The following is a 95,644-nucleotide window of genomic DNA, read 5'->3' on the forward strand; positions in this document are numbered from 1 at the left end:
GCTTCAGCGCAAACGCGATCTGCTCCTCGCTGTACCTCGACTTCTTCATTTCCCAGCTCCTCGCCCGAAGGCTCAAAAGACCGGAAAACTCTCACTCAAAATGGATGAAAAAACAGGGGGGACGTCACCGCGCGCGGGGCGTCACGACGTTCAGCGGTGCAGCACATGGCCGTCATGCCTGCATGAGGCTTATTTTCTGTTCGACGACGTGAAGTCGCCAAACGAATTGATCTTTGTGGATATCCCGAAGGTTCGGAAGCAAGCTGAGGCCGCGGAATATGCGCTTTACCGCAAACCGGAGTGTTCCGCTTAACCTACACGTCGACGCGGCTCTAAGCCCAACCGGCGATGCCGATGCTGACGACGCCGGAGGAAGGGGACGCCTGGCTCTCCGCGCCGCTCGCCGAGGCGCTGGCGCTGCATCGACCTTTGCCCAACCAGACGCCAAAGATCGTGGCGAAGGGAGAGAAACGCGATGGCGACCCGGCTTGAAAAGCTCATGCAACGCCATGCGCCGGCAGAGACATAACGGAACGAGTTTATCTGGGTCGAACCCCGCATCTAATACTTACGACGCATGCGAGCCAACCTGCTTCTCTAGCGCCTAAGCTTAAACAGAATAAATCCATTTGCCTTGCGACGATTTATTATTAGATTGACGCGCCTAGATTAACTTCCTATATGCAATCTATCGTTGAAACAAAAACGACAAATATACGATATACATACGCTAACTCAGTGTACATATATCACAACATAAGCGCACTTAATACTGCACTTAAACGAATAGCACTGTCTGCGGTCGTAATGCTTGATAAAAAAACAATAATGGAGCTTATATGTCTGATACTCTTAATGATGAAATCAAAACCGTACAGAATAAACTTGCGACAGTTGGCACCCCAAATGTCATCTTAAATGAGAGCGTCCTCGCGATAGTCGCCGAAGTGACGGACTATTCGAAAAAGTCACTGGACGATCGTCGTGATTTCATCGGGAGCCTGTTCGAAGCCAAGTCGCTCAACAGCGTCTTCCAGATCCAATCCGAATACGCCAAGACGGTTTTTGAGCGATCCCTAACCGAGGCGATGAAGATTGGAGCGCTCTATTCCGATGTCGCCAAGGCGGCCCTCAGGCCAATTGAAGGGGCGATGGTCAAGCCCAAGGAATGAAGCAATTGCCTGCTACGAGACGTTTCGGACGCAGGCCAAGAGCTGCTCGGCAGTCGAAATTAGCTATCGCCGCCTGACAGCAGATGTCGAGCTTCGACACGCGAGCTTCCAGGTGCAGTGGAGCGATTAAGCTGTCGCGCCTTCACTGCCCATGCGCTGGATACATGCGCCGAACCATAGAAAAACCAACACAAGCAGAGAGCGAAGCCCGAAGAAGCCGCAATTTGCGCACGGCAACAATGATTGTGGGGACAGCCCTATAATATGCGGCGACAAACGCCCTGCCCCCGCGATTCTTTAGCAGCACCTTGTCCCGATATGCGCGCAGCATGTCGACTTCCAAGGCGTCCGCTCCATACAATTCGGTAGCGATAAAACAATTGCCGCGGCCTTCATGCGCGTCGATCCCGGAATGAGCCGCCCGGAGTTTATAGGCGGCCATCAGGGCGCGCCGACGCTCGTTGATCTGGCGGTTCCACCGCTCACGCCAAGAAGCGTGAAAGACGCCAGCCCAATCAATGTCGCAAGCAGGCTTGCGACGAATTGAAATCATATTGCGCCGCGGAGCCTCTACTGGTCCAGCCACGCCGCTGAATCAGCCGGAGACATCGCCGTCGCGGTCGTCGTGGCGCTGCGCGCCGGCAATTCGAGTTTTACCTGTTGCTGCGCCTTTTCAAGCGTCGCTTCCCTTGTGTCGAGCCCCTGCACGGTCCATCCGCGGAAAGACTGCCCGATACGCAGCCGCACAAGCGAATGGTTGGTCTGGTCGAGAAACACCGCCATACGCACAAGCGGACCATGCACTACGCCAATCAAATCGAGCTCGGGCTTTTCGGGCTCCAGCACCGGCGCAACGGCTACAGGCGTTCTTTCTACAACGACCACCTGGGGCACGGCGGGCGGCGGCGGGCGGCGAGTCGCAGAGAAAAGCGGGCGCTCGCGCGTCGCACGCAAAGATTCCAATGATATCGCCGAAAGTGGATTGCCGTGGTCTGATACAGCGCCTGTAACCCGCGCCCTGCCGGGAACGACCGTCACGCTCTCCCGCAGGGTGACAGAGTTCTCAGCCTCCGCGCTCTGGCCCGGAGTCTGCCCAAAGGCGATTCCGGTGACGCAATACGCTTCCAGCGACAAAAGCAGAGCGGCTGATGCGCACGGTCTCATTTGTCCAACCTGTAAATGAGCCGATACGTCGGCTTTTGCGCCTTGGGACCCATCCCCGGGCCTGTTGGAGCATAACACAAAGCCCCTCCACGCCGCCAATGCTGGAGATCGAATATAGCGGCGCGCCCAGCATTTTTATTAGCTGCACTGCATCATCCTATCCCAAGACCCACGGATCGGCCCAGCCTAACCGATCGGCTACGCTTCAGGCGACATAACAGAAAATAACCATTTTATGATATCGGCCGGAATTTCGTGGAAGACTTTTCTTAGCTGCCCCGACAGGTTTCAAGGGCTGTCACGGAACCGTGATGACAATCAGGAGCTATGGAAAAACACGCCTATACTCAGTGAGTTATGGATCTTAACTGGGGCGCGCGTGTTTTCCTGTGCCAAACCTGAGCGGTTTCACAGCAAGGGGGGACACAAAATGAGAGTTCCATTATTTAAACTAAATCTCAACCGTGCGGAACGTGAGGCGCCGAATAGGCTCAAAGCAATCAAACATTCGGTGTTGGCAGCTGTAGCCGTAATCGCTCTTGGGTTCGCGGCTAATGCCGCTCAAGCACAAGATTACTCTGCGGTCAATGCGAATGGAACTTTGAAGCTGGGCGGATACGGCAATTTCTTTATTGCAGGCAATCTTGCCGCCTGCCCTACGCCGCCGGCGCCATATGCCAATGCGGATATATGCTCCAGGACCGTCAACCCTGGGCTACACATGATCAATCAGATGTACGTGCAGTTCATGCTGCCGGTCAAGGAAGCAAAGAAAGCGCATTGGCCGATCGCCATCGTGCACGGTTGCTGCTTGAGCACAAAATCATGGCAAACCACGCCCGATGGGCGGATGGGTTGGGACGAATATTTCGTCCGTCAAAAGTTTGACACCTATATGGTTGATCAGGTTGGCCGTGCGCGTTCTGGCTTCGACGCAATATCTTACAATGCCTTGCGGTATGGTATTACCAACTGTATCCCATCGGCAAATCCTGCGGCTCAGTGCCCGGCGATTCCCAGCATTCTGATCGCCAGCGATCAATTCGCCTGGAATGTCTTCCGTTGGGGAACCACCCCTTGTACGACATCTCCATGCTCGGCCAACACGGTGCCCAATGCCGGCATTCGATTCCCGATGCAAACAGTAGGGGTCGGCTCAGGCTCGAACCTGCAATTTTACAATATGGTCATCCCTGATTTGAATGCGACGCTGTCGGGCGCTCCGAGTCCCGCAGATCCTGCGGGCTTCTACAATACGCCCGCTCAAATGGCAGAGCTTGCCAGGCAGTTGGGGGGAGCCACCTTGATGGGTCACTCCGAATCGTCTTCATTCCCGATCCGGGCTGCGCTTCAGCCGGCTGCGGGCTGCTACCCCTGGACGACGAAAGACGCTTGCAAAGTCAAAGCGATCATACAGCTTGAGACGGGTTGCTTCGGAAATCTTACCGCAGAAGAAATCAACACCCTCAAGCATATCCCGATCCTTATCGAGGAAGGCGATTTCTACCCGACGCCGCGCCCGGTCGCGCCGTGCCCGCAGATGATTCAGCAAATCACCGCGGCAGGCGGCGATATCAAATACGCTCATTTACCCGACCTGAAGCCGAATTCCCTCTATAGAGGTTCGCCCGGCGCCATTCGCGGCAATGATCACATGGTGATGCTGGATACAAACAATCTGCAGATCGCCCAAATCTTCATCAATTGGCTCTCTTCACGTGGCCTGTAAAGGGATCAACTGGCGCGTGACAATCGAGTAACACGCGCATTGGGATCCAAAGCCTCCCCGCGACGACGGCGGGGAGGCCGTCAATCGAACTGACTGTTCCTAGATATTTGAAAATGATGATGGAGGAGATCGTGAAAGCGATCCTTGCTATAGCCCTCGCTGCGTCGCAGACGACCTATTACGAGGCCAAGGTAACCACCTTTGGCTGCACGTCGATTGAAGCCGTCTTCGAACTGCAAAAGGTTCGCCCCGACGAGAAAGCGCTTCAGGCGGCCCTGATGGAGAAGCAACTTTCTGGCGAATGCGTTGCGATCTTGAAAGGCACGCAAGTCGAGGGTTCGAATGAGCCCGCCGACAATTCCATATTGCGGGTGAACAAAAAGATCGAACCGCCGGGGTACGAGGCTCCGCTGGAGGACTTCGAGGCAAAAGCGGCTGACTAGAATTGGGTTGAGCGGCAAGGTAGATTTTTTTTCCGCACGAGTCCGGTCCTTGAAATCGGTCTTGCCCGGCCCCAGCTTGCCGAAGTCGTCATGGTCGCCGGCCGCCTTGAGTTCAGCATTGGCGGGCTTGGCAACGCCGCCGCCAATGATTTTACCGACTTTACTGGTCACGCCAACCGAACTCGCGGCTGACGATCAGGCGGCGCGAGCATCCACGGACGCGGCCTCAATCGCGAGCGGCCGCGCCGCACTGATGAACGAAAACCCTCGCCGGATGTGGGGGAGAGCAACACGCCTGGTTGTCGGCGCCGACCGGGTCGCGAAAGACTGTTTCGATCCTGCGGCCGTGGCGTCAGGGCTGCGCGATGCGCCATGCGCCATTGAGGAATCCGTCGCCCGTTGTGTCTCCGGGTTTGGCGTCTTTGACCCAGCTGTAGAGCGGCTTGCCGTCATAGGCCCATTGCTTCGAGCCGTCATCGCGCGTGACGATAGAATATTTACCCGATGGCTTGTCGTCCGCGCCCGCCGCGACCGGCGGCCAATTCGCCGCGCAAGGGCCGTTGCAGGCGGATTTGCCTCCCGCATCCTTGGCGAAGGTGTAGAGAGTCATGCCTCGCGCATCGACCAGAGTCGCGCCTTTCGCGGTTTGGCCGACTTTCACTGAATTTTCCGCATAGGCGCAGCTAGAAGCAATCGCCGAAAATACGCTGGCTGCGAGCAGCGTGTGTAGGATTGATTTCCGCATTGGGGTCCTCCCGTAAAGTTTTGAACGCGTCGAGGAGACGATCGCACGGCCGATCTATTCCGTCCTGGCTGCGTATTTCCGGAGCGCCGTGGCGGCGGCGGGCGCAAAGCTACGCTTATCCCTTCTGTGCCGGCCCAGCTTCGGAACCGCCATCGAAACCGCGATAGACAGCTTCGGCGACGGGCAAAAGTTCGTTTCGGCCAAGCGGCGCCGTGACCGCGAACCCGAAGCCGCGATCAATCCAGGCGAAGGTGGACGCCTCCCCCTCCTGCCGGAACCGGAAGGCGGTCTCGTTCCCCGTCGCCGCCCGAACGTAGACGGTGAGGCGCCTGCCGCTCGAATCGTCATACATGAGCTGGGCGCCTGCGCCGCTTCCGCCCGGAAGCAGACGTCCGCCCATCAACCGATAGCCGAATTGCGATAAATCCGGCGCAACCAACCGGCGCCCGAGACGCTTTGACAGCCATTGCAGAAGATGCGCCTCATTGGCGGCGCCGACTTCGACAGGATGCGCGACCTCGACGACAAAAGTCCGGTAAGCGGACATGGCGTCCTCGCTGACCGGGGCGACGCCGCCGAACGCCAACCGCGCCGCATAAGTATCAGGCGACCTGCCGGCGATCCAGCCAGCGCCGCCGCCGACAAGAAAAATAGCCGCTGCCGCCGCAACGCGGCGCAGGCGCAAGGCCCGCCCCTCGCGCCGCGCAGCCTGAATGCTGGCGATCCGCAACCGCAAAGGGATCGGTTCAGCGAATTTGGCTTGAAGCACGGCGCGCAAACTATCCCTCAGCCGGCGGTCGGTCGCCCCGCGCTCCGCGACGTCGGGATGTCCGGCGAGATAGGACTCCACTACCCCGCGGCGCTCGGCGCCGAGCCGATCGTCGATATAGGCCTGCAGATCATCTTCGCCGATTGGCGCATGCGGGCCGCTCATTTTATTCTCCGAAGATATGTCGTTGGCCCGGTCTCCAGCATAGCGCGCAGCCTTTGCCGCGCTCGCGACAAGCGCGACATCACCGTGCCGACCGGGACGCCAAGCGCCCGCGCGGCCTCCTCATAGGAAAGATCCTCGACGCCGATCAAAAGCAGCAATGATTTCTGCTCTTCCGGCAGCTGATCGAGGGCGGCCATCGCCTCGCGCGCCTCGAGCCCGCGGTCCTGCCCGGCCGGAACGCTGAGTTCACGGGCCTCGTCGAGCGCAACATGCGGGCCGCGTCGTTTCCGCCCGCGATAGCCGTCGATATAGTGGTTGCGCATGATCGCAAAGAGCCACGCGCGCAAATCGCCGTCGGATCGCCTCAAATACCATCGCGACAGGGCCCGCTCGAGACAATCCTGAACCAGGTCGTCGGCGCCGTCATGATCGCGAATCAGCGCAAAAGCGTAGCGCCGCAAAGCTGGAATATATTGTTCGATGGCGTCCGTCATCTTATTGGCGACAATTGTCGCGCCTCTGATGGGCGGTCATTGAGGCGCCGAGCACAGCCCGACGCAAAAGTTCCGGTTTTTGGCCTGACATCACGCACCGAAACCTTGCAATCGCTTTCATTCCCGATCTGGATTGATCGATCCCGACTCGTCGCGTTCCCTGGCCCGCAGCAAAGCGATCCCGCTTCAAGGGACGCCGCAAACGCCATTCTATTCCATCAATCGCGAATTTCTTTGGCCAACTGACGTCGAGGGATACCGTCGCCGCGCTTGTCGAGCCAGCGGTCCGCCGAGGAACAGGCGCCCGGCTTGCAGCCTATTCGGATTGATCTTCCTAAAATCGATTTGGAGATACGCTCTTGCTCACGCCACTAAGTTCCAGCCGCTTTCGAGAAAGCGCGTCGTCTCCATCATCTCATTGATAAGAGCCTCCATGGTTAACACCAGCGCAGACAATAGCGCGCCGTGTTTTTCTGCTGGCGGCGGCTTTTCAGGTTGCGCCGCGTCGACTCGTTGCAACAGAGGACGAAGGGCCTCGGCGATCGCCCGCGCGCCTGTCTGTCCGAACAGATCGCCATGCCAACCGGGGATGCGATGCAGACTTAGCTGACCTTTGACGTATCGCGTCCAGCCCATGCCCTTATCCATGTGGGGCGAGATAATGATCTCGCTTTGCAACAGGGCTACGTCGGACGGCGTCTCCCTGACGCGGTAGCCTCGCCGCGCGTCGTTCAAATGGCGCAGGAACCACTGGTCTTGACCGTCATTGCGTCCGGCCGGTTTCTCCTTGATGATATGCAATGCTGCCGCGAGATCGAGGATGCAACTTTTCCGGACCAACCGGTAGGACGCGAGGATCTCGCCGAAGCTCATTTCACCCTTGCGCATATCCCTGAGCTGGCGCCGCAACACATGTAGCCGGAACGCCAACTCCGACAACAGCCGCCGCGGCCAGGAGAGGCCCACAACATAGCCGGGGGCCCAGCTGTCGGCCAGGATGAGCAACGGCGTCTCCTCGCCCTGCTCGCGCAGCTGCCGCGCCGCCTCATAGGCGATGACGCCGGCGACGCAGTAGCCGGCGAGAATATAGGGACCGCGCGGCTGCATCTTGCGCAGGAGCCCGACATATTCCGCTGCAATGTCTTCGAGCGCCCGGTCGGGCGGCGATTGCGGATTGGCAGGGTCGAACAAGGCGACGTTCAAGATCGGCCGCTCCACGCCGAGCTCGCGAGCGAGATTGTAATAGAGCATCGGATCGTTGATGGTGACAATCGGCGTCTTGTCGCCGAGCGGCTGAATCGCGACCGTGCGCCAATCGTCCTCCCTCCTCTCGAGGCTCGCGAGATAGGCTGCGAAAGCCTTCAACGTCGGCGTCTTGAACAAGGATGAGACGGGAACTTTGAGGCCGAGCTTGCGGGAAACACGCGCCGCGATCCGGGTCGCCAGCATCGAATGGCCGCCGAGATCGAAGAAATTGGTCGCAAGATCAATGTCGTCCCGCTTTAGAACCTCGCGCCAGACGGCGCCGGCGATCAGCTCCGTTTCGGACCAGGCGGCCGTGGCTGGCGGTTCGGGCGCCGCCGCCGCGCCGGGCCTCGGCAACGCCTTGCGGTCGACCTTGCCATTCGCCGTCAGCGGAAATTCTTTCATCATCACCGCCGCCGAGGGGATCATATGCGGCGGCAATTTGGCGCGCAAAGCCTCGACGATCGCCGCGACGCATGAGGCGTTCGCGCCCGCCGCCGCCGCAAGCTTCAAATAGGCGACGAGCGGGCGCGCCGGACTATCGTCGAGACGCTCGACGAGCGCGTCGGCAAGGCGCGGGTCGGCGCGCAGAATGGCCTCGATCTCGTCGAGCTCGACGCGCTTGCCGTTGATCTTGACCTGCCGATCGGTGCGGCCGAGAAACAAGATCTCGCCATCTACGCCGCGCCGCGCCATGTCGCCGGTGAGATACAGGGCCCCCGTAGAGGCGCCCGCTGGACCTTCGATGAATTTTTCTGCGGTCAGCTCCGGCCTGTTCAGATAGCCGAGCGCGACGCCGGCGCCAGCACAGGCAAGTTGGCCGACCTCTCCGTCCGCGACCGGCGTCAAATCCGGCCCGAGAATAAGAATTTCGGTATGAGCGATCGCACTGCCGATTGGGACCGGGCCGCCGCCCCGGCCATCGCGCCGCGCCGCATAGAAGGAGGTAAAAGTCGTATTCTCCGTTGGACCGTAGATGTTCACAATTTCCGTCTGCGGCAATCCGGCCAACGCTTTTTCAAGATGCGGCGCCGACATCACCTCTCCGCCGACGAGGATGCGCCGCAACGGCCGCAGCCCGGCGAGCCGTTCGTCCACAAGTAGGTTAAACAGTCCGGTGGTCAAAAATGTCAGCGTCACGCCATGACGGCTGATGGTTTCACAGATTTCGTCCAGCGTCGGCCGCGGCTCGCAAATGATCGCGAGGCGCGCGCCGTTGAGAAGCGCCCCCCAGATTTCAAACGTGCTGGCGTCGAAGCCGAGCGGCGCCGCGTGGAGGATCACCTCCTCCGGCGCGAGCGTAGCGTAGTTCTGCCCGATCGTGAGACGCGCAATGCCGCGGTGGGGGATCATCACCCCTTTCGGGCGTCCGGTCGAGCCCGAGGTGTACATCACATAGGCCAGCGATTCCGGCCCGTTGCGGGATTCGAGCGGCGCGCTGCTTTCGCGCGAGGCCTCATTGAGAAAAGCCACCAGCGGAGCAAAATGCGCTGCGTCCGGCGCGGCGGCAAGGCTGCTGCGGTCGGCGAAGGCGAGCGTCGGCCGGCAGTCCGCGACCATGAAGGCGATATGCTCCTTCGGCGAGGCGGGATCAAACGGGACATAGGCTGCTCCCGCCTTCAAAACGCCGAGCATGGCGACGATCGCTTCGATCGACCGCTGCGTCAGAAGCCCGACGAGATCGCCGCGGCGGACGCCAAGCGCTCGCAGCCGCCTCGCGCATTGGGTCGAGCGGCGATCAAGGTCGCGATAGGACAGCCTACGCATGCCCTCAACAACTGCCGCGGCGGCGCCAGCCGCGGCCGCGCGTTCGGAGAAGAGCGCGTCGACCGGCCAGCCCAGTAGATCGTCGGCAGGCGCCTCAGCGGCCGGAGCAGCTTCAATGGCGGGAAGCGCAAAGGCCGACAGCGGCGCCTGCGGCGTCGCGAAGGCGAATTCGAACGCGGCGACAAAACCCGCCAGCAAGCGCTCCACGGTCGCCTTATCGAACAGCGCGGGATTATATTCGGCGGCGATGCGCCAGCCGTTCGGCCAATGGACGATAAAAAAATTGAGATCATATAGCGCGCCGGCCGACTCGGAAGGATGGCCGGTCAGTTCAAAATCGCCGTAGCGGGCGCGATGGACGATATGGCGGAACACCGTGAAATTGACCGACGCGAGCGCCGGACGGGTCTGATTGCGCGCCGGATTCAAGATCTCGACGAGTTTGTGGAAAGGCGTCTTCGCGTGACGCAGTGCGCCCTGAACGGTCTCGTTGACACGGCCGAGCCAGGCCTCGAAGGACGGATCGTCATCCGCGGAAAAACGCAGCACAAGATTATTGACGAAGCACCCGATCAAATTCTCAAGGTCGACGTCGTCGCGGCCGGCGCTCTGCGTCGCAAACAGAATATCCGATTTTCCGGTATAGCGGCGCAGAAGGAGCGTAATGACGGCGCAGCCGAGAACGAAGAGCGTGACGTTCCGCGTGCGGCCGATTCCCTCGATCTTTTCGGCAAGCTCCGCAGGCAGAATGATCGCGGCGATCTCTCCTCCCCGCGCCTTGGCGGCGCTGCGCGCGCGATCCCCGGGAACCTCGAAATAGGGAGCTCCCGACAGCTGGCGGCGCCAATATTCGAGCGAGGCGTCGAAAGCGCCGCTGGCCGCACATGCCGCCTCCCAACGGCAATAATCGCCATATTGCAGCGGCAATTCCGGCAGGATGGCAGGCCGACCGCTGTCGATCGCCTCGGCGAAAACCCCGAACTCGCGCCCGGCGATGCTCATCGACACGCCGTCGAAAACAAGATGATGCACGGTCAAAGCGATAAAAGCGTGATCGGGCGCGAGCTGCAGCAGCGTCGCCCGGATCAGCGGCAGTTTCTCAATATCAAAGGAGACGCGCGCGTCGCGCCGCACCAGCGCCATGGCCTCCTCGATCCGACGATCCTCGGGGATCGCCGCCAAATCGACGACGCTGAGTTGAAAGTCGAAGCGGGGGGCGACGACTTGAAACGGCTCGCCGTCTTCGTGGATGAAGCGCGTGCGCAGAATTTCGTGACGATCGATGACGGCCTGAAAGGCGCGCTCGATCGTGTCGGCGCTGATACGGCCCACAAGCTCCCATCGCAGCGCGATGTTGGAGGCCGGGTTGCCGGGCTCCAGCGCATCCATGAACCAGAACGGCTGTTGCGCCGAGGAGCAAGAGAAAACAAGTTCGCCGGATCGGGAGAAAGGCTGATTGCAACCACGCTGATCGACTGAAGTCATAGTAAGACTCCTCACGAGGAAGCGCCCTGCGCAATAACCATCGACGTTCGACGTCGCGCTCAACGCACTCTACAATCTGAGCTTTGTCGATAGTTCGCTATTGTGCATCATTACGAAATTTTAATCTTTGCGCGAAACCTCCCATCGGCGGTTAGACTACATAATTTGCAACCAGACTTCAATCGCTCCCATGAATCAGCAAAATATTACCTGACACGTTCGCCCGCGCGCTAACCACCTCTGAGGAAAGTGAATAGGCCGCCGCTATGGAACCTGAAGCCATCTGGCATTTCAAAACGGGGCCGCTTTGGCGCAATCTTCTTGAACGAGGGCTGATCTTTGGCCCGGTGATCCAAGGAGGACGTCAATGGCGAAATCAGCTTCAGACCTCATCAGTCTCGGCCTCACGGGGGCCCTCTTGGCCTGCGGCGTTCTCTTTTCCGGAGCCGCCGAAGCCAAACCTGGGAAGATGATGCAGGTCGAACTTATCAAGATGCAGCGCGCGACGATGGCGAATGGCGCCAAGGCTACCGTTTATATCGTTAAAATGGACGGCCATATGATGGTCGCCATACCTTCCAACCAAATTTCGGACAGCTTGAGGCGCCAGCTATTCCGGACGCCGTGCAAGCAAAATTTTGGAACGGGCTACTGCTCGTAAAGCTGTGGCGATGAGATTCGGCTGCCGCGCCACGACGGGCGACCGAGGCGCCCCCGAGCGGCCTCTACCTTGCCTGCCACTTCCTCGCTGGATACTCGACAGTTTGGCTGGGCCATCTGCCTCGATGGCAAATCCCGCGCCATAAAAAAAGGCCCCGCTGGGGGCCTTTCTTATTGAGGGGCGGCATCCGCCAGGGGGCCGGTCAGACCGTCTCAAGAGTCATGCGCCGCACTTCGTGCAGGTGAAAGCCTTCGAGCGGATCGACTTCGCGCTCCCAGGGCGCGTCTTCGAGTATGCTTGCGGCGTCGGCGCGGCCCGCATCCCAGCGCGTCTTTATTCCCCGGCGGCTGAAGTCGATGTCCTTGGTGTGGTCCTCGCCGTCTTGCGCCGGCGCAAGCAGTCTCACAACATGGGTCTGGGTCAGGCAACCATAGGCGGCCATCTCCTGCACCCGCGGGCTCAGGCGCTCGTCATCGGGAAGGCGCGCGGCGAGTTCGGCGATGATGTGCCGCAGGCGATGGATCTGCTTTTGCCGCTTGATGTGGCTCAGCGCCCGGCTGGCGTATTGAATTTCTTTCTGGCGGTGCATCACCTGCCAGATGGTTTCCGGCTCTGGGCCCTGTGGATTCCAGATATGGACGGCGATAACAAGAGAATGGCTCCGCGGGTTGTCGTCGAAGACGGCCTCGACCGGCGTGTTCGACAACATGCCGCCGTCCCAATACAGGTCGCCGTCGATCCGGATCGCCGGAAAGGCGGGCGGTAAGGCGCCGGACGCCATGATGTGCCGGGCAGTGAGTTTTGTCTCACGGCTGTCGAAATAGCGCATGTCGCTCGTGCGAAGATTGGCCGCGCCGACGGTCAGCCGCGGCGCGCAGGCCGACAGGCGCTCGAAATCGACAAGGTCGCAGAGGGTTCGCTCAAGCGGCCTGGTCGAATAATAGCCGGCCGCCTCCGGGGCCATCGGAATGTGAAGGCCGAGAAAAGCCAGCGGGTTCGGTCTGAAGAAGTCGGCGACGCCTTGGGTCAGCGTCATCCAGTTCGGCAGGCTCCGACCGGGCCACGGCGTGGCGCCGAAAAAATCCAGCGCGGGGCTTTCTTCGACGCGTCGCCAAAACTCTCTCAAGCGATCAAGGCGATGCTCTGGCTCATTGCCGGCGATCAGACTTGAATTGATGGCCCCGATGGAGGTTCCGATGACCCAATCGGGCTCGATTCCGGCCTCATGCAAAGCCTCATACACGCCCGCCTGATAGGCGCCGAGCGCGCCGCCGCCCTGAAACACCAGAACGATTTGTCCGACGTCGGGACGCGGCTTTTGCCGCCGCAACTCACGAGGCGGCGCCTCCTGCGGCTCCCCCGCAGCGCCGCAGATCTCGTCGTGAGTTGCGCTTGTCGTCATTTCGACCTCCATGCCCGCGGCCCCGCAAGAGGCGGAAGAGGCGTCCCAAAATGTGCGGCGGGGTCGCACAGCGTCGAGCGCCAACGCTTCGGTTTTACAAGCGGCCGCGGCTGCGATGAACTATTGTATGGATCCTCTTTCAATAGCGGCCGGCTATTGGCCATAGCGGCGGAAATCGTCCACTCTGATAGAGGCGCGGCCTCGCCGCGCACGGACGAGAAAGACGAGCGCGCAATCCCGGGGCGATCATTCGCTTCGGCGCACATGCGAGAAGCGACTTGAACGCCAAAACGAAATTGCGCGAAGCCCTCGCCGGCATCTGCGCGGCGGATATGACCCTCGCGCAGCGGCTCGCCGCCTACGCCGCGGCGATGCGGGAGTTCAAATCGCCCTTTTCGGACGAATACGACCGGATCGTCGAGCGACTACGGGCTGGGGACGCCGGAGCCGGCGCGCCGCAGCCGGGCGAGATCATGCCTTCGTTCGTCTTGCCAGCCGCCGACGGAAGGCTGATCAGCCTCGACCAGCTTCTGGCGAGCGGTCCGCTCGTCGTGAGTTTCAATCGCGGCCATTGGTGTCCATTCTGCAAGATCGAGCTGCGCACCCTGGCCGCCGCGGAGGACGACATCGTCGGCTGCGGCGCGCAGATCGTCTCGATCATGCCGGACCGGCAACCGTTCGTCGCGCCGCTCGCGGCTGAGCTCGCCGGCAAGGTGCTGATCCTGACTGATATGGACAACAGCTACGCCTTGTCGCTGGGTCTTGCGATGTGGATTGGCGCCCCAGTTCAAAAATTGTGTTTGGATCACGGCCTGCCGCTTCAGGACTACCAAGGCAGTAACGCCTGGTTTTTGCCTCTGCCGGCGACATTCGTGGTGGCGCCGGACGGACGCGTCGCCGCGCGTTTCGTCGATTCAGAATTCCGCGCCCGCATGGCGATCGAAGATATCATGGCGGCGCTTCAATCGCTGAGAGCCTGACGGGGTTACGCCAAACTCAGGGAGCCGGCGGCTCCCAGGCCCTCGCGCGGAGAAGATTCATCAGCGCCGCAGTCTGCACATCCCGCTCGCGCCCGGCGACGGCGTAAAGATAGAGCGTTCGCTTGAGATCAAGGTCGGCCACCGCGATTCGAATCACGCCCTCGGGGCAAGGGGTGCTTTTCGGCAGGATTGCGACGCCAAGCCCTTCGCCGACGAGCTGCATGAGATCTGCGTCGCAGACCATCGCATGCTCGCCGCCAAAGGTGATTTCGTGTTCACGGCTGAATTCGAGCCAAGCGTCCGCGAGCTCGCAATAGGGCCGCGTCAGCAAGCGCTCTGCCGCGAAATCGGCGAGCGCGCCGCCGCCGGGCGGCGCGCGGCTCGCAGCGACGACAAGATCGAATCTCTCTGAAAACAGTGGCCACGCATCAAGCCTGTCCCACGTCTCCCCGAGGGGCCCGGCAATCGCCATCGCAGCCTCTCCCTTCTTGAGGCGCTCGGCGATCTCATGCGGGGTTCCACGCAGGAAGCGCAATTCGAGAGCAGGAAAAACGCGCAGCAGCTCCCGGAGCGGCGAAACCAGAAGGGCCATGCTAACCGAATGCGATAGCGCTAGCGTCAATGATGCGACGGCGCCCTTTTGTATGGAGACGGCAAGCTTTTTCGCCGCAAGCGCGCCTTCATAGCATTGCCGCATCAGCGGCAGCATCTGCTGACCAAAGACGGTCAGATGCGTCAGATTTCGCTCGCGACGGAAAACATCGCCCCCAAGCTCCGCCTCGAGAAGCTTGATGGCGCGCGTCAGGGATGGCTGCGCGACGTGGCACTCTTCCGCGGCGCGCGTAAAATTCAGGGTGCGGGACGCCGCCAGAAAGTAGCGTACCTGATGCATCTCCATCGAAATTTGCCTCGGGGCGCGTGTAGACAAGCTTGGGCGATACTAGGCCTGGGAGTGCGAGAGGGGGATAGCCCGCTGGCAAGCGCCGCGGATAGTCTCTCGCTATGAAACCCGAAGCAATCCAGTATTTCAAAAGAACGCCCATTCTCGCCATTCTCCTGACCGGCAGGCCGACCTACGGGCCTGGCAAATCGCAGGAGAACGCCAATGTCCATCCCGACTTCAACTCTCATGTTTCGCACTCTGGCCGGCGCCGCCCTTGCGGCCGGCGTTCTGTTCGCCGGCGTGGCGGAAGCGAAGACCAGAATGATGCATGTCCAGCTGCTCAAGTCGCAACAGGCGACATTTGAAAATGGCTCAAAAGCCACCGTCTATGTGGTCAAAATGAATGGCCACACCATGGTCGCCATACCGGCCGAAAACATTCCAGACGCGCTTCACCAGCAGTTGTTCACGGTCAAACATTAAGTCCAGCCGCCGCCGACCGAAGACAGCTCGCGCATTCAAGACAGCAACATCGTCAAACATAGGCTGCAAGATCGCTTTCTCGCGCTGTGGCGACGGGCGAGATCGCTCAGCCGCGGGCCTAGCGGCGAGCGCTGTCGCCAACACGGATTAAGTCTGCTTTTTCAATGAGAGGATACGCCATGAATAGAGACCTGTTGCGCTGCCTGGCGATTGTCGGCGCGCTCGCCGTCGCCCCTGCCGCATTCGCCGCGGGTCTCGACGGCTTCGAATATCAGAAAGAGATGAATGTGACGATGAAGAGCGGTAAGACGGTCGCGCTCACAATCGGAAAAATGGATGGAAAGACCGTGGTCGTCCTCCCCATGGAAGATCTCGACTATCTCTTTGAGCGCGGCGAGGGTCATACAATGGCGACCGGCCCCTAAGGGCGCATCGATCTTGGGCGGATCGTATCGCGATCCGTCCAGACCTCATGTCAACAATCGGCGTCGCCGCCTGTTATTCACTTATGCGGTTTGCCGTGGCCCCAACAATGACGCGCGTAATGACGCTTCATTCAAGCGAAAAGATCGGGTCAAATTCCAGCGTACCATTCATAGCCCCGATCAGGCCAAAAGCCGCCCTTGCCGCGGCCGATGTCGCCGAGGCGGTCGGTTAGCTGGATGCGCATTACATATTTCGCCTGCTTGTAGCCAAGCTGCCGTTCGACCCGCAGGCGCAGCGGCGCACCATGGCCGACCGTCAGGGGCGCATCGTTGAGACTGAGCGCCAGAATCGATTGCGGATGAAAAGCGTCGATCAGATCTATGCTCTCATAATATTGGCCGTTTCCGTCCAGTGCATGTTCGTACATGTCGGCGCAGTGGAAGACCACAAAGCGGGCGGCCGGAAGGAGCGCGGCGCGCTCAAGCACGGCGGCGAGCGGGACGCCTGTCCACTTGCCGATGGCGCTCCAGCCCTCGACGCAGTCATGCCGCGTGATCTGAGTCCGCTGTGGCAGGGCGTGGAGATCGGCCAGCGACAATTCCAGCGGCTTGACGACAAGTCCGTCGACGCGCAGGCGCCAATCCGCGAAATTGCTTTCGACGAGCGCGGCATAGTCCTCGCCTTCCGGCACACGGGTGCCGTTGACCTTGAACACCGGCGACAGATCGGCGGCGGTGAATTCGCGGGCCATCGAATGCCCCCCGCCGAGCAACCGCTGCGAGCGATAGGTCAGACTCTCCGCCGAGGCGAGGAAGGCCTGAAAATCAGGCGCTTCCGACAGGCGATCGCAGCCGCCGAGCAGCGCGCTGCCAAGACTCGCCGCGCCGAGCGCCAGAAGCCGACGCCGCGGAATTTGGAAGCTACTCATGTTTGGCCTCAGGAACGATGGCGAATTTGCCCGTAATCATGGAGCGTATTTCATTGATCGGTCCGGCCAGCAGCACCATCGCGACATGAATGAATATAAACAGCACGATGAGATTGGCGGCGATGAAGTGGATCGTCCGCGCCGATTGCCGCCCGGCGAACAGATCGACAAGCCAGGGCAAAATCGCGTCCATCCCCGGCGACATTGTGAGGCCGGTCAGGATCATGACCGGCAACAGGACGCCGATCACGCCGAGATAGGCGAGCTTTTGCAGCGGATTGTAGCGCAGCGCCGCGTCGCCGCGCGGAAATCGCAGCCGAAGATGATCGGCGATATCGTGCAAGAGAGGTTTCGGACGCAGCTGCTCGCGGCTGGGCAAGAGGTCGCGGCGAAGATGTCCGGAGGCCAGTCCCCCAACATAATAGACGAGGAGATTTGCAACGAACAGCCAGGCGAAAAAGAAGTGCCAGCGACGGCCCAATGAGAGATCGCGAAATCCGGGCAGCGTGATCCATCGCGGAAAGCCTCTCTCGACCACGTCGCCGTCGGCGTTGTCCGAGGCGCCGAGGACGCCGGTCGTCGGCAACGTCGCCGCGCCGATCTTGAGGAAACCGGTCAATTGCCCGCTTGAGGTCTCATTGGCCCCGATTTCGAGCAGCGGCCGGTCGGCGTCGGCTCCATATTGACCCCAATAAAGGGCGGGATGGGCGTTGAAGATTTGCAGGCCGCTCATCAGCAACACAATGACGCAAAGGAGATTGATCCAATGTGTCACACGCGTCAGAAGCGCATGGCGGTAAACCACGCGCCGCTGTGAATTCGAGGCCAGCGCAGGAGCCGCCTCTTGAATTTCGGTCATGTTCCGCTTCCGATTCAAACTTTCCCGGCGCGACGGGCGAACCCGCTCCAGCGCAACGACTGGAGCGGGTAACGCGGCCCCTGGACTTACTTGTCGCCCTTCATTGCGTCGCCTTTCATGGCGTCGCCTTTCATGGCGTCGCCCTTCATCGCATCACCTTTCATGGCGTCGCCCTTCATCGCATCCCCCTTCATGGCGTCGCCTTTCATCGCGTCGCCTTTCATGTGATCGCCGGCCGTGGTCTCCGTCTTCATTTTGTCTTCGGCGGAGGCCGCGCTCGCATATACGGAGCCGACGATCAAAAAGGTGACGGCCGCAAAGCGGGCCATGGCGTTTCTGGTGTTCATAAAACTCTCCTGTCGATACGCGGCGCTCAAGGCCGCGCGTAAACGCGCCACATGCAGATCTGCAAGAGCGCCATTTGGAGTCAGCCGACTGCCGCCAACATTGGGCTCCAACAGGAATACGGTTGCAAACGTCGAAACGTTACCTGCTTTTTGCGATTGTCCTCTCAGGAGACGCGTTCGCTCAATGGGCGGCCCGCCGTTTTTGTTGATGACTTTGCAATAAGGCCGCGGAAGATCCGGGCGCAAGCGCGGCAGGAAATAACAGCTGCGGCGTTCATTCGAGGCACCTTCGGCCACGCCATTCCACCGTCTAGGCGCGGCGACGCGCGGCGGCCGCGTTAGAGTCGGCGGGATCGTCCGTCGGATAAAGCTCGCTCAATGGCCGCGAGACGCCATCGGGACAGACAATGCGGACATGGAAGCGCTTCAGGCGTCGCGGATGCGACACGCCGCAGCTATGAGCGATCACTTCCACGTCGCGCCGCAAATTGCGGCAGTAATTGGCGACCCTTACAGCTTTGTCGGCTGGATCGAGACCTTTTTGCAGTCGCTTGTCGTGCGTTGTGACGCCCGTCGGGCAGGTATTTTTGTTGCATTTGAGGGACTGAATACAGCCAAGCGCGAACATAAAGCCCCTGGCCGAATTGACAAACGTCGCCCCTGCGCACAACGCCCAGGCGACGTCGGCGGGGGTGGTCAGCTTGCCTGATGCGATGATGGGGATGCGCTCGGCGAGACCGTGGCTTTTGATGATATCTCGAACGAGCGGGAGCGATTCGCGGATCGGAAGTCCGACATTATCCATGAGCGCCATGGGCGCCGCTCCGGTGCCGCCATCCCCGGAATCGAGCGTAAAGAAATCGGGGCCGGCTCCGCGCGCCAAAACCTTCGCCATGAGGTCGTCGAGCCAGCCATAGGCGCCGAGCACGGCTTTGACGCCGACCGGCTTTTGGGTGATCGTCTTCACTCGTTCGATGAAATCAAGCAATTCGTCATTGCTGTTGATTTCGGGGTGGCGATTGGGGCTGATTGAATCCTCGCCGACCGGTATTCCTCTAATCCCGGCAATCTCAGGCGTCACCTTCACGGCTGGCAGAATTCCGCCTTTGCCGGGCTTCGCGCCCTGCGAGAGCTTGATTTCAAACATTTTGACCTGTGGAAGATCGGCGACCTCGCGCAATCTGTCTTCGTCCAGGGTTCCATCGGAATGACGCACGCCATATTTAGCGGTGCCGATCTGAAAGATGATATCGGCGCCGCCTTCCAGATGGTAGGATGACAGGCCCCCCTCCCCTGTATTCATCCAGCATCCGGCCATTCGCGCGCCCTTTGATAGAGCCAGCACCGCAGGGCCAGACAGCGCGCCAAAACTCATTCCGGAAATATTGAAAAACGACCGGGCGAGATAGGGGTGTGGCGAATCCGGCCCGATCACGAACGGCGGCGGCGGTTCGACATCTTCATCAAGCGTTGGGTAAGGGCAATTGACGAAGATGGGCGTTCCGGATTCCCGGATATATTTGGTGGAGCCAAATGCGACGGTCGAGTCGCTGTCTTTCGACGCGCGCTCCACCCAGTTCCGCTCGGCTCGGTTGAAGGGAAGCTCATCCCGGTCCATCGCGAAGAAATATTGCCGGAAGAATTCGCCCAGATTCGAGAATATGTAGCGCAAATGTCCGATGACGGGGTAGTTGCGCAAAATGGCGTCGCGCGTTTGCCGCCGGTCCAGGACAAACACGATCAACAGAGCGAGGGCGCCACAGCCAAGGGCGAACACGAACAATGTGGAAAGCAGATCCACAGCTTGCATGATAGACGACGAGAGTGCGGTCATCGAGGCTCGGCCTTGCTCGTTTCTTGTTCTATCAGCGATACGTTAAACAGGCGGCGACTATCGCAGGCTGGCGGCCGTAACCAGTCCGCCCGGGACGTTGCGATTTCCGGCTTCCTCAAGAAGTTGCTGGATCACCCGTTCCGAATTCTCGTAATCCTCCTCGCCGAAATGATGATGTCTGATGCGGCCTTGCGCGTCCGCGAAATAGGAGGCCGGCCAATATTCATTGCCGAAGGCCTTCCAGATCGCATACGTCGTGTCGACGGCGACGGGATAGTCAATGCCAAGCCGCGCGACGGCCTTGCGCACATTGGCGGGATCCTTCTCGAAGGAAAGTTCGGGTGTATGCACGCCGATGACGACAAGACCGTGGTCGCGGTATTTTTGCGCCCAGGCGCGGACATGGGGGAGCGCGTGCAGGCAATTGATGCAATTGAACGTCCAGAAATTGACCAGCACCACCTTGCCGCGGAGCGCCTGCGGCGTCAGGGGCTGCGAGTTCAGCCATTCGACAGCGCCCGCGAATCCCGGCAACGCGCCTTCGACGGGAAGAGCGGACGTCGCGTGGGCGGCGGCCTTTGTGACGCCAAGGTCCGCCGCCGGCGCCTCCGGCTGCAGGAAGGCGACGTTGGTCAGCATTGCCTCGGCTCCCAGCGCCGGCGTCGAGCGCCAGCTGCTGTGGCCAAAACCGCCTGCGCCGAGAGACGCGGGATCTGCGGTCGGCGCCGCCCGCGGCGTGAAGACATCATGCGCCCTCGCCCGATTGAGCAGGCGCTTTTCAATCGACGTCGTATTGGCGAAGTCGATCTGCGACAGAAGTTCGACGTCGAGCCCCGTCGCGATAAGCGCCACCGCCGCCAGCACGGCGACGCCAAGCCCCCGCCGCAGCCAAGCGCCGGCGGCAAGCGTGTGCTTCAACAAGGCGCCGACCTTGGCGCCTGCAAAAAGCGCCAGAGCCAAAGATGTTGCGGCGCCGCATGCATAGGCGAAGAGGAGGAACGACGTCCCGATGCTCGCGCCATTCAGCGCGGCGCCGGTCAGGATGAGGCCGAGAACCGGGCCGGCGCAGGGCGCCCACAAGAACCCCGTGGCGACTCCGAGGAGAACCGAGGCGTAAGGCGCGGCGGGCCTGTCAGCCGCAAAGCGTAATGAAGATAGCCGCTCGCCAAGCGCCACCAGAGGCCGGTTGATCCATTCAGCGAGCCCTTCGGACAGGAGCGTCAAAGCAAACAGGACAAACAGCGCCAAAGCCGCGAAGCGCGCATATTGGTTCGTTGCGACGGCCCAGCCGCCGCCAGCCGCGGCAAGCGTGGCGAGACCGGTAAAGGCGGCGGCCATCCCAAACAGCATAGGCAGAGCGCTCCGCAGAAAGGGCTGGCCGGCGCGTGCGAAAACAAAAGGCAGAACGGGGAGAATGCAGGGACTGAGGATGGTGAGAACGCCCGCTAGATAGGCCGCAATCAGAAGTGTCACGGTAGAATCTCCCGGGCTCGTATGATGCTTGCGCAGCCAGGCGTCCGGCCGGCTCAGGCGAGCGCTCGCGGCGCCGCCGATGCCTGCAGCCGACGCGGTAAGGCGCCTTCAGTTGGTCGTCCAATGCTTCGCGGAAGAGAGGGAGGCTGTTACAGCCAAGAGCAGCCGATTTGATCACGTCGGCGTGATAACCAGTCTCTTTCGGCCACGGCGAGCCAGGTGCAATCACGCCCGTCGCGCCCATATAGGCTTGAAACATGAACTTCCGGATTACCGATGCTCCGTGTTCAGATGGATCTGTTCGAGCGTTCCCTTCTTCCCGGCCTGAGGCTCGGCGAGAACATCGTCTCGCCCGCGGCGGAGCGGACTTTGATCGGCGCCATAGATGCAGCGCATCTATCGCCGTTCCGCTTCCAGGGCTGGCTTGGCAAGCGCGTGACCGCCTCATTCGGTTGGCGCTATGACTTCGAGAACGCCAGCTTCGGGCCGGCCGAACCGATTCCAGAGTTTCTGCTACCCCTCCGCGAAAGCGCCGCCAGTTTTGCCGGCCTGCCGGCGGGGTCGCTGGCTCAGGCTCTGTTGATCCGCTACGATCCCGGCGCCGGGATCGGCTGGCATCGCGACAGGCCGCTGTTCGAGCGTGTCGTCGGCATATCTCTTGGCGCTCCCGCCGTGCTGCGGTTTCGGCGCCGGGCGGCGGCCGGATTTGATCGGGCCAATGCGCCGCTGGCTCCGCGCTCGATCTATCATCTGAGCGGGGATGCTCGGCATTTATGGGAGCATAGTATCGCCAAGATGGACGTCGCCCGCTGATCGATCACTTTCCGCACCATTTCCGACGAAGGGCTGGTCGAAGCGGAGAGGGCCAGTGGCGAGCAGCGATGAACGACAGCGTGGATCTGGCTCGCCTTCCGCCTGCAAACCGTCTCGATTGCGCTTCGGCGCTGGTCGAAGCGAGGCCGCGTTACTACATAAGCGCTGAACCTCCATTTCCGCATAAGGAGTGACATATGACCACGCAAACCGAACGGGCCGTTCTTGCCGGCGGCTGCTTCTGGGGCATGCAGGATCTCATACGCCGCTATCCCGGCGTGATCTCAACCCGCGTCGGCTATACGGGCGGCGACGTGCCCAATGCGACCTACCGCAACCACGGAACCCATGCCGAGGCGATCGAGATTATCTTTGATCCCGAAAAGATCAGCTATCGGACGCTTCTTGAGTTCTTCTTTCAAATACACGATCCAACGACGCGCAACCGTCAGGGCAATGACGTCGGGCTGAGCTATCGCTCGGCCATCTTCTACACCAGCGAGGAGCAGAAGCGGGTCGCCGTCGACGCCATCGCCGATGTTGACGCGTCAGGTCTCTGGCCGGGTCGCGTCGTAACGGAAGTCGCGCCGGCCGGCGATTTCTGGGAGGCCGAGCCGGACCATCAGGATTATCTGGAGCGGTATCCGAGCGGATACACTTGCCATTTCATCCGCCCTGACTGGAAGCTCCCGGTCCGGACGGAAGCGCATAAGCAGTCCGGCGCGGCATAGCCCGCGTCGCGCCGATCGCGCCGCCATGAGTATTCGTCAACATGCCGCCGGCGGCCGGCGATTTCGGGCGCTGCGGAGGAACTGACGCGCTAGCGGATATGGCGAACCGCCAGCGCGATCAGTTCGGCGAGGCTCCCGGCGCCAAGTTTTCGCCGCAGCAAGGAGCAGACATTTACGACGGTCTTGTAGCTGACCCTCAACTCGTCGGCGATGGCCCGATAGGATTTTCCTTCCGCGAGGAGCGCGAGAGTCTGAATCTCCCGCCGCGACAGGTTGGCAAGCGGGTTTGACGAGGCGTGCGCGTTGATGAGCGCCACCTCGGTGGCGACTGTATTGCTGAGATAGGGTTTGCCGGAAGCAACTCTCTTGAAGGCCTCGATGAATTCGTCCGGCCCGGCGTCTTTCACGACATAGCCCATCGCTCCCGCCTCCAGGGCGCGGCCGATGATAACGGGATCAGAATGCATGCTGAAAACCAGAATTCGCGCCTTTTGGTCGCGCAGCCGCATGCGGCGGATGAGGTCCAGTCCTGCCAGCCCATTGCTCTTGATGACGAGATCGATAATCACGATATCCGGCTTCGCCCGATGAAAGAGGCGATATCCTGACACGACGTCGCTGGCGGAGAAGACCGGCGAGACGCCAATCTCCTCGAGGAGACGCTGAGAGGCCTGCAGAAGGATCGGGTGGTCTTCGATGATAAGCGCTGATCTCATTATGGCGGGTCTGCTTTCATAGTGCGGCTCCGTTGCGCCGCTTGACTGCAGCCGCAGGGCGTCAAATGGGGAGAATCACGCACACGCGCGCGCCAAATCCATTCCGATTGGCGAGCGCCCAGACGCCGCCGAGAGCGTCGATGCGTTCCTTCATGCCGGAAAGCCCAAATCCGGCTTGAATGTCGTCCGTAATTCCTTCGCCGGAATCCTGAACAATCAAGTGCAAGCACTTCTTGTACTTTGCATTTTGCTGGGTGTCTTCCGTTTCGTAAAGTTCGATCGTAATCGTCGACGCCGTCGAATGCCGAATGGCGTTGGTCACGCTTTCCTGAACGCACCGGTAGACCGTCAGATCTATTGGCTCGCTGTAGGAGTATTGGAGGTCTTGCGCATTTAGAGAAATGGAAATTCCCGCGTGAAGTTTTGCAAGATCTGCGATGAGAATTTCCAATACCCTTTGCAAAGAAACATGGCCGAGCGCCATTGGTCGCAAGCTCGTGAGTATACCACGATTGGCGACCCGCATGCGTTCGATGATTTCAGCCATCAGATTCGTCTGCTCGGACAGCATCTCCACCGCCTTCGAATTGTCCGGCTGCCTCAAGGATGCGGGAATAGTCCTGAGACGACGCAGGCTGGCGCTCAGCCCGAAAAAGCATGGCCCGAACTCATCGTGCAGATCGAGCGCGATGCGCCGGCGTTCTTCGTCCTGCAGATTGATCAACCGCTGATTGAGTCTGCGATTTTCGCCATGCGTCTCCCCCAGCGCCGTAGCGAGATGGTTGAAGCGGCGGACGATCTCGGCAAGTTCGCGGATGCGCGGCTCCGCGACGCGCGTTGCAAAGTTCTGGCGTTCAAGATCGGACAGCCCAAGCGAGAGCCTGGTCAGCGGCACGAGAATTCGGCCAAAAGTCAGGTACAACATGCCAAGTATCGCCAGATTGGCGACGAAAGCGATCATGGCCAGGGCCGACATATCCTCCCAGACTTCCGCCACTTCATCTTGCGGGGCCTCAATGATGAACACTGTTCCGATCTTGCGATGCTGCGCGATGATTGGCATCTGATGCCGCTCCGCAGGCGGGGCGATCAAAGACACAAACCAGGCGGGAGCAGGTTCGCGCTCCCGTAACTGATCCGTCGCCAGCGCGCGATCGACGAGGATTTCCTGCTGGTTCGCGTCGAATACCGCAAACCGGACATGCCGGATAAAACCCAGCTGCTGCGCCAGCGTGTTGAGAAGGCGATCTGCCGGCGTATGTGGTTCGGTCAGGCGAACCGATTCAGCGACCAGCATTTCCGCCAGCCGCACAGACACTTTCATCTCGATCAGCGCCGCGTGGCGAGCTTTGACGATGATGACGGCCGCGCAAACAATCCCGGCCAGAAGATCGATCAGGATGAAGCCCAAAATCAGCTGCGTGCGAAGCGAGAGCATCCATCGGGCGGGCGGTGGCGACGAAGAATCGGTCATGTCTCGACTTTTGACGACAGGGCTCGACTCCCATACACGTTCTATGGCGCATGTTGGTAGCGGCTTCTCAGGTCCGCGAGCGCCTCGTTGCTGTCTTTCCCCTCCATTCTCAAATTGACGTAGTGCTGGCAAAGTTCGCCATACAGAAGTTTGCGCCCACTGAATTCCGCCAGCTCCGTGAACTTATCCAGAATGGCGTCGTAATTTTCCTCGATCCCGTGTTCGGACAGAGTTGTTGAAGTTTGCACCGTTCGATTGGCGATCATTCGCTGATCTTCCACGAACAGCTTTGAGGCTTGCCTGAGAAACAGATCATAGACCGCGGCCATGGCGCTGTCCTTGGCCGCCGGCTGAAAGTTGCGGCGGCTTGCGAGCCACCAGCCGAGTTCGACGTGGTCGCCAGGATAAACCCATGTGGGAACGGACGGCGCTTCGTCCTGCGCGATAGTATGCCTCTCGGGCGAGGGAGCGTCCTCGCTACAGGCCAACAGCAAAGACATCAAAGAGAGAGCGATCGCGCCCGGCAGCGCCAATCCGTGGGCCGTCCGCAGAAATTTGCGATCGTTCATGCGATATCGCCTTTACCGAACGATGAGCATGCCTGGCTCAAAGCGCCGGATCGCCCGCTATGCGCAGGGCTGCGCGCGGGCCGCCGCCCGTCCTGATCCGCCGGGTCTCAAGGCCGGCTGCGAGATCGATCACGGAAATGTCTCCGGAGAACCAGTTCATGACATAGGCTTTCCCAAGGTCTGGCGCGACCACGACGCCTTCCGGATAGCGGCCGACCTTTACCCTGACGGCCGCCTCCAGCCGGTTTAAAGCGATGAGCGACAGCGTCCCGGCCTGTTGATTGACGACGAGAAGCGTCTTGCCGTCGTCCGCGACGGCGAGCCCATAGGGCATCGGGCCGGAAGGGAACGCGCCCGCCACGACAAGGCGCTCCGTGTCGATCAGGGCGACGTTTCCGCCGCGGACGTTTGCCACGTAAAGACGCCCGCCGTCGGGCGCCAGAGCGAGCACAAAAGGCCCCTCCCCGACCGCAAGCGCCGCAATGCGCTCTTTACGATCCATGTCAATGACGCCGATCGTTGAATCCTGCCTTTCAGCGACATAAAGGCGGCGGCGCGCCGGGTCGGCGACGATCAGTGCGGGCGCGCGCCCGATTGCGATGCGGCCATTGATTTCGCCGCTGCCGCGATTGACGCGGATCAATACGGAGTCATTCCAGTCGCCAACGAGAAGCTCGTCGTTGGCGGCGACCGCCAGCCCGAAAGGCGTCCCGCCAACATAGAATGTCTGGAGCAGCTTCTGCTCCCGCACGCCAATCACAGAGATTTCTCCGGAATCTGGATGCGTCGCATAAATAGTGGACCCGTCGGGCGCGCTGGCGAGAGCGGCGGGCCCTGCGTCGAGCGGGATCGCCGTCGTCACCTCATCGCGCGCGGGGTCAATGACGAGGATCCGCCGACCGTCCTGGTCGGCGACATAGATGCGCGATCCGACGCTTGCGCGCACGGGCGCTGCGGTCGCCTGAGGCGCCGCAAGGGCGAGGCCGAACGCGCCGGAGAGGAGATCGCGCCGCGTGACCACCCGCTTCTCCTAAGGTTTTGCTTCGGCTTTTGCCTTTAGTCCAGCCAGCCCCGCTTTCATAAATTCCGACATGGATTTTTGGGCTGCCTCATCGTTCAGATCATCCGGCGGAAAATTGCCGGTGTCGCCGCGATAGAAGCGGCCGAACCATTCGACCGTGCTGCCGCCATCGGCGGCGGGCTTGACGCTCAAGGTCGCCGAATAAAAGCTCACCGCCAAGGCGTCGAGATTGGGGTCCTCGAGGCGGTAGCTATAGGTCATTCCGGGCGCGTCGTAGTCGTCGAGATCTTCCATCAGCACGCCGCCTTTTTTCAACGTCAGCTTTCGCGTCGCGCCCGCCTTATTCCCGTCGGTAGACTGGCTTTCTGCGATCAGGGGATGCCAGCTCGAAATCGCGCCGAAATCGGCGACGATCGCCCACACCGCTTCCGGGCTGGCCGCGATGGCGATGGTTTCTTCGGCCTTTTGCGGGGTCGGCCCATGCGCCGCCGCCGCAGTCGCGAAAAAAAGGAATGCGACAATCGAAAAGAGATGTTTCATGCCCGCGATTTTCTCCAGATTGCGAGGGTTGAAAAGCGATCTGCGCGCAATTGCTTCAGACGATTCCACAAGGGGGGAACCCCGTAGAGTGCGACGAGCAGGATGAGCGCCAGTCCAAGGGCGAAAGGCCGCAGCGGGCGTTCCCGCTCAACCGGGTGGGGCCGCGCCTCCGCCAGAATGGCCTTGAGGAGCGCTGGGGGGTCCTCAAGACGAATAAAGCCAAGACCTGTCTTGTCGCCGAGCGCCTTGAGATAGGGCTCGCGCACCGACGACAGATGTTCCGTTCCTGCCGCCGCCGCCGATCCGAACGGCGCATTGCGCGGATTATATCCCTCGCGCTGCTCCGCATCTGCCGGCGGCGGTCCGAAGCGATTTTCGTGCGGCACATCGTTGACGCCGTAAAAGCCGATTTCGCGGCCTTCGGCGTCGAATTTCGGAATGGGAGAGAGCGCAAAGCCGCCCGTTCCGACGATGAGCCCTTTCACCGCGCCGCGCTCGCCCGTAAATTCAGGGCCGCCCGAGGCTGGCAAAGGCGGCGCCTCCTGACCGTCGGTGAAGAAGACGAGATCGGCATTCACCTCATGCGCCATGTCGATGGCCCGATAGAGCCCAGACGCAATATGGCTGTCGCCTTCCCACGCCATGCGCCAGTCGAGCCCGGCAATGGCGCCGTCGACGGGCGCAAAGGCGCCGCAGACATCGATCGGCTCAAACAGAAGAAAAGGCTGGCGCTCCGTGAAGATGGCGAGGCCCACGCGCGCCGGACATGGCAGGTCGGGAAGGATCGCCCGCAGGCTTGCTTTCACGTGTTCAAGCCGGCTGACGGGATGGCCGCTTTCGCTGTAGTCGCGCGTATTCATGCTGCCTGTGATGTCGACGACAACCAGAAGATCGACGCCATTGGCCTTGCTTCGGAAGCTTGGCAGCCCGAAACTTGCAGCGAGCAGAAGGACGATGGCGCAAAGCAGCCAGAAGCGCCCGTCGCGCAGCGTCTCACGGCGCGGAAAGCGCGCCTCGATGGTCACGGCAAACCCCGCGGCTTACCCGGCAGATCGGTCCAGAACTCTCCCGGTTTGGCGGGGATTTCTTCGCCGCGCGTTTCGTCGAAGCCGGGGAAATCGCGGATGAGCCGCATCGCGACGTCAAGATTATAGCGCGCGTCCCACAGGCCCGGGTCGAGGCTCAGCGCCTGCCTGTAGTCTGAGCGCGCAAGATTGACGAGGGGTTCGGCCTTTTCGATTTTGCCGCGCTCGATGAGATCAAAGCCAAGACGCATTCGTGCGTTGGCGAGATCGTAGCGCGCGCGCGCCTGCACAGGCGCGCCGGCCTTTTGATCCAGAGCGTTGACGAGCGCTTGCGCTTCGTCGATCGAATCGTGAGTAAGCAGAAATTGAATGCGGGCGAACAGGACATCGCCCGAGTCATTGAGCGAAACCGGGACGTCGCGCCCCTCGCGAAGGGCGGCGATTTTGCGGTTATCCGCACTGGCCGCAACGTATTTTGCGGCGGCGCAGGCGGCGCCGGCGAGAGAAGCCGCGAGGAGGCCAACGAGAAGAGGCGATCTTGCCCTGCGCGCGATTTCGGCAAGGCGGGTCCGGAACTTTCGCATTATGCAGCTCTCCTGCGGGAGGGCCGTGCTGCTTCAGGAAGACCCAGCGGCAGGCTGCTCGTGAAGAGACCTGCCTCGAAAATCTTCGCGGCGACGAGCGCGAGGCTCGAAAGCAGCGCAAGCGCCGCAAAGAAGCCGGTGAGATCTTCCGTCGGCAAGCGTTCGCGATAGACGATTGGATGCGTCTCGAGCCGTCCGATCTCCGCAACTGCAGCCTCGACAGCGCCGGGATTTTCGACCTCGAATGCCTTGTAGGGAATTTTGAGGCTCTTGAAGAAGATATCGAGATGACGCTCGGGCATCGCCTGCGGCGTATCCTCCCCCGGCTTGGGCGTATCCGAGATGCCTGTAGAGTTGGCCGTACGAAGAAAGAGCCAGTACAGATTGACCCGCGTGCGCGCAAAGGTCGTTCGCAAAGTCTGCTGCACTTTTGGATCGATCACAGCCGCGCCGTCCGAGACGAGCAGAAGCACGCGCGAGGACTGGCCCGCGTCCTCGGACAGGAGGCTTAGCGCCGTCGCAAGACCTCGCCCAATGTCGGTGTAATCAAGGCCCGGACGATCAATCGCGGCGACGGCCCCAAGCACAGCGTCCATTTTGTCAGTCAGCGGAAGCATGCGGATCGGCGAGGTCGAAAATCCGACCACGCCGAAGCGATCATGCTGCCGTCGCCGAACATAGTCCTGAAGGACGCGTCGCGCCGCGTTTGCCTTCGACTCCTCGCCGCCCTCCGGCGGGCGTCCGGCAAAGGTCTCGTTCATGCTGCCGCTGCGATCGATGAGGAGCGCGGTCTCGGCGCCGTCGCCAATCTTCTCAACAAGCTCCCCGCCACGACGCGGACCGGCGAGCGCCAGCGCTGTCGATCCGATGGTGGCGACAGCGGTAAAAGTCAGCGCCAGGGATATAAGGCGCGACAGGCCGTCAACCGGAACGCTAGCGAGCGAAGGGAACGCCGAACGGCGCAGAACGCCGCCAAGCAGCGGCAGCGCCGCCAGCGGCGTCAGCCAGAGCAATTGGGGATCGGCGAAAGAGAGGCTCATGCCGCGGCTCGCTCGAGCTTCGCGAGGCGCTGGCTGAACGAGACAAGTTCCGTTGGCGGCAAGAGGCGCTCTGCTCCCGTCTCGTCGCTGGCGAAGAAGATGCGATGTGAGGCTCTGTAGAAGCGCGTGAAGCTCTCTGCCTCGGCGCGATAATCTGGATGTTCGGCAAGAAAGCTCTCAAGATCTTCCGCCAGCACGCGGCGTCCGGCGGCAACGTCGATCGATTGATGCATGGTTCGGAGCGCGGCGCGAAACTGGTCCGTCGACCCGTCCCGCCGCATCCTGCCAAGACGCCGGGCTGCGAGCGCGAAGGGACGCGCCTGCGGGCGTCGAAATGGCGGCCACGAACGATCAAAGGCCACAAGCCCGAGCATCAGCGCCGAAACGCTCGAAAGGATCAACAGGGCGCGCCGACTCGCCCCGAGACTAACCGGCGCAGGAGCAATATCGGCGCGCAGAAAATCGACGGGATCATTTGCAGTCGGGAGTATCTCGCGCAGCGGCGACACGCTGAACGACCAGGGCGCCACAGACGCCTTGGCGGAATTTTCGCCGGACTTGAAGATCAAGTCGAAGCCCGGAATCGTCATGCGCCGGACGTCGAGCGCAACGTAGAAATTCTGATAGGCAAGTCGCAGGCGCCATTGTCTCGGATTGCCGCCGAGATCGTCAACGGAAACGCTGCGAAGATCGAGCCAATAGGCGACCGGCCCCGCCTTCGGCAGCGACGCGGGGTCGATCAAATAGCCAGAGTCGACGGCGACGAAGACCTCAAGGGTGATGAGGTCGCCGACAAAATAGCCAAACGGCCGCGGCTCCTCCCTTTGCACAGAGACAATTTGCGCCTCGGCCAGGGGACAGGAGACAGCGAGACACAACCAGATGAAAGCCATGCGCCACATTCGCGTCAGGCTTCCATAAGCTGGCGCGACAAATTTTCGATGTCGAGGCGGTCGGCGACTGTCACGGGAGTGCGTCCGTAGCGCATGAACAGGCGCCGCAAAGCGCTCTTGCGCCGCGCGGCCTCATCCAGCCATTTGCGGCGGAGGGCCGGACGCATGAACACGACCCGCCTCTGGCCCGTCTCCAGATCCTGCATCTCGATAAGACCCCATTCGGGCAAATCGGTCTCCTCGGCGGAATCGCCAACGATAATCGGCACGACATCGTGGCGGATAAGATTTGCAAGAAGGGCGTCTGTGACGGCTGCCGTTTGACGGAAATCGGAAAGGACAAAGACGAGCTTGCGGCGTCCGGCGAGCAGGTTTGCGGCCTCGGCTAATCCGGCCGCGCTCCGCCCAGCGGGAGTCGACCGGCGAAACAATTCCCGGATTTCCGTCTCAAGGCTTCGCCGGCGCGTCGCTCTGATCTGGAAATCCCGGCGGATGTGCGCGTCCGCCCCTATGATCCCGAAGGCGTCGCCGTAACGATGCGCCGCACGCGCCATGGCGACGCAGATGTCTTCAACGAGGCCAATCTTCGCCGCGTGTCCCACAAAACCCATCGAGGCCGAAAGATCGACCAGCGCATAGACGTCGACGACGTTGCGCGGCTCAAAACGGCGCACATGTATCTCACCGAACGGATCGCGCAGACTAGCGCGAAGATCGATCCGGCGCGCTTCCGGATAGCGTGAAAAAGGCGCGTGATTGCGGAACAGGCCGAGACTGCCGGCATCGGCGCCCGGATGAGCGCCGGGGCGGCCCGTGCGCGGACGGGCGTGCGGGCGATAGGCGAGGAGCGCATCATCGGTCATCGGGAAGTCCTAGGGCGACGCAACCGTCTCAAAGACACGCCGGCAGAGCTCCGCGACCAGCGCCTCGCGACGCAATTCATAGATCGAATCGAGGAAAATGCGATGCGCCATTGTCTCAACGAAGACGTCGCGCACGTCTTCCGGCAGGAGAAGATCGCGCCCCTCGAGCCATGCGCGAACGCGGGCGGCGCGAACAAGAAAGCTCAGTCCGCGCGGACTCCCGCCGCCCTGGATCAGCCGCTCCATGTCGACATCCGCAAGCTCTATCCCGAATGAAAGCGGATCGCCGATCGCCTGCCAGAGCGAAACAACATAGTCCTCGATGACCGGGCTTGCGCGAACGTGTTCCTGAATGGCGCGAGCCACCTCGTCCAGCGCCCGATAATCAACCACATCGGGCCGGACTGAACCGACCAGCGCATCCGCGTCGTGGAAGCGCGTCTCGAATATCAGGCGCCGCCGCGTTTCCCTGTCGGCCGGCGCTTCAATTCCGATCTCCATGAAGAACCGGTCCCGCGCGGCCGCCGGCAATTCGAATGTTTCCTCCCGCTCGACGCGATTGCGGTCCGCGAAAACCTGGAGAAATGGAAAATGGTAATCCCGATCAAACGCCGAAAGACTGCGTTCGGCCATGAGCCGAAGCAAAAGCGCATGGACTTGCGGCCGCGCGCGGTTGATTTCGTTGAAGAAGAAGATTGAAAGTTCTTCGCCGCCGCGAAGCACCGGACCCGGCTCGACTCGCGGGCGGCCGTCCGCTGCAAGATAGGTATGATAGAGGAGATCGCCCGGCATCAGGTCGATCGTGCCTTCGACCCGCTCGAAAGCGCCGCCGATCGCACGCGCAAATGCGCGCAGAAGAGTCGTCTTTCCGGTGCCGACATCGCCTTCGAGCAGCACATGTCCGCGCGCGAATACCGCGATCGTCAGGAACTTTATCGCGCGTTTCTGACCAAGAACAACCGTGCCGATCTCAGCCTGCAGCGCATGAGCTGCTTTGCGCCATGCCACGAGATCTGGAACAGACTCTTGCTGAGGCGCCGCTGTCATATTTTCCGTCGTGCTGGGTGTCAGGGTCGAGGCGCTGAGCGCTGCGTCCCGCCCCCGGCAATGCGCGGGAACGGGACTACAATTCGCATGCGGCGGAGCGAAGGCGCCGGCGCGCCCCCGAAAATCAGTCTGAGATCTTCTCAACCTCATAGACGAACTTGCCGGTCTTTTTGAAAGCCGCCACGCGCTTGGCGTTTCGCTCTTCCATAGCCGTGATCGACTCTGACTGCTTGGCCAGTTCCTTCGGATTGTGCTTCGGATCATATTTCGAGCCGGCGACCTTCGCCGGGAATCCCGGCTTCGGCTCCCAGCAATTGCCCGGCGCCACACAGGTCTGCCCATCATAGGCTGCGACAGGAAAGCTTGTAACCGCAAGCACGAAACCAGCGGCGCAAACCGAGGGTAATGCATATGCAATCTTCTTGAGCATGGGGTTCTCCTCCGGGTTAATCGCGGTGTTTTGCGCGATATCGCTTGGCGGCCATTGTTGGTCGCCTATTATTTGTCTTGCGTCGCAGCTGGCTTGGCCTGGCTGGCCGGATTGCAGAGACCTGGCGAATCCGCCGGGATCGGCGCATCATGTTCGCTGTAGGGCTTGAAGTGCGCTTTTTCCTCCGGAGTCAGCCAGACTGCTCCGCTGGCGCCGTCCTTATAGAGGTGACGGACCCACGACATGACCTGCAGTATCTCATCAAGCGTCAGGTTGAGCGACTGCGGTCCCATCTGCGCTTGCGCGCCGCCGAAAATCGTCTCGAACATGCCCTGATCGGTCTGATTCTTCGGATAGGTCCAGTAGTCATCGTTAAGGCCGGGACCAATCTTGCCTTCGGCTAGATGGCCGTGACAGCCCGAGCAGGCGGTCAGGAAGATTTGCGAACCTGCGTATAGGCAGCTCTTGTCTGAGCTATAGGGATTGTGTCCGGTTTGCAAAAAGCGCTTCACCCCCTCCGTGTTGCGCCCATCCGGCAAGGCGTCATCGAGCGACATAGGCTCGCCAGTCACCGTATTCCTGAGATCGAGACTGGTAGTTTGTGCGAGAGCTCCGAAGCAGATCGTGGCGGTCAACACGGGAAACACGAGGTTCCGATAGAATTTCAAACGCTTCATTATAGATTCCAGGTCACGCAAAGTTTCTCTCATTGACGCTTATCGGCGCGGCCGGTCACATCCCCTTGTCGAGCAGGGGAATGCCCTCCTCCTTGAGAATTGAGGTGATCCTGGGCTGAGCTTTCGCGAGGCCTGCGTTCACCTCCTCGAGAAGAGCAACGTCGTCTTTTCGCACCCCGACAGACTGATCGAAATGTTGCGACACCTTCGTTCCGTCAGCGCCTGTTGTGTCGTCGGAAATCACCGTCATGCGAAGCGGCTCCGGCGAGGCCTTCACGTAACGCGCCACTTCTGGTGCAAACGCCGCCGCGAGACGGGCGTTGCCAAGAACGACTTCCTCGACGATCTTCGACGGCGGAATCTGCGTATACTCGTTCCGTGGCGCCTTGAAGTTCACCAATGAATACAAATAGGACATATTGTCTTCATATTTGCCGAGATCTTTCAACATCACCTCTCCCGGCGACCCGAACGAAACGGCGATGTGGCCGACTTTGTCAATTCGCGGATCTTTCCAGGACTCGATGTCAAGATTTTCATTTTCACGCGAGAGGAAGACATAGGCCGAACGATAATAGGGCGCGCTCGAAAGCACGCGCGGGTCGCCCGTATCAACGCCGATGACGACATCGCAGAGATTTTTGTCGAGATAGTCTCTGACGAGGTAGATCGCCGGTCGTGCGGTCCACACAAAGACAGGCTTGCGATTCATCGCCTCGGCGAGCGCGATTGCAATATGGTTCTCGAACCCTGCGCCGCCCTTGATTGAGAACGGCGCCTCTTTTTCCGACGCGCAGATTCTCAGTTCCTTGCTTTTGTCGGCGCTCGCTTGCTCCGCAATCGCGCCGCCGCTGAAGGCGACAAGCGCCGCGCCGGCAAGCCAGCCGAAAAGAAGATTGTCGCGTCGCATGGCTTGGGTATCCCTTGGGTTCATCGAGGAAAAGGAGCGGAACGCCAGAATGTTCGGTCCGGAGGCCAGCGTTCCGCTCTGAACGTTTCGCGGTTGGTCGGGGGAAGCCGCGAAACGTCGTTTGAGGGCGGTTGTGCTCGGCCTTATTTGCTCGATGCAAACTCGCCGAGATTCACGTCGTCATAGGGGCCCTTCCCGTCGAGCGAGAAGACCATCGTGCCGCCGCCCATCTGGGTGTAGTGCGCGAGCTTTTTGAAGGCGCCAACGGCGCCGAGGCCCGCTGTCGGATCCTGAAGGTCGAACACAAGGCCAACACCCGGCCATCCGCCGACGCCATAGTTGATGGCTACGTATTGAATGCCCTTATGGGTGTAGGTGATCGGATATCCGATCGAGCCGGAAGGAAGCTTGAACTTCCACAGCAGCTCTCCGGTGTCGGTGTTGCGGGCCTTGATGAAGCCGTCGAGCGTGCCGTAGAAGACGAGATCGCCAGCCGTGGACATGGTGCCGCCCCAGACCGCGAATTTCTCCATCTTCTCCCATTTGAACTTGCCGGTGATGGCGTTGTAGGCCTTGACCTGTCCGAGGCCTTCATAGTTCTGGCGGTCGCCCTTCGGACCGGGATACATGTTCAGCGTCGCGCCGACGAAGAACTGACCCGCACGATAGGGAAGCATGAAAGGCTCCCAATCCATGCAGATATGGTTGATGCCCATGTAGAAGAGCTGCTTGCTGGCGTCGTAGGAGTCATGCCCCTGATTGTGATAGCCCATCGCTGACGGACACACCTCACGGGCCAGATGGTCCATACGCGTGCCGAACTCAGGATCGCGAACCGGCGTGCCCGACTTCAGATCGACCTGCTTGAAGACGTTGACGGTGTCATCGATCTTGTTGGCGCTAACGAGGTCGCCATTGGTCCGGTCAAGCGTGTAGACGATGCCGTTACGATCCGGATGGGTCAGAAGCTTGCGCAGCTTGCCATCCTTGTCTTTCTGATCAGACAGCATCATGACATTGACGCCGGCGAAATCCCATTCGTCGTGGGGGGTTTTCTGATAGCCGAAATGAGCCTTTCCGGTATCGACGTCACGACCGAAGATCGTCATGGTCCATTTGTTGTCGCCTGGACGCATGGTTTCGTTCCATGGCGCCGGGTTTCCGGTTCCGAAATAGGTCATGTTAGTGTCGGGGTCGAATGCGTACCATCCCCAGTTGGTGCCGCCGCCGATCTTCCAGGCGTCGCCTTCCCAGGTGGAAGTGCCAAGACCTTTCTGGCCATAATGGGGGTTTTTGATATTGAAATCGTCGGCGAGAAGAAGATCGGAATCCGGGCCCGTCGCATAGGCGCGCCATTTCTGCTCGCCTGTTTTGACGTCGTAACCCGTCACATATCCGCGCACGCCAAGCTCGGCGCCTGAGGATCCGACAAGAACGATGTCTTTCACGACATAAGGCGCGACGGTCAGCGTCGAGCCCACCTTGATGTCGGAATTTTCGACTTTCCAGAAGACTTCGCCAGTAGCGGCGTTCAAGGCGACGATATGGCCGTCGAGCTGCGTTTTGAGGATAAGCGAGGGAGTCTTGCCGTCTCCCGGCCAATAGGCGAGGCCGCGATTGACGACGTCGCAGCACGCGACCGCGCGCGCGGCGGGGTTTTGCTTCGGCTTATCCTCCCAAAGGATCACGCCCGGCTCGTCGAGATCAAGCGCGAAGGTCGTGTTGGGAAATGGCGCCGAGATAAACATCTTGCCGTCGACGACGAGGGGCGCGCCTTCATGGCCGTTCAATACGCCGGTCGAGAAGGACCAAGCGGGTCTCAGTTGCTTGACATTGCTCGTGTTGATCTGAGTGAGCTTGCTGAAATTGTCGGATTTATAATCCTTGCCCGGCATCACCCAATTGTCGTCGCTTTGTGACAATTGGTTGAGCTTGTCGTTCGCCGATGCGATCGGCGCAAATCCGAGCTGAGATATCGCCACGAGCGTGGCGGCGGATACAGAGGTAAAAAGTGTGCGCATTCTCGACGTCCCTCACGTTCCTGCCCAGTAGAGAGGCGCGGACCGCCATGCTGAAAATAGCCTGACGGATGCCGCGGTCCCGAAGTTTCTCCCGGCTGCTTTTGCAGTCAGATTCTAGCTTGATCGCAAGGAGCTGCGCGTTCTTGCGCTGCGCCAGACTCACTCGTGAGAAGCGGGCTCATTAAGCACCGCCATGGTTGTGGCGGAAGGAGCGAACGTTGCATTTCATCCGGGAAGAATTGGCAATCGGGAAGCGCGGAGGAGCCCGTCGGGGCCCTGCGGTCCTGAGCAGCTAAAAGAGAATTCGCAGGCTGGCGGCGCAAGCGCGGCAAAGTGCTCGAGTCGCCTCAAAGCCACGTGAATTTCAAAGACGCAGCGGCGGTCTTTCGGCGCGAAGCAATCGACCCCGGCTCATTTCGTCGCGCCGAGTCGCCAGTTGCGGAAGTCGCCGAGCCTCAGGCTGGTCACCGGCGCAAAGGCCGCTGCGTCATGCTGGTCGACGATCAGCAGCGTCGCAATTTGCCGTGCTTGGCTTTCGTCGAGTCAAGGTTCGGCGCCGGCGTCCTGGTCCAAACCCTCGTTCCAGATCGTTTCCGATCGCCTGCGGCGCATGTCTTTACAAAGCGGCCGGCATCCACGCCCGTACGGACCGGCGGATTCAGTGTTTTAGAAAACATAAGAATATTAAAGGCGCGGCTTAAGGACTTTAGAAATCTCGTGTTTTACCACTCTAGACCATTGATCGCGATCTGGCGTCAGGAGTTTAGTTATGAATGCTGTGCAAGAAGCCCTTCGTGTCCGCACGGCTTGTTTCGAGTCAGGTCAGACGGGCGGCGGCATCGAGGGAAGGCCGATATTTGACGGCGCAAATCGGATCGGCAGACTCAAGCGTCTTCTGATTGATGCGGAGGCAGGCGGCCCAATCTTCGCGGAGGTCATGCTGCGGAGCTCTTCCAGCTTGGAAATGCATTCTCTGAGGATCGCCTGGAAACGGCTTTCCTATGACGCCAGCTTGTGCGGCTTTCGCTTGGCGGATCAGGAGTCGCCTGCCGCGGCCAGCGCGGCGTCGAACCTTCCGCGGACAGCCAATTTGGCGCGCGGCCTTCATTAGATTGAGCCTGCCCGCCGCGAACGTTATGAAAGGCGATCTTCGGCGAACAGACGACCTGCATCGACCCGCTGTCGCGTCGATTGCATTCTCGGCTGCAATCGCCCTCCACAGGACTGAGCTAGCAATCATAACAGTCCGACTCAAAACAAAATGAGCTTCGTCCCCGAGACGGCGAGCAAGGCGGCGAGGATGTGGCGCAACGCTTTGTCAGGCAAATATCGGTTGCCGAAAGTGGCGCCGATTGCTCCCCCGATCGCCGCCGCGACGAGCCACCATGGCAGCACGGGGGGAAGCGCTCTTAACGTCGCATAGGCGCCGAGAAGCGCTGCGACCGAGTTCAAAAGATTATAGGCGGCCGTCACCGCCGCGGCGTGGCGTATCTCAACCCAATTCATCAACAAGATGACGGGCGCCAGAAAGACGCCCCCGCCCGTTCCGGTCACGCCGGAAACAAAGCCGATTGCGGCGCCCGTCAGCAGCGACAGGAAGAACGGCGGCGCAGCCGGCGGAAGCTTTCCGGCATCTTGCTGGCGCGCGGGCCTTGCGAGCTGAAAAGCGGCAATGAGCAGAAGGGCGCCGACGATCGGATAATATGCATGCGCCGGAAGGTGGATGGCGCCGCCGAGGATCGAAAAGGGGAAGCCCAGCACGCCAAAGGGATAGAAATTGCGCCACCGGAATAATCCGGCGCGCCAGAATTGCGCCGTTCCGATCAGCGCCACGACGATGTTGAGAGCAAGGGCGGTCGGTTTCATCACGGCGGGGTCGAGTCCCGCCAGCCCCATCACCGCGAGATAGCCCGTGGCGCCCGCCTGGCCAACAGAGGCATAAAGCGTCGCCGTGACCAGGATCAGAACGCCAAGGCCAAGATTCTCGTCAAAAGGAAGCATGCTGTGTTCTAGGGAGAATAGAAAGCTGTATATATTTATATCTATGGACAGAGCGTCCCGATTCTAAATGTGAGACAATAGATTATAATAATGCAGAAGCAACAAACTCGTTCATGCTATATCTTCAATAGAACATCTGTAGGGATTTTTATTTCTGCATGAGATATCTTTACAAGCATATACTTCCATTTTCCAATTCATCTGCGCGGAGTTTTTCCATGCCTCTGATCGCTTCGTCCTCGGCGCATCTCCTCGTGATCGACGTTCAAGAGCGACTCGCCCCCGCGCTGACGGCTGCGTCTTCATTGCTCGCTCGCGTAAAACTTCTTGTAGCGGCGGCGCGTGAGGTCGGCGTGCCCGTAACTGTCACCGAGCAATATCCGGCTGGCCTCGGGCGGACCGTCGCCGACGTCGCGGCCGCGCTTCCCCCTGACGCGCCAATCATTGAGAAAATGGCGTTTTCAGCCTTCGCGGCGATTAAGGATCGGATGGCCGTGCTCGCGGCGTCTGGACGGCCCGAGCTGATTGTTTGCGGCGCCGAAGCGCATGTCTGCGTGCTGCAAACAGTGATCGAGGCGCGCGATCATGGCGTCAGCGTGATCTTGGCGGCGGACGCCGTTTCCAGCCGCCGAAGGATCGATGAAGACATCGCCTTGCGGCGTATGGCCGAGGCCGGCGCAACGCTCGCCACGACGGAGATGATCGTCTTCGAATGGCTGCGCGAAGCTGGAACGCCATCCTTCAAGGCCCTCGCTCCAGCGATCAAAGCGCTGGGGAACTGCTGATGGCGGCTTCTGTGTTGCGCGAGACGACGGCGCTTCGCGGGCGTGTGGCCCGCCTAGGTTACAGAACCGCAGCCACCTTCGATGTTGTGTTGCGAGGGTGGCGCTGTTCGCCTCAAGGTCCAAAGCCGCCAAGCCGCCCCAATCGCGCGGAGCGCCCGGCCGGTGTGCCGCAACACGGGCGCCAGAGTACATCGGGCGCATGATCCATCCTCCTCGCGGGATTGTCTCGCGGATCAGGGAGGAGTTCATTATGAGCGGGGCAAGCAGCAGCAACGAAGATATGGTGACCGGCCGGACCAACCGCGCCGAGGGCCGCACAATCCTTTGGGCGGACGTGCCGCCCGACCAGTCGAATTTCAACGGCCCGGCCATCATGATCGTCGAGACGGCGCAGTCGCCCGAGGACGCCGACGACTACGACGACGGTCAGTCATTTCAAGCAGCAAACCAATACGACGGGTTGCGGGCGACTGGCTGGAGCGGCGGCAGCGCTTCAAACTTTGGCGGAACGCCGGGTGGAACGGGCGTCGTCGGCCGCGGCGGCCGCAATCAGGGAACCGGCGTGCAGGGCGTCGGCGGCGGCGTGCCGGAGCCCGGCAACGGCGGCGCGGGCGGCATCGGCGTCCATGGCCTTGGCGGCTCGCAGGCCGACTTTTTCGCCGATCCCGCCACGGCCCCGGGCGCCGGACTCGTCGGTCAGGGCGGGCGCCAATCTGCGCAAGGCAACACCGCGCAACAGCCCCATGCGGCCGGCGTCATCGGTATCGCTGGCGGCACGGGCCGCGGCTTCGACGCATTGCCAACCCAAACGCTCATGGAGACAGGCGGCGTCGGCGTTTATGGGCAGGGCGCCGAGGTGACCACCGTCATGGTCCCGCCGGTCGACGCAGACGGAAACAGCACAAGCGGGCCTAATGTGCCGAGCGGCCCGGCGGCGCCCGGCCCCGGCGTTCTTGGCCGCGGCGGCGTCGCCGATATGGGCCCGGCGGCGGCCGGCGTCGTCGGCGTCGCGGGCGGCGTCGGCGTTCCGGGGATTGGCGATTATGCCGACGCAGGCGTTTATGGCGAAGCCGGCGTCGGACGCGGCGGCGTTTTCAAGTCGGGCAAGTCGGCGCAGGTGATGCTGGCGCCGCGCAAAGCGGGCGTCCGGTTCAATCGCGGCGGCCCGACGACGCCGCATCCGGTCGCGAACGAGCGCGTCGGCCTTCGTCTTCCGAAAGACGGCAAGGCCGGCGATCTCCTCGCGCTCCTCGACGATACCGGCGAATGCGGCCTCTGGTTCTGCGTGCGCGACGGCAACGGCGCGCCGGCGCAATGGGCCGAAGTGCTGCTCGGCCCGGCGTTCGCAGGATCCTAAGCGATCGAGCGAGCGGCTCCGGCGGCCCGATCAGCCAATCGCCGGCGAAACGATTGCGCCGCCAAAGCTTCTTCAATCGGGATCAGGCGTGAGCCTGGTCCCGCTCCTCTACACATAAGTGTGAGCCGAACCGTCTTAGCGCCAACGAATTCGAATGCCCCCTCCCCCCAGCATACGCAATAATACGTAGCGCCGCACATTTTGATCCATCCCATGGTCACGGCGCTCAGCCTGCTCAATGTGTACCCGAGCCCGCCCGTCAGCACGGCCATGCTCCCCGGCAAGCTCGAACGTCAGCAGCGCCACTTGATGCGCCGTTGGGTAACCGCCGATCAGGAACAAAGATGAAGAACGTTTTGTCGGCTCTATTCGTGCTGATTCTCGCGGTGATTGGTTCGGGCGCCTCCCAAGCAGCGACGGGAATAATCTGGTACGTCAATCACCAAAGCACGGTTGCGGGAGACGGCCGCGCCTGGAAAACCGCGTTCCAGTCCTTGAACAACGCGCTGTCGGCAGCCTCCAAGAATGACGAAATTTGGGTGGCGCACGGCGCGTATTATCCCGATGCGACTGATCCGACCAAATCGTTTCTCCTGAAAGAGGACGTCGCCGTCTATGGAGGCTTCTCAGGCGCTGAATCGACCCGGCAGCAAAGGAATTTTCGAAGGAACGTAACCATCCTCAGCGGCAATATTGGCAAGGGCGACCAGACAAAGAACACAAAGACCATCATCATGGGCGCCGACCGCGCCATTCTGGATGGCTTCACAGTCTCGGATGCGTATGGGACGGATGTTCCCCGCATGCACCTCGTGCCCGCCGACATCCTCAAGAACGACATGCTCGTTGGCGGCGGGACGAGGAATTTCATGACCAGCCCCGTCGTGCGCAACACCGTCTTTAAGAACAATTATTCTGCGAAGGGCGGCGCCGTTTACAACGTACATAAGCCTGGCGCCGACCAAGCAACCTTCATCAACGTCGATTTCATCGACAACGTCGCAGAGTTGCGTGGCGGCGGAGTAAGCAACGACCTCGGGGCGATGCCCCGTTTCATAAACTGCCGGTTCATCAGCAACCGCAGCAACGATAAGGGGGGCGCTCTTTACAACGACTTTGCCGCTTCGCCTCTCGTCTTCAATGCCCTGTTCGCACACAACTCAGCTGTAAGCGCCGGAGCTATCGGCAACGATGGCGGCGCGGCGCCTCTGCTTGTCAACGTGACAATCGTCGATAACAAGGCAAGCAGCGAACTCGGGCCCGGCCTATACCAGGGGACCGGCGCAAACAGCAATCCGATCCTCGTCAGCAGCATCGTCGATAGCATCTACAATTGGCATGAAGACGTCGTGTCGGAAGTCGGCTCGGTGGCTCCGCCGGGCACGACGCTGCCGTTGGCGGAATTTATCCCGATCAGCAATCTCAAGGGACAGCTGCCGCCGATCGAGCTTAAGTCCGCACCCGCCTATGGGCGTGGTTATCAACCCGAGCTGGACGGCGCTCTCCTGCTGAAGAACGGATTGGTCGAAAAACTCGTCCAACTTTACGTGAAGAACGCCGGGGCCATCGAGTATCACGGCGAGTACACGCGGCCGAGTGTAACCTCTAAGGCCGTGTCCGCGCCCGTCATCTATGTCACGCCCGGAAAATCCGGCCAAGATCAGGATGGGCTTTCCTGGGCGACGGCGTTCTCTGATCTACAGACCGCCATTGATCTTGCATCGGTTTCGAATGCCGCTGTTTGGATCAAGGCAGGCATCTACCGCCCCACAAAACGGGAGGGCGGAATCGCAGCTTTCATTCTCTATGACGGCTTGAAGCTGTACGGTGGGTTTGCCGGAACTGAGACGGCTCTGGAGCAACGTCCAGCCTCCGGCGCGCCGACAGTCTTGAGCGCGAAGGCCACCAAGGACGCGTACCGATATCCCCACGTCCTTTATGGCGCCGACAATACGCTGCTCGACGGCTTGACTCTTCGTGACGGCCGCGCTGTCGGCTTGACCTATAACGGCAAGGGCGGAGGGCTACTTGCCTATCACGCCGGCAAGACATTTCTGCCCCGTGAAGCCGCGATTGGATTCAAGATGACCCTCCAGAATTGCCGCTTCGAACAGAATGAGGCTTTGGAAGGCGGCGCGATTTATGCCTTCGGCAAGGCCGACCTCACCATTTCAAATACCGTTTTCGGCGGCAATCGGGCATTCTATGGCGGGGCCAACGTCAATCGTGAGGGCGTTGTCGCCACCTGCCGGAAGTGTTTATTCATCGGCAACAACGCCTATCAGGATGGCGGCGCAACCTATGAGGACTATGGCTCTCGCGTGAGCTATCAGCAAGCACGGTTCATCAGCAATAGCGCTCGCCATCAGGGCGGCGCCATTTACGAGATCAGCCGCGCCTCACAATTGGAGACGACGATCATCGACGTCAACCAGTCCACCTTCTCCAAGAACAGGGCGCAAGACGGGGCCAGCATCTATAATCTCGACGGAAGCACGCTGACGATCACCAAATCGACCTATCCGCCTAAGTCGGTGTATAGCCCCAAGTCATCGGAGGGAAAATAGCGCAGTCGTGGCGCTGTCGCGGCTCGGCACTCAGAAGAACTTGCAGGGCGTGAGTTCGCTTTGTCGACCTCGCATTGAGACTTGAGAGACCAGCCGCTCAGTCCGAGATGCGACCGAGGGATTCTTATAGCTCGTGGCACAGATTCAGACTGGTTTATTCCGAGCCAATTTAGGATGATGAGCAGCGTATCGGCCACAAAACGCGCCCCGGAAGGTGGAACGTCAGGTTGACCCGAGCGCCATCGGCACCGACCGAAAACACAACGTCACGGCAGGTTAACGAAGTTCTGCTCATCTCCGATTCTGGCTAAATCTTAGTGGGTCAACGACCCGGGCTTGAGCCTATCGCAGCAAATACGCATATCGGGGCAAATGAAATGAATCCGCACGCGGCGAAGCCTGATTATCAAAAAGCAGACGCCGTGAGCGACAGCGTTAGCCGGCGGAGTTTTCTCAGATCAGCTGGCGTATCCGCTGGGTCCCTGGCTCTTTCAATGCCGGCGCGTGGCGCGCCGGCGTCACCCGCTCCAATGTCGCAGGCTGACCTCGGCAGGTCGATCCGCATCTCGAAGGAGCGGCTCAATGCGCTCGCAACGAAATTCTTTCCAGTGTTCAATGAACACAATATCCTGGAACCGATCTCCGCCGACAAGCACTCCGCGCGTTTTGACGTCGAGTTGAGACGCATCACCACTTTCACGCGCGTGCCGGAAACGGGAGAGCGAGTCAAAGTCAGCGGACTTCTCGCGGTCCCGATCGGCAGCAAGGGTTCGTTGCCGGTTGTCTCGTGGCAGCATGGCACGATCCTGTCCTTCGACCAGGTTCCGTCGAACCTGACACGGCTCGAGGCCGAGAGCTACGAATTGCACGACAATGTCGATTCGATCGAGACGTTGTTCAACATCCAGCGCTTCGCAGGAAACGGCTACGCGGTCATTGCTGCGGACTACCTCGGCAAGGGCCCCTATCGCGATGGCCGCGATGAAGCCTATGTCGTCAAGGGCGCCACCGTTCAATGCTGCCTTGATGTCCTGCAGGCAGGACTCGGGGAGCTAAAGAAATCTGGTCTGCGCCTATCCGCCCTGTTCCTGAATGGTTGGTCGCAAGGCGCTGTAAACACCCAGTGGCTCAAGCAGGACATGCAGCGGCGCGGCATCAAGGTCGTCGCAACCGCAGCCCAAAGCCCGTTCAACAATCTCCCTGACACCTTTCACTACTGGTCGAGTCCGGAATCGTACATTCCGTGCACGGAGACTACCTATCCGCTGCCGCCGGCCTGGATCACGCCATGCATGATCGTCGTGCTCGGGAGCTATCGGCGCTATTATGGACTGAATGATCTCTTCAAGACGGCGATCAAGCCGCAATACCTTGCATTTGCCGAGAAATACTGGTCCGACTACAGCCTTGATGAGGAAATCGCGAAGACAATTCCGCCGGCCGCCGACTTCCTGACGGACGGATTTTTCGAACGCTTCACCAACGACACGAACAGTAAGCTCCTGCGTCGCCTGGCTGCCAACAGCACGACCTTCTGGGAATACGATTCGCCGATCAGGTTCTACTACGGACTGGCCGACGAGGCCTTGAACCCAAGCCTTGTCAAGATGGCTCTTGCGTCCGGAGGACACGACATGGCCGGCATTCCGATCGATGGAGCGAGCCACCGCGGCGCCTTCCTGGCGAGTCTTTATGGGGACAGCGCCGTCCTGAGAGGAAAGCCTACGGTCTTCGACTGGTTCAATTCGCTGCTGTAAACGCGAGCGCCGAGGTAATATCGTGTGATTTGACGCTGGTCGTCCTGAGGTCGTGTTACCTTCGCAGGCTAGGCTGGCGGCGGCGCAGGCCCTGTTGAGTCCAATCACTATGTAATATATTAACTTGCATAGAGAGTTTTCTCGGCCCAAGCCGCTCATTCCCACTCGATCGTGCCCGGCGGCTTTGAGGTGACGTCGTAGACGACGCGATTGACGCCTTTGACTTCGTTGACGATCCTTGTTGCAGCGCGGCCAAGAAAGCCCATGCCGAAGGGGTAGAAATCCGCCGTCATGCCATCGACCGAGGTGACGGCGCGCAGCGCGCAGACAAACTCATAGGTTCGGCCATCGCCCATCACGCCCACTGTCTGCACCGGCAACAGCACGGCGAAGGCCTGCCAGATCTCGTCATATAATCCGGCCTTGCGGATTTCATCGAGGTAGATCGCGTCGGCCTGGCGCAAGATTTCGAGTTTTTCCGGCGTGATCCCGCCGGGGCAGCGGATGGCGAGGCCTGGCCCCGGAAAGGGATGACGCCCGACGAAGGCTTCCGGCAGGCCGAGTTCGCGGCCAAGCGCGCGCACCTCATCCTTGAACAGCTCGCGCAGCGGCTCGACGAGCTTCATGTTCATGCGCTCGGGCAGGCCGCCGACGTTGTGATGCGACTTGATCGTGACCGAAGGTCCGCCGCTGAAAGAGACGCTTTCGATCACATCCGGGTAGAGCGTGCCCTGCGCCAAAAACTCCGGGGCGCCGCGGCCGTCGGCGGCGATCTTTTTCGCCTCCGCCTCGAAAGCCGTGATGAAAAGGCGCCCGATGATCTTGCGCTTTTCCTCCGGGTCGCGAATGCCGGTCAGCGCCCCGAGAAAGAGGTCTTTGGCCTCGATGTGATGCAGCGGTATGTTATAGTGACCGCGAAACAGGCTGACGACCTCCTCGGCCTCTCCCCGCCGCAACAGGCCATGATCGACGAAGACGCAGGTCAGCCGTTCGCCGATCGCCTCGAAAATGAGCAGCGCGGCCACCGCCGAATCGACGCCGCCGGAGAGGCCGCACAGGACCCGGCCCGAGCCGACCTGCGCGCGGATCGCGGCGATCGCCTCCTGGCGGAATGCGCCCATCGTCCAGTCGGCTCTGAGCCCGGCCACCTTATGCACGAAATTGGCGATAAGTTTTGCGCCGTCCGGCGTATGGGCGACTTCGAGATGGAACTGCACGCCGAAAAATTTCCGCGCCTCGTCGGCGATCGCCGCAAGCGGCGCGCTCGGCGAGGTCGCGATCGGAACAAAGCCCTCCGGCAGTTCGCTGACCGCATCGCCATGGCTCATCCAGACGGGATAGCTTTTGCCCTCTTCCCACACGCCGTCGAACAAGGCGCTGTGGCGCAAGATCTCAACTTCGGCGCGGCCGAACTCGCGGCTGTGACTGTGCCCCGCGATAACCGTTCCGCCGAGCTGCTCGGCCATCACCTGCTCGCCATAGCAGATGCCAAGGATGGGCACGCCAGCCTCGAACAGGGATTTGGGCGCGCGCGGCGAATTTGGCTCCAGCACGGAGCTGGGGCCGCCGGAGAGGATCACCGCCTTGGGATTTAGCGCGTCAAAGGCCTTTTCGGCCGCCTGAAATGGCGCGATCTCGCAATAGACGCCCGCCTCGCGCACGCGGCGCGCGATTAGCTGGGTGACCTGCGATCCGAAATCGACGATCAGGACCTTGTCATGGCGCCTGACGATCGTCTCATAGAGCTTGTCCTCAGCCATGCGGCGACCTCTTTCGGCAAAAAACTCGATTAGGCGATCAGGCGTTGGGGCGCAAGCGCGCGCGTCGCGGCGCGTGAGGAAACCAGATCGTCAAGCGCCCGTTGAAGATGCGACCAGGGAAAGCAATGGCCGCGCTAAAAGAACAAACCACCGCGATCGTCTGGTTCCGCGACGATTTGCGGCTCGCTGACAATGAAGCGCTGGCGGCGGCCCTGCTAACCGGCGCGCCGCTTCTCTGCATCTATATTTTGCAAGATGGGGCCGGCGGCTTTCGTCCGCCAGGCGGCGCCGCGCGCTGGTGGCTGCATCATTCGCTGCAGGCGCTCGGGCAGGACATCGCGGCAAGAGGCGGTCGGCTCGATCTTTTTCGCGGCGACGCGCGCAAAATCCTGCCCGCGCTGACTGAGGCCGCCGGGGCGAACTTCGTTTGCTGGACACGGCGCTACGGCGGCCCGGAAATGGCGGCAGACGCGGCGTTGAAGGCGAAGCTCAAGAGCTCCGGCGTCGCGGCGAAAAGCTTTAACGGGCATTTGCTGCACGAACCCTGGGAGATCACGCGCGGCGAGGGCCAGGGGTTTGCGGTCTATACGCCCTATTGGCGCGCGGCGAGCGCAGCCGGGCAAGGCGGCGAACCGCTCCCCGCGCCGGACCGCCTCCGGGCGGCGCCCTTTCCACGTGGAGCGCCGCAAAGAGCGAGCCTCGCGGCGCTCTCGCTGATGCCGGAAAAAACCGATTGGGCCGGCGGTCTGCGCGCCGCATGGACCCCGGGAGAAAACGGCGCGCGGCAACGGCTCAAGGCTTTTCTGGAGGGCAGGATGGCGTCTTACCCGTTTCAACGCGATCAGCCCGACGCGGACGTCGTCTCGCGGCTGTCGCCACATCTGCGCTTTGGCGAGATCGGCCCGCGGCAGGTTTTTGCGGCGGTCCGCTCGGCCGAAGACAATCCGGCCAAAAACAGCCGCTTGAAATTTCTCGCCGAACTCGGATGGCGCGAGTTCAACTATCATCTGCTGTTTCGGCATCCCGAGGCCGCGCGCGAAAACATCCAGCGCCGTTTCGACAAAATGCCGTGGCGCGTTCCGCCGCCGCATGAGCTTTCCGCCTGGCGGCGCGGCGAGACAGGCTACCCCATCGTCGACGCCGGCATGCGCGAACTCTGGGCCACGGGCTATATGCACAACCGGGTGCGCATGATCGCCGCGTCTTTCCTGATCAAGCATCTGCTGATCGACTGGCGCGTCGGCGAGGACTGGTTCTGGGACACGCTGTGCGACGCCGATCCCGCCAATAATCCGATGAACTGGCAATGGGTGGCGGGCTCCGGGGCAGACGCTGCGCCCTATTTTCGCATTTTCAATCCCGTGCTGCAGGGCGAAAAATTCGACGCGGCAGGCGATTATGTGCGGCGCTGGGTCCCTGAACTGGCGGCGCTGCCGGGCAAATGGGTCCACAAACCCTTTGCCGCCCCGCCTTCCGTGTTACGCGAGGCGGGGGTGATGTTGGGCGAAACCTATCCTCGGCCCATCGTCGATCTTGCCGAAGGCCGCGCACGGGCGCTGGCGGCGTTCGCGAGGGTCAGGGGGTGACGGCAGCCGCCAGCCCCTCGCCGGCCGCTGTTCAGCCCTCGCGCTGCGCCCGCGACGCGGCGCGGCGCATGAGCGGCAAAAGCAGCGGATAGGGCAGCAAGCGCGCCGCCTTGAAAAAAAGGGCGAGGCGCCGCGGAAAGGCGATCTCGAAGCGATCCGCCTCAAGGCCCTTGCAGATGATGTCCGCCGCCGTTTGCACGCTCATGAGAAAGGGCATGTCGAAATCGGCGTAATCCGTCATCTGCGTTGCGACAAAACCCGGATTGACGATCTGGATTTTCAGGCCGCGAGGTTCGTAGGTCATGCGCAGCACCTCGGCCATATAGATCAGCGCCGCCTTGCTGGCGCCATAGGCCATCGAGCCCGGCACGCCGCCATAGCCTGCGAGCGAGGCGGTGATCGCTATCTGTCCCCTGCCCCGCGCTTCCATCGCGGCAAGCAGCGGCGCGAGACAATTGATCACGCCGCCGACATTGACCTCAAAACTGCGCCAGGCGACATCCGCGTCGAAGCCCTCGCGCTCGGCCGGGAAATAGACCCCGTGATTGAGGAAGGCGAGCACGATCGGGCCGAGCGCGGCTTCAGCCTCTTTGACGATCTCGGCCATGCGCTGGCGGTCGACGACATCGCCCGGAAAACTGACAATCCGCTCGTGCTCGGCGGCGAGCCCTTCAAGCTCGGCCGCCCGCCGCGCGCTCACGGCGACGGTAAAACCCTGGCTCGCGAGCCGGAGCGCGACCGCACGGCCAATGCCCGAACTTGCGCCGGTCACGAAGGCGACGCCTCGCGCCGTCACCGTAAGACCGTCACGCGGCGATCTCAATTCGCGGCGGCGCCATGCGCGCCAGCTTGACGCAAGCGCGCTGGAGCATAACCGCGAAGGCGGGCGAGAGAAGAAAACTCAGCTCACGCTCGCGGGTGATCGTCACGGGATCGGCCAGCACCAGCTCTTCGTCGCAATAGCCCGGGTGGCACATGATCAGGTGGCGGCGCCCCGGCGCGCGCAGATAGGCGGCAAAATCGGCGGCATAATCGCAGCACGGATCGAACTTTGAGAAGCCGGCAAAGCCTTCATTGGTCGCAAAGCCGCGGGCGGCCGCCTCGCGCGCAAAACCGGCGGCGAGCCAGGCGACGCCGAGCGCCTTCTTGACCTCGGTTCCGCGCCGCAGGATGCGCGTTGGCCGATCGGCGCTATTGCGCAGCCACGCCCTGCCCTTGAGCCCGCGCAGGTCGAGTTCGTCGAAGAGCCATTGCCGGATCTGCGGCAAGATCTGCACATGCTGATGCCCGTCGACGAAATCGGGCGGCACGCCGAAATGGTCGAGGAAAGAATCAAGCTGCCGCGCGATCTCGTGGCGAATCTCGCGCTCCGGCAATTGCCCGCGCCGCGCGCCGGCAAGAACGCGAGAGATCTCGGGAAAATGGCCGGAGGAAGCGAATTTGGGCATGAAGCTGAGCGGCGAGCCAAGCGTCAAATTAAGGTGAAGGCCAACATCAGCGCGGCCGGCGTAGCGCCGCAGCGCCGCGGCCCCCTTTGGCCAGGACGGACGCGTCGTCATCGCGCTGGTGGCGCTGAGACGGCCAGCTTCGATCGCTTCGATCACGCCCCGGTTGACGCCTGCGGAAATGCCGAAATCGTCGGCGCAAACGCTGATTGCGACGAGCGGCGGCCCCGCCGGGGCGATCGCCCCCCCTAAGGCCGCAACGGCCGGCGCGGCCTCGTTCTGCGCGAGCTTCCTCATGGCTTTGTCCTCGCGCGTCTCTCGCGCTCGATCTAAAAGCGAATTTTAGGCCCTCGCTTGCGCAATTCAATGCCAAAGCCTAGAGGATGGCGTCGAAAAATGGAATTCTCGCTTCGGCTTGCGCTGTTCGCCGCTCTCCTCGAGCACAGGATGAGCCAGAGCTTCACTTGCCGATCTTCGGACGACAAGCTGAAATCATCCGCCCTAGACGAGCCTCGACAAAACGCGCGATAGAACGAGACAGGATCTCGTGAATCGCGCGCCCCCCGCAGAAATTCTCGTTTTGACGTGTGGCGCCGGCAGCGAACCCTGCGCAGTTCCAGCGGTTTTTTCCAGCTTCGCTGTCCCACGGTCGGCACGGCTGTCTCGGGCGCAGACTTTTAGCGAAACTCCTTGAGGCGCGCCCATGAAAGAGACAAGCCGATGATGCATTCCGAAGGCCTGCTGACGGAAGCGGAGCTTTCTGTCGTCGCGCCGGTCTATAATGAATCGCAAAATCTGCGGCCGCTGCTCGAGCGGCTGATTCCCGTGCTTGAATCCTGCGCCAGGTCGTTCGAGATCATTTTCGTCGACGACGGCTCGACCGACGATACGATCGATGTCCTGCGCAAGGCGCATGATCTCGATCCGCGCATCCGCGCGGTCTCGCTCAGCCGCAACTTCGGCAAGGAGATCGCCATCGCCGCCGGGCTCGACCATATCAGCGGCGCCGCCGCCGTAATCATCGACGCCGATCTGCAGCATCCGCCGGAAATCATCCGCGCCTTTGTCGAGAAATGGCGAGAGGGCTACAAAAACGTTTACGGGCAACGCATCGACCGCGCCGCCGACGCCCCCCTTCGCCGCGTGCTGACGCAACGATTCTACAAGCTGTTCGGCGCCGTCGGCGAAATGCAGCTGCCGGAAGGGGCCGGCGATTTCCGGCTGCTCGACGCCAAGGCCGTGGCCGCGCTTAAAACCATGCGCGAACATGCGCGCTTTTCCAAAGGGCTTTATGCCTGGATCGGCTTCAAATCGATCGGCGTTCCCTTCGAGGTCGCCCCGCGCCTCGCCGGCCACTCCAAATTCAGCTATCGCAAGCTGACGCATTTCGCGCTTGACGGGCTGATGTCGTTCACGACCATGCCGCTCAAGATCTGGACCTATTTTGGATTGGCGACATCCGTCCTCGCCCTGGCCCTCGCCGCGTTCTATGTGATCCGCACGCTGTTGCTCGGCGTCGACGTTCCAGGCTACGCCTCGCTGATCGTGTCGATCACCTTCTTTGCCGGCATTCAGCTGCTCTCGCTTGGCATCCTTGGCGAATATATTGGCCGCATTTTCGCGGAGGTGAAGCGCCGGCCGCTCTATCTTGTCGAGGAGCGTCTTGGCCTTGACGAACGTGCGGGCGAGGCCTTTCCGCCGCGCCCCAACGTCGCCTGAGCCGCGATGTACAAAAGCCTGCTCTCGGTTGGCGGCTTCACGCTGTTGTCGCGCGCCGCGGGCTTTTTGCGCGACATTGTGCTCGGCGCCGTACTGGGAGCAGGGCTGCTCGCCGACGCTTTCGTCGTCGCGCAGCGGCTGCCCAATCATTTTCGCGCCATCTTCGGCGAAGGCGCCTGGAACGCCGCTTTCGTGCCGACCTATTCGCGCGTGCTGCAGGGCGAGGGCCTTGACGGCGCCCGCCGCTTCTCGGGCCAGATTTTCGTCGGACTCCTCGTCTGCCAGCTCGCGCTGCTGGCGCTTGCGCTTCTGTTCACGCCCGCCTTCATCGATCTGCTGGCGCCGGGATTTCGCGAGGACCCGGAAAAATTCGACCTCACGGTGACGCTGACCCGGATCACCTTTCCCTATCTTCTGTTCGTGACGCTGGTCACGCTGCAATCCGGCGCCCTCAACGCGCACGGGCTTTTCGCCGCCGCCGCCTTCGCCCCCGTGCTGATGAATCTGTCGATGATCGCCTTTCTTGGCGTCGCCTACCTGTTTCCGAACGCGGGCGCGGCGGCGAGCTGGGGCCTCACGATCTCCGGTCTGTTGCAGCTCGCCCTTACCAGCGCCGCCGCCTGGCGCGCCGGCATCCTCGAGCGTCTCGCCTGGCCAAGGCTGACCGCGAGTGTCAAACGCTTCCTGACGACGCTCGGCCCCGCAGTGATCGGTTCGGCCGGCGTCCAGATCGCGCTCTTTACCGACACGATCATCGGCTCCATGCTGCCGACGGGAGGGCCGTCCTCGATCTACTACGCCGACCGCATCTATCAGCTGCCGCTCGGCGTCATCGGCATCGCGGCCGGCACCGTGCTGTTGCCGCAGATGAGCCGCCTCCTCGCCGCCGGCAGACCGGCCGGGGCGCTGCACGCGCAAAACCGGACGATGGCGATTTCGCTGGCGCTGACCGCGCCTTTTTTCATCGCCTTCATCATGATCCCCGACTTCATCATGAAGGGTATTTTTTTGCGCGGCGCCTTCACGCTCGAAGCCGCCCACGCCTCGGCCGACGTGCTCTCCGCCTATGGATTTGGCCTCATCGCCATCGTGCTGCTGCGTTCGGCGGTGGCCAGTTTTCAGGCGCATGGCGACACCAAGACGCCAATGCTCATTTCGCTGGCGGCGGTCGCGGTGAACATCGGTCTGAAGCTGATTTTGTTCGAACCCTGGGGCGCCGCCGGCCTTGCGACGGCGACCGCCGTCGGCGCCTGGATCAATCTTGTGCTGCTCGCCATCTTCGCGATTCGGCGCGGCTCGATGAAACCGGATCTCATCTTGTGGAAGACGGCCGCCTGCGTTTCGATCGCATCTTTCGCACTGTCTGTATTCGCGCTGCTCGCGGCGGCGCCGATCGAGCGGCTCGCCACAAGAATCGGCCATTTCGCCAATGAGACTGAACTTCTGTTACTCGGATTTGGCGGGGCGCTGATCTATGCCGCGATCCTGCTCGCCGGACTCCATGTCGCCGGCGTGAAGCTGCGGCGGGCGGCGACGCCTCCCGAAGACAAGATTTTTGATCCCGCCTAGAGCATGATCGGAGAAAGTTGCAGACTTTTTCGACAAAGATCACGCTTCAAAACAGATGCTTGACGAGGCGGATGCGATTCAGTTTGAACGCATCCTGCCCTGAAGCGCTTTCTGACCGAACGCAAGCATTCGTCGGACAAGAAACTGCGTCAGATTCAAAAGCTTATGCTCTAGGCCGCTTCCTTCTCGACAATGACGTCGGCCGCGCCCTTTGGCTCGGCCGGCGCGCCGACCCATTCGGAATGGGGCGGAATCTGCTCGCCCTTCATCACCAGCGTCAGCGGTCCGAGCCGGGCATAGTCTCCAACCAGCGTATCATAGAGAACCGTCGAGCCGGCCCCGATCGTGACGCCGTCGCCGATGGCGACGCGGCCGACCTTCATGACGCGATCCTCGTAAAGATGCGTCTGCAGCGCGGAAATAGCGTTGAGCGCGGCGAAATCGCCGACCTTGATGCAGTCGAATTCGGTGATGTCGGTCATGTCCATGTAGACGCCCTTGCCGAATTTTGCGCCGAACAGGCGCATCATCCAGGGCAGGAACGGCGTGCCGCGCAAATGATCGAGCAGCACCTTGCCGGCCATGCCCCAATAGATCACGGCGACGGCCTCAGTGCGCATAGCCCACCACGACCACATCGGCTTCACCATCGGCTCATAGCGTCCCATGGTCAGCCATTTCAGCACGATTACAACGATCGTCAGCATCAGGCAGATGGCGACCGACGATACCGTGAACTGCACCGCGACCGCGCCATAGTCGCCGTCGAGGACGCTGGAGCTGAACCACTCGACCGCCCAGGTGCCGAGCGTGATGAACAGCATCGTCGGCATCGAGATCATCACCGCCTCGAAGCAGGCGCGGGCGAATTTCTTCCACTTCGGCGCTTCATAGGTCCAGTTGGCGCCGCCGGCGTCGAATTTCTGCCGCACCGGCAATTTGATCGGCGGCGAGCCGAACCAGGTATCGCCCTCATTCATGAGATGGTTCGCCGGCGGCTTCGACTTGATGCCGATCAGCGCATTGGCCGGAATGTCGGCGCCGGTCGGGATCACGGCGCTGTTGCCGACAAAGACCCGCGGCCCTGTCTTGACGCGCCGCAGCACCATCCAGCCATTGCGCACTTCCTCGTCGCCGAAGACCACTTCGTCGGCGATAAAGTTCTTTTCGCCGATCTCGACGAGGTCATAGCGGCCGGACAGATTGGTCGAGATCTCGGCGTCCTTGCCGATCTTCGCGCCCATCAGCCGATACCAGCCGCGCATATAGACCGTCGCGTAAAGTGAGGAGAGCGTTTCGAGCGTGATTTCGGTGGCGAGCGTCACCGCCCATTTGCGCAGATAGAACCAGGAATGGACCGAATAGGTCCCCTCGCGCACACGCGGCAAGATGATCCAGCGGCAGATGGCGATGAAGCCTACCGTCACCAGCACCATGACGAAGGCGGTCGGCCAGGCCATGATCGGGATCATCGCCATGTAATGGAGCCGGTCGATGTCGCCGATGCCGATGATGTCGTCGATCCGGTCGAACACCCAGAAAGCCGGGAAGATCGGCAGGAGCCCAAGCGGCGGAATGGCCAGCAGCAGCGCGAGATAGACCCCGCCCATGACAAAGCGGCGCGGCGCTGAGCCGATCGCGGCGGCGCCGAGCTCTAACGGGTCGATCTTGCCGGTCAGGCGCACGGGCGAGCCGTCCCAGCTCTCATAATCGCCAATGCGCCCGCCGGCGCCGATCGCGCTGAGATCGCCGATCTCGGCGCCGCGTCCGATCACGACGTCTTCCTCGATGACGCAGGATGAGCCGATATAGGCGTCTGCGCCGATCTCGATCGAACCGATGATGAGTTCGCCGCCCTCGACCCTCGCATTGGCGAGATTGGCGATCGAGCCGACGCTTGCGCCGTCGCCGAAGGAGATAAGATCGATCGCGCCGGCGTCGACCTCGCCGATGATGGCGTCCTTGCCAACCTTCGCTCCCAGCGCGCGCAAATAAAAGCGCATGAAGGGAGAGCCGGAAAACCATTTGATATGGACGAGGCCGATGAACCGCCGCGCCAGCCACCAGCGAAAATAATAGACGCCCCACAGCGGGTAGCGGCCGGGTTTGGTGCGCCCGATGATCAGCCATTTCGCCGCGATGGTGATGGCGACGGTGACGATGTTAATGCACATATAGACGAGGATCAGCGAAATGATTTCCTCGCCGATCGCTGCTTCCGCGCCCGTCAGCAGCATGTAGCTGACGAACACGCCAAGCCATTGCGCCGTGACGAGGGCGAGGATGACCGGCAGGGCGACAGCCTGGGCGAGGCCGCAGAGAAAGCGCCGCAGCAGCGGCGGCGGGTCGAAGCCAAGATCGTCAGGACCGGCGATATGGGCCCATTTGCGGTCGATGAGTTCGCCGATGCCGCGCAGCGTCCGCGCCGAATAGACGTCCTGAAGCGTGACGCGGGAGAGCGCCTGCGTCTTGCGGACAATCGAGATGAAGCGCGCGGCGAGCAGTGAATGGCCGCCAAGGTCGGTAAAGAAATCGGCGTCGAAGGGAATCGCCTGCGGCGGCAGGACCTCCTTCGCAGCGGCGAGCAGGCTGGCTTCCGTCGATGTGCGCGGTTCCTCCTGCGCCTCGCTGGAATCGACCTCGGCGAGGGCGACGAGCCTCAGACTTTTGCGGTCGACCTTGCCGGACGACAGCTTTGGCAGGCTGGCGATCGATTCGAACCGGCTCGGCACCATATAGGGCGGCAGGCTCGCCCGCAGGGAGCCGCGCAAGACGCGAGTCTCGAGCGCGCCCGCCTCGACGGCGCCCGGCGCCGGCACGAGGAAGGCGACGAGCTGATCGACGCCCGCATCATTGCGCAGAACCACGGCGGCATGGGCGACGCCCTCGAGGTCGCCGAGCTTCGCCTCGATCTCGCCAAGCTCGACGCGGAAGCCGCGCACCTTGACCTGATCGTCGATGCGGCCGCGAAACAGGATTTCGCCGGCCTCATTGATCGCGACGGCGTCTCCGGAGCGATAAAGCACTGGATCGCCGGTCGCCGCATCGAAGTCCGCGAAGAGAAAGGGATTGGGAATAAATTTCTCGGCCGTCAACTCCGGACGCTTCAAATAGCCGCGGGCGACGCCGGGGCCGCCGATCAGAAGCTCGCCCTCGCTCCCCGGCGCGACGAGATTGAGATCTTCGTCGACGACATAGCAGGAGTAATTCGGGATCGGACCGCCGATTGTAACGGCCACGCCGGCCTGCACCTCGCCGATGGTGGCGACAACGGTCGCCTCGGTCGGGCCGTAGGAGTTGAAGATTTGGCGCCCCGGCTTGCACCAGCGATTGGCGATGGCAGGCGGACAGGCCTCGCCGCCGAGAATGATCACCCGCAGCGTCGATACGTCGCGTGGAAGCAGCGCGAGCAGCGTCGGAACCGTGTCGAGAACGGTGACGCCATTCGCCTCCATGATTTCCGGCAGCTTTTCGGTCTCGCCCATGACCTCCGGCGTTGCAACGAACAGCCGCGCGCCGACGAGATAAGGCAGCCAGATCTCCTCCATCGACAGGTCGAAGGCGACCGACGCGCCCTGAAACACGACGTCCGACGCATCAAGCCCGTAGATTACATTCGCCGCGCGCAAATAATGGCAGATATTGGCGCCGGTGATGACGATGCCTTTCGGCGCGCCGGTCGAGCCCGAGGTGTAGATCAGATAGGCGGGAGAGGCGGGGGTCGCCCCCAGCGCGCGCGCGTCGACCTTTTCGTTGGCGGAATAATCGGCAAGCTCGCGCAAGGTGAAGGCGGCGCAACAGAAACGGCCGGCGCATTTTGGGACGAAATCGGCCGAGATCACGATGAATTTCGCGGCGGCGTCCTCAAGGCAGACGGCGATCCGCTCAACGGGCGCGTCGCCATCGAAGGGAAGCCATGCGGCGCCGACCTTGGCGATGGCGATCTGTCCGATCAGAAGCTCGTGGCCGCGCGGCATCCACAGGCCGGCGACGTCCCCCGGACGCAAGCCCCCGCGCACGAGACCGCGAGCTATCGCCTCGGCTTTCTCGTCCACCTCTGCATAGGTGAGCGCGCCGTCGCGCGTCACCATCGCCAGCGCGTCCGGATCGGCGGCGACCGTCGCGGCGAAGATCTCGCACAGGAGTTCGTCACGCCGCAGGTTCGGCAGGCGCGGACCGCGCAATATAGACTGCGCCCCGCCGCCCTCTTGCGCATCGGCAGTCGCCGAGCCGTTTTGCGTCATGTCGGGTCCTGATTCCATCGTCGCGCCAAGCTCGTCCGCAGAGCCCGATCGCGAGCCGTTTTGCGGCGAGCGACACCCGACGCCGCCCTGTGTCAGCCTTTGTCTGCCGCTCCCGATATCGATCGGGCCCGGCGGCGCGCAAGCTTTCGACACCCGCCGCCCGACGCAAGAGCCTCGCGCGGAAGATGCGAATGCAAGCCTTAATGGCGCGTGAACAGACGCGAGCGGAAGGCGGCGTCTAGCTTAGAGGCGTTCTTATAAAGCGGCGAACTGCGGGCGTAAACGCCGGAATTACTCCTTGCCCAGCGCGCCCATGTCTGGCGCGGCCGGATTTTTCATTCCGACGATATGGTAGCCGGCGTCGACATGGAGAATTTCGCCCGTCACCCCGCGCGACATCGGCGAGAGCAGAAACACGGCGCTTTCGCCGACTTCCTCAATGGAGACGGAGCGGCGCAGCGGCGCATTATATTCGTTCCACTTCAAAATATAGCGGAAATCGCCGATCCCCGACGCTGCGAGCGTCTTGATGGGGCCTGCCGAAATGGCGTTGACGCGGATATTCTTCTCGCCGAGGTCGGCTGCGAGATAGCGCACGCTGGCTTCAAGCGCGGCTTTTGCGACGCCCATGACATTATAGTGCGGCATCCATTTTTCGGCGCCGTAATAGGTCAGGGTCAACAGCGATCCGCCATCCCGCATCAGCGGTTCAGCGCGCTGCGCGATCGCGGTGAAGGAATAGCAGGAGATCAGCAACGTGTTACTGAAATTTTCCGCCGTCGTATTGACGTAGCGGCCCGTCAGCTCGTCCTTATCGGAGAAGGCGACGCAGTGAACGACAAAGTCGAGCTTGCCCCAGCTGCGCTCGATCTCGCCAAAGACAGCGTCAAGGCTCGCAGCGTCGGTCACGTCGCAATGGCCGACGACGACGCCGCCAAGTTCGGCCGCGAGCGGGCGCACCCTCTTGCCGAGCGATTCGCCCTGAAAAGTGAAAGCGAGCTCGGCCCCGGCGTCGCGCGCCGCCTTGGCGATGCCCCATGCGATCGACCGATTATTGGCGAGGCCCAGAATGAGGCCGCGTTTGCCAGCGAGTGGGCCGGATCGGATCAGATCATCTGTCATAGCTTCCGGTTGCGTCATTCTCGGTCCGGATATGAGGGGGTATGGGCGGCTTCGATGGAACGGCCGCTGCGTCAGCCGCGTTTAAGGATTATCGTGGCGTAAAGCAAGGATCGCGAGTGGTTGATCCGGGCGGGGCCTGTCGCCCTTAATCAAAATTTGTTTCTTCCAGTATGCACGAGGCGCGGCGAAGCTTATTATATATTATAGCGGCGTGCGGACTACGCAGCCGGGACGCGCCGGGTATGGAGCGCTAGGTTGAGTTTGCGTGAAGAATTAAACTTGCTTGCGCCGCGGCTGCGGCGTTTCGCGCGCGCTCTCGTCGCCGGACACGCGGGCGCGGCGCGCTCTGCCGACGCTCTCGTCGGAGGCGTTTTGCGGCATTTTTTCGACGCCGGCGCACAGCAGGGACGCCGCGATATCGACGCGCAAGCCTATGCCATGCTCATCGAGGCGAACCGCGATGAGCTTCGCGCCAGGGCGCAGGCCACAGGTTCGTCTATCGGGCAGGCGACAGGAGCCGCGCCGGGGCCGAACAGCTCCAGCTTCATGCCGCCGCCAGCCGCCGCGCGCACCGGCGCCGTCTTCGCCACGGACCTGCATGCGTCCGAGAAAACTGCAAGCGCGCATACTTCCACGGACGCGATCGGGCCGGCGCTCGGCGCATTGAAGCTTGAAGAGCGCGAAGCGCTGCTCCTCGTTGCGCTTGAGGGGTTTTCGTATGTCGAGGCCGCGCGGATTTTGAAAATCTCGCGGCCGCTCCTTATAGCGCGACTGTCGCGCGCGCGTGACAGATTGCCCCGCGATCTCTCGGACGGCTCCCCGGCGCGGCGGGCAAAGTCGCAGGCGCCCTATTTGCGCCTCGTCAAGTAAGCCGGACGCCTATGAACGGCGCTCCCCCCGCAATCGATGACGAAGAGCTGATGGCCTTTGTCGACGGCGAACTCAGCGCCGAGCAGCGGTGCGCCGTCGAGAGCTATATCGCATCCTCCCCCACCGCCGCGGAGCGGGTGGAAATCTGGCGCCAGCAGGGAAAAGCTCTGCGCGCCGCCTTTGCGCGGGTCGAAGCCGAGCCGCCTGCGCCGATCCTCGTGCCCTACCGCAAACGCGCGCTGCCGCGCCTGATGCGCTCTTGCGGCTCCGCGCCGCCGGCGTCGCCGGCCAATGCGGCAAGGAGCGCGCTTGCCGAAGCCCGGCGCGAGCCGATCCAAGGCGAGGCGTTGCCACGCCGGGCCGCGCTCAAGACACAGTTCGCCCTTGTCGCGACCTTCGTCGCGGGCGCTGCGGCCGCTCTCGCCCTGGTTCATTTCAGCGATCATCTCGTCGCCCGGCAGGAGGGCTTGATCGGGCGCGGACTGCCCGCCACAGGGGCCGACGAGCCCATCGCGCAACGCGCGCGCGAAGCGCTGTCGCACTTCAACGGCGGCAAAACCACCAGCCGCGACGCCGCTGCGGCGGTCACAGGCGGCGGCGCCTTGATCGTGCCAAATCTGTCGGACGCCGGCTATGCGCTTATCGGAGCCCGCGCGGGGCAAGGCGCAGGCAGAGATCGCGGCGAAGAGCCGTTCTGCCTGTTCTACGCGATGCAGAGCGCGCGGCCGGTGGCGCTCTGCATCGCCGCCAAGGACGACGGCGTGGCGAGCGGCGCGGCGGCGCAGATGAGCGTTTCAGGCGAGGCTGGCGCGGCGGTGGTCAGCTGGAGGCAGGCGGGAGCCCGCTACGCTTTGGCCGGATCCTTGCCCGAAGGCGCGCTGCGCGATCTCGCCGGCCGGGTCAGCAAAGAGGTCGCGGCGTTCGACGCGCGCTGATACGAACAATTTTCGACGCGTCACGTCATCGCGAAAAGTCTCCAACTTTTCGGCATGATCCGCTTGTTCGATGCATCATGTCAGCCCGAAAAGTCGCCAACTTTTCGGCATGATGCTATTGCCCCTTCCAGGCGGCGATGGCGTCGTCGATCGCGCGGTCGCCGGCGGGACCCTTCTCGAAGGTGAGCTTGGCGATCTTGCCACTGCTCAAAAGAATCGGCACGTCGATCCATCCGCGCGACTTGATAAGATCAAGATTGCCGGCCTCCGGGCCGCCGCTGGTCAGTCCGACGAGAAATGTATTGTCGGTGATCTGAACCGGGACGCCATTCAGTGCGTCTCCGGTCGCTATGTCCTCGCGCCGCATCTGCGGCACGCTGATCTGCTGCACTGGACCGAGCGGACTGTCGGCGCCCTCGATAAACTGGATCTTCATCGTGTGCGAGGCCGGCAGGCTGGTGTCGAAATTCTTCTGAAGCGTCATGACGATTTCGAGCTTTTCTTCCGGAATCTCGACCGTCGCCTGCACCGCCATGCTCAGCGGGTCATTCGGCCCATTGGTGACATTGTCGACCTTCCAGTTGACCGCGCCGAGAAAGGTTCTGACCTTGTTCGGCTCCTCCGGCGCTTCGACAAGCAGCGCCGCCCGCCGTGCGCTCTGGGTTTCTGGCTCGGTCGCAGTCGGGGCGCTGCGCGCCGCAGACGACGGCGCGGGGGAGGTCGCCGCGGGCGATCCGGCCGAATCTTGCGGCTCGGCCAGGCCGCCGCCGATGCGGTCGACGATCTTTCCGCTCGACGGCGCCGGCTCGGGGATAACGACCGGCGCGGCGGCGCGCTGCCGCAGCTCTTCAGGCCGGTCGCGCAGCTGATAGGCCGCGACCGCGATGAGAAGCACCAGCAGCCCGAGGATAAAACCGACAAGCCACAGTCGGCGCGGCGCGGCGTCCTCGCGGCGCGGCTGCGGCGCAAAGGGGCGCTGCGTCTCCGCCCGCGGCCGGACCGAAACCGTCGCCGGATCGGACCCATCTTCGCCAAGCGCAGAGGCGTCGCCCTCAGGAGCCGGCGGCGCAAAATCAGACCGCGCCCACTCCTCCGCCTGCGCCCCGCCAAGGGGATCGGGCGCGGGCCCGCCCCACTGCGGCTCGCTCTCCATCTCCCAGCGCCGCGGCTCGGCCTCGCGCGGTTCGAAGACGGGCTCCCGCCACGCTTTGTCGTCATCGCGCCCTGGCTGGTCCGGAAGAGGATCGGGCGCAGGCGCAGTATTGGACGTCGATTCAGGGAAAAATGCCGGCCCCGGCGCGACGTCGGGCGCCGCCGGGGCTCGCGGCGGCGTGCGCAGCAAACTTGTCCCCAGCGGACGGCGCGGGGGGAGCCCTGCGCCGGGCGGCGGCGCCTCCTGGGCAGTCTTGTCGCGCCGCGCTTTGAAGAACATCGGCGGGCGCGTCTGCAGGCTCGCCGGCCGCCCGCCTCTAAAATCGGGCTTCGCCGTATCGTCCCTGATTTTTTGCGCGTCGTCAGCGCCGTCCCCGGCGAGAGGAGCAAGCGGCGCCTCGGCCGCGCCGACAGGCGGGCGCTCTTGCGGCTCCGCCTGCGGTTGTTCTTGCGGCAAATCGGGCGCGCTTGGGCCGCCGGCAAAAGGCGGCTCGGGCGCGAATTCATGCGGCGCGGATGGCTCATTGGGGCGCTCGGCGACCATAGGCTCGGCCGGCGCGGCGGGGATTTCCGCGCGCTCGGGCTGAGGCTCGCGCTCGGGCGGCGCAGGTTCTGGCGAGGGCGCGAAATCGGCCTCGAGCCGCGCCACGGCGTCTTCAAGCGCGACGCTCTCGCGGTCGATTTCTTCAACGGGAATCGGCGGGTCGAGACGGCGCAACTGCCCGAGCAGCGCATTGCGGGCGCGGTCATAGATGGCGCTGCGCGCTTGCGGGGTCGGATCGGCGAGCCCTGCGACGGCCCTGGCGAGCAGCGGATAGTAATCAGCCATGTCTGGTTCAGACCATTCGCGCGTTGATCCGTCAATCGTTGAGGCCGCTTATATCACGCGGCTCGATCTGTTCCATCGAGTCGATCGAGACAGATCAACCTCTTCGATTTCAAGTGATTAGGTCGTGATAGCGGTCGCATCGGCGCTCACGCCCGCCGTCTGCGCGCCAGCATGGCTGGGCATTTTGACGAGAACATGCCCCAAAGCGTTCATCTGCCCGGATTTTCTCGTTTCAATCGCGGAAAGGATTATGCACCAAAATGGTGTCGGCCCGTTCCGGACTGGTCGAGAGAAGCGCGACGGGCGCCTCGATCAGCTCCTCGATTCGCCGCACATATTTGATGGCCTGCGCCGGCAGCTCGGCCCAGGAACGGGCGCCGGCTGTCGTGCCGGCCCAGCCTTCCATCGTCTCATAGATCGGCGTCACACGAGCCTGCGCCGCCTGACTCGCCGGGAAGCGATTGACGCGCGCGCCATCAAGCAAATAGCCGACGCACACTTTGATCTCCTCGAAGCCGTCGAGGATGTCGAGCTTGGTCAGGGCGATGCCGTCGATGCCGGAGGTTTTCACTGTCTGGCGCACCAGCACCGCGTCAAACCAGCCGCAGCGCCGCCGCCGGCCGGTGTTGGTGCCGAATTCATGCCCGCGGTCGCCGAGTCGCTGCCCGGTTTCATCGTGGAGCTCGGTCGGAAACGGGCCGCCGCCGACCCGCGTCGTATAGGCCTTGGCAATGCCAAGAACATAGCCGATCGCCTTCGGCCCCAGCCCCGAGCCGGTGGCCGCGTTCGCCGCGACGGTGTTCGAAGAGGTGACGAAAGGATAAGTGCCGTGATCGACGTCGAGCAGAGCCCCCTGCGCGCCTTCGAACAAAATGCGCTTGCCATCGCGGCGCGCCGTCTCGAGCAGATCCCAGACCGCGTCCATATAGGGCAGCACTTTCGGCGCGACGTCCTCGAGCTCGGCGCGAATCGCGGCGCGTGTGACAGGCTCGAGCCCGAGCCCGCGCCGCAACGGGTCGTGATGGGCGAGCAGACGGTCGATCTTTTCATCGAGCGAATCGGGTTCGGCGAGGTCCATCAGCCGGATCGCGCGGCGGCCGACCTTATCCTCATAGGCTGGCCCGATGCCGCGCTTTGTGGTGCCGATCTTGACGCCGGCGACGGAGGCGGATTCGCGGTGCGCGTCGAGTTCGCGGTGCAGCGCCAGGATGAGCGTGACATTATCGGCGATCTTCAGATTGTCCGGCGTCACCTTGACCCCTTGCGCGGAAATCTTGGCGATCTCGTCGACGAGATGATGCGGATCAAGCACCACGCCATTGCCGATCACAGACAGTTTGCCCGGCCGCACGATGCCAGACGGCAGCAGCGCCAGCTTATAGACCTGATTACCGATGACGAGCGTATGGCCGGCGTTGTGGCCGCCCTGAAAGCGCACGACGATGTCGGCCTCGATCGACAGCCAGTCAACGATCTTGCCCTTGCCCTCGTCGCCCCATTGGGCGCCGACCACCACAACATTCGCCATCTTTATCGCTTCTTCACGGGGTTGCGCGTCTCGACGTATCGCGCGTCTTCAGGGGCGAGGGCCCGCGCATTCGGCGCGCCTTGCTTGTAAAAAACAATCCCGGCGCACTGGCCGGGTTCAGATTGCGGTACACAATCGCCGCGCGCGAGTAAAGCCGCGCAGGCGGCGCGCGCGCGTTTGCCGCCCTCTCGCCTTGTCACCGGCGCGCGCCTTTGCTATAGGCCGCAGCTTCCAGTCACGATCTGCGGCCGAGGCGGCCGTGGCGGCGTTTTGACCGGCTCGCGCCTTCGGGCGATAGCCGACGAAAAGTTTTCGAGAGTTTGAGGCAGTCCCGATGAAAGCCGATATCCACCCGCAATATCACCTGATCAAGGTCGTGATGACCGACGGGACCGAGTTTCTGACCCGCTCGACCTATGGGTCGGAAGGCGCGACCTTGAACCTCGACATTGATCCGAAGACGCATCCGGCCTGGACCGGCGGCTCCGCACAGCTGCTCGACCGCGGCGGTCGTCTGTCGCGCTTCAATTCGCGCTTCAGCGGCCTGAGCTTCGGCAAGAAGTAAGCTGACTTGGGGCGGAGCGCGTTTTCAGCCGGACCGCTCCATCAGCTCCTAAAAGCGCAAGATCCCAAAGGCGCCGGCATCATCGCCCGCCTTTGCCCAACTCCCTTCCTGACATCCTGAAACCCGCCAGGGAAATGCGATGGAGCCGGGGCCGCGGATGCGTGAGCCAACCGAAAGCGCCGCCGCGCCGCAGCGATCTCTGTACGCTGTGATGCGCCGCCTTGGCCGCGAGCCGGCGCCTCTCGCCTGGATCACGCGTCAGTCCTGGAGCCCCTGGCTGGTGGTCGGGCTGGTTTGCGTCGGCGCCTTCCTCGGCCAGCTGGACGCCACCATCGTCCAGCTCGCCTTACCCACTCTTGGCAAGACTTTCGCCGCGCCGCTGCAACAGGTCAGCTGGGTCGCGCTGGCCTATCTCGTCGCCTTCGCGTCATTCTTGCCGATTTTCGGGCGGCTGTGCGAGATCGTCGGCAGGAAGTCGCTTTATCTCACGGGATACGCCCTGTTCGTCGTCGCGAGCGCATTATGCGGCCTTTCCACTAATCTCAACGAACTGATCGTCTTCCGCGTCCTGCAGGGGATCGGCGGCTCGCTGCTGGGCGCCAACAGCATCTCCATTCTCGTGGCCGCAATAGGCCCGAAACAACGCGGCAAGGCGCTTGGAATCTTCGCGGCGGCGCAGGCGGTCGGCATGAGCGCGGGGCCCGCCGTCGGCGGCCTGATCCTCGCCGCGCTCGACTGGCGATGGCTGTTCTGGCTCGCTGCGCCGTTCGGAACGGCCGCCATCGTCGTTGGATGGCTGGCGTTGCCGCAAACGGAGACGGCCGAGCGGGACAAGCGGTTCGATTGGCGCGGCGCCGTCCTGATCGGACCCGCGCTCATCTTCCTCATCGTGGCGCTAAACCATCTCTCGGCCCAGACCTCGCCGCTCACAATGGCTTTCCTTGCCGGGTCGTCGGCGCTGGGCTGGCTTCTCATCCGGCATGAACGCGCATCGCCCCGCCCGCTGGTTGATCTGCTTTTATTCCGCAGCAGAGCCTTCTGCTGCGGGGCGATCGCCGTAGCGCTGGCTTACGCCCTGCTCTACAGCATGTTCTTCCTGATGTCGTTTGCGCTGGAACATGGCTATGGCGACAGTCCCGCGGCTGCGGGACTTCGCCTGGCGATCATACCGGTCGCGCTCGGCGCTACGGCGCCGTTCAGCGGCGCGCTCAGCGACCGGTTTGGCGCGCCGCTGCTCAGCGCCGCGGGAATGGCCTGCTGTTTTGGCGCTCTGCTGATGCTTGTCTTAGGCGGACAGGAATCGGGCGGCGCGCATTTCGTCGCAGCGGCGGCGTTCGCGCTGTTCGGCGCCGGACTGGGCGCTTTTATTGCGCCCAACAACCACAGCACAATCGAAGCCGCGCCCGCGCGTCTCTCGGGCGAAGCCGGTTCAATGCTGAATCTCATGCGCGTGCTCGGCGCCAGCCTTGGCGTCGCCGCCGCAACAGCCAGCCTCTCCTGGCGTCTCGAGGTCGCAGGGGGCGGCCAGAATTGGCTCGGCGTCACAGGCGCCTCGCTGCTCGGCGCCGTCGCGTCCAGTCTGATGATCCCGGCCGGCCTCGCCGCGCTCGCGGCGGCGGCGGCGCTCTGCGCGACCGCGCCTCGGGCGCCGAAAGCAGACTTGTCCTGAGACGGCAAGCAGCGCCAAACCGTCTCGTGCGCGTCAGGCCCGCGACCCTTGCGCGAAAGCTGCCCGCAACTGCGCGATCTGGCCGGCGACCGGACTTTTCGGGGGCGCCAACCGCGCCGCGCCCGAAGCCGGCTCATAGATCAGGCCGTCGAGATGGCGGATGCGAGCCTGCACCCTCAACGAGAGTTCGACGAGTTCGCAAAGCCGTCGCGGCAGTTCGGTCAAAAGATCTTCGGACGACACCGCGTCCTGACGGGCGAGGCGGATGCGGCGTTTTTCGCTCGCGGCTTCGGCGCGGCTGAGTTCGCCTTCATTGACGGCGCGTTGCAGCAGCAGCCAGGAGGCGATCTGCATCAACCGCGTGGTAAGCCGCATGCTTTCCACCGCATAGGCGAGCGCGGCGGGCCGCGGCAGGGCCTGCGCCTCCTTGCGCCCCTCCCCGTCGAGATAGGCGGCGGCAGCGCCGACAAGATCCATGCCTTCCTTGAACAGCGCCACGAACTGTTCGGAGGCGGCCAGCTTTTCGCCGAAGGACACGGCTGCTTCCGTTTTCATGAAAGATGTTTGCGACATCATGCGCCCGCTGTTGAAACTGAAGTAACGACCCGGCTCTCCCGGACGACGGCAAGACAACGGCCGCCCGTGGAGCAGAGGTAGCCAGATTAGCGGAGATTTGCCCGCGCGGGGACTTAACCTTTCATTAGGCTTAATGACGCCAGCCCGTCCGGCGGCAAAAACCGCCGTCCCAAAGGCGGGAGGAAGGCTTCACGCAGGGTTCGGGGTTCAGAACTGGCCGGGGCTCAGGACGGCGTCGCGCAAAAAGCCGCGCGCTTTAAGGAAGACAATGATCAAATCCGCCGAAAGACCGCTGGTGTTCATAGCACCCCCTGTTTTGGAGGCCTCGTCTCCCAGCATTACATGCAATCGGTGCTTGGCCTCGTGCAACTCGCCAGCGCCGCCGGATTCGACGCGACGCTGGCGCTGCTCGGCCATGATTCCCTCATCACCCGCAGCCGCAACACCCTCGTCAGCCAGTTCCTGATGACGCAAGGGGCGACACATCTCCTGTTCATCGACGCCGACATCAGTTTCGAGCCCGAGCAGGTGCTGCATATGCTGAACTTCAATCAGGATTTCGTCGCCGGCGTCTATCCGTTGAAGGTGATCGACTGGAGCAATCCGGCCATCCTGCGCGCGGCGGCGCGGCGCGAAGGGTTCGAGACGGCGCCGCTGCTTTATGTCGGGGCGGCCTCAACGGGATCCGACCGCGAGCAGCGCGGGCCCTTTTGCACCGCGATCTATTGCGGCGGCGGCTTCATGCTGATCAAGCGCCAGGTCGTCGAACAGATGATCGCCGCCTATCCCGAGACGCGCTATAAGGGGGCGCACGCCTATTCCAACGCCGTCAACAGCGAGGCGAACTACGCTCTTTTTGATTGCCTGATCGATCGCGATACGGGCGCCTATGTCAGCGAGGATTTCGCCTTCTGCCAGAGGTGGCGCGACATTGGCGGAAAAATCTGGCTCGACACCGAGGGCAAGCTCACGTATGTCGGATCCTATAATTTTCGCGGCGACCCGCGACTGCGCTATCAGGGCACCCCGGCTTTGGCGCCCGGGTTTGAACGGGCCGATCCTCTGACAGCATGAGGTCGAAAGCCGAGCCTTTTCAAACCGCGCCATGACCTGAAAAATTGGAAGCGCGCGGTTATGATTTGAGATCCAGTCCGTCCAAGACCATAGCCTCCCTCCGCGGGGGCCAAAGCCGAACATCCGTCATCTAAGTCGCTTATTTGGCGGCGGCGTCTTTTGCGCCGTCTGGCGACGCCAAGCGAATTCTTTTGCGCCATTGCTCGATCGCGCCAATAAGCGACCCCAAGCCGACCGCCAGATGCGCCACGTCCAAGAGAACAATTTTCCGTCTCGGCGGCGAAACTTCGCTGCGCGCCGCGACGTTGTGACGAGCGCCCCCTCCTTGCGGCGCATGGCAGTTAGCGGGTTAAACAGCGGAATTCGCCGCCGATTGCTCGTCCGGCCTCCGAAGTTTTGAATATGGTCAAGACAGATTTTCCGTTCTAGAAGTCATGTCGGCTTGACCATGGGCGCTTTGGCTTCTGCTCAGACAGCGGCGCTCGCCTTGTCGGGTCCAACAGCGCAGCGGGTTTAGCGAGGGCATATGGCTCGCGACGCGATTCCGCCAATGGAAAGAAAAAATGGCCATTAACAAAATCGGGGTGATCGGCGCTGGTCAGATGGGTACCGGGATCGCACAAGTCTGCGCCCTGGCCGGCATCGATGTCGCCCTCAACGATATTTCGGAAGAGCGCATCAAGACAGGCCTGTCCGTTGTCGGAGCGAGCCTCGCCAAGCAGGTCGAACGCCAGCAATTCGATTCCGCGACGCGCGACGCCGCGCTCGCCCGCATCAAGCCCGCGCCCGACTATGGCGCATTCGGCGATTGCGATCTGATCATCGAGGCCGCTTCAGAGAATGAGGAGGTCAAGCGCAGGATCTTCAGCCAGGTTTGCGCCTCGGCTCGCGCCGATGCGCTGCTGGCCAGCAATACGTCGTCGATCTCGATCACGCGGCTCGCCTCGGTCACTGACCGTCCGGAGCGGTTCATTGGCATTCACTTCATGAATCCGGTGCCGCGCATGCAGCTGGTCGAGCTGATCCGCGGCATCGCCACGGAAAACGAGACATTCGAAGCGGCGAAGGATCTGATCTTGCGCCTCGGCAAGACCTATACGGTGTCGGAGGATTTTCCCGCCTTTATCGTCAACCGCATTCTGCTGCCCATGATCAATGAGGCGATCTACACGCTTTATGAGGGCGTCGGTTCGGTCGAGGCGATCGACACGGCGATGCGGCTCGGCGCCAATCATCCGATGGGACCGCTCCAGCTCGCCGACTTTATCGGGCTCGATACGGTGCTCTCGGTGATGCAGGTGCTGCATGAGGGGCTCGCCGATTCGAAATATCGGCCCTGCCCGCTGCTGGTCAAATATGTCGAGGCCGGCTGGCTCGGGCGCAAGACGCAGCGCGGCTTCTATGATTACCGCAGCGGAACGCCGATTCCGACCCGTTAAGCAATACGATCATCAATCGTGATCCGGCGCGAGCGGGCGTCTTCCTTGCTGCGCCTTCACAGCTGCGTCATCCACGCCGTACAATATCCGGGCGAATCGCCGCATTAAGGTAAAATGAAATCGAATTGACGAATTAACCCAGCGCAGCTAATGCGGGAGCGCAAAAGGAGAGGCGTCTGAATTGACGGTCCATTTCCATGCCAGTGCCTCGCCGGAAGCGTGTCCGGCCCTCGTCCTCAACGCCGACTTCCGGCCGCTGAGCTACTATCCTTTGTCGCTATGGTCTTGGCAGGACGCGATCAAGGCGGTGTTTCTGGATCGCGTCAACATCGTCTCCAATTATGACAAGGCGGTGCGAAGTCCGAGCTTCGAAATGCTGCTGCCCTCGGTGGTTTCGCTCAAGACCTATATAAAACCGTCCCGCCATCCCGCCTTTACCCGATTCAACGTCTTTCTGCGGGACCGTTTCAGCTGCCAATATTGCGGCTCGCGTCAGGATCTGACCTTCGATCATGTGACGCCCCGCTCCAAAGGGGGCATGACGACCTGGGAAAATGTCGTCGCCGCCTGCTCCTGCTGCAATCTGCGCAAGAGCGACAGGCTTCCCGGCGAGGCCCATATGTGGCCGGCGCACAAGCCCTACCAGCCCACCGTCAACGATCTGCACCAGAACGGCCGGCTGTTTCCTCCCAATTATCTGCACGATAGCTGGATGGATTATCTTTACTGGGATTCCGAGCTGGAGCCGTAAGCTTTCCTGCTTTTTTAGCCGTATTCCTTCTTTGGAAGAATTACGATCGTTCACGGTTGCGCTTTTCGCGATGGCGCAATCTTTTTCATGCGGCCTTAAACTACGTTTGTGCCGGAAGCGAATTTATCGCTCGCGGACGCTTGCTTTTTGCCGCCTGAAGGCGCAGTTTTTGTATCTATCTTTTGTAGATACACAAACCCTTCTTCTTACTCTTAACCATCAAACTCTTACAAAGGAGAAACCCATGAGATTAACGCAACCCTGCCCGGAGTTTTTCGCACGCCCGGACTACAGCGGAGCATTGCGATGGACTTTGAGTGGGATGAAACTAAACGCCTCAAAAACATCAAGAAACACGCACTAGATTTTATCGATGCGGTTGTCTTGTTCAGCAATCCGCATCTGACAGGACTTGCGAAGACTATAGACGCCGAGGAACGCCAATTGGCGACAGGCATGATCGAAGACGTTTGCGTGAACGCAGTCTTCACCATGCGCGGATCAACCATCCGCATCATCTCCATGCGGAGAGCAAGAGATGCAGAAAAACAAAGATATCAAAAGATTTTCAGCAGCTGACCTTGAAGCGTTGCGCGCGCGCGGCGAAAGCCGCACCGATTTTGAGCGCCTGCGCGCAAAGACGGAAGCCGAGCTTGAGCGCGATATCGCAGACGATCGCGACTTCAAGGATATTCCAGAGAACTGGCAGGAAGCAGCTGAAGCCGTCATGCCCTAGCCGAAAAAACTGCTGTCGCTACGCCTCGACGCCGACATCGTCGATTGGTTCAAGGAGCGCGGCCCCGGTTACCAGACTCGCATGAACGCCGTTTTACGCGCTTTTATTGAGCGGGCCGGGAAAAAGAGGGCTTAGCGTTCGCGCAGGACGCGCGGTCTCAGCTCAGCTCCTTCGCCAGCCGCCGCATGAACTCTATGCCGGCCTCGACCTGCGCAATCTCTAAAAACTCATCGGGCTGATGCGCCTGGTCGATCGAACCCGGGCCGCACACCACGGTCGGCGCGCCGGCCGCCTGAAACTGTCCGGCTTCCGTCGCATAGGGCACGCTGATCGTGCTGTTCGACCGCGCAAGGTTTAACGCAAGCGATTCCGCCACTGAGCCTGGCTCCGGTCCAAGACCTGGCACCTCGACCTCGGCAAAAGTTTCAATCGAGGCGTCTCTGGCGTTGCGGGTCAGCTTGGGCAGCGCGACGCGCTCGATATAGGCCTGAAGATGGCTCAGCGCGAGATTTTGCGGGACGCCCGGCAGGCTGCGGAACTCCCAGTCGAAGGCGCATTGCTTGGCCAGAATATTGCGCGCCGTGCCGCCATGGATGACGCCGACCTCGATCGTCGAGGCCGGCGGATCGAACCTTCCCGATGGGTCGCCGCCACGCGCCAGCTCCTCGTTGAAGCGATAGAGTTCGCTGACGAGATCGCAGGCCGTCTCGACGGCGTTGGCGCCGAGATATGGCTTTGATGAATGCGCCTCATGGCCGTGGACGATGGTGCGATAGGTGACGATCGCCTTATGCGCGTCCGCCACCTGCATCAGGGTCGGCTCGCCGACAAGGATCGCGCCGGGCCGCGGCAGATCGGCGCCGAAACGCCGGATCGTGTCGAGCGAGCCGCGGCAGGTCGTCTCCTCGTCGTAACTCAAAAGGATATGGATCGGCCGCGACAGCGCCGCTTTTTGAAACTCGGGGATCATCGCAAGGCAGATCGAATCGAACCCCTTCATGTCGCAGGCGCCGCGGCCGTAGAGGCGTCCGTCCTCGCGGCGGAGCGTGAACGGATCGCTGCTCCAGCTTTGTCCCTCAACGGGCACGACGTCGGTATGGCCCGAAAGCACGACGCCGCCGTCGATCTTAGGTCCGATGGTGACGAACAGCGCCGCCTTGTCGCCGATCGCATTGGGGATCTTGACGTAATCGGCCCCGCATTCGCGCAGATAGGCCTCGACCGCCGCGATCAGCGCCAGATTTGACTTGGAGCTTTCGGTGTCGAACCCGACGAGCCGCTCGAGCATCGCGATCGCCGCCTCAAGCCTTGCGGCGGAAGGCTCCTGCATCACATTCATCAAAGGCCCGCCTTCTGTCTCTGCAAGCGGAGGCGCGGGCGCCCGCGCGCCAGCGTCTCAATTGAGAACGCGGCGCACGAAGGGCGAATCCAGCGAAAACACCGGGATCTGCGCGTCGAATTCCTCGCCGTTTTCATCGACCATCCGATAGGCGCCGGTCATGATGCCGGAAGGCGTCGTGAGATTCGAGCCGGAAGTGTAGCGGAAGGTTTCACCCGGCTTCAGAATGGGCTGCTCCCCGACGACGCCCGGGCCCTGCACTTCCTCGAGCCTGCCGTTGCCATCGGTGATTTTCCAATGCCGCGCGGTCAGCTGCACGGTCTTTTCGCTCTGATTGGCGATCTCGACCGTATAGGCCCAAAAGAACATCGCCTGATCGGCATTCGAGCGCTCAGGGATGAATTCGGGCAGGACGGTAATCTGGATATCCTGGGTGACGGCGCTGTACATGGGTGTGATCCGAGGCGTCCTTTGAGCCGGCATCGCGGCATAAACTTATCATAGCTTAACCCGCGGGAAAAAGGCACGCGGCGCCGCGCTTTGCTCACTCCGCGGCAATATCGTTGCGTTCGAGCGCGCCGAGCGCCGCCTTGAGATCGTCGATAAGGTCCTCTTCGTCCTCGAGGCCGACCGACAGCCGCACCAGCCCCTCCGTGACGCCGAGCGCCGCGCGCGCCTCGGGGGCCAGCCGGTGATGCGTCGTCGTCGCCGGATGGGTGATGAGGCTCTTGGCGTCGCCAAGATTGCTCGAAATCTTGATGAGCGTCAGGGCGCGGCCGAAGGCGAAGGCGGCCGGTTTGCCGCCGACAATCTCGAACGCTATCAATGTTCCGCCGCCGGACATCTGCCGCCGCGCGATGTCGGCGTGCGGATGATCGGCGCGGCCGGGGTAGCGCACGAAGGCGACGGCCGGCTGTTCGCTCAAGAAGTCGGCGATCCTGGCGGCGCTCTTTGTCTGTCGCTCGACGCGGATCGCCAGCGTTTCGAGCGCCTTCAAGAGCACCCAGGCGTTGAAGGGCGAGAGCGCAGGGCCCGTCTGCCGCAAAAATTGCTGCAAATCGGCCTCGACCAGCGCTTTCGCGCCGAGGATGACGCCGCCAAGACACCGGCCGCCGCCGTCGATGTGCTTCGTCGCGGAATAGACGACAAGATCGGCGCCAAGCGTCAACGGCTTTTGCAGCATCGGCGTCGCGAACACATTGTCGACGACGAGGATCGCGCCGGCGTCATGAGCGATCTTTGCGATCGCGGCGATGTCATAGACGTCGAGACAGGGATTTGTCGGGCTTTCCAGAAACAAGACCCTGGTTTCCGGCCGCATGGCGGCGCGCCACTGGTCAAGGTCCACGCCGTCGACGAGGCTCGAAGCGACGCCATAGCGCGGCAGATGGTCCTCGACGATATAGCGGCAGGCGCCAAACAGCGCGCGGGCGGCGACGACGTGATCGCCGGCCCGAACCTGCGACATCACCGCGGCCGTCACCGCGGCCATACCGGTCGCCGTCGCGCGCGCGGCCTCGGCGCCTTCGAGTAGCGCCATGCGGTCCTCGAACATCGCGACCGTCGGATTGCCATAGCGCGAATAAACGAAGCCCGGCTCTTCGCCGGCAAAGCGCGCGGCGCAGGCCTCCATCGAGGCGAACACATAGCCTTGCGTCAAAAACAGCGCCTCGGAGGTCTCGCCGAAGGGGGTGCGGACGCCGCCGCCATGGACCAGCAGCGTCGCGGGACGCAAAGGCTTTGGGCCGCCGAAGGAATCCGTCATCGTCTCTCCCAACGCGGTTTGGTTAACGAGGGCTTGACAGCAAGCTCGCCGCAAGGGGCTGGATTAGGCTTTTCCTTTCCGCGCCTCAAGCTTTAAGGTTTAACAGCCCGCCGCGCGTCCCGCGCCGCCCTGCCCCGCTGCCTGTCAGGATCCATGCAATCGCTTTTCCCGAAACTGGATCAGGATGATTTCGGCCCGCATTTCGGACTGCTGTCGCGCCAGAAAATCGAGCTGATGGCGCGACGCGGCATGATCGCGTCAACCGAAGAGCTCGACGAGAAACAGCTTCAGCCAGCCAGCCTTGACCTGCGCCTTGGCGCGCGCGCCTATCGCGTGCGGGCGAGCTTCCTGCCGGGTCGCGACCGCACGGTGATGGAGCAGCTGCGCGCCTTCGCGCGCGATGAGGATGCGATCAGCCTCGAGCATGGCGCGGTTCTCGAACGCGGCTGCGTCTATGTCATCCCCCTGATCGAACATCTGCGCCTGCCCGACAGCATCGCGGCTTTCGCCAATCCGAAAAGCTCGACCGGCCGGCTCGATATTTTCACGCGGCTTATCACCGACAATTCGGAAGTGTTCGACCGCGTCGCGCGCGCCTATGAGGGGCCGCTCTATGCCGAAGTGTCGCCGCGGAGCTTTTCCGTGCGGGTGCGCAAGGGATCAAAACTGAACCAGATTCGCTTCCGGCGGCTGAATTCGCAGCAATTCGAGCGAACCGGCTTTGCCGTCGACGATCGCGATCTGCGCGAGCGCCACAGGGCGGCCCCCCTCGTCGACGGCGAACTCAATCTGCGTCAGGGACTTGTCGTGCGGGTCGCGCTGGGCGACGCGATCCAGCCAGACGGCGCGATCGGCTACCGCGCGCAAAAACATGCCGACATCATCGACGTCGACCGCGCCGGCGGCTACCGGCTTGACGATTATTGGGACAGGATTTTCGCGCGGCCGGATGGGCGGCTCATTCTCGATCCCGGCGAGTTCTACATCCTCGCCTCGCAGGAGCGCCTGCATATTCCAAGCGACCTTGCCGCGGAAATGGTGCCGATCGATCCGGCCATGGGCGAATTTCGCGTCCATTATGCGGGCTTCTTCGATCCGGGCTTTGGCGCTTCGCCCGACAAGCGCCCCGGCGCCCGCGCGGTGCTCGAAGTGCGTAGCCACGAGGTGCCGTTTGTCCTTGAGGACGGCCAGATTATCGGCCGGCTGGTATATGAGAAAATGGCTGAGGCGCCGCATGCGCTCTACGGCGAGGGCGAGGGCTCCAATTATCAGGGCCAGGGGCTAAAGCTGTCGAAGCATTTTGTGATGGATTAGAGCATGTCCCGTTCAGATGGAATCATCTGGACGATAAGGACATGCTCCAAATTTTTGATAAAGCATCGCGCAGCCAAGTGGACGCGCTTGGCGTCGCCAGGATGAAGCGAAACGAGAGAGTTTGGCGCATCAGACGTTCGAGCTTGCACGTCTGATGCGCTAATGCGGCGAGGCCAGGCCTATGCGGTCCGCCATCATCGAGGGTTTGTTCGAACCGAAAGCGGGGTCTAGTCCTGGCCCTCGTCAAGACGCTTGATCGCGCCGGTCCAGGCCGGGAGCGTCACATCGGACGTCACGTCATATTCGACGAACTCGATTGAATATTGCGGAAAAGGCTCCTTGCCGACCCAGGACTTTATGGCCGCATAGCGGTCCTCGCTCAATTGTTTGACCGCGACCTGCTTCAACGCCGGATTATCGAGCATCCGATAGAGCGTGGCGACTTCATCCCCATTGAGCGTGCCGGCATAGGTCTTGGTGAGGACGACGCAATCGCCGGGATGGGCGGCGATGTCGGTTCCGCGCTGGGGCGAAAAGACCGACGAGGAGCCGATCGAATTCTCCTCAAGGAGATAATTCAGCGGCGAATCATGATTGAAGACAATGAGCTTGCCTTTGCATTGATCCTTCCAGGCCGTGATCGTCGCAAGGCTTCCACGATAATCTATATTGAACGAGCCTTTGAGCGTGTCTCGATGCCAGGCCACATTGACGGCGCCGAGCAGTTGAAACGCAGCGATCAGGGCGATTGCGGCGCGCGCCCAAAGCGGCGGCAGCGCGGCGACGGCCGAAGCGATGATCAGGAAAACCAGCGGGAGCAGGAACACCGAATTTCGCGGCTTCATCGCAATTCCGGTCACGACCATCAACAGCGTCCCGAGAGTGAGGCCGATCAGGACGATCCAGTCGATGTCGGATTTCGGCTTTACAAACAGGAAATAGACGCCAAGGGCGGCAATGAGCGCCGCATAAACGCCGGCGGCGACAGAGAGCGGGAACACCGCATTGCCGACGACAAGCGTGATGGCGATCTGGGAAAGCGCGCTGAGGAAGCTTGCGGTCTGATTGGCGCCGTGTCCGCGCGCATACTCGATAAAAACGAGCAATTGCGGAAGGCAAAGGGCAAAGCCGGCCACGCCGGCGACCAGCAAGATAATGATGTCAGAGCGCCGGAAATTCTTCCGTTCGCGCAGAAGATGGGCCGCAACCAGCACCGGCGCGGCGCACAAGGTCTCGTAGTTGACATAAAATAACAGAACGATCCCGGCCGCCAGGATTAGCGTTCGCCTGGTCAGGCTTAAGTCTGAAAACAGGATAATGCCAAGAATGACGGCAAAAAGCGGGTTGAAATAGGCATACCAGCGCAGTGATGCGCCCCACATGATCGTCGTGCCGCAGAGCGCCAGCAAAATCCCGAGGGATAGCCTTGCGCGCGGGTCGATCTTGTCGAAGGCGATGAAACCGAAAATGGCTAGACCAAGCGCATTAAGTATAGCGCCAAGAACCTTGACCGCCTCCCACGATCCAAACAGATCGAAAGCAGCTTTATTTATAATATAATGCACCGGAGGATGAACATCCTCGGTATTTATATAATTCCACAGCCCAGAATAATTATAACTCGACACTGTGCGAATATTAAATATCTCGTCGTCGAAAAAAAATCCGTTTTTTATAGAAATAATCGATATAAAAAGGATAGATAAAAATATAACAGAAGAGAAAATCAAGCGCATAGAAGACGAAGAAGAAGAGATTGTACTCACTCTTGATGAAGATATCGTACTCACCCAGATCTCCTATGGATCCCGCTCAAAGTAACCTACCCCCTCCCGTTCAATAACTGGCCTTGCCAGCCAGATCAATGGTCATGAGCCGAACACTGACGCGGCGAGGCTCTGTCCGTCAGAGCATTGCCCAGATCCGATCTTGGCGGTCGTGAGTTAAGCGAAAGCCGATTGGACCGTCAACGTATTCTTCCGGGAGAACGAACACCCTTGGGTTGAGCGCAGTTGATGAGCGATGTTTTCCCATACTGGAAATTCAGTGTGCGCGCGGCCGCCGCAAAATCGCCGCCGTTTCGCCCGATCAGACGATAGGTTTGCACCTCGGAACAGGCGGCGCGAAACGATGACAGACAGGGCCAAATTCGACGCGGACTCTCTCTCCGGCGTCTATCCTCCGGTTTTGCAGGCGCTGCACTGGATCACCGCGCTTCTCGTCTTCGCGATCCTGCCGGTCGCCTGGGTGATGATCGCCTTGCCGCGCGAGAGCCCCTGGGTCGGAACGATGTTCATGATCCACAAGTCGCTCGGCGTCACCATTTTCGCGCTCGCCGTCGTTCGCTTGTTCTGGCGGGCAATCGAACCGCCGCCGCCGCTGCCCTGGTCGCTCGAGCCCTGGGAGGCGCTCGCCGCCAAGATTAGCCATGCGCTGCTTTATGTGATCCTGCTCGCCATGCCGGTCAGCGGCTTCATTCTGTCGGCGGCGAGCAATCATCCCGTGGTCTATTTCAATCTCTTCACCCTGCCCGCCCTGCCCGAGAACAAGCCGCTCGCGGAGGCCGCCGAAAAGCTCCATGTCGCCGGGCAATGGGCCGTCTACGCCTTTGTCGGCCTGCATATTCTCGGGACAGCCTGGCATCTCATCGTCAAGCGCGACGCCATCTTGGACCGCATGACGCCGCCGCAGGTCAACGCCGACTGACTTTACTTAAAGTAAGAGTTCAATATGTCTGCGTAAATTGAGGCCAGCGCGGCGATATCCTCGACCGGCGCGCGTTCGTCGATGGCGTGCATGGTGGAGCCGACGAGGCCGAATTCGAGAACCGGGCAATAGGCGCGGATGAAGCGGGCGTCGGAGGTGCCGCCGCTCGTCGAAAGCTGCGGCCTGCGTCCGCTCGCCCGCTCGATCGCCGCGCTGACGAGATCGGTAAATGCGTCGGGCTGCGTCACGAAGGCCAGCGCATTGCAGGGCTCGAAACGCAGGGCGAAGGTCGTCCCTGACGCAGCAAGCTCCGCCCGCCTGAAAAGCTCGGCCGCGAGCGCATCCGGCGTCCAGATATCGTTGAAGCGGATGTTGAAGCGCGCCCGCGCCTCCGCGGGAATGACGTTGAAGGTCGGATTGCCAACGTCGATGCTGACGATTTCGAGGTTGGAGGCGTCGAACAGCTCCGTACCCTGGTCGAGTGGTTCCGCGTCAAGCGCCGCCAGCAGCCGCATCAGCGGAGGAATGGGATTTTTGGCGCGATGCGGATAGGCGACATGGCCCTGCTCGCCTTTCACCGTCAGCGTCCCGTTCAGCGAACCGCGCCGGCCGATCTTGATCATGTCGCCGAGCGCTTGCTGGTTGGTCGGCTCGCCGAGAATGCAATGATCGAAGCGCTCGCCGCGCTGATGCGCCCAGCGCAGCAGCTTCTCCGTGCCGTTGATCGCCGGGCCTTCCTCGTCGCCCGTGATGAGGAAGCTGATCGAGCCTTTTTGCGCGCCGCCCTCGGCGACAAAGCCAATCGCGGCGGCGGCGAAGGCGGCGATGGCGCCCTTCATGTCGACGGCGCCGCGGCCGAAAATCAGGCCGCCTTCCGTTTCGCCGCCGAACGGATCGAAGCGCCAGCTCGCCGAATCTCCCGGCGGCACGACGTCGGTATGTCCGGCGAAGACGAGATGACGGCCGCCGGCGCCCGCGCGGGCGTAGAGATTTTGAATATCGGGCGTGCTCTCATCCGAGAAAACGATGCAATGGGTGGAAAACCCAGCCGCGCGGAGCTTTGCCGCCAGAACGTCCTGCGCGCCGGCGTCAAGCGGCGTCACGGAGGGGCGTCGCAGCAGGTCGCGGCACAATTCAAGCGCGTTATGGGCAAGATCCGACATGGACGGCTCTATCGCATGGCGCATGCGCCGCGCCAATCCAGGAAAATGGCCTTGTCCGCCCTTACAACCTCGGATGGATCTTCCCATTTCCTGTTGTCGAAGCGCCGAAAATAGAGCATGTGCTGCGGCTGCGGGTGAAATCGGCCTGAGTTAGCGCTTGCGCCGGCATTTGGGTTTTAACTTGCTCGGCCGCGCAACGCTGGGCGCGACGGCGGAAGAGTTTGACTTCTCGAATAAACGTCATGCTCTAAGCAACTGGAATTGATAGATGATCCCGGATGAAGCCGCCGGATCATTTTGGCTCTGCTGTCTGCGGCGCAGAGCGCCGCGAATGGAAGAAAATAGATGCGAAAACTGGTTGGCGGCAAGCTGCACGGCATCCGCGTCACGGAATCGAACCTTGAATACCACGGCTCGATCACGCTCGATCCCGCCCATTGCGAAGCCGCGGGCATTCTCCCGCTCGAATTCGTCGAGATCTGGAACAAGAACTCCGGCGCGCGCATCACGACCTATGTGATCCTCGGCCAGCGCGGCTCGCGCTGCTGCGTGCTGAACGGGGCCGCGGCGCGCACCTGCCAGCCGGGCGACGAATTGATCATCTGCAGCTCGGTCTATCTCGATGGCGCCGAGATCACGAGCCTCAGCCCGGCGGTCCTCACCTTCGACGCCAATAATAATATCGTCGAGAAGCTGCATTATTCCGTCACCCGCGACGGCGCCGGCCATTATCAATTCGGCATCGTCGCCGAGGACGGCGAAATTCTGCAGCCGCCGCTGAAATCAGGCCTGCGACAGAAGCGGGCAAGCTGAGGCCGCCGGCCGTGGCGGAAGAAAAAATGCGCTGCGATTTAGGCGTGTTGCGAGAAGAAAATCCTGCTCAGTCTTGACTCTTTCGGCGGCCAGCTTTCATATACCGGACATAATGTTCGCAATATCGAACGCCGTGCACGCCATTGACGATCGTCTTGACCCATAAGCTCACCGGCCTTCGCGAAGTCGACGCGCCGCATAGTCTCGTCGCTCAATTTGGACCAGATCATGCGCTGCAGATGGATTCGGGCGGCCGGCTCGACCAATGGTCAATTGCCTATCAGACCTATGGCGAGCTCAACGCCGACAAATCCAACGCCATTCTCGTCTGCCATGCGCTGACCGGCGATCAGCATGTCGCCAATGCGCACCCCGTGACCGGCAAGCCCGGCTGGTGGAGCACCATGGTCGGGCCGGGCCGGCCGATCGACACCAACCGCTATTTCGTCATCTGCTCGAATGTGATCGGCGGCTGCATGGGCACGACCGGTCCCGCCTCGCTCAATCCGTCGACGGGGCGCCCTTACGGCCTGGAGCTGCCGATCGTGACGATCCGCGACATGGTCCGGGCGCAGGCGAAGCTGATCGACAAACTCGGGATCGACACGCTGTTTTGTGTCGTCGGCGGCTCGATGGGCGGCATGCAGGTGCTGCAATGGGTGGCGAGCTACCCGGAGCGCGTGTTCTCGGCCATGCCCATCGCCACGGCGGCAAAGCATTCCTCGCAGAACATCGCCTTTCACGAGGTCGGCCGGCAGGCGGTAATGGCCGATCCCGACTGGCGCAAGGGCCGCTATCTCGAGGAAGGCGTCATCCCGACCAAGGGCCTCGCCGTCGCCCGCATGGCGGCGCATATCACCTATCTGTCCGACGAGGCGCTGCAGAGCAAATTCGGCCGCAAGCTGCAGGATCGCGACGCGCCGACCTTCTCGTTCGACGCCGAATTCCAGATCGAGAATTATCTGCGCTATCAGGGCTCGAGCTTCGTCGACCGGTTCGACCCGAACTCCTATCTCTACGTCACGCGGGCCTGCGACTATTTCGACCTTGCCGCCGATTATGACGGCTCGCTCGCCAGAGCCTTCCAGGGCGTCAAGACGCGTTTTTGCGTCGTCTCGTTCAATTCCGACTGGCTTTATCCGACGTCCGCCTCACGCGCCATCGTGCATGCCCTCAACGCCGGCGGCGCCTCGGTCTCCTTCGTCGACATCGAGACCGATCGCGGCCATGACGCATTCCTGCTCGATCTGCCCGAGTTCATCGCGACCTCGCAGGGCTTTCTCGATTCGGCCGCCAAGGCCCGCGGCTTGCCGCCGGCCGCGCCTTGAGCATCGCCCGCGAGGGCGCGGCGCCGGCGCCCGCGCCCGCACCGGAGACGACGAGCCGCGTCGACCTTCTCCTTGTCGCCGCCATGGTCGAGCCGAACAGCCGCGTGCTCGACGTCGGCTGCGGCGACGGCGCGCTGCTGCGCCTGCTTGCCGACGAAAAAGGGGTGGACGCGCGGGGGATCGAATTGTCCCAGCGCGGCGTCAATTATTGCGTCGCGCACGGGCTATCGGTGATCCAGGGCGACGCCGACACCGATCTTGCCGAATATCCGGACGATTCCTTCGACTATGTGATCCTGTCGCAAACGCTGCAGGCGACGCGACGCCCGCGTGTGGTGATCGAGCACATGCTGCGGATCGGCCGGCGCGCCATCGTGTCCTTCCCGAATTTCGGCCATTGGCGGATAAGGGCGCAGGTCGCTTTCGGCGGCCACATGCCGCTGACGCGCCAGTTGCCGACGCCCTGGTATGAGACGCCGAACATTCATTTTTGCACGATCCAGGATTTCATCGATCTCGCGCAGGCCGTCGGCGCGCGCATTGAACATGGCGTCGCGCTCGACCAGTTCGGCAAGCCCCTCGCCTATCGCGGCCGCTGGATCTGGAATCTGCTCGGCGAGCAGGGGGTATTTCTGCTGACGCGCAAGAGCTGATCAGCGGACCGTCCCAAGCCGGATGCGGGCTTCTTCAGATTGCTTGAGCGGCAGGCGTCCCCGCGCCTGCCGCTCCGCTCAGCCCTTGACCTCAGCCTTGGCCCGATCGATCGATTCGACGATGATCTGACGGGCTCTTTCGGCATCCGCCCAGCCCTCGATCTTCACCCATTTGTTGGGTTCGAGATCCTTGTAATGGGCGAAGAAGTGCTCGATCTGATGCAGGGTGATTTCCGGCAGATCGGTATAATTCTCGACCTTGGAGTAGCGCTTCGTCAGCTTTTCGGACGGGACGGCGACGATCTTTTCATCCTGGCCCGCTTCGTCGCGCATGATGAGCACGCCCACGACCTTGCAGCTCATGATCGCGCCGGGCACGATCGCGCGGGTGTTGGCGACGATCACATCGCAAGGGTCGCCGTCTTCCGACAGCGTATGGGGAATGAAGCCGTAATTTCCCGGATAGCGCATCGAGGTATAGAGGAAACGATCGACGACGAGCGCGCCCGAAGCCTTGTCGAGCTCATATTTGATCGGCTCGCCGCCGATCGGGACCTCGATCACGACATTGACTTCGTGGGGCGGATTCTTGCCGATCGAAATTGCGTCGAGGCGCATGGTCGTCTCCTTTGTCGCTTGCGATTCTTGGAAGCAATGATGCGCAGAATCGCGCCATTGCCCCGAACTTCTGGTGTCGCGAGGCGTCGCTCTCTCGCGAACACTAAAATCATATTCCGCGGCCGGCGCGCCTCGCCAAAGGCGGCCCATCAATGGATCGGTTCCGGCGCGGCGATTTCTGGGCGGTCACGCGGCAAGCCCATGAATGAGGCGCCGACTGAGTTCGATTTGAGCCGGGTTATGCGGCAATGCGCTCTAACCGGCAAGTCCAACCTTGGCATTACCTGGAAGAAGTAAGGCGGCGCCAACTGGAAGCGTTCAGCCGAAGGCGAAGGCGTGGCGGGCCCTGATCTCGGAGCCGAAGCGCTCATTGGCCTGGCGCACGTTGAGGCCGCCGAGCCGCTTATAAAAATCCACGGCGCGTTCATTGTCGGCGAGAGCCCAGACGAGGAAGGACGGATAGCCGTGCTCGGAGAGATCCTTGCGCGCCATCTCAAACAGCCGCTTGCCGAAACCGAGCCCCTGAAATTCCGGCGCGACGTAAAGTTCGAACACTTCGCCGCCATAGCGCAGCGAGGGCACGCGATTGCGGCCGTAGCTGGCGTAGCCGCCGATCGTTTCGTCGAAATCGAGCACGAGCAGACGGGAGCCACGGACAATCGCCGAATGCCACCAGCGCGGGCCGCGCCGGGCGATCATGCGTTCCAGTTCGCGGCCGGGGATGATGCCCCGATAGGCGTCCCGCCACGCGGCGTCGTGGACCGCCGCGATGCCCTTGGCGTCGCCCTCACGCGCATTTCTGATGCTGATGACGCCCTCGATCATGCGCCAATGTTACGGCTGCTTGCCTTGCGCCCGCAATACCCCTTTGGCGTGATTTGCGCGCTGCGCTCAGGGCCGTTGCAAAAACATCGCCTGCGCCAGAACGTCGCATCCGATCACGCCTCACGCGCGGAAGCGGCGGCGATGTCGTCGTCGAAGTCCGCGCCGTCAAGATCGGTCGCCTCTTGCGCGCCGGGAGCGGCCGGCCGCTGCGAGCGATAGATCCCCTTGATCAGGACGATATAAGCGATCACGGCGCAGTCGATCAGCGTGATCCACCAGATCTGCGCCGCCGCGGCGCCCAGCGCCGCCATGACGAAAATCGCAGTGAGGCCGGCCAGCACCGACGGCGCGACGGCGGCCGGGATTTTGGCCGTGAGCAGGAAGATCTGCGCCGTCAGGAAGGCGAAGCCCGCGGCGCCAATAATTCCAAGATCGTACCAGATGATGAAGAGCAGGCTTCCCGGCGTCTGCTCGGGCAGATAGCCAAGCGCCGCCGTGCGATTGGCGGCGTCGAATCCGTGGCCGGTGACGAGGCGCGGCCATTCGGCGAGGATGATATCGCGCCAGACGAGGATCGACTGCGCCGCGGCGTTGGGATGCTGCAGGGTCATGCCGATCAGCGCGCCAAGCCCAAGCGCCAGCACGGGGGCGAAGAGAATCAGCGCGGCGACGGCGAGACCCAGCCGATGCGCGAGCCGGACCGGCTGCGACATCGCCATGGCGAACACAAAGGCGGCCGCGCCCATCGCCGCAAGGCCCGCCTGCGCGAAGCCGGCCAGCGCGACGCCAGCCGCGAGCACTGCAAGGATCGCCGCATAGATCCAGCGCTCGCGCAGGCACAGCGCGCCGAGCGCCGGCCAGACCAGCACGATAAGCGTGATCATCGAGCGTTCGAACAGCTGATTGTCGAAGGGCTGCGCGCGGCCGAAGGGCAGATGCGCCCGGAACGCGAAGACGAGCACCGCGAGCGCGCCCAGGGCGACGCCGACCGGCAGAAGATAAAGATCGAGCGGGCGCGTGCGCGCCGGCAGATAGGCGGCGACCAGCGCGACAAGAAGGGTGGTGCCGACAATCTGGGCGAAACGCTGCCCCGCCTCGCCCGGAAACGGCGTCCAGAGCATCGACATGGCGGCCCAGAGGGTCAGGAACAGGGCGGCGAGGCCGCCGGGAGAGGCCAAAGCCGTGCGCAGATGGCGCGGACCGTGATCAGGCGCGCCGATCGCCGCGCCAATCAGAACGACGATGGCGCCGATCGGCATCAGCACATAGATCGCGCCGCGCAAGGCGACGGTCAGGATGGGCAGCCCGACCATGAGAATCGCAAGGCCCAGACGGATCAGCAGGCGGGAAGCGTCAGCGGCGGGCGTCTCTGCGTGATGGGAGGCGATCGACATGGCCTGCTTCGGTCAGGAGAACGCCAGATAGCGCTCCTGCGGCCGCTTTTGCGCGCCCGGCAAGCTCTGGCCCCGTGAATGCTGGGCGGCAGTCTATCGCTAAATCGCAAAGCCCGGCAAGGATCCGGGAGTCCCGACGCGTTTCGACCCGCTCCAAGAGGAGCGCCTAGTAGGAGGCGATCATCTCGTCGGCGATCTTTTCGGCTCCCGGCACGCTCTCCGCCAAGGCGAGCAGCGCCTTGCGCTCCTCAGGAGAATTGACAAGGCCCCAGATGTGGACGACGCCGTCCGAGACAAGGATGTTGCGCTCGCCAAAGCCGGTCCAGGTCTGTTCGGCGAGCTTGTCCAGAATCGCGTCGCGCAGGTCGCGGTCGCTATCGTGGGCGGCCTGCGTTTTGCGCGACGCCTCGCTGGAAGCCAGCGCCTGCATGATGTTCGAGCGGCTGACGATGCCGACGAGCTTGCCGTCCGTGATGATGGGAACGCGCTTGATGCGGCGCTTCTCAAGGAGATGTGCGATATCGGCCAGGGAAGCGTCCGCGGGCGCCGAGATGACCTCGCTTGACATGACCTCGGAGACCTTGCGGCCGTGCTCCTTGGCGAATTGCTGGGCCAGAATGCTCGCCGGCGTCAGCGCCTCGACCCACCAGGAATGAGGCTGTGCTGTTCCGTCTTCCTCGCGGAACAAGAGATCGGCCTCGCTCAAGATGCCGACGACTCGTCCATCGGCGTCGACCACGGGCAAAGCGCTGACGTCATGATCGACGAGCAGCCGCACCGCGGCGGCAATCTCGTCGTCGGGTCCGACGGTGACGACGTCGCGCACCATCACATCGCTCGCGTACATGATTTTCTCCCCCGAACGAACATCGAATCGACGTTCGCGCGTAAGCCTCGGCCGCGCGGACTATAAAGCGCGCGACGTGACAGCCTTATTACACATCTTAGTCTTAGTCTGAGCGCAGGACGCGCGGGCGGCCTTGCGCAAAAAACGCGCGGCGTTCGCATCAACGGAACGGGTGCGCTTCTAAACCATTTGCGCCGAACAAGAGTCATTTGCTCAAAAAGGAGACCCCGTCATGAACTGCAGATTTCTTGCCGCTGCGACGCTTGTCGCGCTCGCCGGCTTCACGTTCCAGGCCGAAGCCCAGGGCATCGTTCGCGGCGCCGAGGAGGGAGCCGCAACCGGACATCGCGCCGCAGGACCTGTCGGTGGGGTCGTCGGCGGCGCGGTGGGCGCCGGCGTTGGCGGCGCGATGGGCGGCGTCAAGGGCGTGCTCGGCATCCCGCAATCGAACAACCGCCACTATCATCACCGCCACCGTCATCATAGACACACTTACTGAGAATATCCTTATGGGGGTTGTTGCCCCTTTCGCGGGCAGCTACGCTTCGAGTCTGAAGAGTGCGACGTGTCACTCCGGGCGCGGTAACGCGCCATTAATGATACGGGCGCAATCTCATTGACGCCAAGGCGAGCGGGCCATCTCGGCTCCCTCGCCGGAGCGCAGCGCCGGATCGAAGCTGATGAAACAACTCCGCAAAGCCCTCGCCGACGACAACGGGACCATTGCAGCGCTGGCGCTGCTGGGCTTGGTGATGATGGCGCTTTTCCGGCCTTGACTGACGGTAGACTCGTCGCGCCGCGCGGCGCGAAACTTGGCATATGACTTGCTTGTAACAGAGAAATGATCGGGAGGTCGGCGTCCGCAAAGTCAGGAACAGCACTGATGACCAAGATACTTATTCTTGTCTGCTCCATGTCGACGCCGGTTGAGGATTGCTCCCCCATGAACGCCATTAGCGCCTCTCGCGGCCCGAATGTGCAGAGCGCGATCAGCTGCGGTCTTTTCGGTCAGTCCCAGCTCGCGCAGTCCGCCATCGGCCCCGTCGCGGACGAATATGAAAAAATCGTCTGCTCGACCGGCGGCTCGAGCTGATCGCAGCCGCTCCCTCCCAGCTAGAAGCGCCAACCGGTCTGCAGCGTGACGCCCGCTGTCACCTGCGTGAAGCTCGCCGTCGATAAATTCGACGCGTTTCGCTCAAGGCTCGCCTGAAAGTCGAGCCGCGGGCGTCCGAACCAACGCGCGGTCTCATTGTCGCCGAGCAAATAGGACGGCAGCGCAAATCCGAGCGTCGCAATCGGCTCGACATTGAAGTCCCGGCGCGTAAATCCGTTTATATCGTCGAATTGCCGGCCGATGAATTGCACGCCGAAGCTGAAACTCCATTGCTCCGAAATGATATAACTCATTGAGGGAATGAGAAAGATCGCGGCGGAGGCCGGCGCCGGCTCCCGGAACCGCCGCTGCATAAAAGCGGTGAGGCCAAGCGCCCAAACCGCATCCCCAGACGCGCCGTTGGGCGAAAGACGTTGGAAATCTGCGCCGAAGTTGATGCGTGTATTGAAGCCTACATTGACGTCATGACGGGTCGCGATTTCCTGCGAAAACAGCGGCTGGAAATCGACCCGCGGCGCATAGGCCAAATAGGGCGAAAAACTATGATCGGCATTGGCGTCGACATATTGCGCTCGAAATCCGCCAGCAAGAAAGTCGCGATCGGCTTCCGGGACGCCCGTCAGTCTTTCCGACTCGACGCGCAGATTCGCCGAAAAGCGAATCGGCAGGTCTGGCGCGGGCGCCGCCCATGACAATTGTCCGAGCGGACTGATCTCGACGGATCGCGTTCCTCCGTCAGCCGAGGCCTGGGCATTGGAGTTGAAAAAGACGGGCGTGAGCAGGTTGAACGTAAATCGCGGCGCCCTGACCTGCTGCTCAAGGCCCGGCGCTGTGGCGAAGAGATTGGCGTCAGATGAAAGCGCGGTCTCGCCCGGCGTTGCGAGAACGGCGTCGATGCGCGCATCCTGCGCGTCGCTCCGCGCGTCCGAGGTCGCCGTCTGCGCCAAGGCGGCGCCAAGGCCGTTCGAACCGGCAAAGGCGCAGAGCGCAAGACGCCAAAAGCATCGCCAAAAACATCGCTGAACCTTGGCTTGCGGCGCCAGACCCATTCTGTCGACCCCCGGCGCGACATCCCATGCGACTGTTGGCGCCCGATCATGTCTTCTTTTGGATATTTCGCCGCCGCCGCAACAAGAGCGCCGCGGCGGGATATCCGGCCCTCATGCGCCGCCTTCCTCTTTCCAGCGGGGGGCTCCTTTGTCGCGAACCATTGAGCTCACGACGGAAGCTGCTAAGTTCGCTGCGTTGTTGCAGGCTTGGGGGCTTCAGCCTTTCATGATCGAATCCAGCCCCGATTCTCGGAGCGCCGCCGGCGCGGTTCGTTTCGGCGCCGCCGCCGTCCGCGCCGCCGCCTTTTTCGCGTTCTGGCTCATGATCGGGGGCAACGATCTTCTAGGCCTTCCGGTCGGACTTGCGACGGCCGTAGCGGCAAGCTTCGTCAGCCTGCGCCTCATGCCGCCAGGACGCGCGAAGATTCGTCCGCTTTCGCTTCTGGCGCTGACCGCGCGTTTTGCGCGCCAATCCGTCATCTCCGGCCTCGAGGTGGCCTGGCGCGCTTTCGACCCGAGGCTGCCGCTGAACCCCGGCTTCATCGCCTATCCGTTGCGAATCGCGCCGGGCGGCGGCCGGAGCGCCTTTTGCGCGTTCAGCAGCCTGCTCCCCGGAACCCTGCCGACCGGGACCGACGCGGGCGACGCGCTGCTTGTCCATTGTCTCGACGTCAGCCGGCCCGTCTCGGCCGATCTTGCCGCCGAGGAATCCCTGTTCATGCGGGCGCTCGGTTATGACTGAGTTTCTCCTCGCCGCCGCCGGCTTGATTCTGTTCACAGTCGCCGTCGGCCTCGCGCGCGTGCTCAGAGGGCCGGGCGACGCCGACCGCCTGATGGCCGCGCAGCTTCTCGGCACAGGCGGCGTCGCGGCGCTTCTCATCGTCGCGGCGGCGACAGGGGCGCGCGGCCTTGAAGACGTCGCGCTCGGCCTCGCTCTGCTCGCCGCCTTCGCCTCCGTCGCTTTCGTCAACAGCGGCGCGCCGCCTGAGCGCGACGACGCGCCGGAAGCCGCGTCGAAATGAGCGGCGCGCTCGATCTTTTCAGCATCGCCGCGATCAGCGTCGGCGGCTTTTTCTTTCTCGCCGGCACAGTCGGCCTTCTGCGTTTCCCCGACCCGCTGTGCCGGCTGCATGCGCTGACCAAGGTCGACAATCTCGGCCTCGGCTTTATCGTGCTCGGCCTCATCGCGCGCAGCGACGGCGTGTTCGGCGCCTTGAAGCTCGTCGCGATCTGGGCGCTCGTCCAGCTCGCTGGCGCAACCAGCGCTCAGCTCATCGCCCGCGCGATCCGGCGCAAGGAACAGATCGGCGCAAAATCAGCTGGCGGAAGCCCCGCCGCATGAACGCGCTCGGCGCCGTCGACCTCGGACTTGCTTTGCTCGTTCTCGCCATCGCCGGCTGGACGATCGCCGCGCGCGAGGCCTTCGCCGCCATCGTCGGCTATGTCGCCTACGGCCTTCTGCTGTCGATCGTCTGGGCGCGCCTCTTCGCCGTCGACGTCGCGATGACCGAGGCCGCAATCGGCGGCGGCGTCACCGGCGTGCTCCTGATCAGCGCTGCGGCGCGCCTGCGCCAGGCGCAGACGGCGGAGGACGAACGCCCGACGCTGCCGTTGCGTCTGATGGCGGCGGCGCTCTCTGCCCTCGCCGCGATCGCGCTCGGGGCGGTCATTTTGAGCCTGCCCGAGCCTGGACCCAGCCTTGCCCCGCTGGCGGCTAAAAATCTCGCTGCGACGGGCGTCGGCAATCCGATCACAGCGGTTCTGATCGCCTTTCGCTCCTTCGACACGCTGCTTGAGAAAGTCGTGCTTTTGCTGGCGATCATCGGAGTCTGGTCGCTGGCGCCAGACCGCTATTGGGGCGGCGCGCCGATCGCTCCGCGCGCGGCGCGCCCGGTCGGCGCCCTCACCTTCCTGGCGCAGCTTGTCGCCCCCATCGGCGTCGTCGTCGGCGTCCATATGGTCTGGGTCGGCGCGGACGAGCCGGGCGGCGCCTTTCAGGGCGGCGCGATTCTCGCCGCCATGTGGATGATCGTCATGATGGCGCGGCTGTCAGAGGCGCCGCCGGTCGGCGCGCCCTGGCTGCGCGCGGCGCTGGTCGCCGGACCCGCCGTGTTCCTCATCGCCGGCGCGTCGGGCGCTGTGACGTCCGGCGCGTTCTTCGCGCTGCCGCAAGCATTTGCCAAACCGCTGATCCTCATTATCGAGGCCTTCATGACACTTTCGATCGCCGTGACCTTGCCGATGCTGGTCGCCGGGCCGCCGCGGCGGGCGCCGCTATGATTACAGCCGCGACCCTTTCCGGCCTCACCGGCGCGATCCTCGTCGGCCTTGGCCTTTACGGGCTCATCGCCGATCCCCGACCGCTGCGAAAGATCCTCGCCTTCAACATTCTCGGCAGCGGCGTCTTTCTCGTCTTCGGCATCATCGCCCGCCGTGGCGCGGCAGCGGGCTTTCCCGCCGATCCCGTGCCGCAGGCGATGGTCATCACCGGCATCGTCGTGGCTTTTGCGGCGAGCGCGCTCGCCATCGCCATTTTGCTTCGGCTGGTGAGTGAGACCGGCCGCGCCAGCCTCAGGCCGGACACGCCCGGCGCCGCGCAGACGCCGGGCGACTGAGGGACCATGCCGGGCTTTGCGACAACCACAGGCGGCGTCCTGCTGATCCTTGCGATCCTCCTGCCGGTCGCCGGATTGACCGCGTCGCTGGCGCTTGGCGGACGCCGCGCCGAATGGATCGCCCTCACGCTAGCTCCGGTCGGCGTGCTGATCGCGCTGGCGATCGCGACAAACGTGTTGGCGAGCGGCGCGCCGGTCGTCTACATCGTCGGCGGCTTTGCGCCTCCGCTCGGCATCGCTCTGCGCGCCGACGGCTTTTCCGCGATCATGCTGCTGACCACGGCTGCGATCATTTCCGCCGCCTGTTTTTTCGCAAGGTCCGGTTTCGCGACACCCAAGGGCGAGCCGGAAGCGCGCGCGCCCTTCACTTTCTGGACCTTGATCCAGGGGCTGTTCGCGGCGCTGAACATCGTCTTTCTCAGCGGCGATCTCTTCAATCTCTTTGTCGCCCTCGAACTTCTGACCTTCGCCGCCGTGCCCATCGTCTGCCTCGACGGGCGGCCGGAAACGCTTGTCGCCGCGTTGCGCTACCTCCTCTTTGCTCTGTTCGGCTCGGTCTTCTATCTCCTCGGCGTCGGCCTCATCTACGGGGCCTATGGCACGCTCGACATCCTGCTGCTCGCCGCACGCGTAAAGCCTGAGCCCGCGGTCTACGCCGCGGCCGGGTTGATGACGGCCGGGCTTCTCGCCAAAACCGCGCTCTTCCCGCTTTACCTCTGGCTGCCCCCCGCCCACGCCAACGCGCCCGCCGCCGGCAGCGCCGTGCTCTCGGCGCTGGTGGTCAAGGCGCCCTTCTTTCTCCTCGTGCGGCTGTGGTTCGACGTTCTTCCCAAACTGCCGTCCGAAACGGCGATGGCGCTGCTGGCCGCGCTGGGATCAGCGGCGATCCTCGTCGGCAGCGTGCTCGCCCTGCGCCAGCAGAGGCTGAAGCTGCTGATCGCCTATTCGACCGTGGCGCAGATCGGCTATCTGTTCCTGATGTTCCCGCTTGCGCTCGGCGGCGGCGCGTGGAGCATGGACGCCTGGATCGGCGGCGTCATGCAGACCCTCTCGCACGCCTTCGCCAAGGCGGGCATGTTCATGGCGGCGGGACTGGCCGCGCAATCGCTCGGCCATGATCGCATCAAGGATCTCGGCGGCCTCGGGCGCGCCATGCCGATGACCGTCTTCGCGCTCGGCATTGGCGGCTTGTCGCTGATGGGCCTTCCGCCGAGCGGCGGCTTTGCGGCCAAATGGCTGCTGCTGACGGCCTCGGCCGAGGCCGGACAATGGGTTTGGGTCGCCGTCATTCTGGCCGGCGGCCTGCTAGCCGGCGGCTATGTCTACCGCATCCTCGCGCCCGCCCTTTCCGGCGAGCCGGCGGCGCTGAATTCCGCTCCGGCGCGAAGCCGGGAGGCGATCGCGCTGGCGCTGACTCTCGTCGCGCTTTTGCTCGGCTTCGCGCCGCAGAGTTTCTTCAGTCTCATTGAGATCGGCCGTCTGCCAGTGGTGGGGCCATGACCGACATTTCGTCCATTCTTCTTGCGGCAGCGGTGGCGAGCCCTCTCCTCCTCGCTTGCGCCTGCCTCTTCCCGGCCGCGCGCCGCCATGCGCTGGCGCTGCTGCCGCTGGCGCCGCTTCCCGGCCTCCTCGCCGCGCTGTCGGCGCCCTTCAGCGGGCCAGCCTCCTTCGCGGCGCCGGCGTTGCGCCTTGTCCTTGCGCTCGACGCGCCGGGCGCCGTGTTGCTCGGCGTCGCCGCGCTACTTTGGACGATCGCCGGATTTTATGCCGCCGCCGACATGCGGGACAGGCCGCATGCGCTTCGCTTTGCGATCGGCTGGCTGCTGACGCTCTCCGGCAGCCTTGGCGTCTTTATCGCCGCCGATCTTCTGACCTTCTATCTCGTCTTCGCCCTCGTCAGCCTGCCGGCTTTCGCCTTGATCACTCATGACGGCGACGCCGCCGCCGCGCGGGCGGGCGCCGTCTATCTCGCCTTCACTTTGCTCGGCGAAACGGTGTTGCTGTTCGGCTTCGTGCTGCTCGCGGCGGGCGAGCCGAACGGCAGTCCCCTGATCACGGATGTGATGGCGGCGCTGCCGCAATCGCCCTTCGCAGCGCCGGCGCTCGCCCTGACCATGGCGGGATTTTGCATGAAGATCGCGCTCGTGCCGATGCACGGCTTTTTGCCGCTCTCCTATACAGCGGCGCCGATTGCCGCCGCCTCCGTCCTGAGCGGCGCCGCCGTCAAGGCCGGCGTGATCGGGATCATCCGTTTCCTGCCCTATGACGCCGCCCTGCCGGGACTTAGCGAGGCGCTGACCGCCGCCGGGCTGTTTTCCGCCTTCTATGGCGTCGCCCTCGGCGTCACGCAGAGGAACCCCAAGACGATCCTGGCTTATTCGAGCATCAGCCAGATGGGCGTCATCGCCACGGTTCTGGGGATGGGGCTCTCCGCCGACGACCGCGGCGTCTTGATCGACGCCGCCTTTTATGGCGCCAATCATCTCCTCATAAAGGGCGCCCTGTTTCTAGCGGTCGGGGTAGCGGCCGTCACCGGCCCGAAACGGCTGCGGCTCGTGATCTGGCCCGCGCTCCTGCTCGCGCTGAGCCTCGGCGGACTGCCGCTGACCGGCGGCGCGCTGGCCAAGCTCGCCGTCAAGGACATGCTCGGCAGCTATATTGTCGGCGCGCTCGCGAATCTTTCGGCGTCCGGCACGACCATGCTGATGCTGTATTTCGTGGCGCGTGTTGAGGCCTGCGCCGCAACCGACCCGAACGCAAGAGCGCCGGCAGGACTGGCGGCTCCCTGGCTCGCTGCGGCGCTCGCGGCGCTGGTCGTTCCCTGGCTGATTTTTCCGGTCCTCGGCGAATATCTGTCTTATGCGCTGAGTCCGCCGGTCCTCATTGAGGGACTCTGGCCGGTCGTGCTGGGCGCGCTCTTTTTCCTCGCGCTGCGGCGCTGGGGCGACCGTCTGCCGGCGCCGCCCGCCGGCGACATCGTCGACGCCGAAGAAGCTGGTTTTCGCGCGCTCCTTCCAATTGGCTCCTTGATGGAGCGCGCCGACCTCGCCATCCGGCAATGGCCTGCCGCAACCCTGTCGCTGGCGACGCTGGCGATCCTTTTCGGCGTCTTGCTGGCGAAGGGGTTTTAGATTCTGACCGCCATCAAAAGATCGCGATATATCGCTTGAAATATTGCCGCCCTGCAGCGATATTATCGCTGTGAAAACGATCGTCTTCACGCACCAAGCCGCCAAGGATCTCGACGCGATTGAACCGCTGGCGCGTGAGGCGATCATCGCCGGCTTGAGCGCCTATGCGATCGATGGACGCGGCGACGTCAAGCAGCTTAAAGGCCGCGACGGTTTCAGACTTCGCATTGGACGCTATCGGGTAATTTTTGACGAGGATCAAATCACGATCCTCGCTCTCTACATCGGCAAGCGCGAGACGACGAGCTACCGGAGGAATTGACATGACCGGCCCACAAATCATCAAGACGCCGAGTGGCGAAGAACTCGTCGTTCTGCCGCGCGCCGAATATGACGCGCTCGTCGCCGCCGTAGCCGAAGCCGCGGAAGATGAAGCCGACGCCGCGATTTACGATTCCCGCAAGGCCGATCTCGCAGCGGGGCGCGACGCCCGTCTGCCGCCCGAAGTGTCCGCCGCTCTGTTGCGCGGCGAGAGCCTGTTAAAGGCGCTGCGCAAATGGCGCGGCATGACGCAGATCGACCTGGCGATTTTAACCGACCTCGGGCAAGGCTATCTGAGCGATCTCGAAGCGGGGCGGCGGCGCGGCTCGCGCGAAACATTGCAGAAGATCGCCGACAAATTGCATATTGCGCCAGCGTGGCTTTTCGGCGCTGGCGACAAGAGCTGCGCCGAATGACCGCCGTCACTCGGCCTGAGCGCATCTAATTCGGACGCGCCGACTCCACCGTCTCATTGGCCACATCGCCCAGATTCTTCAGCTGATCGTCGAATGTCCGGCGTGAATTTGGATCGACAATGGCCAGCGGCGCGCTGACGGCGACGCCCGCGACGCCGCCAACCGTCTGGCCGACGCCCATGGCGAAACCGCCGACGCGCTCGCCAAGGCTGGTCTCGCCGCCAAGGCTCTGGCCAGCGATCAGCCGCTTGCCAAGAAGCTGCACGATCTCCGGATTCTCGGCAAATTTGGAATGGTTGAGCGAGCCGGGACGCGAAAGATCGGTCAGGTCGATCACATCGACTCCCGCGCTTTCGAGCTTCGACTTGTAAGGCTCGGCAAGCGGATCGATCAGGCCCAGCCGGTTGACGTTGCCGGACAGCCGGCGCGAAGCCTGCAAAGCGGTGTCGTCGCGCGAGCTGAACACGGTGAGGCGCGGACGCGGCTTGCCGATCTCGGCCCATTGCGCGGCGAAAACGTCGACGTCGAGATCTGGCGCGGCGAGGATGACGTTCCTGATCTTCGGCAGGATGCGGCCGTTGCGGATCGACATCTGGCGCAACGATTCCATCACCAGCCAGGAGCCCATCGAATGGGCCATGACGGTGACCTCGCCGACCGACGGGTCGCTCGCAATCTGGCGCAGCGTTTCCTCCAGCGCGTCGCGCGAGGCGTTGGTGCTTTCGCGGTCGTAGATATATTGGAACAGATTGCCGCGTGAGGGCCAGGTGAACAGCACTGGCGCGGCCTCGGCGCCGGAATCATGCGCGATCTGCGCGAGCGAAAAAACGGCTTCCTCGAACCGCACATTGAAGCCATGCACAAAAACCAGCACGCGCCGGTCGCGCGGCAGGTTCTGCTTCAGCCAGGAGCGCGCAGCGGCGACGCCGGGGAGCGCAGCGACGCGCACCGCGGCGAAATCGGTCAGCGGATTGGGCGGCAGGCTCGCCGGCCACTGCACCTGTCCCACCTCGCGGCGGTCTGCCGGCGGAATGGAGACGGTGATATCGGCGAGCGAAACCTTGCTCTCGCGCTCTCCGGTAAACAGGATCGCCGGATTTTTCGCCGGAGCCCTTGTCGTCGCAACAAGCATATTGACCAGCGACGCCCCGGGAACTGTCGCGCCAATCGGCTCCAGCACCCCCTGCGGCCGCCCGCAGGCCGCAAGCGCCGCACAAAGCAGCGCGATAAACGCAATACGCATCGACCCCTCGGGCTTTGCCGATCTCTCATCTCGGCTTATAGCGCAAATGTGTTGACGATCAGCCAAGCCGCTGGCGGCGGCGCCCGCTCCCATGCGAAATCTGGCGGCTGCGTCGATTTTGCAACTCATCCCCCTGCCCCAAAGGT

The 95,644-nt window shown here is 62.3% G+C and carries 91 protein-coding genes; 42 read left to right on the top strand and 49 right to left on the bottom strand.

Annotated features, from left to right (window positions below; translation table 11 throughout):
- From CR492_RS20965 to CR492_RS13995, 3 genes are all read left to right on the top strand, one after another.
- On the top strand, positions 1–313 hold a 313-nt coding region (locus CR492_RS20965), incomplete at its 5' end, for a hypothetical protein (RefSeq protein ID WP_210200256.1).
- Between the two features lie 41 nt (positions 314–354).
- On the top strand, positions 355–492 hold the full coding sequence (locus tag CR492_RS20835) for a hypothetical protein (RefSeq protein ID WP_180982552.1): 138 nt from the start codon (positions 355–357) through the stop codon (positions 490–492).
- A gap of 347 nt (positions 493–839) precedes the next feature.
- Positions 840–1,172, top strand: coding sequence for a phasin family protein (locus tag CR492_RS13995; protein WP_102844364.1), 333 nt, complete (start codon positions 840–842; stop codon positions 1,170–1,172).
- 142 nt (positions 1,173–1,314) lie between these two features.
- On the opposite strand, the gene CR492_RS14000 is transcribed toward CR492_RS13995, so the two are convergent.
- Together CR492_RS14000 and CR492_RS14005 are read right to left on the bottom strand one after the other, a co-directional pair.
- Positions 1,315–1,725: a CFI-box-CTERM domain-containing protein gene (locus tag CR492_RS14000; RefSeq protein WP_102844365.1), complete on the bottom strand. Its 411-nt coding sequence runs from the start codon at positions 1,723–1,725 to the stop codon at positions 1,315–1,317.
- Positions 1,726–1,742: 17 nt separating this feature from the next.
- Positions 1,743–2,066, bottom strand: a complete 324-nt coding sequence (locus CR492_RS14005; protein ID WP_146030275.1) for a hypothetical protein — start codon at positions 2,064–2,066, stop codon at positions 1,743–1,745.
- 700 nt (positions 2,067–2,766) lie between these two features.
- On the opposite strand from CR492_RS14005, the gene CR492_RS14010 reads away from it, so the two are divergent.
- Positions 2,767–4,065 (top strand): hypothetical protein, encoded by a 1,299-nt coding sequence (locus CR492_RS14010; RefSeq protein ID WP_146030276.1) that lies wholly within the window; start codon positions 2,767–2,769, stop codon positions 4,063–4,065.
- Positions 4,066–4,145: 80 nt separating this feature from the next.
- On the opposite strand, the gene CR492_RS20545 is transcribed toward CR492_RS14010, so the two are convergent.
- From CR492_RS20545 to CR492_RS14035, 5 genes are all read right to left on the bottom strand, one after another.
- A complete protein-coding gene (locus tag CR492_RS20545; RefSeq protein WP_146030277.1) occupies positions 4,146–4,679 on the bottom strand; it encodes a hypothetical protein in 534 nt (177 codons plus the stop codon).
- 181 nt (positions 4,680–4,860) lie between these two features.
- Entirely contained in the window at positions 4,861–5,253 is a 393-nt protein-coding gene (locus CR492_RS14020; protein WP_102844369.1) for a COG4315 family predicted lipoprotein, read from the bottom strand.
- 115 nt (positions 5,254–5,368) lie between these two features.
- A complete protein-coding gene (locus CR492_RS14025; protein WP_102844370.1) occupies positions 5,369–6,187 on the bottom strand; it encodes an anti-sigma factor family protein in 819 nt (272 codons plus the stop codon).
- Positions 6,184–6,681, bottom strand: coding sequence for an RNA polymerase sigma factor (locus CR492_RS14030; protein ID WP_102844371.1), 498 nt, complete (start codon positions 6,679–6,681; stop codon positions 6,184–6,186). Before CR492_RS14030 ends, CR492_RS14025 begins: the two co-directional genes overlap by 4 nt.
- 363 nt (positions 6,682–7,044) lie before the next feature.
- Positions 7,045–11,178 carry a non-ribosomal peptide synthetase gene (locus CR492_RS14035; RefSeq protein ID WP_102844372.1) on the bottom strand — a complete coding sequence of 1,378 codons (4,134 nt, stop codon included), beginning with the start codon at positions 11,176–11,178 and terminating at the stop codon, positions 7,045–7,047.
- A gap of 367 nt (positions 11,179–11,545) precedes the next feature.
- Here CR492_RS14035 and CR492_RS14040 point away from each other — a divergent pair, with 367 nt between their 5' ends.
- Positions 11,546–11,839: a hypothetical protein gene (locus tag CR492_RS14040; RefSeq protein WP_102844373.1), complete on the top strand. Its 294-nt coding sequence runs from the start codon at positions 11,546–11,548 to the stop codon at positions 11,837–11,839.
- A gap of 202 nt (positions 11,840–12,041) precedes the next feature.
- Here CR492_RS14040 and CR492_RS14045 read toward each other — a convergent pair whose 3' ends face one another.
- The gene (locus CR492_RS14045; RefSeq protein ID WP_102844443.1) at positions 12,042–13,241 is read right to left on the bottom strand and encodes a DUF3734 domain-containing protein; all 1,200 of its coding nucleotides are present in this window, start codon (positions 13,239–13,241) and stop codon (positions 12,042–12,044) included.
- Positions 13,242–13,519: 278 nt separating this feature from the next.
- Here CR492_RS14045 and CR492_RS14050 point away from each other — a divergent pair, with 278 nt between their 5' ends.
- On the top strand, positions 13,520–14,221 hold the full coding sequence (locus tag CR492_RS14050) for a peroxiredoxin-like family protein (RefSeq protein ID WP_102844374.1): 702 nt from the start codon (positions 13,520–13,522) through the stop codon (positions 14,219–14,221).
- Positions 14,222–14,237: 16 nt separating this feature from the next.
- Here CR492_RS14050 and CR492_RS14055 read toward each other — a convergent pair whose 3' ends face one another.
- Positions 14,238–15,119 (bottom strand): LysR family transcriptional regulator, encoded by an 882-nt coding sequence (locus tag CR492_RS14055; protein WP_102844375.1) that lies wholly within the window; start codon positions 15,117–15,119, stop codon positions 14,238–14,240.
- A 207-nt stretch (positions 15,120–15,326) separates the two neighbouring features.
- Between CR492_RS14055 and CR492_RS14060 the strand changes: the two genes are divergently transcribed.
- The gene (locus CR492_RS14060; protein WP_102844376.1) at positions 15,327–15,587 is read left to right on the top strand and encodes a hypothetical protein; all 261 of its coding nucleotides are present in this window, start codon (positions 15,327–15,329) and stop codon (positions 15,585–15,587) included.
- Between the two features lie 179 nt (positions 15,588–15,766).
- Positions 15,767–16,012: a hypothetical protein gene (locus tag CR492_RS14065; protein WP_102844377.1), complete on the top strand. Its 246-nt coding sequence runs from the start codon at positions 15,767–15,769 to the stop codon at positions 16,010–16,012.
- A gap of 149 nt (positions 16,013–16,161) precedes the next feature.
- On the opposite strand, the gene CR492_RS14070 is transcribed toward CR492_RS14065, so the two are convergent.
- The 5 genes from CR492_RS14070 to CR492_RS14090 all read right to left on the bottom strand — a co-directional run bounded on the left by CR492_RS14070 (position 16,162) and on the right by CR492_RS14090 (position 21,454).
- The gene (locus CR492_RS14070) at positions 16,162–16,941 is read right to left on the bottom strand and encodes a molybdopterin-binding protein (protein WP_102844378.1); all 780 of its coding nucleotides are present in this window, start codon (positions 16,939–16,941) and stop codon (positions 16,162–16,164) included.
- Positions 16,934–17,800, bottom strand: coding sequence for a cytochrome b/b6 domain-containing protein (locus tag CR492_RS14075; protein ID WP_102844379.1), 867 nt, complete (start codon positions 17,798–17,800; stop codon positions 16,934–16,936). Before CR492_RS14075 ends, CR492_RS14070 begins: the two co-directional genes overlap by 8 nt.
- Positions 17,801–17,886: 86 nt before the next feature.
- The gene (locus tag CR492_RS14080; protein ID WP_102844444.1) at positions 17,887–18,147 is read right to left on the bottom strand and encodes a pentapeptide MXKDX repeat protein; all 261 of its coding nucleotides are present in this window, start codon (positions 18,145–18,147) and stop codon (positions 17,887–17,889) included.
- Positions 18,148–18,457: 310 nt separating this feature from the next.
- On the bottom strand, positions 18,458–19,981 hold the full coding sequence (locus tag CR492_RS14085; protein WP_102844380.1) for an FMN-binding glutamate synthase family protein: 1,524 nt from the start codon (positions 19,979–19,981) through the stop codon (positions 18,458–18,460).
- A gap of 57 nt (positions 19,982–20,038) precedes the next feature.
- Complete coding sequence (locus CR492_RS14090) at positions 20,039–21,454, bottom strand: cytochrome c biogenesis protein DipZ (protein WP_102844381.1); 1,416 nt, start codon at positions 21,452–21,454, stop codon at positions 20,039–20,041.
- Positions 21,455–21,730: 276 nt separating this feature from the next.
- Here CR492_RS14090 and CR492_RS14095 point away from each other — a divergent pair, with 276 nt between their 5' ends.
- The gene (locus CR492_RS14095) at positions 21,731–22,267 is read left to right on the top strand and encodes an alpha-ketoglutarate-dependent dioxygenase AlkB (protein WP_102844382.1); all 537 of its coding nucleotides are present in this window, start codon (positions 21,731–21,733) and stop codon (positions 22,265–22,267) included.
- 197 nt (positions 22,268–22,464) lie between these two features.
- The gene (msrA, locus tag CR492_RS14100; protein ID WP_102844383.1) at positions 22,465–22,998 is read left to right on the top strand and encodes a peptide-methionine (S)-S-oxide reductase MsrA; all 534 of its coding nucleotides are present in this window, start codon (positions 22,465–22,467) and stop codon (positions 22,996–22,998) included.
- An 89-nt stretch (positions 22,999–23,087) separates the two neighbouring features.
- On the opposite strand, the gene CR492_RS14105 is transcribed toward msrA, so the two are convergent.
- From CR492_RS14105 to CR492_RS14185, 16 genes are all read right to left on the bottom strand, one after another.
- Positions 23,088–23,714, bottom strand: coding sequence for a response regulator transcription factor (locus tag CR492_RS14105; protein ID WP_102844384.1), 627 nt, complete (start codon positions 23,712–23,714; stop codon positions 23,088–23,090).
- A gap of 61 nt (positions 23,715–23,775) precedes the next feature.
- Entirely contained in the window at positions 23,776–25,320 is a 1,545-nt protein-coding gene (locus CR492_RS14110) for an ATP-binding protein (RefSeq protein ID WP_146030278.1), read from the bottom strand.
- Positions 25,230–25,757, bottom strand: a complete 528-nt coding sequence (locus CR492_RS14115) for a hypothetical protein (RefSeq protein ID WP_102844386.1) — start codon at positions 25,755–25,757, stop codon at positions 25,230–25,232. Before CR492_RS14115 ends, CR492_RS14110 begins: the two co-directional genes overlap by 91 nt.
- Before the next feature lie 37 nt (positions 25,758–25,794).
- On the bottom strand, positions 25,795–26,778 hold the full coding sequence (locus CR492_RS14120) for a YncE family protein (protein WP_102844387.1): 984 nt from the start codon (positions 26,776–26,778) through the stop codon (positions 25,795–25,797).
- 9 nt (positions 26,779–26,787) lie between these two features.
- A complete protein-coding gene (locus CR492_RS14125) occupies positions 26,788–27,318 on the bottom strand; it encodes an SRPBCC family protein (protein WP_102844388.1) in 531 nt (176 codons plus the stop codon).
- Positions 27,315–28,343 carry a vWA domain-containing protein gene (locus tag CR492_RS14130; RefSeq protein WP_102844389.1) on the bottom strand — a complete coding sequence of 343 codons (1,029 nt, stop codon included), beginning with the start codon at positions 28,341–28,343 and terminating at the stop codon, positions 27,315–27,317. The genes CR492_RS14125 and CR492_RS14130 overlap by 4 nt, the downstream gene beginning before the upstream one ends.
- Complete coding sequence (locus CR492_RS14135) at positions 28,340–28,927, bottom strand: hypothetical protein (RefSeq protein WP_245412085.1); 588 nt, start codon at positions 28,925–28,927, stop codon at positions 28,340–28,342. Before CR492_RS14135 ends, CR492_RS14130 begins: the two co-directional genes overlap by 4 nt.
- Positions 28,927–29,967, bottom strand: a complete 1,041-nt coding sequence (locus CR492_RS14140) for a vWA domain-containing protein (protein WP_102844391.1) — start codon at positions 29,965–29,967, stop codon at positions 28,927–28,929. The genes CR492_RS14135 and CR492_RS14140 overlap by 1 nt, the downstream gene beginning before the upstream one ends.
- On the bottom strand, positions 29,964–30,869 hold the full coding sequence (locus CR492_RS14145) for a nonribosomal peptide synthetase MxaA (protein WP_102844392.1): 906 nt from the start codon (positions 30,867–30,869) through the stop codon (positions 29,964–29,966). Before CR492_RS14145 ends, CR492_RS14140 begins: the two co-directional genes overlap by 4 nt.
- 5 nt (positions 30,870–30,874) lie before the next feature.
- Positions 30,875–31,723, bottom strand: a complete 849-nt coding sequence (locus CR492_RS14150) for a DUF58 domain-containing protein (protein WP_102844393.1) — start codon at positions 31,721–31,723, stop codon at positions 30,875–30,877.
- Positions 31,724–31,732: 9 nt separating this feature from the next.
- Positions 31,733–32,770, bottom strand: coding sequence for an AAA family ATPase (locus CR492_RS14155; RefSeq protein WP_180982553.1), 1,038 nt, complete (start codon positions 32,768–32,770; stop codon positions 31,733–31,735).
- Positions 32,771–32,894: 124 nt separating this feature from the next.
- Positions 32,895–33,200: a methanol dehydrogenase [cytochrome c] subunit gene (locus tag CR492_RS14160; protein ID WP_102844395.1), complete on the bottom strand. Its 306-nt coding sequence runs from the start codon at positions 33,198–33,200 to the stop codon at positions 32,895–32,897.
- 68 nt (positions 33,201–33,268) lie between these two features.
- The gene (gene moxG / locus CR492_RS14165) at positions 33,269–33,877 is read right to left on the bottom strand and encodes a cytochrome c(L), periplasmic (protein ID WP_102844396.1); all 609 of its coding nucleotides are present in this window, start codon (positions 33,875–33,877) and stop codon (positions 33,269–33,271) included.
- A gap of 55 nt (positions 33,878–33,932) precedes the next feature.
- Positions 33,933–34,787 (bottom strand): methanol oxidation system protein MoxJ, encoded by an 855-nt coding sequence (gene moxJ / locus CR492_RS14170; protein ID WP_102844397.1) that lies wholly within the window; start codon positions 34,785–34,787, stop codon positions 33,933–33,935.
- 143 nt (positions 34,788–34,930) lie between these two features.
- Entirely contained in the window at positions 34,931–36,808 is a 1,878-nt protein-coding gene (locus CR492_RS14175; RefSeq protein WP_102844398.1) for a methanol/ethanol family PQQ-dependent dehydrogenase, read from the bottom strand.
- Between the two features lie 1,251 nt (positions 36,809–38,059).
- On the bottom strand, positions 38,060–38,809 hold the full coding sequence (locus CR492_RS14185) for a sulfite exporter TauE/SafE family protein (protein WP_102844400.1): 750 nt from the start codon (positions 38,807–38,809) through the stop codon (positions 38,060–38,062).
- A gap of 218 nt (positions 38,810–39,027) precedes the next feature.
- On the opposite strand from CR492_RS14185, the gene CR492_RS14190 reads away from it, so the two are divergent.
- The 4 genes from CR492_RS14190 to CR492_RS14205 all read left to right on the top strand — a co-directional run bounded on the left by CR492_RS14190 (position 39,028) and on the right by CR492_RS14205 (position 45,275).
- Positions 39,028–39,594, top strand: a complete 567-nt coding sequence (locus tag CR492_RS14190) for an isochorismatase family protein (protein ID WP_180982554.1) — start codon at positions 39,028–39,030, stop codon at positions 39,592–39,594.
- A 250-nt stretch (positions 39,595–39,844) separates the two neighbouring features.
- Positions 39,845–40,951: a hypothetical protein gene (locus CR492_RS14195; protein WP_146030280.1), complete on the top strand. Its 1,107-nt coding sequence runs from the start codon at positions 39,845–39,847 to the stop codon at positions 40,949–40,951.
- A gap of 344 nt (positions 40,952–41,295) precedes the next feature.
- Positions 41,296–43,518, top strand: coding sequence for a right-handed parallel beta-helix repeat-containing protein (locus CR492_RS14200; RefSeq protein WP_102844403.1), 2,223 nt, complete (start codon positions 41,296–41,298; stop codon positions 43,516–43,518).
- 530 nt (positions 43,519–44,048) lie between these two features.
- Complete coding sequence (locus tag CR492_RS14205) at positions 44,049–45,275, top strand: lysophospholipase (RefSeq protein WP_210200257.1); 1,227 nt, start codon at positions 44,049–44,051, stop codon at positions 45,273–45,275.
- Between the two features lie 155 nt (positions 45,276–45,430).
- Here CR492_RS14205 and guaA read toward each other — a convergent pair whose 3' ends face one another.
- Positions 45,431–47,035 carry a glutamine-hydrolyzing GMP synthase gene (guaA, locus tag CR492_RS14210; RefSeq protein ID WP_102844405.1) on the bottom strand — a complete coding sequence of 535 codons (1,605 nt, stop codon included), beginning with the start codon at positions 47,033–47,035 and terminating at the stop codon, positions 45,431–45,433.
- 125 nt (positions 47,036–47,160) lie between these two features.
- Between guaA and CR492_RS14215 the strand changes: the two genes are divergently transcribed.
- Complete coding sequence (locus tag CR492_RS14215; RefSeq protein WP_102844406.1) at positions 47,161–48,621, top strand: cryptochrome/photolyase family protein; 1,461 nt, start codon at positions 47,161–47,163, stop codon at positions 48,619–48,621.
- A gap of 31 nt (positions 48,622–48,652) precedes the next feature.
- Here CR492_RS14215 and CR492_RS14220 read toward each other — a convergent pair whose 3' ends face one another.
- Positions 48,653–49,444, bottom strand: a complete 792-nt coding sequence (locus CR492_RS14220) for an SDR family NAD(P)-dependent oxidoreductase (protein ID WP_245412086.1) — start codon at positions 49,442–49,444, stop codon at positions 48,653–48,655.
- The gene (locus CR492_RS14225) at positions 49,428–50,363 is read right to left on the bottom strand and encodes a ChbG/HpnK family deacetylase (RefSeq protein WP_102844408.1); all 936 of its coding nucleotides are present in this window, start codon (positions 50,361–50,363) and stop codon (positions 49,428–49,430) included. Before CR492_RS14225 ends, CR492_RS14220 begins: the two co-directional genes overlap by 17 nt.
- 423 nt (positions 50,364–50,786) lie before the next feature.
- On the opposite strand from CR492_RS14225, the gene CR492_RS14230 reads away from it, so the two are divergent.
- Entirely contained in the window at positions 50,787–51,785 is a 999-nt protein-coding gene (locus CR492_RS14230) for a glycosyltransferase family 2 protein (protein ID WP_102844409.1), read from the top strand.
- Positions 51,786–51,791: 6 nt separating this feature from the next.
- On the top strand, positions 51,792–53,354 hold the full coding sequence (gene murJ, locus CR492_RS14235; RefSeq protein WP_102844410.1) for a murein biosynthesis integral membrane protein MurJ: 1,563 nt from the start codon (positions 51,792–51,794) through the stop codon (positions 53,352–53,354).
- 170 nt (positions 53,355–53,524) lie between these two features.
- Here the strand turns inward: murJ and CR492_RS14240 are convergent, their stop codons facing one another.
- Both CR492_RS14240 and fabI read right to left on the bottom strand, forming a co-directional pair.
- Positions 53,525–57,598 carry a Pls/PosA family non-ribosomal peptide synthetase gene (locus CR492_RS14240; RefSeq protein WP_102844445.1) on the bottom strand — a complete coding sequence of 1,358 codons (4,074 nt, stop codon included), beginning with the start codon at positions 57,596–57,598 and terminating at the stop codon, positions 53,525–53,527.
- A 291-nt stretch (positions 57,599–57,889) separates the two neighbouring features.
- Entirely contained in the window at positions 57,890–58,738 is an 849-nt protein-coding gene (fabI, locus tag CR492_RS14245) for an enoyl-ACP reductase FabI (RefSeq protein ID WP_180982555.1), read from the bottom strand.
- A 261-nt stretch (positions 58,739–58,999) separates the two neighbouring features.
- Between fabI and CR492_RS14250 the strand changes: the two genes are divergently transcribed.
- Positions 59,000–59,590, top strand: coding sequence for a sigma factor-like helix-turn-helix DNA-binding protein (locus CR492_RS14250; RefSeq protein ID WP_245412087.1), 591 nt, complete (start codon positions 59,000–59,002; stop codon positions 59,588–59,590).
- Between the two features lie 11 nt (positions 59,591–59,601).
- Positions 59,602–60,525: an anti-sigma factor family protein gene (locus CR492_RS14255; protein WP_102844411.1), complete on the top strand. Its 924-nt coding sequence runs from the start codon at positions 59,602–59,604 to the stop codon at positions 60,523–60,525.
- Between the two features lie 115 nt (positions 60,526–60,640).
- Here CR492_RS14255 and CR492_RS14260 read toward each other — a convergent pair whose 3' ends face one another.
- The gene (locus CR492_RS14260) at positions 60,641–62,506 is read right to left on the bottom strand and encodes a hypothetical protein (protein ID WP_102844412.1); all 1,866 of its coding nucleotides are present in this window, start codon (positions 62,504–62,506) and stop codon (positions 60,641–60,643) included.
- 232 nt (positions 62,507–62,738) lie between these two features.
- Positions 62,739–64,034: an adenylosuccinate synthase gene (locus CR492_RS14265; protein WP_102844413.1), complete on the bottom strand. Its 1,296-nt coding sequence runs from the start codon at positions 64,032–64,034 to the stop codon at positions 62,739–62,741.
- A 334-nt stretch (positions 64,035–64,368) separates the two neighbouring features.
- Here CR492_RS14265 and rpmE point away from each other — a divergent pair, with 334 nt between their 5' ends.
- On the top strand, positions 64,369–64,599 hold the full coding sequence (gene rpmE, locus CR492_RS14270; protein WP_102844414.1) for a 50S ribosomal protein L31: 231 nt from the start codon (positions 64,369–64,371) through the stop codon (positions 64,597–64,599).
- A 157-nt stretch (positions 64,600–64,756) separates the two neighbouring features.
- On the top strand, positions 64,757–66,268 hold the full coding sequence (locus tag CR492_RS14275) for an MFS transporter (protein ID WP_180982556.1): 1,512 nt from the start codon (positions 64,757–64,759) through the stop codon (positions 66,266–66,268).
- Between the two features lie 33 nt (positions 66,269–66,301).
- Here CR492_RS14275 and CR492_RS14280 read toward each other — a convergent pair whose 3' ends face one another.
- Positions 66,302–66,823 (bottom strand): DUF1465 family protein, encoded by a 522-nt coding sequence (locus CR492_RS14280; RefSeq protein WP_245412088.1) that lies wholly within the window; start codon positions 66,821–66,823, stop codon positions 66,302–66,304.
- Positions 66,824–67,186: 363 nt separating this feature from the next.
- Here CR492_RS14280 and CR492_RS14285 point away from each other — a divergent pair, with 363 nt between their 5' ends.
- The 5 genes from CR492_RS14285 to CR492_RS21175 all read left to right on the top strand — a co-directional run bounded on the left by CR492_RS14285 (position 67,187) and on the right by CR492_RS21175 (position 70,979).
- On the top strand, positions 67,187–67,918 hold the full coding sequence (locus CR492_RS14285) for a hypothetical protein (protein ID WP_245412089.1): 732 nt from the start codon (positions 67,187–67,189) through the stop codon (positions 67,916–67,918).
- A 563-nt stretch (positions 67,919–68,481) separates the two neighbouring features.
- Positions 68,482–69,357, top strand: coding sequence for a 3-hydroxybutyryl-CoA dehydrogenase (locus CR492_RS14290; protein ID WP_102844418.1), 876 nt, complete (start codon positions 68,482–68,484; stop codon positions 69,355–69,357).
- A 181-nt stretch (positions 69,358–69,538) separates the two neighbouring features.
- Positions 69,539–70,108: an HNH endonuclease gene (locus CR492_RS14295; protein WP_102844419.1), complete on the top strand. Its 570-nt coding sequence runs from the start codon at positions 69,539–69,541 to the stop codon at positions 70,106–70,108.
- A 306-nt stretch (positions 70,109–70,414) separates the two neighbouring features.
- Entirely contained in the window at positions 70,415–70,687 is a 273-nt protein-coding gene (locus tag CR492_RS14300; protein ID WP_102844420.1) for a BrnT family toxin, read from the top strand.
- A gap of 169 nt (positions 70,688–70,856) precedes the next feature.
- Positions 70,857–70,979, top strand: coding sequence for a BrnA antitoxin family protein (locus CR492_RS21175; protein ID WP_280951547.1), 123 nt, complete (start codon positions 70,857–70,859; stop codon positions 70,977–70,979).
- 22 nt (positions 70,980–71,001) lie between these two features.
- Here the strand turns inward: CR492_RS21175 and argE are convergent, their stop codons facing one another.
- From argE to metZ, 3 genes are all read right to left on the bottom strand, one after another.
- On the bottom strand, positions 71,002–72,174 hold the full coding sequence (gene argE / locus CR492_RS14310; RefSeq protein ID WP_432431215.1) for an acetylornithine deacetylase: 1,173 nt from the start codon (positions 72,172–72,174) through the stop codon (positions 71,002–71,004).
- 66 nt (positions 72,175–72,240) lie between these two features.
- Positions 72,241–72,633, bottom strand: coding sequence for a Co2+/Mg2+ efflux protein ApaG (apaG, locus tag CR492_RS14315; RefSeq protein WP_012590054.1), 393 nt, complete (start codon positions 72,631–72,633; stop codon positions 72,241–72,243).
- A 94-nt stretch (positions 72,634–72,727) separates the two neighbouring features.
- Positions 72,728–73,948 carry an O-succinylhomoserine sulfhydrylase gene (gene metZ / locus CR492_RS14320; protein ID WP_102844448.1) on the bottom strand — a complete coding sequence of 407 codons (1,221 nt, stop codon included), beginning with the start codon at positions 73,946–73,948 and terminating at the stop codon, positions 72,728–72,730.
- 153 nt (positions 73,949–74,101) lie between these two features.
- Here metZ and CR492_RS14325 point away from each other — a divergent pair, with 153 nt between their 5' ends.
- The gene (locus CR492_RS14325) at positions 74,102–75,262 is read left to right on the top strand and encodes a 2'-deoxycytidine 5'-triphosphate deaminase (protein WP_102844422.1); all 1,161 of its coding nucleotides are present in this window, start codon (positions 74,102–74,104) and stop codon (positions 75,260–75,262) included.
- A 227-nt stretch (positions 75,263–75,489) separates the two neighbouring features.
- Here the strand turns inward: CR492_RS14325 and CR492_RS14330 are convergent, their stop codons facing one another.
- Positions 75,490–76,827 (bottom strand): hypothetical protein, encoded by a 1,338-nt coding sequence (locus tag CR492_RS14330; RefSeq protein WP_146030281.1) that lies wholly within the window; start codon positions 76,825–76,827, stop codon positions 75,490–75,492.
- Positions 76,828–77,392: 565 nt separating this feature from the next.
- Between CR492_RS14330 and CR492_RS14335 the strand changes: the two genes are divergently transcribed.
- A complete protein-coding gene (locus tag CR492_RS14335) occupies positions 77,393–77,968 on the top strand; it encodes a cytochrome b (protein ID WP_102844424.1) in 576 nt (191 codons plus the stop codon).
- Between the two features lie 2 nt (positions 77,969–77,970).
- Here the strand turns inward: CR492_RS14335 and dapE are convergent, their stop codons facing one another.
- Complete coding sequence (dapE, locus tag CR492_RS14340; protein WP_102844425.1) at positions 77,971–79,131, bottom strand: succinyl-diaminopimelate desuccinylase; 1,161 nt, start codon at positions 79,129–79,131, stop codon at positions 77,971–77,973.
- Positions 79,132–79,476: 345 nt separating this feature from the next.
- Here dapE and panD point away from each other — a divergent pair, with 345 nt between their 5' ends.
- The 3 genes from panD to metW all read left to right on the top strand — a co-directional run bounded on the left by panD (position 79,477) and on the right by metW (position 81,925).
- Positions 79,477–79,944: an aspartate 1-decarboxylase gene (panD, locus tag CR492_RS14345; protein WP_102844426.1), complete on the top strand. Its 468-nt coding sequence runs from the start codon at positions 79,477–79,479 to the stop codon at positions 79,942–79,944.
- 155 nt (positions 79,945–80,099) lie between these two features.
- Complete coding sequence (metX, locus tag CR492_RS14350) at positions 80,100–81,272, top strand: homoserine O-acetyltransferase MetX (protein ID WP_280951546.1); 1,173 nt, start codon at positions 80,100–80,102, stop codon at positions 81,270–81,272.
- Positions 81,269–81,925, top strand: coding sequence for a methionine biosynthesis protein MetW (metW, locus tag CR492_RS14355; protein ID WP_102844428.1), 657 nt, complete (start codon positions 81,269–81,271; stop codon positions 81,923–81,925). The genes metX and metW overlap by 4 nt, the downstream gene beginning before the upstream one ends.
- Before the next feature lie 78 nt (positions 81,926–82,003).
- Here metW and ppa read toward each other — a convergent pair whose 3' ends face one another.
- The 4 genes from ppa to CR492_RS14375 all read right to left on the bottom strand — a co-directional run bounded on the left by ppa (position 82,004) and on the right by CR492_RS14375 (position 85,609).
- Positions 82,004–82,543, bottom strand: coding sequence for an inorganic diphosphatase (gene ppa, locus CR492_RS14360; RefSeq protein ID WP_012590064.1), 540 nt, complete (start codon positions 82,541–82,543; stop codon positions 82,004–82,006).
- Positions 82,544–82,861: 318 nt separating this feature from the next.
- Positions 82,862–83,368: a GNAT family N-acetyltransferase gene (locus CR492_RS14365; RefSeq protein WP_102844429.1), complete on the bottom strand. Its 507-nt coding sequence runs from the start codon at positions 83,366–83,368 to the stop codon at positions 82,862–82,864.
- 113 nt (positions 83,369–83,481) lie between these two features.
- Positions 83,482–84,762 (bottom strand): hypothetical protein, encoded by a 1,281-nt coding sequence (locus CR492_RS14370; RefSeq protein WP_102844430.1) that lies wholly within the window; start codon positions 84,760–84,762, stop codon positions 83,482–83,484.
- Between the two features lie 166 nt (positions 84,763–84,928).
- A complete protein-coding gene (locus CR492_RS14375; RefSeq protein ID WP_102844431.1) occupies positions 84,929–85,609 on the bottom strand; it encodes a CBS domain-containing protein in 681 nt (226 codons plus the stop codon).
- Between the two features lie 232 nt (positions 85,610–85,841).
- Here CR492_RS14375 and CR492_RS14380 point away from each other — a divergent pair, with 232 nt between their 5' ends.
- Complete coding sequence (locus tag CR492_RS14380; RefSeq protein WP_102844432.1) at positions 85,842–86,108, top strand: hypothetical protein; 267 nt, start codon at positions 85,842–85,844, stop codon at positions 86,106–86,108.
- A 384-nt stretch (positions 86,109–86,492) separates the two neighbouring features.
- Positions 86,493–86,702: a hypothetical protein gene (locus CR492_RS14385; protein WP_102844433.1), complete on the top strand. Its 210-nt coding sequence runs from the start codon at positions 86,493–86,495 to the stop codon at positions 86,700–86,702.
- Positions 86,703–86,722: 20 nt separating this feature from the next.
- Here CR492_RS14385 and CR492_RS14390 read toward each other — a convergent pair whose 3' ends face one another.
- Positions 86,723–87,670, bottom strand: a complete 948-nt coding sequence (locus CR492_RS14390; protein WP_245412090.1) for a hypothetical protein — start codon at positions 87,668–87,670, stop codon at positions 86,723–86,725.
- A gap of 328 nt (positions 87,671–87,998) precedes the next feature.
- On the opposite strand from CR492_RS14390, the gene CR492_RS14395 reads away from it, so the two are divergent.
- From CR492_RS14395 to CR492_RS14435, 9 genes are all read left to right on the top strand, one after another.
- Positions 87,999–88,514, top strand: coding sequence for a Na+/H+ antiporter subunit E (locus tag CR492_RS14395; protein ID WP_102844449.1), 516 nt, complete (start codon positions 87,999–88,001; stop codon positions 88,512–88,514).
- Positions 88,507–88,794, top strand: coding sequence for a monovalent cation/H+ antiporter complex subunit F (locus CR492_RS14400; RefSeq protein ID WP_102844435.1), 288 nt, complete (start codon positions 88,507–88,509; stop codon positions 88,792–88,794). Before CR492_RS14395 ends, CR492_RS14400 begins: the two co-directional genes overlap by 8 nt.
- Complete coding sequence (locus CR492_RS14405; protein ID WP_102844436.1) at positions 88,791–89,114, top strand: cation:proton antiporter; 324 nt, start codon at positions 88,791–88,793, stop codon at positions 89,112–89,114. The genes CR492_RS14400 and CR492_RS14405 overlap by 4 nt, the downstream gene beginning before the upstream one ends.
- Positions 89,111–90,052 (top strand): hydrogenase subunit MbhD domain-containing protein, encoded by a 942-nt coding sequence (locus CR492_RS14410; protein ID WP_102844437.1) that lies wholly within the window; start codon positions 89,111–89,113, stop codon positions 90,050–90,052. Before CR492_RS14405 ends, CR492_RS14410 begins: the two co-directional genes overlap by 4 nt.
- Entirely contained in the window at positions 90,049–90,387 is a 339-nt protein-coding gene (locus CR492_RS14415; protein WP_102844438.1) for an NADH-quinone oxidoreductase subunit K, read from the top strand. The genes CR492_RS14410 and CR492_RS14415 overlap by 4 nt, the downstream gene beginning before the upstream one ends.
- Positions 90,388–90,393: 6 nt before the next feature.
- On the top strand, positions 90,394–91,887 hold the full coding sequence (locus CR492_RS14420) for a complex I subunit 5 family protein (protein ID WP_102844439.1): 1,494 nt from the start codon (positions 90,394–90,396) through the stop codon (positions 91,885–91,887).
- Entirely contained in the window at positions 91,884–93,518 is a 1,635-nt protein-coding gene (locus CR492_RS14425; protein ID WP_102844440.1) for a complex I subunit 5 family protein, read from the top strand. Before CR492_RS14420 ends, CR492_RS14425 begins: the two co-directional genes overlap by 4 nt.
- A 70-nt stretch (positions 93,519–93,588) precedes the next feature.
- Positions 93,589–93,840 (top strand): type II toxin-antitoxin system RelE family toxin, encoded by a 252-nt coding sequence (locus CR492_RS14430; RefSeq protein WP_102844450.1) that lies wholly within the window; start codon positions 93,589–93,591, stop codon positions 93,838–93,840.
- Between the two features lies 1 nt (position 93,841).
- Positions 93,842–94,255, top strand: coding sequence for a helix-turn-helix domain-containing protein (locus CR492_RS14435; protein ID WP_102844441.1), 414 nt, complete (start codon positions 93,842–93,844; stop codon positions 94,253–94,255).
- A gap of 25 nt (positions 94,256–94,280) precedes the next feature.
- Here the strand turns inward: CR492_RS14435 and CR492_RS14440 are convergent, their stop codons facing one another.
- A complete protein-coding gene (locus tag CR492_RS14440; RefSeq protein WP_102844442.1) occupies positions 94,281–95,498 on the bottom strand; it encodes an alpha/beta hydrolase in 1,218 nt (405 codons plus the stop codon).
- Positions 95,499–95,644 lie beyond the last annotated feature (146 nt).

Origin of the sequence: Methylocella silvestris, assembly GCF_002891535.1 — a bacterium.
GTDB lineage: Bacteria > Pseudomonadota > Alphaproteobacteria > Rhizobiales > Beijerinckiaceae > Methylocapsa > Methylocapsa silvestris_A.

Coding starts and splice junctions, on each gene's coding strand:
- CR492_RS14145 (WP_102844392.1), bottom strand. CDS start 30,869: ATGTGGCGCATGGCTTTCATCTGGTTGTGTCTCGCTGTCTCCTGTCCC.
- metZ (WP_102844448.1), bottom strand. CDS start 73,948: ATGACGGATTCCTTCGGCGGCCCAAAGCCTTTGCGTCCCGCGACGCTG.
- CR492_RS14290 (WP_102844418.1), top strand. CDS start 68,482: ATGGCCATTAACAAAATCGGGGTGATCGGCGCTGGTCAGATGGGTACC.
- CR492_RS14140 (WP_102844391.1), bottom strand. CDS start 29,967: ATGAGCCTCTCTTTCGCCGATCCCCAATTGCTCTGGCTGACGCCGCTG.
- CR492_RS14425 (WP_102844440.1), top strand. CDS start 91,884: ATGACCGACATTTCGTCCATTCTTCTTGCGGCAGCGGTGGCGAGCCCT.
- CR492_RS14030 (WP_102844371.1), bottom strand. CDS start 6,681: ATGACGGACGCCATCGAACAATATATTCCAGCTTTGCGGCGCTACGCT.
- CR492_RS14025 (WP_102844370.1), bottom strand. CDS start 6,187: ATGAGCGGCCCGCATGCGCCAATCGGCGAAGATGATCTGCAGGCCTAT.
- CR492_RS14260 (WP_102844412.1), bottom strand. CDS start 62,506: ATGGCTGATTACTATCCGCTGCTCGCCAGGGCCGTCGCAGGGCTCGCC.
- CR492_RS14045 (WP_102844443.1), bottom strand. CDS start 13,241: ATGACGACAAGCGCAACTCACGACGAGATCTGCGGCGCTGCGGGGGAG.
- CR492_RS14205 (WP_210200257.1), top strand. CDS start 44,049: ATGTCGCAGGCTGACCTCGGCAGGTCGATCCGCATCTCGAAGGAGCGG.
- CR492_RS14000 (WP_102844365.1), bottom strand. CDS start 1,725: ATGATTTCAATTCGTCGCAAGCCTGCTTGCGACATTGATTGGGCTGGC.
- moxJ (WP_102844397.1), bottom strand. CDS start 34,787: ATGCGACGCGACAATCTTCTTTTCGGCTGGCTTGCCGGCGCGGCGCTT.
- CR492_RS14415 (WP_102844438.1), top strand. CDS start 90,049: ATGATTACAGCCGCGACCCTTTCCGGCCTCACCGGCGCGATCCTCGTC.
- CR492_RS14440 (WP_102844442.1), bottom strand. CDS start 95,498: ATGCGTATTGCGTTTATCGCGCTGCTTTGTGCGGCGCTTGCGGCCTGC.
- CR492_RS14375 (WP_102844431.1), bottom strand. CDS start 85,609: ATGTACGCGAGCGATGTGATGGTGCGCGACGTCGTCACCGTCGGACCC.
- panD (WP_102844426.1), top strand. CDS start 79,477: ATGCGAAAACTGGTTGGCGGCAAGCTGCACGGCATCCGCGTCACGGAA.
- CR492_RS14385 (WP_102844433.1), top strand. CDS start 86,493: ATGACCAAGATACTTATTCTTGTCTGCTCCATGTCGACGCCGGTTGAG.
- CR492_RS14020 (WP_102844369.1), bottom strand. CDS start 5,253: ATGCGGAAATCAATCCTACACACGCTGCTCGCAGCCAGCGTATTTTCG.
- CR492_RS14410 (WP_102844437.1), top strand. CDS start 89,111: ATGAACGCGCTCGGCGCCGTCGACCTCGGACTTGCTTTGCTCGTTCTC.
- CR492_RS14040 (WP_102844373.1), top strand. CDS start 11,546: ATGGCGAAATCAGCTTCAGACCTCATCAGTCTCGGCCTCACGGGGGCC.
- murJ (WP_102844410.1), top strand. CDS start 51,792: ATGTACAAAAGCCTGCTCTCGGTTGGCGGCTTCACGCTGTTGTCGCGC.
- CR492_RS14370 (WP_102844430.1), bottom strand. CDS start 84,762: ATGTCGATCGCCTCCCATCACGCAGAGACGCCCGCCGCTGACGCTTCC.
- dapE (WP_102844425.1), bottom strand. CDS start 79,131: ATGTCGGATCTTGCCCATAACGCGCTTGAATTGTGCCGCGACCTGCTG.
- CR492_RS14275 (WP_180982556.1), top strand. CDS start 64,757: ATGCGTGAGCCAACCGAAAGCGCCGCCGCGCCGCAGCGATCTCTGTAC.
- msrA (WP_102844383.1), top strand. CDS start 22,465: ATGACCACGCAAACCGAACGGGCCGTTCTTGCCGGCGGCTGCTTCTGG.
- CR492_RS14010 (WP_146030276.1), top strand. CDS start 2,767: ATGAGAGTTCCATTATTTAAACTAAATCTCAACCGTGCGGAACGTGAG.
- CR492_RS14215 (WP_102844406.1), top strand. CDS start 47,161: ATGGCCGCGCTAAAAGAACAAACCACCGCGATCGTCTGGTTCCGCGAC.
- CR492_RS14280 (WP_245412088.1), bottom strand. CDS start 66,823: ATGAAAACGGAAGCAGCCGTGTCCTTCGGCGAAAAGCTGGCCGCCTCC.
- CR492_RS14035 (WP_102844372.1), bottom strand. CDS start 11,178: ATGACTTCAGTCGATCAGCGTGGTTGCAATCAGCCTTTCTCCCGATCC.
- CR492_RS14335 (WP_102844424.1), top strand. CDS start 77,393: ATGACAGACAGGGCCAAATTCGACGCGGACTCTCTCTCCGGCGTCTAT.
- CR492_RS14155 (WP_180982553.1), bottom strand. CDS start 32,770: ATGACAGCGGCGCCTCAGCAAGAGTCTGTTCCAGATCTCGTGGCATGG.
- CR492_RS14400 (WP_102844435.1), top strand. CDS start 88,507: ATGACTGAGTTTCTCCTCGCCGCCGCCGGCTTGATTCTGTTCACAGTC.
- rpmE (WP_102844414.1), top strand. CDS start 64,369: ATGAAAGCCGATATCCACCCGCAATATCACCTGATCAAGGTCGTGATG.
- CR492_RS14190 (WP_180982554.1), top strand. CDS start 39,028: ATGCCTCTGATCGCTTCGTCCTCGGCGCATCTCCTCGTGATCGACGTT.
- CR492_RS14105 (WP_102844384.1), bottom strand. CDS start 23,714: ATGAGATCAGCGCTTATCATCGAAGACCACCCGATCCTTCTGCAGGCC.
- CR492_RS14095 (WP_102844382.1), top strand. CDS start 21,731: ATGCTCCGTGTTCAGATGGATCTGTTCGAGCGTTCCCTTCTTCCCGGC.
- CR492_RS14185 (WP_102844400.1), bottom strand. CDS start 38,809: ATGCTTCCTTTTGACGAGAATCTTGGCCTTGGCGTTCTGATCCTGGTC.
- CR492_RS14405 (WP_102844436.1), top strand. CDS start 88,791: ATGAGCGGCGCGCTCGATCTTTTCAGCATCGCCGCGATCAGCGTCGGC.
- CR492_RS14435 (WP_102844441.1), top strand. CDS start 93,842: ATGACCGGCCCACAAATCATCAAGACGCCGAGTGGCGAAGAACTCGTC.
- CR492_RS14300 (WP_102844420.1), top strand. CDS start 70,415: ATGGACTTTGAGTGGGATGAAACTAAACGCCTCAAAAACATCAAGAAA.
- CR492_RS14195 (WP_146030280.1), top strand. CDS start 39,845: ATGAGCGGGGCAAGCAGCAGCAACGAAGATATGGTGACCGGCCGGACC.
- CR492_RS14265 (WP_102844413.1), bottom strand. CDS start 64,034: ATGGCGAATGTTGTGGTGGTCGGCGCCCAATGGGGCGACGAGGGCAAG.
- ppa (WP_012590064.1), bottom strand. CDS start 82,543: ATGCGCCTCGACGCAATTTCGATCGGCAAGAATCCGCCCCACGAAGTC.
- CR492_RS14175 (WP_102844398.1), bottom strand. CDS start 36,808: ATGCGCACACTTTTTACCTCTGTATCCGCCGCCACGCTCGTGGCGATA.
- CR492_RS14160 (WP_102844395.1), bottom strand. CDS start 33,200: ATGCTCAAGAAGATTGCATATGCATTACCCTCGGTTTGCGCCGCTGGT.
- CR492_RS13995 (WP_102844364.1), top strand. CDS start 840: ATGTCTGATACTCTTAATGATGAAATCAAAACCGTACAGAATAAACTT.
- CR492_RS14080 (WP_102844444.1), bottom strand. CDS start 18,147: ATGAACACCAGAAACGCCATGGCCCGCTTTGCGGCCGTCACCTTTTTG.
- moxG (WP_102844396.1), bottom strand. CDS start 33,877: ATGAAGCGTTTGAAATTCTATCGGAACCTCGTGTTTCCCGTGTTGACC.
- argE (WP_432431215.1), bottom strand. CDS start 72,174: ATGCAGGAGCCTTCCGCCGCAAGGCTTGAGGCGGCGATCGCGATGCTC.
- CR492_RS14365 (WP_102844429.1), bottom strand. CDS start 83,368: ATGATCGAGGGCGTCATCAGCATCAGAAATGCGCGTGAGGGCGACGCC.
- fabI (WP_180982555.1), bottom strand. CDS start 58,738: ATGACGCAACCGGAAGCTATGACAGATGATCTGATCCGATCCGGCCCA.
- CR492_RS14055 (WP_102844375.1), bottom strand. CDS start 15,119: ATGGAGATGCATCAGGTACGCTACTTTCTGGCGGCGTCCCGCACCCTG.
- CR492_RS14420 (WP_102844439.1), top strand. CDS start 90,394: ATGCCGGGCTTTGCGACAACCACAGGCGGCGTCCTGCTGATCCTTGCG.
- CR492_RS14255 (WP_102844411.1), top strand. CDS start 59,602: ATGAACGGCGCTCCCCCCGCAATCGATGACGAAGAGCTGATGGCCTTT.
- CR492_RS20835 (WP_180982552.1), top strand. CDS start 355: ATGCTGACGACGCCGGAGGAAGGGGACGCCTGGCTCTCCGCGCCGCTC.
- CR492_RS14075 (WP_102844379.1), bottom strand. CDS start 17,800: ATGACCGAAATTCAAGAGGCGGCTCCTGCGCTGGCCTCGAATTCACAG.
- CR492_RS14125 (WP_102844388.1), bottom strand. CDS start 27,318: ATGAAACATCTCTTTTCGATTGTCGCATTCCTTTTTTTCGCGACTGCG.
- CR492_RS14150 (WP_102844393.1), bottom strand. CDS start 31,723: ATGACCGATGATGCGCTCCTCGCCTATCGCCCGCACGCCCGTCCGCGC.
- CR492_RS14115 (WP_102844386.1), bottom strand. CDS start 25,757: ATGAACGATCGCAAATTTCTGCGGACGGCCCACGGATTGGCGCTGCCG.
- CR492_RS14380 (WP_102844432.1), top strand. CDS start 85,842: ATGAACTGCAGATTTCTTGCCGCTGCGACGCTTGTCGCGCTCGCCGGC.
- CR492_RS14135 (WP_245412085.1), bottom strand. CDS start 28,927: ATGCGAAAGTTCCGGACCCGCCTTGCCGAAATCGCGCGCAGGGCAAGA.
- apaG (WP_012590054.1), bottom strand. CDS start 72,633: ATGTACAGCGCCGTCACCCAGGATATCCAGATTACCGTCCTGCCCGAA.
- CR492_RS14085 (WP_102844380.1), bottom strand. CDS start 19,981: ATGACCGCACTCTCGTCGTCTATCATGCAAGCTGTGGATCTGCTTTCC.
- CR492_RS14240 (WP_102844445.1), bottom strand. CDS start 57,598: ATGACGCAAAACGGCTCGGCGACTGCCGATGCGCAAGAGGGCGGCGGG.
- CR492_RS14070 (WP_102844378.1), bottom strand. CDS start 16,941: ATGAGTAGCTTCCAAATTCCGCGGCGTCGGCTTCTGGCGCTCGGCGCG.
- CR492_RS14395 (WP_102844449.1), top strand. CDS start 87,999: ATGATCGAATCCAGCCCCGATTCTCGGAGCGCCGCCGGCGCGGTTCGT.
- CR492_RS14225 (WP_102844408.1), bottom strand. CDS start 50,363: ATGAGGAAGCTCGCGCAGAACGAGGCCGCGCCGGCCGTTGCGGCCTTA.
- CR492_RS14065 (WP_102844377.1), top strand. CDS start 15,767: ATGAATAGAGACCTGTTGCGCTGCCTGGCGATTGTCGGCGCGCTCGCC.
- CR492_RS14230 (WP_102844409.1), top strand. CDS start 50,787: ATGATGCATTCCGAAGGCCTGCTGACGGAAGCGGAGCTTTCTGTCGTC.
- CR492_RS14200 (WP_102844403.1), top strand. CDS start 41,296: ATGAAGAACGTTTTGTCGGCTCTATTCGTGCTGATTCTCGCGGTGATT.
- guaA (WP_102844405.1), bottom strand. CDS start 47,035: ATGGCTGAGGACAAGCTCTATGAGACGATCGTCAGGCGCCATGACAAG.
- CR492_RS14285 (WP_245412089.1), top strand. CDS start 67,187: ATGCAATCGGTGCTTGGCCTCGTGCAACTCGCCAGCGCCGCCGGATTC.
- CR492_RS14060 (WP_102844376.1), top strand. CDS start 15,327: ATGTCCATCCCGACTTCAACTCTCATGTTTCGCACTCTGGCCGGCGCC.
- CR492_RS14325 (WP_102844422.1), top strand. CDS start 74,102: ATGCAATCGCTTTTCCCGAAACTGGATCAGGATGATTTCGGCCCGCAT.